Here is a 113,663-nt window from a genome sequence, read left to right as displayed (position 1 = left end):
GGTACTGGTCGCCGAAGGCGTGACGGCCGATGATGATCGGCTTGGTCCAGCCGGGGACCAGCCGCGGTACGTTCTTGCAGATGATGGGTTCGCGGAACACGACGCCGCCGAGGATGTTGCGGATGGTGCCGTTCGGCGATTTCCACATTTCCTTGAGGCCGAATTCCTTCACCCGGGCCTCGTCCGGGGTGATGGTGGCGCATTTGACGCCGACGCCGACTTTCTTGATGGCGTTGGCGGCGTCGACCGTGACCTGGTCATTGGTCTTGTCGCGGTATTCCATCCCAAGGTCGAAATACATCAGGTTGATATCGAGGAACGGGTTGATCAGCTTGTCCTTGATGTATTGCCAGATGATCCGGGTCATCTCGTCGCCATCGAGTTCGACGACGGGGTTGGTCACCTTGATTTTTGCCATGACGGAGGGGGCCTTTTTGGAACAGGGCGTTTCGGAAGGGGGGGTGGGTAATGCCGACGCTATAGCACCCGAAAACGCGGGCTGGAAGGCGATTGGGCGGGTAGCTGCGGCCCGATCTCAGGCGAGCTTGAACCGGCGCGCCAGCGCCGCTTTCGCCTTGCCCTCCGGCATGGCAGCTATCACGGACGCCGCCGATCCCGCCTGCCGCTGCTCTCTGACTTCGGCGATGTGCCGATAAAGCCTTGCCGCGCGCCAGTGATGATCTGGATTGCACAGCCCGAGAATCGCCTGCCAGATCGGTTCGGCGAAGGCGTCGTCGGCGGCATTGCAGCCGCTCCACAGACAGTTCAGGGCGAATATGCGCGAGGCGAGCGGCTCGACTTCGGGAGCAAGCCGCAACACCCGGTCGAGTTCGGCGCGCGCATAGGCTTGCCGGCCACGGCGCCAGGCGGCCCGCAGCGGCCAGGACATCACCGCCACGGTGTTATAGGCGTCGGAGCAGTCATAGGCGGCGGCGATGGCCTGACCCGCGATGCTGCCGACACTCGATTCGCGCGCGTGCTCGGCGACACAGGACAACGCTTGGGCGCGATACCAGGCGTCGGGAATGGTGTGGGCCAGCGCGAGCGCCCTGGCTGGATCGGTCGGCGCAATCCGGCCGACCTCGGCGCGTCCATGGACGGACGCCATCGTGGGGGGGTCGGGCACCAGCTTGCTGCGCAAATAGGCGGTCATGCCGACTTGGTCGCAAGCTGACGCCCGCGGGTTCGCGCGGGGCAGGCTGATCCGGCGCGAAAGCTTAAGCTAGAACGCGGCCTGGGTAGCCGTCCCCGCCACCACATACCAGGTGACGAACAGGCCGCAGATCAGGGCGCCCGGCAGACTGGAGCCGGTGCGGCGCCAGGTGAAGGTCGCGATCACAGCGCAAATCGCCAGCAGCGGCACGAACTGGATGGCGACAATGGTGGACAGGGGCACGAAGCCGGGATCGGGCAGCGGATTGAACAGCTTTCCCGATATCCAGAGCGTGCCGTATTGCAGCACCAGGAGCGCGATGAAGCCGAGCGTGAGCGCCAGGATATTGGTCAAATAGAGCGCGCCGCGCCCGGCGCCCATGGTCGAGAAATTCCGGTGCAGCACATGGAGCGCGACCACGAAGAACGCGGTGAGGGGCACCAGATAGATCAGGAAAATCAGGAATTGCTTGGCGTTCATCAGCTTGAGGGCGACGATCCAGAACCGGAAATCGATCTTGAAGGCGAGATCGGCCAGCCACAGCGCGGCATAACCGATTACGACGGTGGCGATCGCGATCGCGACCGATGGGGCGACGATCCCGGCCCGGCCCATCCGTTTCGGCGCGAACGACATCAGCGCCAGCGTGATCAGCGCGTTGATGATGGCCCAGACCATGATCTGGTTGGTGATGCCCTGCGGCAGCAACGCCGACGGCTTTACAAAAGTCCCGGCCAGCGCGAACGCCGGATAATAGGTCAGCGCTGGAATGAAGGCTGACAGCAGGAGCGCCACGGTCCAGCGTTTGCCCTTGGCCGCGACGTGCTCCGGCATGGTGCCGTCGGCGACTTCGGGCAGCCTCAGGCGCGAAAACATCGCCGCCTCCAGCAGGGCGTCGAAGGCGCCGATCAGGAGCGCCACGAAGCCGAGCAGGGCGATCAGGGTGCCGACTTCCTTGCGGAACCAGATCTGGTCGTCGGCCGGCCGCGGCGTGCCGCCCTGCAAGGTCCTGGCAAACCAGTCGAGGCTGTAGCCGATCGCTTCATGGGAGATGTGCTCATCCGGATGGGTGATCGCCGGCGTGTAGAGCACCCGGGCAGTCCCTTGGGCGATGTCGCCATAGACCTTGCCGGGTTCGACGGCGCCTTGCGTGCCGAACATCGCCCACAGCTTTGGGCTTTGGGTCACGTCGCGGGCGCGATCGACGCCCCACATCAGCGTGGAGAATTCCTCGTATTGCGCGAACACCAGCGCGACGTTTTTCGGCCAGCTCGGGGTGCCGTCGGCGGCGAACGGCTTGCCGGTCGACGATCCCTCCAGCACCATCGACTTGTAGTCGTTGGGCATGGCGGTGGCTGCGGCGAGCACGGTCCAGCCGCCCATCGAGTGGCCCTCGAGCCCGATATTGTTCTTGTCGACGATGGCGAGGCTGCGCAGATGCGCGAGCCCATCGGGGCCGCCAAAGCCGTTGGCGAAGGCGGGCGGATCGCTGTAGCCATGGCCGGTCTGGTCCAGGGCGAGGACCACGTAACCGCGGCGGGCGAATTCGATCGCAAAGCCGTCCTGGGTCTCGCGCGAATTGATGTAGCCGTGCACCGCGAGGACGCCGGGGGCCGGGGTCTGCGCGGTCGCATTCGGCGGGATGTAGAGCAGCGCGCTCATGCTGTTGCCCTTGGCGCCCTTGAAGCGGATATCTTCGATTCGGATACCGCCGGCGGTTTGGGTGAAGTGGGCGAGCAACCCGCCCGCCACGATCAGAACAACGCCAAGAATGGCCAACGACCATCTGCCGCGCATCGACGCCTCCCCCATGTGCCCTTCGCCGTCGCAGCGGCTTTCAGGTTCGTTTTATTTGTGATTGATACCCTATCCGAAACCGGAATGCGCACAAGCGAGCCCTGTGGATGGCGCAGTTAAGGTTTTTACAAAACCTCAAGCAACGGCACTAACCCTGTTATTTTACTTGAGAAATTCTGCCGGACAGGCAATCGAGGGCGGACCGGGATGAGGTGTTGAATCAATCTCTTCGGAGCTTGATTCAAGATCTTCAGAGGTTGAATCAGAAAGTGAAGTGAGATGTCCGGCTCGGGTACCGACAAGACAAAAGCAGGCCACGACCTCAGAGGTCCCGTTGTCATTCTGGTTGAGCCGCAACTCGGCGAGAACATCGGCATGGCCGCGCGCGCGATGGGCAATTTCGCCCTGACCCGTTTAAGAATCGTCAAGCCCCGCGACGGCTGGCCGAACGTCGCAGCCCAGCGCGCGGCGGCCGGCGCCGACCACATCCTCGACCGCGCCGAGCTGTTCGAAACCGTCGAGCAGGCGGTTGCCGATCTCTCGCTGCTGTTCGCCACCACCGCCCGCGCCCACGACCAGGCCAAGCCGGTGGTGGCGCCGGAAGCCGCGGCCCGCGAGATCGTGGCGCATGCCACCGACGGCGGCGGGGTCGGCATCCTATTCGGGCGCGAGCGCTATGGCCTCCAGAACGAAGAGGTCGCGCTCGCCAACCGCATCATCACCTTTCCGGTCAATCCCGGCTTTGCCTCGCTCAATTTGGCGCAGGCGGTGCTCCTGATCGGCTATGAGTGGTTCAAGCTGTCGACTGGTGGCGCGTTGCCGTTTGCGATGCCCGAACGTTCCGAGCCGGCCTCGCAGCACCAGATGCAGGCCTTCTTCGACAATCTGGTCCGCGAGCTCGACAAGGTCGAGTTTTTGCGGCCGCGGGAGAAGCGCGACACCATGCTGGTGAACTTGCGCAACATCTTCACCCGGATGGATCCGACCAAGCAGGACATGCACACGCTGCACGGCGTGGTGATGGCGATCGCGGAGGGGCGCAAGGGCCCGGCGAAGGGCGGCGTGCTCGACGGCGAACAGGCGACCAGGCTGCGCGCGCTATTGGCCGAGCATGGGCAAGGGGGCGTCCCGGCCGACAGCAGCAGCACGGTGCGGGGGCTGGCGCGGCTGCTGCGGCGAAACCCGACCGACGCCGAGCGCATCCTGTGGCAGGCGCTGACCCGCGACCGCCGCTTCGCCGGACAGTTCAAGCGCCAGACACCGGTCGGCCGCCACATCCCCGACTTCGTCTCCTTCGTGCACCGGATCGCGATCGAGCTGGAAAATCCCGAGGAGTCGGAGGCGATCGTGAGCGACCGCGCCGCCCGGCAGACCTGGCTGGAGGCGCGCGACTACCGCGTGGTCCGGATGCGCGTCGCCGATGTCGAACGCGACCTGGCGGGCGAACTGGAACGGCTTGAAGCGAGCTTGCTCGAGCAGCGCTGAAACCCACCTCCAAAAGACCTTCGCTATCGCAGCATTTGCGCGTGTGAATTTCCTGGGCACGCTGGCGGCGAGGCCGAGCAGGTCCAGCCTGCGCACCGTCATTCTTCCCGAATATGCTTGGCAGGCGGATCAGGGAATGTTCACGGCCGGCATGAACTGGGCGACTTGCGGGTTTGAGACGGGAATCGAAACCAGCAGCGCGACCCAGCCCAACAGCACTAGCGCGCAATAAAACGCCATTACGGCTCGACGCCAGCTGCGACAAGTCGCCTTCTCCTCGGGTGTAAGTGTCTTGAAGTCGGCGGGATCCAGTCCGGAAGTGCTGGTGTACACGGAATCCTGACGATAACTGTCCATGACAATCTCCTCAAAATCCGGGTGAGATCAGTCACCCCTTGAAATCAGTTGCGTTCGAACAAGGCTCCGCTCCGAACCTGGAGCCGTAATTGCCCCACGCGCGTTTTCCACCCCGCGATTTGATTTTCTAAGGTTTTCGGCCTTGGCGCCTGGCAATGCCGACCGTTATTCGATCAAGATGCTTCAATTGGTCGAACGCCGCTGTGAAACGCTTCGCATTCGGCGATCACTTGTTGTTGAGTTTTCGTGAGCGGCGGATCGAGGGGAGACGGTGGGCACGGCGCAAACAGCGCCTGTTGCCTATCCTGCGGTAGCCGGCGCGTGGCTCACACCGCGACCAGCTGCGCGGTGGCGCCGCTCGGCCGCTTCGGCTTCTTCACCTTGGAAGGTCCGAACAGATTGCCGGCCGCGATCGCTGCCGTATCGGCGACGCCGGGGTCGCGCGACACCATGGCAGCGACGATGGCGCCGTCGATCAGCAATGCGAGCTGATGGGCGAGACTCTCCGGCTCGACCGCGCCCATTTCACCGGCGAGCTTTTCGATGTGCGCCAGCACCACCTTCTTGTGGCGCATCGCGATGGCGCGAAACTGCTTTGCATCCTTGTCGTGCTCGCCGACCGCGTTGATGAAAGGGCAGCCATAGAAGCGCTCTTCGCCGAACCAGCGCTTCAGCGCCGGAAAGATCCGCGCAAGCTTGGTCTGCGGATCGCCGCCGCCGGCCTCGATGGCGCCGATGAACCATTCGCGCCACTGCCTGCCTTCGCTCTCCAGCACCGCGTGCACGAGATTGGTCTTGGAACCGAACAGTTTGTAGAGCGTGGTCTTCGCCGTGCCGGCCTCGTCGATGATGGCGTCGATGCCGGTGGCGTTGATGCCGTTCTTGCAGAACAGGTGCGTCGCCGCATTGAGCAGGCGCCCGCGCGCAGACTCCTCATCGCCTGCGGCAGAGACCGCCGCGACGGATTTTTTCTTCGAAGCTGATTTGCCCATGTGCCGCAGTTAATCGGACCGCGGCAAAATCATCAAGTCGCATCTTTTGTGCGCTCAAAATTATCGCAAGCACGCGAGCAACTGCATCGGCTTTGAGCACGACCCCGCTGATCAATCCGCAGGCAGGGCCGGCTAAAGCCCTCCAGCACTTCGCGTTTTGATTTCGCCCGCATCTGGCACGCTTCGTGCAGGAAACAGACCGTTCGGTATCCTACCCCCAAGGGAGACAAATAATGACCGCGGTCGCTCAAAAAACAGTGCTTACGGGCTGCCTTGCCCCCATCGACAAGAACGGGCTCGAACAGCTCATCGCCAACGGCAAGGCCAATCCACAGGTCATCAAGACCTTGAAATGCAAGACGGTGGCCGAGGGCAAGTTCCGCCACGCCAACTATATCCGCAACCTCGCGCCCTACATCGTCGATGAGCCGCCCGGACTGCTGGGCGACGACACCGCGCCCAATCCGTCGGAAGCATCGTTGGCAGCGCTCGGCTCCTGCCTCGCGGTCGGCCTGCATGCCAACGCGGTTCACCGCGGCTGGATCGTCAACAAGCTCGAGCTCCAGCTCGAGGGCGATCTCAACATCACCGCGGTGTGGGGCACCGGCGACGTCAGCGAGAAACCGGTCGGCTTCACCGACGTGCGAGTCAAGGTCGACATGGAATGCGAGGGCATCCCGCAAAGCGAGATCGACGCGCTGGTGACCCACGTCAAGAAATGGTCGCCGGTCGCCAACACCTTCACGCGCCCGGTCAATCTCGAGGTCAGCGCTTAAACAGCCACCACCAGGAGGGGCGGAGGGTCACATGGGTTCATTGGCTGCATCTCGGCTGGCTGTTGAGGACGACCTGCCATCGGCATCGATCGCCGATCAAGTCGCACTCATCGCCCGCAAAAACCTCGCACCCCAGGCGGCGGCGATCGACGAGGGGACTGTCTATCCCGACGAACTGCTCCGGCGTCTCGGCGATGTCGGCGCGTGGGGCAGCCATCAACCCAGCAATGGCGCAGCCGATCTGCGCTGCGCCATTCAATCGATCTCGGCGCTCGGCGAGGTCTGCGGCGCCACCGCCTTCATGGCGTGGTGCCAGAACACGCTGGTCTGGTACGCGGCCAATTCCGACAATTCAAAGCTCCTCGCGAGGTTTGGCGACAAATTCGCGACGGGGCAGATTCTCGGCGGCACCGGCCTTTCCAATCCGATGAAAAGCTTTTTCGGAATCGAGAAGCTCAAATTGAAGGGACGCAAGGTCGAGGGCGGCTATATCGTTCGGGGCGCGCTGCCCTGGGTGTCGAACCTCGGTCCCGACCACTTCTTTGGAACGATTTTCGAGCGCGAGGACGAGCCCGGCGGCACCGTGATGTTCCTCGCCGATTGTTCCGATCCGGCGATCGCCTTGCAGCCCTGCAAGCCGTTCCTCGCCATGGACGGCACCGGCACCTATGGCGTCCAGTTCCGCGACGTCTTCGTATCGGACGATCTGATCCTGGCCGCGCCGGCCGGCCCATTCGTCAAGAAAATCCGCGCAGGTTTTATTCTGCTGCAGGCCGGGATGGCGCTTGGCCTGATCAAGGATTGCATCGCCATCATGGACGAGGTCGCAGCACCCCTTGGCCACGTCAACCGCTATCTGCCGCAGCAACCGGTTCAATTCCGCGAGCTGTACGCCGAATTCGAGAAGGAGGGGATGGCGCTGGCAAGCGATCCCTACAATTCGGACGACAGCTACTGGCGCCGTGTCGTCGCGCTTCGCCTGCGCATGGGAGATGCTGCCGTCGCGGCCGCGCATGCCGCGATGCTCCATTGCGGTGCGCGCGGTTACCTCAAGAGCCATCGCGCCCAGCGCAGGCTTCGCGAAGCCTATTTCGTCGCCATCGTCACCCCTGCCACCAAGCAGCTTCGCAAGATGCTGGCGGGAGATTGAGCCAAAAAACCAGCAACGAAGAATTTCTGTTCGACCCTGACTGCAACCACAAACAGGAGAGGCCTGCCATGACGGACGTTCTGATTACTGCCGGCGAACTCGCCGATCTCATCACGAAAGAACCGTGTGTCGTCATCGACACAAGGAATCCGGATGCCTACGCGGCGGGACACCTGCCCAATGCCGTCAACGTGCATGAAATCTTCACGTTCCTCGCAACGTCGACGCCGGAAGGCATGCACGAATTGAAGACCAAGTTCGCCGACGCTTTTGGCGGCGCCGGCCTCTCCGGCAAGGAAACAGCGGTCATCTACGAACAGTCGATGAACTCCGGCTTCGGCCAGTCCTGCCGCGGCTATTACCTGCTGACCATGCTCGGCTATCCCAAGATCAAGGTGCTGCATGGCGGCTACGACGCCTGGGCGGCCGCGGGGCTGCCGACGACCAAGGACGTGCCGTCGCCGGTGAAGGCGTCGTTCTCGATCATCCCGGAAGCCGGCGACATCCTGATCGACGCCAAGGCGATGTTGGCGGCGCTTGACAAGCCCGGCATCGCGCTGCTCGACGTGCGCGATGTCGACGAGTGGATTGGCGAAAGCTCCTCGCCGTATGGCAAGGACTTTTGCCCGCGCAAGGGACGCATCCCCGGCGCTGTCTGGCTGGAATGGTACCGCATGATGAAGCCGACCGCCGAAGGGCCGCGCTTCAAGTCCAAGGACGAGATTCTGGCGGAGTGCGCCACCGTCGGCATCTCCGAGAATACGCCGGTCTATCTCTACTGCTTCAAGGGCGCGCGGGCGTCGAACACCTTCCTCGCGCTCAAGAATGCCGGCGTGAAGGATGTCCGGATGTATTTCGGCTCCTGGAACGAATGGTCGCGCGATCCCTCGCTGCCGATCGACGAAGGTCTGCCGACGGCTGCCCGGATAACAGGCAAAGCGGCATAAAAAGTGCATGCTTCTCACTGCCCGGCCATTTGGCTGGGCAGTGACTGAATTTTCCCGACCGCGCTGGAGTGGGACCTCCGCCGCGGCCGGTGTGACAAAGGGGCGCAGCATGTCCACATTCGATGATCCCTTCGATGCCGATCGCGCGCTCAGCCGATCCGGCTGCGTGTGCGGCCAGCATCGCTCCGCGGCCGAGCATGAGACGTTGGCGCTGCGCTGCGAGCCGGTCGAAAGCGAGCAGAAGCGCTACGAGGGCGTGGTGGCGTCCGCCGTGGTGCGGGCGATGTTTCCAAGGGACGCCGCGCGGCGAGCGTTCCTGAAATCGGTCGGCGCCGCGACCGCGCTTGCCGCGATCTCGCAATTCTTCCCGCTCAAGACCGCGACCGAGGCGTTTGCGGAAGCGGGTACGCCGGAGAAGAAGGACCTCAAGGTCGGCTTCATTCCGATCACCTGCGCGACGCCGATCATCATGGCTGCACCCCTGGGGTTCTATGCCAAATACGGTCTCAACGTCGAAGTCGTGAAGACCGCCGGCTGGGCCGTCATCCGCGACAAGACCATCAACAAGGAATACGACGCCTCGCACATGCTGGCGCCGATGCCGATCGCGATCTCTTTAGGCCTTGGCGCGACCGCGATCCCGTTTGCGGTGCCGGCGATCGAGAACATCAACGGACAGGGCATTGTGCTCGCCATGAAGCACAAGGACAAGCGCGACCCCAGGGACTGGAAGGGCATGAAGTTCGCCATTCCCTTCGACTATTCCATGCACAATTACTTGCTGCGCTATTACCTCGCCGAGCACGGCCTCGATCCCGATACCGACGTGCAGCTCCGTTCGGTGCCGCCGCCGGAAATGGTGGCCAATCTCCGCGCCGACAACATCGACGGTTTTCTCGCGCCCGACAATATATGCCAGCGCGCGATCTTCGACGGTGTCGGCTTCATGCATCTGCTGTCGAAGGAAATCTGGGACGGCCATCCCTGCTGCAGTTTCGCCGCCAGCCGCGAATTCATCACGACGTCGCCGAACAGTTTTGCGGCGCTGACGCGGGCGATCGTCGATGCCACCGCCTATGCGTCCAAGGCCGAGAACCGCAAACAGATCGCCGAGGCGATCGCGCCGGCCAATTACATCAACGCGCCGGTGACCGTGCTGGAACAGGTACTGACAGGCACCTATGCCGACGGTCTCGGCGGCGTCAAAACCGACGCCAGGCGTGTCGATTTCGATCCGTTCCCCTGGCAATCCTTTGCGGTCTGGATGCTGACCCAGATGAAACGCTGGGGCCAGATCAAGGGCGATGTCGATTACAAGGCTGTGGCCGAGCAGGTCTATCTTGCAACCGACACCAGGAAGGTGATGGCTGAGATGGGGCTAACGCCGCCACAGGCCTCGTACAAATCGTTTTCAGTGATGGGCAAGACGTTCGATCCGGCGACGCCTGACGATTATCTCGCGAGCTTCAAGATCAGGAAGGCGTCGTGATGAGCCGCGGTCTCGCGTCCCGGACGCGATGCAGCGCGCAGCACGAAGTGCGTAGTGGTGCATCGCTGAGCCGGGACCGCCTGGGGCTCGATGGGTCCCGGTTCTGCGGCGCACCACTTCGCTTCGCTACGTGCTGCGCTGCGCCCGGGACACGGACCGCACGGCGGATGCCATGACCTTCTCGCTCCGCTTCCGCGCCGCGATCGTGTCGATCGCGCTGTTTGTTGCCTTTATCGGCATCTGGCACATCGCCACGCGCGGCACCGCAACCGTCGCCACCATGACGCCGGAATATGCCAAGCTGATGGGGCTGACCGCGACGCAGGGCAAATCGGCGATGCCGGGACCATTAGATGTCGGCGCGAAATTGTGGGAGCACCTCAAGCGGCCGTTTTATGATAACGGCCCGAACGACAAGGGCCTCGGCATCCAGCTCGGCTACTCCATCGCCCGCGTGGGGTTAGGCTATTTCCTGGCTGTCATTGTCGCGATCCCGCTCGGGTTCCTGATCGGGATGTCGCCCTTGATCAACAAGGCGCTCGACCCCTTCATTCAGGTGCTGAAGCCGATCTCGCCGCTGGCCTGGATGCCGCTGGCGCTCTACACCATCAAGGATTCCTCGATCTCCGCGATTTTTGTGATCTTCATCTGCTCGGTGTGGCCGATGCTGCTGAATACGGCCTTCGGCGTCGCCGCCGTGCGCAAGGAATGGATCAACGTCGCGCGCACGCTCGAGGTCGGCACCGTCAGGCGCGCCTTCACCGTGATCCTGCCGGCGGCCGCGCCGACCATTTTGACGGGCATGCGGATCTCGATCGGCATCGCCTGGCTCGTGATCGTCGCGGCCGAAATGCTGGTCGGCGGCACCGGTATCGGCTACTTCGTCTGGAACGAGTGGAACAATCTCTCGATCACCAATGTCATCATCGCGATTTTGCTGATCGGGATCGTCGGCATGCTGCTCGACCAGATTCTGGCGCGGTTCACCCGCATGGTCACGTTCCCGGAATGAGCGCGATGACCGACAAGTTCATTTCCATCGAGGGTATCGCGCGGCGCTACCCGGGCGCCAGCGGCGGCTCGACCGCCGTGTTCGAAAATATCTGGCTGTCGATGGCGCGCGGCGAATTCGGCTGCGTGATCGGCCATTCCGGCTGCGGCAAGACCACGGTGCTGAATATCCTGGCCGGTCTCGACCAGCCGAGCGAGGGCACGGTGATCGTGGACGGGCAGGCGATCGAGGGCACCAGCCTCGACCGCGCGGTGATTTTCCAGAGCCACGCGCTGTTGCCGTGGCGCACCGTGCTCGGCAACGTCGCCTATGCCGTGACCTCGAAATGGCGGAACTGGGACCGCGCGAAGGTGAAGGCGCATGCGCAGACCTTCATCGATCTCGTTGGGCTCACCGGCTCCGAGCACAAGCGCCCGTCGGAACTATCGGGCGGCATGAAGCAGCGCGTCGGCATCGCGCGCGCGCTCTCGATCACGCCAAAGATCATGCTGATGGACGAGCCGTTCTCGGCGCTGGACGCGCTGACGCGAGGAACGCTGCAGGATGAAGTTCGCCGCATCTGTCTTACGACCGGGCAGACCGCGTTCATGATCACCCATGATGTCGATGAAGCGATTTATCTCGCCGACAAGATTTTCCTGATGACCAACGGTCCAGGTGCCGTGCTGGCGGAGATCGTGGAAAACCCGCTGCCGAAGGATCGCGGCCGCATCGATCTGCACCGCCACCCCTATTACTACGCGCTGCGAAACCATATCGTCGATTTCCTGGTTAGCCGCAGCAAGACGTTTGCTGCGGAGACGCCCGGCCACGATCCGCGCAACGTGCCATTGGTTCGGATCGGCAAACCCGAACTGGTCATCGCATCGGTATCCGAAGAATCAAAACAGGCGTCACGGCCGGGCTTGTCCCGGCCATCCACGTCTTCTTGAACTCGCAGGGAAAAAGGCGTGAATGGCCGGGACAAGCCCGACCATGACGATTGAAAGGGAGACCCACATGAAACGCGAAGACCTCACCGAAAAGCTGCTCGATATCAAGCGCGAGAAGGGCTGGAACTGGAAATACATCTGCGAAAAGATCGGCGGCTATTCCGAGGTGTTGATCGTCGGCGCGATCCTCGGCCAAATGAAATTGACAAAACCGCAAGCGGCGAATGCGGCGGAACTGTTCGGGCTCTCGAAGTCCGAGACCACCATGCTCAACGAGACCCCGATGCGCGGCATGCCGATGCCGCCGACCGATCCCCTGATCTATCGCTTCTATGAACTGGTGATGGTCAACGGCCCGGCATGGAAGGCGCTAATCGAGGAAGAATATGGCGACGGCATCATGTCGGCGATCGATTTCGACATGGTGATGGAGCGCCTGCCCAACCCGAAGGGAGACCGCGTCAAGATCACGATGTCTGGAAAATTCCTGCCGTACAAATATTACGGTGCCAGCGGCAACGTGCCGGAATACGGGTTTAAGGAGGGGTGACTTTGTCCTCGCGTAGCGAGGGCAAAGTCATTCCGGACGGCGCAAAGCGGCGATCTCAGATGCGCAATTGCGCATCGGGGAATCTCGAGATTCCGGGTCTGGTCCTGCGGACCATCCCGGAATGACGCCGCGCGTCACGTCCCCGCCTTCACCTGGGCGATCGCCTGCGCCATCAGCTCGATCATCTTGGCGCCGAGCTCCGATTCCGTGATGGTCTCGCCCTTGGCGGCGAGGTCCTTCGTCACCTTGTGGACCACGTCGCGGTCGCCGGCCTCGAAATCGGCCGCGACCACCTCCTTGGCATAGGCGGTCGCCGCGTCGCCCGTCAGTCCGAGCTTCCCGGCCACCCACAGTCCCAGCAGCCTGTTGCGGCGTGCCTGAGCCTTGAACTTCAGCTCCTCGTCCACGGCAAATTGCTTCTCAAAGCCTTCCTCGCGCTTGTCGAAAGTGGTCATTTTTGCGGTTCCAATCCCCGGTCGAATGGTAAACGCGGTCCGCGTTGCGGCAGGCTGCTTGGATACCTACATAAAGGCGGCGAATCGGCAAAACAACGGGCCGTTAGGCCGCAGGGCAAACGGTATAAGTTGGGCCCAATCGGGCCGGGTCGATTGTGCTGGATGGGCCAATCGGATAGGTTGGCATCAAGCTCGGTTCTTGTTCTGTTTCTTGTTCCCGGGCCTTCACGGCAGCTCCGTCGTGGGTCGCAAACCTTGTCATCCGGAGCACACCAAATTCATGGATTTCAACAAAACACGGTACATCCCAATGAGCCGTCGACGCCGCATTTATGAAGGCAAGGCAAAGGTCCTGTATGAAGGTCCGGAGCCGGGAACCCTGATCCAGCACTTCAAGGACGATGCGACCGCGTTCAATGCCAAGAAACACCAGATTATTGAGGGCAAGGGCGTCCTCAATAACCGGATTTCGGAGTACCTGTTTCAGCACCTCAACGACATCGGGGTGCCGACCCATTTCATCCGCCGCCTCAACATGCGCGAGCAGCTGATTCGCGAGGTCGAGATCGTGCCGCTGGAGGTGGTGGTGCGGAACGTGGCGGCGGGATCGCTGTCGCAGCGCCTCGGCATCGAGGAAGGTACCCAATTGCCGCGCTCGATCATCGAGTTCTATTACAAGAACGACCAGCTCAACGATCCCATGGTGTCGGAAGAGCACATCACCGCGTTCGGCTGGGCCACGCCGCAGGAAATCGACGACATCATGGCACTCGCGATCCGCGTCAACGACTTCCTGACCGGGCTGTTTCTGGGCATCGGTATCCGCCTGGTCGATTTCAAGATGGAATGCGGCCGGCTGTTCGAGAACGAGATGATGCGCATCATCGTCGCCGACGAGATCTCGCCGGACTCCTGCCGGCTGTGGGACATCAAGTCGAACGAAAAACTCGACAAGGACCGCTTCCGCCGCGATCTCGGCGGCCTGCTGGAGGCCTATACCGAGGTGGCAAAACGGCTGGGCATCCTGATGGAGAACGAGCGGCCGGCCGGCTCCGGTCCGGTGCTGGTGAAGAGCTGAGGTAGATCGGTGAAAGCACGCGTTACCGTCACGCTGAAATCCGGCATTCTTGATCCGCAGGGCAAGGCCATCGAAGGCGCGCTGAAATCGCTCGGCGTCGATGGCGTCGCCAGCGTGCGTCAGGGCAAGGTGTTCGACATCGAACTGTCCGGCTCCGACAAGGCCGAGGCGGAGGCGGCGCTGAAAGCCGCCGCCGACAAGCTGTTGGCGAATACCGTGATCGAGAATTACCGGGTCGAGGTTCTGAGCTGACCATGATTTTGGGCGTCGCGGCCAGCCGCGCGCTCACAGCCATCCGACGCGGCGAAATCGCCAGTACAATCCGACGCAGGCGACCAGCATCAGTCCCATGACGATGAAATAGCCGTACTCCAGCTGGAGTTCGGGAATGTACTTGAAATTCATCCCGTAGATTCCGGCAACCGCGGTCGGAACTGCGATGATGGCGAGCCACGACGCCAGCTTCTTGGAGACCGCGGTCTCCTGGGACTGGCCGAGCAGAAGGCTCGCCTCGAACGCGAACGCCAGCACTTCGCGCATTGAATCGATGTGCTCCTGGATGTTCCTGACGTGGTCGGTGACGTCGCGAAACAGCGTCTGCATGGTCGAACGCACCATCGGCAGATTGTCGTGTTCGAGCCGGCGGCAAACCTCCACCAACGGTCCGACCGCGTTACGGAGCCGCAACAGATCGCGGCGCAGCATGTAGAGCCGTTCGATCTGCGCCCGCGTGATGGTATTGGCCAGCACGTAATCCTCGATCTCCTCGACCTCCTCGTGGATCGTTTCCAGTACGGGGGAATAGTTGTCGACGATGAAATCGAGGATGGCGTAGAGGATATAATCCTCGCCTCGCGCCAGCGCGCGGGGACAGCTCTCGCAGCGTTCGCGCACCGCCGCATATGACGTCGATGCGCCGTGGCGCACCGAGACGAGATAGCCTTCGCCGACGAACAGATGCGTCTCGCCGAACGCGATCCTGCCGTCGATCAGTTGCGCCGTCCGCGCCACGATGAACAGGCCTTCGCCGTATTGTTCGATTTTCGGCCGCTGATGGGCATTGTTGGCGTCTTCGATGGCGAGATCGTGCAGGTCGAACTGTTTCTGCACACTGGTCAGGAGCGCCAGATCCGGCTCATAGAGCCCGATCCAGACCACATGACCGGGCTTGCTGCGCCAACTCGACGCCTCATCGATGGCAATATTGGCAACGCGCCGGCCGTCGACATAAACGCTGGCGGCGACTACGCCTTCGGAGGCGATCGGATCGGTTGCGGGGGTCGTCAGCGGCACAACATTCATGGTCTCAGTCCCGAGATGCTGTTGAGCCATGCTCCGACACAGAGCATTTCAGCAAGGCTAGCACTGGAAAAACCCCCGTCAATTGGTTATCTCTGGCCCATCGGCCGTCAGCCGCCGATTCCCGTTTTCCAGCCGGAACCGCCATGAAATCCGCCGTCCTCGTCTTTCCCGGAATCAATCGCGAGCGCGACATGGCGCGCGCGCTCAAGCTGGCATCGGGCCATGAGGCCGTGATGGTCTGGCATGCCGAGACCGCGCTGCCGAAGGGCACCGATCTCGTCGTCGTACCCGGCGGCTTCTCCTATGGCGATTATCTGCGCTGCGGCGCCATTGCCGCGCGCGCGCCCGTGATGGACGCGGTGCGTACGTTTGCGGCCGGCGGTGGCCTCGTGCTCGGCGTCTGCAACGGGTTCCAGATCCTCTGTGAAGCCGGGCTTCTGCCCGGCGTGCTGATGCGCAATGCACGGCTGAAATTCATCTGCCAGGATGTTCACTTGAGGGTCGAACGCTCGGACACGCCGTTCACCCGCGGCTACAATGCCGGACAGGTGATCCGCGTGCCGGTGGCGCATGGCGAAGGCAATTACGAGGCGGACGAAGAGACGATCAAGCGGCTCGAAGGCGAGGGGCGGGTGCTCTATCGCTATTGCTCGGCCGATGGCGTCGTCGACGAGACCTCCAACATCAACGGCGCGGCGGATTCGATCGCGGGCATTGTCAACGAGCGCGGCAATGTGCTCGGCATGATGCCGCATCCGGAAAACCACGTCGAAGACATCATGGGCTGCACCGACGGCCGCGGTCTGTTTGCAGGCCTGGTGGCACATCTGGAAGCCGCGGCGTGAAGCTTTTAACGACGACGCTGCTCGCGGCTGTCGCCGCGTTATCGGTTACGGCTGCTCACGCCGAGGACTATCCAAAACATCCCATCACCATGATCGTGCCGTTCGCGGCCGGCGGCACCTCGGACGTGATCGCGCGCGCCGTCGCCGAGGAGATGGGCCAGTCGCTGGGCCAACCGGTCGTGATCGAGAACGTCGCCGGCGCCGGCGGATCGACCGCGCTGGCGCGGGCAGCGCGCGCGGAGCCCGACGGCTACACCATTGCGATCGGCAATGCCGGTACCAGTGCCGCGACCTACACGATCTATCCAAAACTGCCGTTCACACCGGAATCCTTCGCGCCGATTGCCATGGTGGCGAAGACCTTTGGCATCGTCGCGCTGCGCAAGGATTTTCCCGCCAAGGAGCTGAAGGACTTCATCGCGTACGCGAAAAGCAATCCTGGCAAGATCAATCTCGGCCATGCCGGCATCGGCTCGTCGAACTTTTTGATCTGTAAGAGCTTCGTCCAGGCCGCGGGCATCGATGTGACCCTGGTGGGCTATCGCGGCGCGGCGCCTGCGCTGACCGATGCGATCGGCGGCCAGATCGACGGCGTCTGCGACGCGGCGGCGTCGGTGTCGCAGGCGATCGACGACAAGCTCGTCCGGGGCCTGGTGGTCGGCTCGAATGTGCGGCTCGCAACGCTGCCGGCTCTGCCGACCTCGGCGGAGGCAGGCCTTCCCGAATTCGAGGCGCAGGGCTGGAACGGCCTGTTTGCGCCGAAAGGCACGCCGCCCGAGATCATCGCGAAGCTGAACGCGGCAGCGCGGACCGCGGTGGAAAGCGACGCGGTCAGGAAGCGCTTTGCCGATTTGTCGACGGTCGCGCCCGATGCCAGCGAGCATGCGCCGGAAGTCCTCGGGCAATTGGTGACGCACGACGTCGAGAAATACCGCAAACTGCTGGCAGATCAGAAGTAGCGGTTCGGGCTTTCTGGCTTGGCCGCTGCCTCACACCGTGCGGTTTCGATTGATCCATCGTCTCAAACCGTCTTTCGGCATGGTCATGGCGGCGACGCCGGCCATCACCAGCAGCAGGCCGAGCGCGAGATTGGACGGCACGGTTTCGCCGACCAGCAGCACCGACAGGCCGACGCCGATGGGGATGCGCAGATAGCCCTGCGCGTTGGTGGTCAGCGTGCCGAGCCGCGTCAGGCACATGTAGAACAGCATCAGTCCGAGCGCGCTCGAGAAAATTCCCATGGTGACGGTGGCGGCGAGTGCGTGCGCCGTCGGCCGCAAGGTCCAGGGATGGTCGATGATCAGCGACGCCGGCAGCAGGATGCAGCCGCCGAACAAAAGCGAGCCCGCCGCCACCACCATCGGGTCGTAGTCGGAGAGCCGCAGTCCGAAGATCGTGGCGCAGGCAAAGGAGACGGTGGCGAGCAGGATCACGATCTCGGCAAAGATATTGCTGCCGAGGCCGCCCAGCGCGTCGAGGCCGATGATCGCGGCGGTTCCGGCAAGCCCCAGGACGGCGCCGGCGAGCTTGAGCAGCGTGGCCGGTTCGTGCCGGGTGATGCCCCAGGTGATGACGAAGGCGAAGATCGGCGTCGTCGAGGCCAGCACCACGGTGATGGACGCCGGCACATATTGCTGCGCCCAGGTGATCATCAGGAACGGAATCGTCGAATTGATGGTCTGCTGGAACGCGAACAGCTTCCAGGCCTTGGCGTCGGTCGGAATCCGAATGCCGCGCGCGCGCAGGATGACGAGCAGGAAACCGGCCGCGATCAGCGAGCGTGCCGAGATGAAGGTGATCGGCGGGATCGAGCCGAGGCCGATCTTGGTCAGCGGATAGGTCGAACTCCAGCAGCACGCCAGCGCCAGCAGCAGCGCATAATCACGCCAGCCGCGATGCTTCTGAGGGAGAGCCCGAATCACATCAGGTGGCAACGGCGCTGGCCACCGCCGGCGCCTTGCGCTTCACCCGCTTGATGGTGCCCGAGAACGTGAACAGCGACCGTTCGCCGGATTTCAGCACGCCGCGCAAAAAGATCAGCGAGCCGCCGGCGCGGGTGATTTCGCCCTCGCATTCGACCAGTTCGCCCTCGCGCGCGGCATCGAGGAATTCGCAGCCAAACGACACCGTCACGCCGGGTCCCTGCAGCACCGAGGACGCCAGCGCGAACAGGCAATAATCCGCAAATGTCATGAAGCAGCCGCCATGGACGTTGCGCATGCCGTTGAGGTGCTTTTTCTCGACGCGGAATGCGCAGCGGACGCGGCCGTCTTCCTCGACCCGGTGCCAGAACGGCCCGTTATGGGTCTCAAAGCTATCGCGGCTCCAGGTCCGCCAGCCGGCGAATTCGCCCTCGGTTTCGACGTAGAGATCGGGGCGCTTGACGAATGCGGTTTTGGATAGCTCGTTCACGAAATATGGGCCTTTATCCGGGTGTTTCAGTCCTTAAATCCGATCCATCCGGGTTGTGCAAACCCTCATCCTGCGACCAGCGGCCCCAAAACTCTGGACAGGGCGGAAATGCGCCATAAAAGGCCTTTTCGCACCCCTTCGATCTTCCTAATAAGGGACCCATGAACGAACCCCAGATCACCCCCGAACTCGTCGCCAGCCATGGGCTCAAGCCGGACGAGTATGAGCGCATCCTGAAACTGATCGGGCGGGTGCCGAGCTTCACCGAACTCGGGATTTTCTCCGCGATGTGGAACGAGCACTGCTCGTACAAATCCTCGCGTATCCACCTGAAGGGCCTGCCGACCAAGGCGCCCTGGGTGATCCAGGGCCCGGGCGAGAACGCCGGCGTGATCGATATCGGCGATGGCCAGGCGGTCGTGTTCAAGATGGAGAGCCACAACCACCCGAGCTACATCGAGCCCTATCAGGGTGCCACCACCGGCGTCGGCGGCATTTTGCGCGACGTCTTTACGATGGGTGCGCGGCCGATTGCGTGTCTGAACGCGCTGAGCTTTGGCGCGCCGGAGCACCCGAAGACGCGGCATCTGGTGTCCGGCGTCGTCGCCGGCGTCGGCGGCTACGGCAATTCGTTTGGCGTGCCCACGGTCGGCGGGGAGGTGCGTTTCCACACCCGCTATGACGGCAATATCCTCGTCAACGCGATGGCGGTCGGCCTTGCCGAGACCGACAAGATTTTTTATGCCGCGGCCTCCGGCGTGAACATGCCGATCGTCTATCTCGGCTCCAAAACCGGGCGCGACGGCATTCACGGCGCCTCGATGGCCTCGGCCGAATTCGACGACGATAGCGCCGAGAAGCGCCCGACCGTGCAGGTCGGCGATCCCTTTGCGGAAAAGCTTCTGTTGGAAGCCTGCCTCGAGATCATGGAAGCCGATTGCGTGATCGCGATCCAGGACATGGGCGCGGCGGGTCTGACCTGTTCCGCGGTCGAGATGGGCGCCAAGGGCGACCTCGGCGTCGATCTCAATCTCGACGCGGTGCCGACGCGCGAAACCGGCATGAGCGCCTATGAGATGATGCTCTCGGAAAGCCAGGAGCGCATGCTCATGGTGCTCAAGCCCGAGAAGGAAGAAGAGGCCGAGGCGATCTTCAGGAAATGGGGATTGGATTTCGCCGTGGTCGGCTACACCACGCCGAGCAAGCGTTTTGTGGTCAAGCATGGCGGCGACGTCATGGCTGATCTGCCGATCAAGGAATTGGGCGACGAGGCGCCGCTCTACGACCGGCCGCATGTGCCATCCGCGCCGTTGCCCGTGATCCATGCGCGCGACGTGAAGCCACCGGTCGGAATTGCGGCCGCGCTGGAAAAATTGATCGGCACGCCCGAGCTCTGCTCGAAGCGCTGGGTCTGGGAGCAATACGACCACGTCATTTTGGGCAATACCGTTCAACGTCCCGGCGGCGATGCCGCCGTCGTGCGCGTGAAGGACGGGCCGAAGGGGCTGGCACTGACCGTCGACGTGACGCCACGCTATTGCGAGGCCGACCCGTATCAAGGTGGCATGCAGGCGGTGGCGGAAGCCTGGCGCAACATCACGGCCGTGGGCGGACGGCCGCTCGCGATCACTGATAATCTCAATTTCGGCAATCCGGAGCGGCCCGAGATCATGGGGCAGTTCGTCGGCTGCCTGAAAGGCATTTCGGAAGCCTGCCGCACGCTCGATTTCCCGGTCGTGTCCGGCAACGTCTCGCTCTACAACGAGACCAACGGCCGCGGCATTTTGCCGACGCCCTCGATCGGTGGCGTCGGCCTGCTCGACGATTTCACGAAATCCGCGACGCTGGCGTTCAAGGCGGCCGGCGACGCGATCCTGCTGATCGGCGATACCCATGGCTGGCTCGGCCAGTCGGTGTATTTGCGCGATATCTGCGGCCGCGAAGAGGGCGCGCCGCCACCGGTCGATCTCTCGGCCGAAAAGCGCAATGGCTGCGTGGTGCGCGGCATGATCCACGCCGGCACCGCCACGGCCGTGCACGACGTCTCCGACGGCGGGCTTTTGGTCGCACTCGCCGAGATGGCGATCGGGAGCGGCATCGGCGCGCAGCTATTGGCGGCGCCTGCGGCGATCGTGCCGCATGCCTATTGGTTCGGCGAGGATCAGGCGCGCTACATCGTGACGGTCCCGGCGGAGCAGGCCGGCCTGGTGCTGGCGAAGATGAAGGGCGCCGGTGTGCCCTGCGCGCGTATCGGCACCACGGGCGGCGACACGATAGAGGTCGCCGGCGAAGCGCCGGTGACAATCAAGGCGCTCAACACGGCGTTCGAGGCCTGGTTGCCGACCTATATGAGCGCCAAGGTGTTCTGAAACGCTCTATCCTCGTCATTGCGAGGAGCGAAGCGACGAAGCACTCTTTCGGCGGCGAGATGGATTGCTTCGCGGAGCCTGTCATCGGGCGCGCATTCGCGCGACCCGGTGGCTCGCAATGACGATGTTGAGCTACCTGACGTCTCTCACAACACCTGCGTCGCGCCTGGAATCTTGCGCAGCGCGGCCGTCGCAGCCCAGCTCAAAGCGACGGTCAGGACGAACGCGATCGCCGCCTTGACGATGGCGGAAAGATTGAGATCGAACAGCCAGTATTGCAGCCACAGCACGATCGGGTAGTGCACCAGGAACATGCCGTAGGCGTCGGCCTGCATCGGATCGAGCATACTCCAGCCCGATTGCTTGAACCGCAGGAAATAGGCCAGGATCACAAACAGGATGGCCACGCTGAAGAGGGCGAAGGAGAAACCATAGTCCGCTTCGTACCATTCCGGCAGCCGCACCGGATTCCCCAGTATTTCACGCTTGATATAGATCAGCACCCACATCAGGCAATACGGAACGAGCGCCAGGACTACCCAGTTCGACGTGCGCTTCGCCAACTCTCCGTCCGCCGCCAACAGCCCGCGATCCATATGCAGGACGCCTACGCCGGCGCCGAAAAAGAAATAGGTGGCATAGAGCAGCACGCGGCCATGCTGGACCGAGAACGGCCCGAATTCGAACCAGCTGCCAGCGCCAAAGTGAATTCGCCCGGGAACATAGAGCGCGGCTGTGACAGCAAACATCACGACGAAGAATTCCCCCGGGCGATCGTGACCGTTCAGCGACAGGCGATTGATCGACTCGAGCAGGGTGGGTGACAGCCGAAACAGCAGACATGCGACGAGATCAAAGCCGAACAGGACCCAGAGGAACCAGAGCGGTCCGCTCGGCCAGGGGCCGACGGTGATCGTGTTCCACCAGAACTCGGCGAAGCCGATCTCGGGATGCTCCCGCAGCGAGATGGCGTAGTAGGCGATCGGAATGAGCGTAAACGCGCAGATCACGAACGGCAGGCCAAGCCGGGTAAGGCGATCGCGCAAATAGTTCAGCGGTCCCTTGCGCGCAATGCCCGGCCACGCGAACAGTCCGGAGAGGAAAAAGAACATCGCCATGAAGAAGCTGTCGGTAGCAAGCACGATCATGTCGAAGCCGATCCACGACTTCGGATCGGTATGGCCGAAATAGGTGTAGGGGATGACCGCATGGTGGAGGAGGACCACGAGGGTCAGGAAGGTGCGCGCGCGGTCGATGGAGAAGTTGCGGACTTTGGCTTTCGGCGCGGCGTGAACGTCCGCTGTCGTGGCGTTGTGGGTGATGGATGACATGGGCGCACTCGGCAGGTGATGGCACCGAATGTTGCTACCGGGAGCCCGATTCAGCAAGGCTAATTCGACAGATTTGGAACGGCGTCGACCCCGGATCTCGCTTTGCTCGCCCGGCCTTGTGCCGGGCATCCACGTCTTCCTTCTAGGAATCAAAGGCGTGGATGGCTGGGACAAGCCCGGCCATGACAAAGTGGGGGATCATGGGCGCGCTTTCTTGGAGGCGCTCAAGCCCTCACGCCACTTCCTCGATCGTGACCTTGTCCGGGTAGAACGCCAGATGGCCTGATATCTCGGCCATGGCCGGGAAGGGCGTCTCGTAGGTCCAGATCGAGTTTTCGATGCTCTTGCCGTTGGCGTTGATGCTGAAATAATTCGCATCGCCCTTGTAGGGGCAGTGGGTGGTCCGCTCGGTACGGGCGAGCAACGCCATATTGGCGTCCTGGCGCGGCACATATTGCACGGCCGGATAGCTCGCTTCTTTCAGGGTCAGCGCATGGGTGGTTTCGGCAATGACCACGCCGCCGGCCGAGATGCGGACGCGCTTCGGATTTGCCGTAATTGTGATCGGATGGTCGGGACCGGGGAGTTTCATGGTTTTGAGCCTCTTTTTCGGTCAGTCCTTTGTGATCGGACCTGCCGGATCCTGCGGGTTTAAAACAATTGGACCGGGAATATAGTGCAGGGATGGGTGACCTAGAAGGGTGTACGCGCTAGGTTTGGCTTTCACGGTCGCGAGAGCCGGCCGTGATTCGAAACATCTGATGGAGGTCTCCTGGAATGCCGATGGACGCCCACGATATCGAATCGATGATCAAGGCAGCCATACCCGATGCCGAGGTGACGATCCGCGATCTGGCCGGTGACGGCGACCACTACGCCGCGACCGTGATTTCGGAGTCCTTCCGCGGCAAGTCGCGCGTCCAGCAGCACCAGATCGTCTACCAGTCGCTCAAGGGACAAATGGGCGGCGTGCTGCACGCGCTGGCGCTGCAGACCGGAGTGCCGGAAGCCTAGGCCCGGCGGAGGAAGCGGGGCGCATCGATGGCGGACAACCCACGCGGGGCGCTGTTTCGTGTCATTGTGCCGAACCAGCACAGCCGCGTCACTTACGCCGAGCTGTTCTTCGATCTCGTCTTCGTTTATGCGGTCACCCAGATATCTCACATGCTGCTCGGCCGGTTCACGCCGCTGGGTGCCGTCCAGGTCACGCTGCTGTTCCTCGCGGTCTGGTGGGTCTGGGTCTACACCACCTGGGTTACCAATTGGCTCAATCCCGAACTGACGCCGGTCCGGATTCTGCTGTTCCTGCTGATGCTCGGCGGCCTCGTGTTGTCGACCTCGATCCCGACGGCCTTCGAAGGCCGCGGCCTCTGGTTCGCGATCGCCTATGCGACGATGCAGGTCGGCCGGACCCTGTTCTGGCTGGTCTCGACGCCGCCGGAGCGGATGCCGGTGCGGCACAATGCAATCCGCATCCTGATCTGGCTGTCGGGGTCGGCAATTTTTTGGGTGCTTGGCGGCTTCGCGGACGGACCGTCGCGGCTATGGCTGTGGGTTGTGGCGCTGACGATCGAATATATCGCGCCGGCGGCCCTATTCTGGATACCGAAACTGGGGCCGTCGTCGGTCGAGGCCTGGGCCGTCGAAGGCGGCCACATGGCGGAGCGCTGTGCGGGCTTCATCATCATCGCGCTCGGCGAAGCGATCGTCGTCAACGGCGCGACGTTTGCCGATCTGACCTGGACCCGCGACATTGTCGCGGCCTTCCTGTCCGCGTTTGTCGGCAGCATCGCGATGTGGTGGATCTATTTCCACAAGGGCGCGGAGGCCGGTTCCGAGCTGATCTCGAAATCGGCCGAGTCGGGCCGGGTGGCGCGGCTGGCCTATACCTATCTGCACATGCCGATCGTCGGCGGCATCATTTTGTCGGCGGTGGCCGACGAACTGGTGCTGAAACATCCGGGCGGCCATACTGACATCCGGACGGTCGTGAGCGCGATCGGCGGCCCGCTGCTGTTCCTGGTCGGGACCATCCTGTTCAAACACTCGATCCGCGGCTTTCTTCAGCTCTCGCACGGCATCGGGATTATTGCGCTCGCCGGACTGGCGTGGTTCGCCGGCGATCTGTCGCCGCTGATGCTGTCGTTCCTGACGACTGCGATCCTGATCGTGGTCGCGGTATGGGAATCGTTGTCGCTGCGGTCGGGTCCCAAAGAATAGCGGGATATTTTTGCTGCGCGGGGCCGTGTTCTCAATCCGCAGCCGCCAGCGCGTGAACCGAAAACATCCGGTCCTGGTCGGTCCAGGACTCCCGCACCTTCCAGCCCGAGTCGCAGGCGAGCGCGGTGAAACGCTCGAGAGAGTATTTATAGCTGCTCTCGGTATGGATGCTCTCGCCGGGACGGAATGAGAAATTCCGCCCGAGGATGCGCACGGTCTGCGATTTCTTGCTGATCAGGTGCATCTCGATGCGATGACGGTCGCGATTGTAGACCGAGCGGTGCATGAAGGCCGAAAGATCGAAATTGCCGCCGAGTTCGCGGTTGATGCGCACCAGCACATTGAGATTGAAGCGCGCGGTGACGCCGGCGGAATCATTGTAGGCGTCATAGAGCACGCGCTCGTTCTTTTCGAGATCGACACCGATGATCATCTGCGCGCCGGCGCCCAGAATTTCGCGCGCGCTGCGCAGGAAGGCACGGGCCTCATGCGGCTCGAAATTGCCGAGCGTCGATCCCGGGAAGAAGCCGACCTTGGCCATTCCGGCGATATCTTCCGGCAATGCGAACGGCGCAGTAAAATCCGCCGCCACCGGATAAACGTCGAGGCCGGGAAAATCCTTGCGCAGCGCATCGGCCTGCGCATTGAGGAAATCGCCGGATATATCGACGGGGACGTAGGCGCCGAAGTCGCAGCGTTCCAGCAGCAGCCGGACCTTGGTGGTCGCACCTGCGCCGAACTCCACCAGCGCAGCGCTCTGCGGGATGATATCGGCGATCTCGTTGCCGCGGCCACGCAGGATGCCAAGTTCGGTCCGGGTCGGATAATATTCCGGGAGCACCGTGATCTGTTCGAACAGCTCGGAGCCCGCGGCATCGTAGAAATATTTCGGCGACAGCCGTTTCGGATGCTGCGCGAGATTTTCGATCACGTCGTCGGCGAACACCGAGGTCGCTTCGTCGAACGCGTGCGCTTTGGCCAAAGCGGGGGCATGCACATTCATGATACTCTCCTGAACGCGCTTTCCCGCGCGGTTGTGATCGTCATCTGGGGCTCAGGCGTAGTCGGCGAGGCGCAATCCCGTGAATTGCCAGCGGTGGTGTGGATAAAAGAAGTTGCGATAGGTAATACGGCTATGTCCGGCCGGAGTTGCAAGCGAGGAGCCGCGCAGCACCAATTGGTTGACCATGAACTTGCCGTTGTATTCGCCGAGCGCGCCTTCGATGGCGCGATAGCCGGGGTAGGGCGAGTACCAACTGCGGGTCCACTGCCAGACGATGCCAAAGGCGTCGTTCAACTGCCCGGCGCGGGCGGCGACTTCCCATTCCATCTCGGTCGGCAGGTGGCGCCCGCTCCAGCGTGCGAACGCGTCCGCCTCGTAATAGCTGACATGGCAAACCGGCGCTGACGGATCAATCGGCTGCAATCCGCGCAGCGTCATGATCCGCCATTCGCCGTCGGCTTCACCGTCCGCTTGGCGCCAATGGCCGGGCGCCTGCCACTCTTCGTTGTTCGCTGCCGCAAAACCGTCCATCAGCCACAGCGTCGCGGTCGAGTAGCCGCCGTCCTTCATGAAGGCGAGCCATTCGGCGTTGGTAACGAGGTTGCGGGCCAATTTGACCGGCCCTACCAGCGCACGGTGGGCGGGCTTTTCATTGTCGAAATGAAAGCTGTCGTCGGTGTGGCCCACCGTGTGGATGCCTTCATTGAGAGTGACCCATTCGTCACTGCCGCGGGTCGAGCCCGGGAAACGCCACGCCGGATCGTAGGCCGGCGGGATCGGATTTTGCGCAAAGGCGTGCAGGATGTCGGTCAGCATCAATTCCTGGTGCTGCTGCTCGTGATTGAGGCCCACCTCGACCAACGGGACCAGCCTCGCGAGAGTGTCTTCGGCGGCGGTCTGGAAGAATTTCACGATCGCCGCGTCGACATGCCGGCGATAGGCGGTGACTTCGTCGGCGCTCGGGCGGGTCAAATGGCCGCGCTGGTGACGGGCATGCCGGGGACCGGCGCTGACGTAATAGGAATTGAAGAGGTAAGCGTAGTCGGGGTGGAAGGGCGTGTAGCCCTCGCAATGCTCGCCCAGCAAGAATTGCTCGAAGAACCAGGTGGTATGGGCGCGGTGCCACTTCGCCGGGCTGGCGTCCGGCATCGACTGGATCAGCTGGTCCTCGGGGCTCAGGGGCGCGGCGCGGCGCTCGGTCTCGTCCCGGACGGCGAGGTAGGCCTCCACCAGATTCTGGGCGAGGCTGCCGGAATCGGCAAAAAGGGTGGGGGAGGAGGCGGAAATGGCGGCCGCAGCAGATACTGGTTTCGTCACTGGTGTCTCCGGTAGGGGAGAGAACGTTGCTTCGGCGAACTGGTTCCTGACGGACAGTCCGTCCTAGATAGGGGTTCCCGTTCAGGAAAAAAGCCTCTCGCGGCGATGATATTGATGCCGTCAGACTATGGCCCGACCCGTCTGGTGGGGTGGTTGCCAGGCCCACGCATGCCAGATGCCCGCCATTTTACTTTGGATGCACAACGGTTTGGGCTACATATATGGTCAGTGTCGGGTAAAACGGGACGAGCCGGCCCGTAAGGCAAAGCCGCAGGGGGCAGCGCCCCAAAAGGAAGCGAATATGAGCATCGAACAATTTATCGACAACGAAGTGAAGTCGAACGACGTCGTGCTGTTCATGAAGGGTACGCCGCAGTTTCCGCAGTGCGGTTTCTCCGGCCAGGTGGTGCAGATCCTCGACCACGTCGGCGTCGGCTACAAGGGCCTGAACGTCCTCGAATCCGCCGACCTGCGCAACGGCATCAAGACCTATTCGAACTGGCCGACCATTCCGCAGCTCTACGTCAAGGGCGAGTTCGTCGGCGGCTGCGATATCATCCGCGAGATGTTCCAGGCCGGCGAATTGCAGCAGCTGTTTGCCGACAAGGGCGTCGCGATCAACGCGACGGCCTGAGCTTGGCGGCGCGCCAGATCGGCCAGGCGCGGCTGGAAGTCATCGTTGCCGACATCACGACATTAAGCGTTGACGCCATCGTCAACGCGGCCAATTCGTCGCTCCTGGGCGGAGGCGGCGTCGATGGCGCGATCCATCGGGCGGCCGGGCCCGAACTGCTTGCCGAATGCCGCACCCTGGATGGCTGCGAGACCGGCGATGCCAAAATCACCCAAGGCTACCGGCTCAAGGCCCGGCATGTGATCCACACGGTTGGGCCGGTGTGGAATGGCGGCGACCTCGGCGAAGACGATTTGCTCGCCTCCTGCTATCGCCGCTCGATCGAACTCTGCCAGACGCATGGCCTTGCCTCTGTTGCCTTTCCCGCGATTTCAACCGGTATTTATCGTTTCCCGGCCGATCGTGCGGCCGGTATCGCGGCCAAGACCGTCGTCGATGCGCTGGCCGACGCACCCGCGGTGACGCGGGTGATCTTCTGCTGCTTCTCCGAGGCCAGCGGGTTGCTGCACGAGGAGGCGCTGGCCCCGTTCGGCAGCCCTTGTGCCTGATCACGCCGCCGCTACACTCCCCGAAATGATTGGGAGCGGGTGATGATTTCACGTCATGTATTACATGTATTACGTTCGATGTTTTGCGGCGCGGCACTTGCCTTGCTGGCGGCCCCCCAGGCGCACGCCGAAGGCACCTTCGATATTCCCGCCGGCGCGCATTTCAACCCCGACAAGCTGGCGAAAGTCGGCGACTTCTTCAAGAACGAGGTGGCGACCGGCAAGATTTCCGGCGCCATCGTCCTGATCCAGCAGCACGGCAAGCCGGTCTTTCACGAATCCTTCGGCGTCCAGGACGTCGTCTCCAAGGCGCCGATCACTGACCAGACCATCTTCCGCCTGTCTTCGCTGACCAAGGTGATCACCTCTGTTGTGGCGATGCAGTTGATCCAGGACGGCAAGATCAAGCTCGACGATCCCGTCTCGAAGTACATTCCCTCCTTCGCGAATATGAAGGTCGGCGTGGAGAAAAAGGCCGAGGACGGCACCAAGACGCTCGAACTGGTGCCGCTGACCCGGCCCATCACCATTCTCGATCTGATGCGTCATACCTCCGGCATCACCTACGGCTTCTATGGCGACAGTCTGGTGCGCAAGGCCTACAGGGAGGCCAACCTCTACGCGGGCGATTTCGACCTTGCCGAGTTCGCCGAGCGGATCGCAAAGCTGCCGCTGCACAATCAGCCAGGCGCGCTCTGGCAATACGGCCATTCCACCGACATCCTGGCGCGGATCATGGAGATCGTGTCCGGAAAATCATTGCTCGAGATCGAGCGGGAAAAGCTGCTCGATCCGCTCGGCATGACCGACACCGGCTTCTTCGTTACCGAACCGGAGAGGCTGCAGCGGCTCGCCCAGCCGCTGCCGAACGACAGTGATTTCCGGGTCGGCCGCCTATACAGGACCGAGGTTCGCCAGAAATGGGAATCCGCCAGCGGCGGCATGGTTTCGACCATGTCGGACTTCTCGAAGTTCGCGCAGATGCTGGCCAATGGCGGTACGTTCGAGGGCAAGACCTATCTCAGCCCGAAGACGTTCGAACTGATGGCATCGGACCATATCGGCAAGGGCTCCGGTGTAGAGCGCGATTATTTCTATTTTCCCGGTGACGGCTTCGGCATGGGGCTTGGGTTTGCTGTGCGCACCGATCCCGGTAACGCCAAGCCGCCGCCGCCGGGATCGCTCGGCGAACTGAAATGGGACGGCGCCGCCGGCTGCTACATGGTAGTCGACCGCAAGCAGGACATGTTCTTCGTACTGCTGGAGCAGACGCCGACCGAGCGCCAGCGCATCCAGCGCACGCTGAAACAGTTGATCTATGAGGCGATGGAGAACTGACGGTTTTACATCGCGCGCGACGATTTCTATTTCCCGGGCGCCGACAGCGGCTTTGGCTTCGGTTTTGCGGTGCGCACGTCCACGCCGCCGAACACCGCGTGGCCAACGGGCGAATACCGCTGGGACGGCGTTGCCGGCACCTTCTTCTTCATCGACCCCAAAGACGATATGTTCGCGATCTGCATGATGCAGACGCCGTCGCAACGCGGGCGGATTCAGAACGAGTTGAAGGCGCTGATTTACCAGGCAATGGGAAGGTGAGCCTAGGCCCCGCGCACGATCTCGCGCACGAGGCCAACCGTCTCCTCGACCATTTCAGCCGTGACGTCGAGATGGGTGCAGGCCCTGATCCGGCCATCCATCATCGCCAGCAGCACGCCGCGCTTGCGCAATTCCGCGACCATCTTGTCGCCGCTGACGCCGGCGCCATCGGGCCTGAAGAACACCAGATTGGTCTCGGGCTGCTGCACTTCGACGCCGTTGAGTTGCGACAGGCCGCGGGCAAGCGCGCGGGCGTTGGCATGATCCTCGGCAAGGCGGTCGACATGGTGGTCGAGCGCGTAGACGCAGGCCGCGGCGCAAATGCCGGCCTGGCGCATCGAGCCGCCGAGCCGCTGCTTCCAGCGCCAGACGTCGTCGATGAAGTCGCTGCTGCCGGCGATCACGCCGCCGATCGGCGCGCCGAGGCCTTTTGAGAAATCGATCCAGGCCGAATCCCATCCTGCCGTCATGTCGCGTGCGTTGATGCCGGTCGCGACGGTGGCGTTGAGCAGCCGCGCGCCGTCCATGTGGGTGGCGAGGCCGTTCGCTTTCGCGATTTTTGCGATCTCGTCGAGATCGGCCTTCTTCCAGATCGTACCGCCGCCGATATTGGCGGTCTGCTCGACGCTGACGACAGTCTGCGGCGGCTGGTAACGCGAGCGCGGATGCAGGGCCGAGCGGAAGGTTTCCGGCGAAAACTGTCCGTCGGGGCCCGGCAGCGGCGTGATCTGGAAGCCGCCGAGGGCTGCATGCGCGCCGCCTTCGCGGGCGATGATGTGGGCGCTGAAATGCGCGAGAATCTCGTCGCCCGGCCGGCAATAAGACAGCGTCGCTGCGACGTTGCACATGGTGCCCGAGGGCATGAACACCGCGGCTTCCTTGCCGAGCAGTTCGGCCACGCGCTCGCACAAAAGGTTCACCGTCGGGTCGTCGCCGATCTGCTCGTCGCCGACTTCAGCCGTCGCCATCGCCTCGCGCATCGCAGGCGTTGGGCGGGTTTGCGTATCCGACAGCAGATTGACGCGGACGGGTGTTGCCTTGGGATCGCGCGGGGCAGGGGTGTAGTGCATGGCATTCCTCTCCGGCGTCATTCCGGGTTCGCGTCTTCGACGCGCCCTGGAATGACATCAAACAGACCCGACGACAATCGAGTTGATGATCGATCTTACCCAAACAAAAAGGCCCCGGCAAAACCGGGGCCTTCGATATGTCGACCTTGCAAACCGATCAGCGCGAATAGAATTCGACAATCAGATGCGGCTCCATCTGCACCGCGAACGGCACGTCCGACAGCGCGGGGATGCGGGTGTATTTCGCCGTCATCTTGGAGTGATCGACCTCGAGGAAATCGGGCACGTCGCGCTCGCCAAGCTGGACCGCTTCCAGAACCGGGGTGAGCTGCTTGGAAGATTCCTTGACCTCGACGACGTCGCCGACCTTCACCTTGTAGCTGGAGATGTTGACGCGGTGGCCGTTCACCTTGATGTGGCCGTGGTTGATGAACTGGCGCGCGGCGAACATGGTGGCCACGAACTTGGCGCGATAGACCACGGTGTCGAGACGGCGCTCGAGCAGGCCGATCAGGTTTTCACCGGTATCGCCCTTCATCCGGCCGGCCTCGACATAGATGCCGTGGAACTGGCGCTCGGAGATGTTGGCGTAATAGCCCTTGAGCTTCTGCTTGGCGCGCAGCTGCACGCCGAAGTCGGACAGCTTGCCCTTGCGGCGCTGGCCGTGCTGGCCGGGACCGTATTCCCGGCGGTTCACGGGGCTCTTCGGGCGGCCCCAGATATTCTGGCCCATACGGCGATCGATCTTGTATTTCGCCTCACTGCGCTTTGTCATCGCGTCCTCTATGGCATAGCCATCGCGCATGCGATGGCGTTCTGTTTCAGGTTTGAGGAAACGCGCCCTCCTGTGCGCCGGGAATTTCCCGGTGCCGACAGGTCCGCCTCAGAAAGCTCCGGGGTGAACCACGGGTCGCGAAACGCAACGCGGGCCGAAACCGGCCCGCGAGCAAGCGGGTTCTAAGGGAGAAACGGATGTCTTGTCAACGAAAGAGACCCGGGTTCCCTGGTCGTCATTCCGGGGCGATGCGCAGCATCGAACCCGGAATCTCGAGATTCCCCGATGCGCAATTGCGCATCTGAGGTCTGGTCCTGCGGACTATCCCGGAATGACGGCCAAGAGGCCGTCAGGTCGCGACCGCCCGGACCGATTTGGGCTCGGTTTGCTGGCGAATGGCGCGTAATTCGCCGGATATTTCGGTGTTCAGCACCTGTTCCAGCCGGGTCAGCGCCCTGGCCATGAGGGCGGCGTCGGTAATCCGGTGGTCCCAGCGCAATATGACGTCGACGGTCTGGTCCGGCTTCACCACGCCGTAGCTGAGCACAAAGGGTCCCGGGCCCAGCGCATACAATTCACCCGGGCCGAAAGCCGCCACCGAGGTCACACCGAAGCTGCCGAAATAGTTGGCGCGCTGGCGGGCCCAATTGAGGCCGATCCACCAGAGCAGACGGCGAACCAGCAGCGGCAGCCGGGTCGCCAGCAGCATCTTCCGGAACGCCGGCACCTCGTCGACCGGCGCTTCCTTGGCGTGCCGGAGTTCGGCATCGACCTCGGTCAGCGGCGCTTCGTCGGGCGCGTTGACCTTTTGCAGCAACACGCAATCCTGGCCGTCTTCCACCCGCGCGATCGTTACCATGGCAATGCTGCGCGGCAGTTCGTAGAGGCGGGCGTAGGGCCATTTGACATAGAGCGTGCGCAGAGCGGGTTCGTCTTGCGCCACCAGCGCAAATGCCTTGACGAAGATCGCCGCCCACCCCGGCGGCCGCTGAAGCTGCGCGCGAACCTCGATCAGGTTACGAATATTGAGCGGACGCGCCAGCGAGACAAAAGGCACGCGAATCGATGCGTGCATGAGGTCGGCAACGAGGCGGCGCGGGATTGTTATTTTTCGGATCGTTCCGCGCATGCTCCGCTCGAGTTCTCGCTATACATAAATCAAAAAAATAGCCCGGCGCGCCCAACAGCAGTACGCCAGCCCCTGATCTAGCACGAACCAGCCGGCTTGACGCCAGATGGTTCTGGTCTGCGGCGCCGGCGAGGCCAACGGCTTGGTCTTGTCCACGACATAAACCCCAAGCACTTTCAATGCCTTGTCGCCATGAACTTTGGCGTCATGCACCGTGCCGGCCGGTATCATATAGGACTCCCCCGGCCTTTAGATGCTGGTCCGGTCTGCCCTCGACGATGAGTTCGGCTTCGCCTTCCAGCAGATACCCCATTTCGACGCCCGGATGGGTATGACGTCCGGCGCTACTGCCCACGGGGATTTCGGCAATCCTTCCAATGGGAAAGAGCCTAGCAGCGCACGCGGCGCGGGAGAAGCAGGCGAGGCGGCGTTCAGCGCTTGATCCCCGCAAAACTTGCCGCGATGCCACGTTGAAACAGCGACCAGTCGAAGCCGAGCGCCAGCGCCAGATAGCCGCGATCGATCATCGCATTGGCCTGTTCGGCGGTGCGCGCGACGCCGCCGATCGGCACGCCGCTTTTCAAAATGCCTTCCTCCGCCCGCTTCATCAGTGCGACCACCTGGGGATCATCGGGCAGGCCGCGCTTGTTGATCGAGGTGGCGAGATCGCCGGGTCCGATCACCGCAAGGTCGATGCCGGGGACAGCCATGATCTCGTCGATGCGCTCGACCGCCTCGACATGCTCGATGGTGATCCCGCAGATCATGTCGTCGTCCGCGGCTGCCATGTAATCGGCCATCGAGACGCCCCAGCGGAACGGGGCGTGGAACGGGCCCCACAGACGGTCGCCCTTCGGCGGATAGCGCACGCTGCGCACCGCCTTTTCGGCATCGGCGCGGCTGCAGATCATCGGAAAATTGATGCCGAGCGCGCCGAGATCCATGGGCGCTTTCGCAAGCCAGGGCTCGTTGGCGGCAATCCGCACCCACGGTACGCAGGGCGTGCCCGCGGTCGCTGTGATCATCGCATGCGCGGAGCCCAGATCGATCGGGCCGTGTTCGAGGTCGACGATGATCCAGTCGAGCCCCGAACGCGCCATGATCTGCACGGTCTGGATGCTGGGGATGGTCGCAATCGCGCCGAAGGTCGGCCGCTTCTCGCGCCATTCCTTGCGCAGACGGTTGAGGGGGAGGGGTGCGGAGGTCAAATGCAAAACTCCGTTCGGCGGGTAGGGCGGATTGGAGCCCAGCGGGTCCGCGCGAGGCGCGCCGCGCAGGATAGCACATCATGCGCCGGTGTTAACGGAGCTACCCGCTCCCCGCGTCATTGCGAGGAGGCGCAGCGACGAAGCAATCCATCTATCCGCTCGCTGAGGCATGGATTGCTTCGCTTCGCTCGCAATGACGGGGTGAGATTTCGGATTCAATTGTCGAACTGCGAGAGGATGCGCGTCGCTCTCTCCGCGTCATTGCGAGCGAAGCGAAGCAATCCATTTCTCGGCTTGCTGAAGCATAGGTTGCTTCGTCGCTTGCGCTCCTCGCAATGACGGGGTTAGATTTCGGATTCAATTGTCAAACAGCGAGAGGATGTGTGTCCGCATTCTCGCGGCGCGATGCGCCCGAGCTTTGCGTCGATTTTCACCCTCGAGGAGAACAAGAGGGCGCAGGGAAAGCCGGATGCGCGCTGCACCCGCGGTCTCGTGTGCAAAGTGCACAAAGGAAAGCGCACACGAGCAAACAGGTTCAGCGGAGAACACCCGGCCTTCCCTGCGCAATGGTTTTACGGCTTATAGCGTGCTCTCCCCGGTGAACGGGCTTTGTTGCCACCGTCGCCATGCGGATCGCTCCACACGACTTGACGCCAGCATCGGGGCGTCAGGACCACACGACTTCGCCGTACGCGTCAGCCACGCTCGTCAGTCGCAGCATCTGCGTCCACCGCATCCCACCGCGCGTTCGTGACGATCGCGACCCGCCCCTCTCATCGGGTGAGACACGCGGAGCTAAACCACTGATTTGCCCGACGGCGAAAGCGGAATATTTTTCGCGGGAGGGCTGGACAGGATTTGGGTGATTTGCCCGTCGCGTTGTTTTGTCGCGGCCGGATGGCGAGATTTCGCTTGCGTGCGAGGCGACGCAGTTCGTGTTTAGCGATTTCGGCTTGAAAGAATTGTGGGGTGACAGGAAGCACGACGCACTGAACAGACTAAAGTGCAGAACAGAGTAAAGTGCACTGTCGCCGTAATTCGTCAATCTAGGCTGACGGCCTTTCACGTTTGCGTCACAGACGATATCGATGCTTCAACCTTGGAAGGCCAAGCACCTAAACCAATTCGTTCGGCAGCTATCGAATTGCAGCAAGCGCCGGTCGACCTGACGGACCGCTCGGCACAACCGCGCCGTTCCGGGTTTGGATAGCCTTGACCGAATTTTCAAACGCCTTTTCCAGCACACCCTTGCCGATGGTTCCGAGCACGAAACCGAGGATCCATCCCCTCAGGTTCTTGCCCTCGCGGACGACGACCACGTCAATGTCGGTGGTGCCGTCGGGTCGGCGTGTAAAGGTGTAGGCGTGGCCGGACGCGCCGCCCCACAGGTTGGAGTCGGTCGTCGTGAGAACCACGTGACCTGGATCGGACCAGTCGTAGTGTAAACGCTCCCAGACTCCGCCCGAGCCTTCCGTGACGTCGGCCTGCGAGTGGCTTCGGTGATGCACTTTGAGGTACCCGTCTGCACTGTTGGAAAACAGCTTCGAGCGGCCAGGCCCGAAGTCGGTAAGCCCGGCGACAAATTGCTCCGGCGTCAAAATTGTCGTCCGATGGAGATGAATCGTGGACATGTGCGCTCCTTGTTGCATCCGTTCGAAAAAGCAGCCTGGCCCCGAGTTGGGGGAGGAAGTCGCCCAGTCAATAAGATGACGAGCAACATCCAATCAAATTGCCGAGAGTGATCTGTGCAATGCTGATCGTGCTGGAGCCTTCAGCCGACGGAGGGCGTGCGCGAAACGAAAGGCGCCGCCAATGAGGGCGGCTTCCCGGAATTGTCGTCTGTGGCTAGGGCGTTCGGCTGTCGCATAATTGCACCGATGACAATGTTTTACTTGAACCGATACACAAGTCGGATCATTATAGCTAATGCAGTCATATTGTACCGATTGTACTGAGTATCTGCAAAGATTCTGCGAGCAACAGGCACGAGGCCGAGATCAACCAGCGCTTGCGCCTGCGGCGCCGCATTCCGCGGAGCAAGGAGATGAGCCATGGAGCTGACGGCCACCACGATCCTGATTGTTTTCGCCGGCGTATTCCTGATTTGCTTCATGAAGGGCGCTTTTGGCGGCGGATTCTCCATCGTCGGCATTCCCTTGCTGTCGATGGTGATGGACCCGGTGACAGCCGGCGGCCTGCTGGCGCCATTGTTCATCGCGATGGACCTGTTCGCGCTTCGCTACTGGAAGCCATCGACATGGTCCAGGCCGGACCTTGCGCGGCTGTTGCCGGGACTCGTGGTCGGCATCGGGCTCGGCTATCTGCTGTTCCGCGTGCTGGACCATCGTGCCGTCGCGATCGTGATGGCGGTGATCACCTTGGTCTTTGTCGGTCTGTGGCTTGTCGGAGGTTCGGAAGCGACGGTCGCTCCGCGTTCGTCGCCGAAGGCAGTCGCCGCCGGTCTCGCCTCGGGCGTCACGACCATGGTTGCGCATTCCGGTGGACCGCCGCTTGCGATGTATCTGCTGCCGCTTGGCCTCAGCAAGGAAGTCTATGCGGGAACGACGAGCCTGTTCTTTACCGTCGGCAATGCGATCAAGGCGGTGCCGTGGTTGTTGTTGGTGAGGCCGGAGGGCAACGTCTGGATATTGATGGCGGCCAGCCTGCTCGCCATTCCCGCCGGCGTATGGCTCGGTTGGCGGCTTCACGGAAGGCTGGACCGGCAGCAGATTTTTCGGGCCTGCTACGGATTGCTGGTCGTGACGGCCTTGAAATTATTATGGGACGGTGTTTCCGGCTATCTGGCCTAAATTCAAATTGCAAATGCCTGCTTTGGCTCAATAGCCGACCTGCTCGCCATGTCTGCTTTTGGCATTAGCGGACCTGACAGGTTAGGTCGACCATGTCGGTTCTTGGCAGCGCGCCTATCATCTGACCGGCCCACGGGATTTAGCGCACTGTCACCGAAATTCCCTGCGGCCACGAACAGTGGTCTTATCACGCCCTCACGTAGCTGTGAGAGCCCAATGACCCGTACCGTGTGGCGTACTTCACAAAGCCTGCCTGCGCTTGGGATTAAAGATGGGGTTGCTTTGATTTCAGAGCAGCCTCGTGACGATCAAGTCGAAGGAGCTTTGCGATGAAACGTCTTGCATTTCTAAGCTTCACTATCGCTACGCTGATTGCGCCGATCCAAGTTCAGGCCCAGCAATATGATCCCGCCAGAAACTGCGTCAGGTTCCCGCAGCAACCTAACCCGGAAGCAGAAACGCGGTATTTGCTCTCTCATCCGAATATCCGTGTTTGTCCGGGACCGAATCCTGATCCGGCAGGACAGAGGGGTGTTTTGGAGCAAATCTCAAGGGACCGTGTAAACAATACCACGACCCAAATTTGTGCCATGAACGGTCAGCGTTGCTGATAGTGGCAAGGCTTTCCTTAGCGAAGCGCGTTGGCGTCGGCGGCGACGCGATCGAACACGGCAGCTGAAAGCGACAATGAGAAAACTTGGCAGCCAGTGCTGCCAAAAAAAATGCTCCGCGCCCTTGACCAGCGGCCGGCTAATGGGTGGCTAACGGGTGTCACCGTAATACTGAATTTCTAACACCGGCAAATGCACGACGGTGTGAAACTCCTCACATCGTCATGACATGCTCTCGCCCCTGGAGGAATCGTCACGACGTTCAAGGTTCAAATAAAATTTTCCGGAGTAACGTAATACCTAATAGCGGGTCATGATTCGTTGGCCGAAGATTGATGCAACGCAGGTCTCCGTGAGTCTTATGTCGCCGGCTCATGGATCCGCTCAATCAGTCGTGGTGTTCATATCAGTCTGAATTTTTTCAACGCTGCGAGTGGGTTCGACCTTGCTGTCGAGTGGGCGCGTACAGCAATCCAGCCGTTCTGCATCCTGCAAATACTCTCTCGAGTAGCGGACATTTGTACTGAGCACCCCGTTAAAAAAGTCGAGGGCCAGCCGCGCCGAATTGCCGCAAACAAGACGTGCCATCCGGGAAATATTGGGATAATTTTTTTGTTACCGTGGTCCAAAATTAGGCTGGCCGCCAACCAGACAGTCGGTGGTGCCAATGCAACAGATTGCGGACTGGCTCGAGAAGCTTGGGCTTGGGCAATACGCGTTGCGTTTTGCCGAGAACGGGATCGATCTTGGTGTCCTTGCCGAACTGACGGACCAGGACTTCGATAGGCTCGGGGTCCTGCTCGGCCATCGACGTAAAATGCTGCGCGTGATCTCTGAACTCAATCAAGCAGAACTGGTTGCCGAGCCGGCTCTTCGGCATGATGCCGAGCGACGCCACCTCACTGTAATGTTCTGTGATCTTGTGGGCTCGACCGCGCTTTCGGCGCGCCTCGATCCCGAGGACATGTGGGAGGTGATCCGTTCCTATCGGACCGCGTGCGCGAGGGTCATTGCCACTTATGACGGCATTATCGCCAGGTTTCTGGGCGACGGAATACTCGCCTATTTCGGCTATCCCCGCGCACATGAGGATGACGCGGAGCGCGCAGTGCGAGCGGGGCTCGACATCATCGCCGCAATAAGGCCGCTCGAAACGCGCGCGCAAGAACAGGTTGAGGTGAGGATCGCCATCGCGAGCGGGCTGGTGGTGGTTGGTGACCTCATCAGCGGAGGCGCGTCAGAAGAGCAGGCAATGGTCGGCGATACACCGAATGTCGCTGCCCGTCTCCAGAGCCTGGCGGAGCCGGGGGCGGTCGTCGTTGCTGCTTCGACGCGCGCGCTGCTTGGCGATTTATTCACTTTTCGCAGCCTCGGCCGCCGTGAGGTCAAGGGCATCTCCGAGTCCATCGCGGTCTGGGCGGTCGAAGGTGGAGCCGCATCGGAGAGCCGCTTCGAGGCGGTGCGAACCGCGCGCTCGATTGGCTTTGTCGGCCGCAAGGCAGAGATCGAATTCGCACTCTCGCGCCAGCAGCTGGCGTGGCAGGGCCAGGGCCAAGTGGTGTTGATTTCTGGCGAGGCCGGGATCGGCAAATCGCGCCTTGTTGCAACGCTCTCCGAGAACCCTGCGTTGGGAGCGCACCGTCGGGTGCGCTATCAGTGCTCGCCCTACCACACCAACAGTGCGCTTCATCCCTTTATCGCTCAACTGGAGCGCGCTGCCGGCATCAGGTCACAGGACACGCCCGAGGAAAAGCTCGACAAGCTTGAAGCAATGCTTGCGCTTGGAACGCAGCAGGTGGCTAAAGCGACGCCGCTCATTGCCGCTCTCCTTTCGATCGCAACTGGCGAGCGCTATCCGCCGCTCGGCTTGAATCCGGTGCAGCAGCGGCGGCAGACATTCGCCGCCCTTCTCGACCAGCTTGAGGGTTTGGCACGGCAGCAACCAGTGCTGATCGTCTGCGAGGACATGCATTGGGCCGATGCCACGACGCTTGAGCTGTTCGATCTCGCGGTCGACCGGGTCAGGGGGCTGCCGATACTCGCGCTCATGACCTGTCGGCCCGAGTTCGAGCCGCCCTGGGCCGGTCTTCCCAACGTCAGCCTGCTGCGGCTCGATCGGCTTGACCGGCAGGACACGCGCGCTCTGGTCGAGCAGGTGACCGTCGGTCGACAGCTGCCAGGCGAAATGATGATGCAGATCATCGAGAGGACGGATGGTATCCCGCTATTCGTCGAGGAATTGACCAAGATGGTGCTGGAGTCCGGACTACTCGTGGAAGATGCCGGGCGCTATCGCCTCGATAGTCCGCTCCCGCCGCTCGCCATTCCCGCGACACTGCAGGACTCGCTTATGGCGCGGCTCGACCGGCTCGCGCCGGTCAAGGAGGTGGCACAGATTGGCGCTGCCATTGGCCGCGACTTCTCATACACGCTGTTGCGTTGTGTGGCGGGGCGCGATGATCTGACGCTGAGCGCCGCGCTGGGGCAGCTCGAGGAGGCCGAACTGCTATTGCGCCGCGGGACGCCGCCAGAATCAAGCTACAGCTTCAAGCATGCGCTCGTTCAGGAAGCGGCTTACGAGAGCCTGCTCAAGAGTCGCCGGCAACTGCTCCATAAGCAGATTGGCGATGTCCTGCGCGATAAGTTTCCGGTCATCGCCGAGATCGAGCCGGAAGTCCTAGCATACCACTTCACTGAAGCCGGGCTGAGCGGAATAGCCCTCGAGTGGTGGCGTAAGGCGGGTCAGCAGGCGCTGAAACGCTCGGCATATTCCGAGGCAATCGGACATCTCGGCAAGGCGGTTGCGATCGCCGATGAGCTGCCTGATGAGCCGGGCCGGATCATGAACCGGCTGCATCTTCAAATCGCATATGGCCGCGCGCTGCGGGGCAGCCTTGGACACAGCGCGCCCCAAACGGTGGCCGCATGGACGCGCGCCCGACAGCTAGCGGCTGACATCAACGATCCGGTCGAACTGGCGCCGATCCATTCGGGGCTGTTCAATGCCTGCCTGACTCACGGCGAGATCGCGCCGATGCGGGAATTGGCGGATGCAATAATGAGCGCCGCCAACCGACGACCGGAATCGCCGGTGGCTGCAGTGGTCGCACATTGGACAAACGGGGTGACCTGCTGGTTCGGTGGCGATTACTTGAACGCGAGAATGCATCTTGAGCGGGCACTCGCGATCTACGGTGCCGAGCCGAATCCAGAGACCTTCAGGGCGTCGACACTGGACCTGCCGTTCGTTATCATGAGGTTTCTTGCGCTGGTGCTTTGGCCGATTGGGAAGATTGATCGATCGCACCGGCTCGCCGCACAAGCGGTGAGCGCGTCAGGAGAAAAGCGAGCACTCTCTCAAGCCAATGCGCTCGTTCATAGGGCCGTCTTCGACGGACTATGTGGGGGCCCGTTGCAACAAACAGAGACAATCCTTGCGTTGGGCCTCGCCCGCGAGCACTCGATGCCCTTGTATGTGGCCGCCGGCACCTACCTAAACGGTCTGGCAAAGTGGCGTGCCGGCGACCGAGAGGGTGGACTTGCGGAAATGCGCCGAGGCTGGACCTTACTGCACGAAAATGACTGCTACCTTTGTGAGCCGTTTTGGGGGAAGCAGGTTGCCGTAGCGAATGCTGCGGCAGGGCAATTCGAGACTGGGCTGGAAATTTTGCGCGAGTTGATCGCCTGGACCCAAAAATCCGGCCAGCGTTGGCTGGATGCCGAACTGCATCGTGTCCAGGGTGAGATCTTGTTGCGTCGCGAGCCGCAGAACCCTTCTAGCGCCGAAGATGCTCTCAATAAGGCCCTTGAAATCGCCCGAAGCCAACAGACGAAGACGTTCGAATTGCGCAGCGCAGTTGGACTTTCGCGCCTTTATATCAAGGATGGTCGTGCGGCGGCCGTATCTGCGATGCTCGCGCCGGTCCTCGCCGATTTCGATGCAGGGCGAGATCTCCCCGAAATGGAAGAAGCGGAGAAGTTGCTCAGGCATAGGCGTTAGCCAGGCTGGCCATTCTCTTTTCAAGCGTGCTTCCGCTATTCCATCCGTACTGCCTCACTTCTCCGCCAGATAAACCTCGCCAGCAGCGACGAGTTCGACCACGGCACCTGCTTCGACTTGGACGAGGCGACGATTTTGGCGCGCACCCGCGTCAGCATTTGCTGCAGCTCGAGCCCGCGCATGCTTGTGCCGACGAGGTGATCGAATACGACGCAATTTGCCGCGGTGCATGAGTCCGGAAGTGGCACAACTCGGACATGCCGCCGTGGCCGCCCTATGTCCGTTGTTGGGGGCAGAGCGGAAAACATATGCTCCCGTTGAGCTTTTCCGGTTTTGACCCCAACTGCGACATCCGCGCGATCTATAATTCCGCTAACGCGAGTACAAAAAGCCCCGGCGATGCCGGGGCTTGAGTTGCCGGGATTTCGAGAAAATCAGTACTTCCCGACGACCGGACCACCCCAGTTGAAGCGGTAGTTGATGCGAGCGGTGATGAGGTCCACATCTTGGTGGATAGAGTCAGTGCGGAATACGCCGCCGACCGGTATGACAGCGGCACCCAAAACACCTGTCGACGTGAAGCTGCGACTATGGTTACCCATGAACAGGTGATCGTACTCGACCGCAACCGACCAATTCGGTGCGAATCCGAATTCGAGTCCCGTTCCGACGGCACCACCCCAGCGTGTTTCACTCGCCGAATCGAACAGCGCGCCTGTGGCGGTCACCGTACCTCGGTATTTGTCGTCGGTCACGGCGGCGCCGCCCTTCACATACCAAAGGACGTTGTTCCAGGCATACCCGACCTGGCCGGTGAACAAGCCGAACGCTTCAATCTTGGAATTGTTAGTCCAGGCGGGAATGAAACCGCTAACATTAGATCCCTTCAAATCCGCCCAGTCGCCCTGCGCTTCGAGACCGAACACCCAACCGGCGCTCTGCCAACGGTAGCCAATCTGGCCGCCAACCACTCCGCCGGTCGCATCGTGACAACCTTCACGGAAGATGGGCACGACAGTTGCGCCGGGGAAGTTCGTAATATCCCAGCACTTGTGGCTCGATCCCCAACCGCCGTTGGCGCCGATGTAGAAGCCACTCCAATCGTAGATAGCAACCACCGGGGGGGGTGGCGCCTTGGTGTAGGGACGCGCAGCCAGATCAGCCGCCGACGCGGGGGCGGCCATTCCCAGTGCCACTAAACCGACCGTGGCCAGCAAGAATTTTTTCATGTGTTTCTCCATCTCCGTCGCCTGTGGTGATCTATCTGAAACGATAAATGCACCGGAATTGCCCCGGGGAATGTTGAAATAGGAGGAGCGGCGTTGCTCGCCTTGAGCCGGTAGGCTCGGGGTGCTGATTCCACGAAAGGAAAGCAACGCCATGATGAAAGCTATCACACCATTAACCGCTTTGCCTCCGACAGGAATGGGGGCTGTGGACAAAGCTTGGGACGCGGTTTCGGTCAGCTTTGATCGATTCTGTCTGACGGCCGGGATCGAGGCGCTCGGAACCATGATGGAACAGGACGCCGAGCAGGCTTGCGGGGCTCGCCATGCCCGCAGCGATGGCCGGCGCGGTTATCGCTGGGGCCGAACCCAGGGCAAGATCGGCTTCCACGCCGGTAAGGTGGCGGTTGAGCGGCCCCGCGTGCGCGACGTCGAGGGCCATGAACTGGCACTGCCGAGTTGGGAGCGTGCGGTCGCGGAGGACTGGCTTGGCAAGTGGGCGATGAACCTGATGCTGATCAACGTATCGACGCGGAAATTCCGCCGAGCGGTGCGGCTTCCCGAGGGCGATGTTCCCGCGCCAGCGGGGGCCGGAGTATCGAAGTCGGCAGCTTCGCGGCACTTCGTGGCGTTGTCGGCTGCGCGCATGAAGGAATGGATGGGTGCGGATCTGTCCGGCCTCGACATCATGGTGGTGCAGATCGACGGCATCCACATCAGTGAGCATCTCGTGCTGGTGGCTGCGCTCGGGATCGATAGCGAGGGCTTCAAGCACCCGCTTGGACTGATGGAGGGGGCAACTGAGCACAGTGCTGTGGTGCAGGCATTGATCGACGACCTGATCGAGCGGGGCCTCGATCCAGCGGTGCCGCGCTTGTTTATCATCGACGGCTCGAAGGCGCTCGCCAAGGCGATCCGGCATAGCTTCGGGAGCCACACGCCAATCCAGCGCTGCCAGATCCACAAGGCCCGGAACATCATGGAGCGTCTATCTCCCGCTCTGCATGCATCGGTCCGGCGTGCGTTGCGCCAAGCTTGGGAACTCAACGATGCGGCGAAGGCGGAGAAGCTGATCCGCAATCTCGCCCAGCGCCTCGAGCGCGACGCGCCTGGCGTCTCAAAAAGCCTCCTCGAGGGATTGGATGAAATCCTCACAGTGAGCAGGCTCGGTCTTCCGGCGGAATTGCGGCGCTCGCTGGCCTGCACCAACATCATCGAAAATATGATGGGGACCGTGCGTCGCGTCACCCGCAATGTGAAGCGCTGGAGTTCGTCCTCGATGGCTTTGCGCTGGACCGCTGCGGCCATGAACGAAGCAAAGAAAGGCTTTCGTAGGCTCAAAGCCTACAAGCAACTTCCTGCCCTGCGGGTCGCGCTGGCCGCTCACTACGAAAAGGAGACCAACAATCGCGCTCTTGTCCAAACTGCGAAGGCCGCTTAACGTCATTCACGGCAACGACCGCTTCATAAAGTTCAACAGAGCACGGGGCAATTCCTAAATGCACCTCGCGACCGCCGATAACTTTGTTGCAGACATTCGCTCAATTCCAATTCCGTCTACAACCTATGCGACTGAGCCCTGAGATTGCGTACCTTTAATGCAACAACCCGTTTTTCAAATATGACTGGAAAATGGCACGTCAGGACTGCTGACCTTTCACACGGCTGCCAATTGAAAGCCGCACTGCGCGCCATGAGATGGCCGACTCATGATGCTGTTGCTTTCCCAAACCGTGCATCAATATTAAATTTCAGGGCAGCCCTTTCGCAAACGACGGTCGCGGGAACCTATGGCCGGACTGCCGGTTGAAGTTCCGGGAAAAACGGAGGCTTTGGACATGAAGAAAGCAGTATTGGCGTTAGCGACCGCTGCCACCATCGGTGTCACTGCCTTGGCGGCCCCGTCACCAGCTCAGGCTTGGCGGGGTGGTTGGGGTTGGGGTCCCGGTCTCGCGGGCGGACTAATTGCTGGCGCGGTGATCGGTGGCATAGCCTCCAGTGCCTACGCGTATGGCCCTGGTTACGGCTACTATGGCGGACCGGGTTACGGCTATTATGGCGGCTATGCCCCGGCTTATTACGGCGGGTACGCCCCGGCGTACTATAACTACGGCTACGCCCCCGCATATTACGGCGGATACAGGTCGAGTTACTATGCTCCCGCCTACTACGGTCCCCGGTACCGGCGCTTTGTTCGCCCCGCATACTGGTGATCGCGAGGGGCGACGCTGAAGTCCCGGACAACGAAAGGTCGCAGAGTTGGCTGCGGCCTTTTTTGTGCCGACTTGGGGCTGGTTATGACGAGACAACCGCGTCGAGATTGTTGGCGAGTAGCGAGAGGATTCATAACAGCCCGCCGACGCCTGACTCTTTTTGGGCTGGCAGGTTTCCCCATCGTCGGTAGCCCGATTTGATCCTCTGTGTCGGGAACGGGCTGGCGCTTGCGCTCAAGACGACAACCGAGACAATTCCAATACCAGGAGCAATCAGCGATCGCGTCGCGACTGGTATTGTTGCCAGCTTGGCTCACGCTGGGCCAACATCAAGCAACGAAATACAACTTCATCGTCAATCCAAAAACAGCGAAAGGTCTCCGCCTGGAGATCCCCCAACGTTGCTTGCCCGAGCCGACGAGGTAATCGAATAACACGCCGTGTCGCCTATTGGCAGATAGTGTTGCAAAAGTCGAAAATCGAACTCCCCCTAAAATCTCATGCCCGCGGCCCGGAGAATGTCTGTTCCCCGGGGCAAACCGCTTTTTGGCGGATCGCTTGATCGCACTCACTTCGAACGCCAGCAAGCGAAGGCCCGTCTAGTTATACGTCCAGACCATTTCAGACGCTATCAGCGCATCTCGCGGTTGTTATCAAGCCTCGGCATCAAGCCTTGGCATCAGCCTTGGCCAACATCATGCCGCCAGTGTGTCGCCCGGTGGCGATCTCGTCCGACGAACATTTTTGGTTGTGTCACGCAATCGGAACATGCGTGTCATCGTCGCAGAATAAGAACGAGCTCCCGTTCCCGTTACTTTCAAAATCCAACAGGAGAAAGCTATGCTGAAAACAGCGCTTGCGCGCAGGTTCTGGCTGCTCGGCGTTTCCATGGCGGCCGTTGCGCTTACGCAAAGTGTTCACGCGGAGGACGCGAATAATCCCGTCAAGACCGCGTCGCCGATCAAGCATGTCATCATTATCGTCGGCGAAAATCGCAGCTTTGACCACCTGTTTGCCACCTACGTGCCGAAGTCGGACAATGAAACGGTGTTGAACCTGCTGTCCGAACACATCGTCAAGGCCGACGGCACGCCTGACGAAAAATTCGACAGGGCGCATCAGTTTCAGATCACGTCGGCGCCGAATGGCGCAAGTTATTTCATCAGCGCAGGATCCGCCAAAAAGGCATTGTATTCAACGCTGCCTGCGCCTGACCTCGGCGGCGTACAAAACTCGCCAGCGGCTGGCATTCTCGGCCTGCCGGGCGGCGATCCAGGTCTCCCCGCGAGCGACCAATTCCTGTTCGGAACCGGCGGCACGGGTCTGCCAACCAAGCTAGGCCCGGATACGCGCATTACCAACGTCAACAACCTGCCGCCCGGGCCGTTCCAGTTGACCGGCCCGACCATGCCCTATGACGCCTATACCGCCGACACCATCCACCAGTTCTTCCAGATGTACCAGCAGATGGATTGCGCGATCGACAAGGAGCACGTCACCCGGGGCAATCCGACCGGCTGCCTGCACGATCTGCAATCGTTCGTCACGACCACCTACTCGACCCCGCCCGGTGCCGCAGCACACGATACCGGCCAGACGATGGCGTTTTTCAACATGCAGAAGAACGATGTGCCCTATCTGAAATTCCTCGCCGACGAATACACCATGAGCGACAACTATCATCAGCCGGTGATGGGCGGGACCGGGCCTGACAGCGTACCGCTGGGCTTTGCCGATCAGGTCTTTTTTGGCGACGGCCGGGGCAACGCTGCGACGCCGCCTTCCAACACCTTCTACAATCCCGACCCGCTCTCCAATACGCTCAACCAGTACACGGCGCGGAAGCAGTGGTTCAATTGCTCCGACTCGACGCAGCCAGGGGTGAAGGCAATCCTGGATTACCTCGGCAAGCTACCCTACCCGGTGCAGGCGAAATGCGATCCCGGCCACTATTACAACGCGGTGAACGTCAACCCGGCCTGGACGCCGCAAGGCACGCCGAGTCCGGCCGGTGCCGTTCCGCCGGTCACCATGACAAGCATCGGCGATCTCTTGAGCGCAAAACACATCCCATGGAAGTATTACGGTGGCAGTTACAATGTTTCCGGGACGGGCGCTCCGCTCGACGGAATCTATTGCAACATCTGCAACCCGTTTGAATATCAGGTGAACTATCCGGCGATGCGTGCCGACCATATGCGTGACGTCACCGATCTCTTCCAGGATCTCAAGAACGGCACGTTGCCGGCGGTGTCATACGTCAAGCCGGACGGCGCCATGGACGGCCATCCGGCATCATCGAAGTTCAATCTGTTCGAGGAGTTCACCAAGAACATTATCGGACTTGCCCAAGGCAACAAGGAGCAATGGGAAAGTACGGCGATTTTTGTCACCGTCGATGAGGGAGGCGGATACTATGACTCCGGCTTCATCCAACCGGTCGATTTCTTCGGCACCGGGCCGCGCATTCCGATGATTGCGGTTTCGCCGTTCTCACGGCGCGGTCACATCACCCACGTCTATGGAGAACACTCGTCCTTTGTGAAATTCGTCGAGCGGAATTGGTATCTCGGCAAGCTCAGCGAGCGCAGCCGCGACAACCTGCCCAATCCGCGCGCCGACGATGACAATCCCTATGTTCCCGTCAACATGCCGGCAATCGGAGACCTGTTCGATATGTTCGATTTCGACCGTGATCACGATCATGATCGGGGCGGCGACCAGCGCTCCAGGTAGTCTATCGACGCGAATAAGCCAAACAGGATTGGGGCCGGCACGTTTGCCGGCCCCAAATGTTTGATCGGGACCAAAGCCGACCTCGCCTTGATGCCCGATGACTTCAGCTTTGGCCCTGATTGGAAGAACGCGGCGACCATTTGGATACGTCGGCTTCCGCGCCGTGAGATTTCGGATTCAATTGTCAAACAGCGAGAGGATGTGCGTTCGCATTCTCGCGGCGCGATGCGCCCGAGCGTTGCGTCGGTTTTCACCCTCCAGGAGAACAAGAGGGCGCAGGGAAAGCCGGGATGCGCGCTGCACCCGCGGTCTCGTGTGCAAAGTGCACAAAGGAAAACGCACACGAGCATACAGGTTCAGCGGAGGCAATCCGACCTTCCCTGCGCAATGGTTTTACGGTGCGCTCTCCCCGGTGAACGGGCTTTGTTGCCACCGTCGCCATGCGGATCGCTTCACAGCGTCGGGGCGTCAGGACCACACGACTTCGCCGTACGCGTCAGCCACGCCCGTGACTTAGGCAATCGTGCTGACGTTTGCCTGACTGAGCACCCGTGCGACGCTGGCGTTACGCGCGTTATACGGAGGTGCCGCCGAGGGCCAAACCAACCTGCGTGGCATTGTTCGCCTGTGCGACGAGATTCCCGAAGGCGAAGGCCCCCCAACGTGGAGTCACCCACTGTGCATGGGCTTACACGTCACAACGCTTCATCGAGCATGAGGTAACTAGTCCGGTCATCAGGCTGAGATAGCGTCATCCACAGCTTTGGTGATGTATTTGCCGAGATCGGAGACCCCTCCACACACGGCGTCGAGTTCCGTATCGATCAGTTCACGCATTCCACCGGCGGCGAGGTCGAGTTTGGCTTCGCTCAAAGCTTCGATTGTGCTGTTGATGGTCATCGCTCTCTCCTATTGTTTGGAGGGCTGATCCCTCGATCTGCAAAATAGCGCTACAGATCGAAATCAATCGTGATGCGGATCACGGTTATTGGGCGCGCTGTAGGACCGTTTATTGCGGTTCTGGCTTCGCCTGCCGCCCCTTGGTGTGCGCTGCGTCCCGTCGCCTAACCGATTTGGGATCACACAGGTTTGTCTCCGCCGTGGTGATGGTGCGCGTGGTGATGACGTGATGCCGTGCGCTATCGGTCGCCTTGGCTCAGGGACGAGATCAAAAGGCGGGGTACGTGTCTGGCCCACCTAGCGTCCGTTCCGTGTATTCGAACGTGACTTCTTCGTAAGCCAGCCCGCCCGTAACCGCATTCAACTCGGCATCATCGAGCGGGCGATCATCAAGCCTACTCGATGATAACGTTGGGGATGTGAGTTCCCTTGCAGCAAGCCTCCAAAAGTTTGGGGGCTGCTGTGTCCGCCGTGCCGCCGCTCACCGCATCCAACTCGCTATCCGCGAGTGGGCGATGATCTTCGAGCGCGGTGGGCTTCGGAGTGTCGTTGCTCTGGCTCATGTTTGTCTCCATCCAAACAGCGCGGACCATCGTCGCTGGTGCGGCCACACTGGCGCAGCGCTCTCGCCCCGACTGTGATCCTAGTCACGCCGCTGTTGTCGTCGTCGGTCGTGATGACGCGACGCGCGCGACGGGCTTGCGATGTCCGCACTACGCCCAGAAGCGGACATCTGCGCTGGCCCTCAGCACGTCTGCTTTGTGCCACTAACGGAACTCATGCCCCAGCAAACGGCATCTCCAATCGCCAATATTGACCGCCCTGGAGCAAGCTTGCTTTGCAGGTTCCGGAGCCCAAAAGCGACCCATCAACGGCCATTTTGCAGTCATATTTGAAAAACCGAGAGTTGCAGTTCAAGCACAGAACCTCTGCTTCAAATCGCCTATATTGCGCCCGCTGTCGGACAGCAGCCAGAGCACGGGTGCCGGTGTGGTCGCAGGTGGCACCCGAATTGGCAGATTGCTGGCGAGCTGCTTCGCGTTGTTAGAACTCGCTACTGGGGCCAAACGGAGTTTCCGAATGGGTGTGGCAAGCTGGCGCTTCGCGCGAAACCATAGGGGGCGGGCAGCCGTTCTCGCTGTCCTCGAAGAGTTGCCGGGGATCTGCTCGGTGGTGGTCGCAGCCGGTTCGATGATCATGGTCGGGATCATGCTCTGCAAGGATTGGCTGCAGTGAACGAAGACATGGCGATGACGGTAATGCCGCTGCGAGCCTGCTGGCATTCTTGACGCGATTTGCTGGACCGAGCGCCACGCCATCGATAACGGGCCAGCGCGCCAAGGATATATCTCGACGCCATCCTTATCGCGCTCAGCTCGAAGCGGTGGAGGAGCCGCACCGCGTGCCGCAGCGGCGGTGAGGCCCCCGCTCGGCCCGCGGGTGCGGCAACTCCTGCCAACCACTCAACGGAAATTTACTGGTTCGCCCGTTCGGCGGCGGCCATGTATTTCGAATAGAAATCAGCAACCCGCTCGCGCCACATTCCGACGAACGCCCCCGATGTCAGCTTATCCACCGATTTCCACGCGTGTTTGACGGCCGGAAGGGTATTCCGCCAGATCGCGCGTTTGCACCATTTTTCGCCTTTCTCCATGCCTTCGCTGGTGGCACACATGGATCTCCAAGCGATGCGATCAGGTTGGCTGATGTGCTCGGCGGCGCCTTCCCAGCCTTGTTGATGGATCAAGTAAAGATCGCTCAAGGTCGGCTTCTTGTGCGTCACCCACTCGAACAGAATGCCTTCGGTAATGACCTTGTAGGCCGCCGCAACGGCATTGTCGCGGGCATCAAGAATCTGCCCGGAGCCGAATTTGTTGAACTCGTATTTGCTCAGTTGGAACAGGCCGATATACGACCCGGTGCGTTGTTTGGGGTCGAAACCGGACTCGATCCTGGCAACCGCTTTCATGAAATTGAAATCCAGACCGAAAGCGTCGGAAGCGCGCTTGATCTCCTCGACCGGCGTTCCGACCGGGGTGTCCTTGAGTGAACTTAAGACGATATCCGCCGGCTTCTCGGCAGGCGGTAGTTCGGACCAGACGTAATAGATGAGATACCGGAAATCCTGCGTCACCGGCGCCGGGTTGGAGGCATCGCCGGACGCATCGCGCGTTGTCGGCACCGGTTGGGCGGCATCATGGTGGCCCAAGTCCACCGATTTTGTCTCGATAGAATCGTCGCCGATTTCGGCTTGGGCCATCAACGACGGTCCGGAAACCGCCCCGGGCACCGAGCCAAGCTCTGCTCCAAGCGCTGTTCCAGGTCCGGCAGATACCTCCGGCACGGCGGCGGAGAGCACCGGCGCACCGGGTGTCCCGGCGCTCACCGCCGCTTCCGGCACGGTCGCGCCTGGCGTGTTTCCGCCAACCTGATGGATCATCCCCGTGAATGTTATGGCACCCACGATGCAGGTGGCCTGCAAGGCTTTCATTGCCCCCAACTCCGCGGCACGGTCCCCGAAAGAACGCTACACGCCTGTTCCCCGTAGTCCAAGGCTAGTCCGCCACGCTAGATGTTTTTTAGTGGAATGTCCCAAGCGAGGCGACGGACAAGATTTGGATGGGTCACATTTACTGGAGCTGTTGCCTAAATGCGACGGCCAAGGCTCTTGGCCTCGACATCCCGCCCACGATGCTCGCACTCGCGGATGAAGTCATCAAGATCAGGCATGTTCGCGCCTGATGACGGTGCCCGGCATCGGGCCGATCATTTCGAGCGCCATGGTGGCCGCGATCGGCACTGGAGACGTATTCTCCAAAGGCCGCGACTTCGGCGCCTGGCTCGGACTGGTGCCCAAGCAGATCTCAACGGGAGACCGCACGATCCTCGGCAAAATCTCGAGGCGCGGCAATCGCTACCTGCGCGTTCTGTTTGTGCAGGCGGCATGGGTTGTGCTGGTCAGGATAAAGGACTGGGAACGTTACGGGCTCAAATCCTGGATCGAAGCCGCCAAGAGGCGGTTGCACCACAACGTGCTCGCGATTGCGCTCGCCAACAAACTTGCCCGCATCGCCTGGGCGGTGCTGGCGAAAGGACGCGCCTTCGAGCTGACGAGGACCGACGATGCAGACGTCCGACCCGCTTGATCCTCGCGCCGTGCTCGGCGCGGTCAAGGCGCAGCCTGGCAACGCCGGAGCCAGCCGCAAGCCAAGCGCGACGGCCGGCCTTGACCGCCCCTGCGCGCGACGCGATCGACGTTCTGCGGGCCGGGACGAAGGAACGGCCCTCGGCTCGAACAAAGGAACTGCGCGATATGAGGAGCAAGCGATGACGTAACCCTATCAACAGTTTCCAGCCGAGGTCTGCGAGAGGATGAGACGAGATGGAGGATCGGTCTTCCCGGCGCATGCGAACACTGGTGACCCAAATGGCCCAATCGAGGCCTGTCGCCTAATGAGAACGCACGCGCGCTGATATCCATGATGGTCCGGAGCAAAACAGCTCCAACTAGAGACCGGATACATTGATGCAAGACCGCTTACCACCAGATCGACGAAACCTCTTGCAACGCACGGCCGGACCATACATTCGGGTCAAAATGCGAAATACTTGCTCGGAGCACATATAGTCCGCTATGCCCCCCGATAGCGGACTCAAGTCGGACACCGCTGGAGGTCAGTTCAGTGCCAATAACCGACACTAGCGGAGGCTCAATCAGTCACCTCGTCGGCATGGCAAGTATCGATAATCTGCCATCCCCGAATGGCAAGCGACCATTGCGGCACTGATGTTGGTTGTCGCGCAAGACGGGCCACCATGTTGAGGGCATCCAGGCTGCAACCAACTCTTTCAATCCGCGAATAGCAACCGGTAGACGGATTTGAACCGAAAGGATTGCTTGCCCGCCAGTGCCGTGGCTTCGAACTCGGCACCGTCATCTGAATAGGTTCCAGTAAATCCAATGGTGATAGTCTTTCGTGCCCATGGATACGTTCCAGAAATAGGTGAATGCTCACGGCTCGTCATTTCACCTTTCCACTTGCCGTCAGAACAAGTGTAGCTTCCGACGGTATAATAAAATCCGCCGCCCCCGCGAATCGTGCCATCACGGAGCACCATGACATGTCGGTTGTAGGCTTCCACGCCGTCCAGAAATGTCGTCTCAGCTAGATAAAGTCCGTTCCTGATCATGATTTGATGCCGCGCAATCGCCCTGCTGCCCGGGGGCGTAGATACAAAACTGCGCGTCCTTCAGCGGCTCTACAAGCCCGGCAGCCCATGAACCGCTCAATAAAATGTTCCAAGACAATGTCCGGATTGGGTCTTGGCTGTGTGAAAACGCGACGGCGCATTGCGGAGAAAAGCATTCCTTCTGACGCCGCTTCTGAGACTACGGAGAGCATACTGCGCGCCAGTGCCGCGTGATCTGAGAAGTAGATTCTCCAGCGTTCGCAAGATTTCACGTTTTCACACAGCCCGGGTCAAAACCGGAAAAGCTCAATGCGAGCATATGTTTTCCGCTCTGCCCCCAACAACGGACATAGAGCGACCACGGCGGCATGTCCGAGTTGTGCCACTAGCGGACATCGGTGCGGGTCCCCGAATGCACGTTAAGGACCCATGAGGGCGGCCTAGAGCGCCTAACGTGTGTGGCCCAACGTCGGCTGAGCCCTTGCCGGCCAAGCCGGTCGATACGCATTCTCGTGTTAGGATGATCGCGGATCGCGTTGGGGGCTTGCCATGACGCCGCATGCAAGGTTGCTTGGAATCGTTGTCGCTCTATCGTGGCTCGGGTTGTCTGCGGCATCGGCGGCCGGCGGTACATCGAAAGATACTTGGACGGGCGCCTGGAAATTCGAGATCGACCGCCAGGATCAGCCATGGCTCGGCTTTTACGACACCAGGGGCAAGACAGTATTTCGCATCGGCTGCGGCGCGCATTTCGAGATGGATGCGGTCTATCCGGGGGGAGCGCCGAAACAGGATCACACTAAGGCCTCGATCACGATCGCCAACGGCAAGACGCAGATGGATTTCGCCGGCTTCACCTACGCCGGTCCCGAGTCCTTCCCGCCGAACACCACGATGTTCAACCAACCGGACCTCGGCTATCCCGAGTTTGACGAAGACAAATGGCGCGCGCTGGAAAATCGCGTCTTAGATCTTCTGGGCTCCGGGCAGCCGCTGACGATCTCGGCCGAGGGCAAAAGCTACGTGCTGCAGCCGGCCAAGGTGCCGCGCTGGCGGGCGCGCTTCCAGAAAATCTGCTGACGCGTCGACCGCAAGCAGGCCCCACCCCATAAGTGAGACACGGTCATCTTCTGTGACGCGGCAATTTTGGTCGGCCTGTCACCTTTTCCGTCAATGCGTAATCCGCCCTCGGGCGGCTACGCAGGCACGCGCCCGCCGAAAAACGGCATCAGCGCCTTGCTCAGCGTATGCGGCCGCTTCGAGGTGAAGATCATTTCAGCGCCGGCCTCGTCGCTTTCGTTACCCGGCGGGCCGAGCAGATCGGAGACGCGCCGCGCAATCGCCGGCGCGGGATCGATCCAGTCGACCGGCCAGGGCGCGAGCTTGATGAGCCGCTCCAGCAGCAGCGGATAATGCGTGCAGGCCAGCACGACGGTGTCGGTGCGGGCTCCGCCGTGCTCGACAAAGCAGGGCGCGAGTTCGGCCGAGATATCCCGATCGCTTACCGCGTCGCCGCTCAGCGCCGACTCGGCCAGCGAGGCGAGCTCCGCCGAGCCGACCAGCGTCACTTCGCAGCCTAACGCGAAATCGTGGATCAGCTTCCTTGTGTATTCGCGCTTGACGGTGCCCTTGGTGCCGAGCACGGAGACGCGCTTGGTCTTCGAAGAGGCGCAGGCCGGCTTGATCGCGGGCACGGTTCCGACGAACGGCACTTTGTATGCGCTGCGCAGGTGCGACATCACCAGCGTGGATGCGGTGTTGCAGGCGATCACCACCAGGTCGGGGGTGTGGGCGGCGATCAATTCGCCGACCAGCGGGACCACGCGGGCGATGATCTGCTCCTCGCTGTGGTGGCCATAGGGGAAGAACGCATCGTCGGCGACATAAACATAATGCGCATCGGGGCGGGCACCGACGATTTCACGCAATACCGTGAGACCGCCAAGGCCGGAATCGAACAGGAGAATCGTCGGAGGGACTGGCACGCCACAATTCTAGCCGATCCGCGGTTACCATTCAGTTGTTTTTGCTGGCCCCGCGGCTTCCCGGGCGGTGTCGCTGCACCGCCCAATTTTGAATGATTCAAATCGCCTTGCATGGGCCGCAAAGCTATCAGGGCAAGCCGTTGCAGACGCGGACAAAACCGCGACGCACGAGCGATCCGAAAGCCGGGAGCCCGAACCAAATATGCTGCGAAATACGTCATCGAGCTGGGGCACCCTCTCGCGCGCCTTCCACTGGATTCTCGGGTTCGCGATCATCGGCATGCTGGCATCCGGGTGGTGGATGAACCACTTCCCGGCGCGTGCGGACCGCTTCTTCTACCGCTCGATCCATGCCGATATCGGCTATCTGGTGCTGCTCTTGACGGTGATCCGGCTCGCCTGGCGCGGCGTCAATCCGACGCCGGAATTGCCGCCGGATACGTCGCGCTGGCAGCGGATCGCGGCGCGCGTCAGCCAAGGCGCACTGTATGCCGTCACCATCCTGGTGGCGATGCTGGGCTGGGCCCATTCCGGTGCGCGCTCGCCGGATTATTCCGACTGGTTCGGGCTGTTTCACGTCCCGCAGATTACCTCGCCCGACAAGGCCGCGGCGGCGGCCTACGAGGACCGCCACATCTTCTTTGCCTATGTGCTGCTGGCGCTGATCGTGCTGCATCTGGCGGCCGCACTATGGCATCACTTCATCAGGCGCGATCGCGTCGCCGCACGCATGGTGGATGGTGCGGCCGGCTGACCGAAGCGGTTTAGAATCGCTCCAGAAATACGCGTCTTTTTGCCTCTTCTCGGGACGGCTGCCGGCAGCGTAAGGCATCGGTCGAACTCATCAGCCGCAATGAAAGAACCGCCATGTCTCTCTCGCGAATGCTCTCAAGTGCAACTCTACTCGCCGCCGTCGCTCTCGTATCGGTCGCCGTTACCGGCGCCGCGGACGCAGAGAACGCGGTCGAGATTCAACTGAGCTACAAAGACAGGAAATTCGATCCGGCCGAGATCGGCGCGCCCGCCAACACGCCGATCGCGATCAAGCTGAGAAATCTCGACGCCGGGGCGATGGAATTCGAAAGCAAGACGCTGCATGTCGAGAAGGTGGTCGCCGCCGGCGGCGACGCCACCATCAATGTGCGCGCGCAAAAGCCCGGCCGCTACGAGTTCTTCGACGAGTATAACGAGAAGACCGCCCGCGGCGCGCTGGTGGTGAAGTAAGACGTCGCCGTGATCGCCGCACTGATCATCGTTTTCCGCGAAGTCTTCGAGGCCGGTCTGATCGTCGGCATCGTGCTGGCGGTGACGCGCCCGGTGCCGCATCGCAATCGCTGGATCGGCGGCGGCGTGCTGGCCGGCGTTCTGCTGGCCTGCGTCGTCGCTGGCTTTGCCGGCGCGCTGTCCAACCTGTTCGCGGGCATGGGGCAGGAGCTGTTCAACGCCGCGATCCTTAGCCTCGCGGTAGTGATGCTGACCTGGCACAATGTCTGGATGGCGCGTCACGGCAGCGAACTGGCCGGTGAACTGCGCAACGCGGGGCGGGCGGTGGTCGAAGGATCGAAGTCGCTGCTGGCGCTCGCGATCGTGGTCGGCGTCGCGGTGCTGCGCGAGGGCAGCGAGGTCGTGCTGTTCCTGTATGGCGTGCTCGCCGCCGGCAGCGACACTTCGTGGAGCGTCGCGCTCGGCGGTTTTGCCGGGCTGGCGCTCGGCGCCGTCATTTGCATGCTGACCTATTTTGGCCTGGTGCGCATTCCCATGCGGAAATTGTTCACGACGACGACGGTGCTGATCGCGCTGCTGGCGGCCGGCATGGCGGCGCAGGCGGCGGCCTTCCTGGAAAAGGCGAATTGGCTGACGGCGATGGACAACGTCGTCTGGGATTCAGGCTGGATCCTCTCCGATACCAGCATTCCCGGCCGCGCGCTGCACACCCTGATCGGCTACACCGACCAGCCGACGGCGATGCAGCTCACGGTCTATCTCGCGATCCTGGCGGTAACGTTCGTGCTGATGCGGCTCTACGGCGCGCCGGTGAAGCCGGCGCAGTCAGCGGCGCGAAGTTAGAGACACAGCGTACACGTCATCCTGAGAGGCTGTGAAGCTATCTCGGACCTCATCCTGAGGGGCGGCGTCTTCGCCGCGTCTCGAAGGATGGCCGCGAGTCCATTGTTGTGTCCATCCTTCGAGACGCTTGCGGAGTTTATCATCGGGCCGCGCTTCGCGCGGACCCGTTGGCAAGCTCCTCAGGATGACGACCTATCCATCAGCTCGCCCCGAACACGCGCCTGAAAATCGTATCGACGTGCTTGAAGTGATAGCCGAGGTCGAACTGCTCCTCGATCTCGGCGTCGGTCAGATATTTCTTCACGTCGGGGTCTTTTTTCAACAGCGTCTGGAAATCGCCTTCGCCGCGCCATACCGGCATGGCGTTGCGCTGCACGAATTTATAGGAGTCCTCGCGGCTGGCGCCCTTTTGCGTCAGCGCGATCAGGAGCCGCTGCGAATGCACGAGGCCGCCGAGGCGGTCGAGGTTTTTTTGCATGTTGGCGGGATAGATCAAAAGCTTGTCGATCAGGCCGGCCAGACGATTCAGCGCAAAATCGAGCGTCACGGTGGCGTCAGGGCCGATCATGCGTTCGGCCGAGGAGTGCGAGATGTCGCGCTCGTGCCAGAGCACGACGTTTTCCATCGCCGGCAGCGCATAGGCGCGCACCATCCGTGACAGGCCGGACAGGTTTTCCGACAGCACCGGGTTGCGCTTGTGCGGCATGGCGGAAGAGCCCTTCTGGCCTTCCGAGAAGAACTCTTCGGCTTCTAGCACCTCGGTGCGCTGCAGATGGCGGATCTCGGTGGCGAGGCGTTCGACCGAGGAGGCGATGACGCCGAGCGTTGCAAAATACATCGCGTGGCGGTCACGCGGGATCACCTGGGTCGAGATCGGCTCCGGCGTAAGCCCCATCGCCTTGGCGACATGTTCTTCGACGCGCGGATCGATCTGGGCGAAGGTGCCGACCGCGCCCGAGATCGCGCAGGTCGCGACTTCCTTGCGGGCGGCGACGAGGCGCTCGCGGGCGCGTGTGAATTCGGCATAGGCGTAGGCAAGCTTGAGCCCGAACGTCACCGGCTCGGCGTGGATGCCGTGGGAGCGGCCGATGGTCGGCGTCATCTTGTGCTCGAAGGCGCGCTTCTTCAGCGCGGCGAGAACCTTGTCGATGTCGGCGATCAGCAAATCCGCGGCGCGGGTGAGCTGCACGTTGAGGCAGGTGTCGAGCACGTCGGAGGAGGTCATGCCCTGGTGGACGAAGCGCGCCTCGGGGCCGACGATTTCGGCCAGATGGGTCAGGAAGGCGATGACGTCGTGCTTGGTCTCGCGCTCGATCTCGTCGATCCGCTCGACGTTGAAGGTCGCATTCCTGGCCTTGGCCCAGATCGTCCTGGCGGCTTCCTTGGGGATGGTGCCGAGTTCCGCCAGCGCGTCGGCCGCATGGGCCTCGATCTCGAACCAGATCTTGAAACGGGTCTGGGGCTCCCAGATCGAGGCCATTTCCGGGCGGGTATAACGGGGGATCATGGTCGACTCTCAGCAATTGTTTTTTACGCCGCGCTTTAACAGAGCCGCCGAGGTGAGACAAACCTTGGGGCCGGGGGCCGGGAGCCGGCGTGCGAGGCGCCCGGGCCGCCCGCCCAAGGGGGATCCCAATCACAGTTTATTGAATAACAGATATTGAAATCTGTCAACGAGATGTGCTATATCACTTTGTGACGCGAGGGCTGGGCGTCAAATATAGGGCTCGCCGGCCGATACGGCGGGTTTCGGAGCTGAAGAGGACTACCCCGATGACGATGGAAATTCTTTATTTGACCGCCCAAATTCAACGCTGGCTCAACCTGCGCGTCGCCCGCCATCTTGAGGCCCAGGCCGCCAAGTTTACTCACTAAACGAAGCGGGACAGCGAGAACCAAACGGAGCGGCCCATGAACGAAGTAATGGTTTTGACGCCGGAACGGATTCTCGAAGTAACCGAGGACGTGTTGCGGCGCTATGGGCTCGCCAAGGCTACTGTGGTCGACGTCGCCCGTGCGCTCGATGTCAGCCACGGCAGCGTCTACCGCCACTTTCCGAGCAAGGCTTCGCTGCGCCAGGCCGTTGCAAAGCGCTGGCTCGACCGCGTCAACGCGCCGCTTCAGAAGATTGCGGAGGAGGCGGGGCCGGCGCCCGCCCGGCTGGAACGCTGGCTGCGCACGATGTTTGAGATCAAGCACAAGAAGGTCAGCGACGACCCCGAGATGTTCAGGACCTACCTGACGCTGGCACAGGAAGCCTGCACGGTGGTGAAGGCGCATAAGGACGGCCTGGTCGACCAGATTGTGCATATACTGTCCGACGGCGTGGAGCAGGGCGTATTTCAGGTCGCCGATCCCAAAGCTTCGGCGCGCGCGATTTTTGACGCCACCAGTCGTTTCCACCATCCCGCCCATGCCGAGGAATGGAGTGAGGCGGAGCTTGCCAGGCGGATCGACGCCGTGCTGGCGCTGCTGCTCAAAGGCCTGGAAGCGCCGCGTAAACGCTGATTGAATTGGCGGCGCGATCGTCGCCGCACCGCGTCAAAACCAACCCCACCGCATATGACCTTGTCTCGGACCCGCTGCGGGCCTGGGATCGCCTGCTGTTTGACATCCATCAAATCTGGCACAAGCCTGTCCGGTACGGATAGCGCGGAGGAAAATGTGCGGCTGGCGCTGTTTACCGATATCCATGCCAACCAGCAGGCTTTTGGCGCCTGCCTGGAGGCGGCGCGGGCGCGCGGCGCCGAGCGCATGATCTGCCTCGGCGATATCGTCGGCTACGGCGCCGATCCGGAATCGACGGTCGAGACGGTGATGGATCTGGTCGATCGCGGCGCCATGGCCGTGCGCGGCAACCATGACAGCGCGATCGGTACTCCCTCCGAGACCATGAATGCCGAAGCGCAAGCCGCGATCGAATGGACCCGCGGCAGGCTCAGCGCGAACCAGCGGCGGTTTCTGGCCGAATTGCCGCTGACCCGGCAGGACGGCGACCGCCTCTACGTTCATTCGGAAGCGAGCCACCCGGCGCGGTGGCGCTATGTCCGGGGCACGCCGGAGGCCGCGCGCAGCCTCGAGGCGACCGAAGCCCACATCACCTTCTGCGGACACATCCACAAGCCGGCGCTGTATTCGATGTCGTCAGCCGCCAAGATGACGAGCTTCGTTCCGACCTCCGGCGTCCCCGTGCAATTACTCGGCGGCAGGCGCTGGCTCGCTGTGATCGGCTCGGTCGGGCAGCCGCGCGACGGCAACCCGGCCGCCGCGTTTGCGATGCTCGATACCACCTCGCATGAGATCACCTATTGCCGCGTGCCCTACGACGTCGAGACCGCGGCCAGCCGGATTCGCGCCAACGGCCTGCCGCACTGGCTGGCCGACCGGCTGTTGGTCGGGAGGTGAGCGATGGCCAAACCTTCGAGGAACAGGCCTTTGATTGCGACCGGCGCCGAGCTGGATGGTTTTACGATCGGGGAGTGCGTCCATCGCGGCGGCATGGCGACGCTGTGGAGCGTGACCCATCGCGGCATCAACGTGCCGCTGCTGATGAAAATCCCCCGGGTTTCCGAGGGCGAGGATCCGGCCGCCATCGTCAGCTTTGAAATGGAGCAGATGATCCTGCCGCGGCTGGCGGGACCGCACGTCCCCGGCTGTTTCGGCACCGGCGATTTCGGCCGGCAGCCCTATGTCGTCATCGAGCGCATCCCGGGCACCACGCTGTACGACCGGCTCCGCGACCTGCCGATCCCATACGAAGAGGCGAGGGTGATCGGCGGCAAGATCGCGACCGCGCTCGCCGATTTGCATCGGCAGCACGTCATTCATCACGACATCAAGCCGAGCAGCATCATGTTTCGCCCCTCGGGCGAATGCGTGCTGATCGATTTCGGATTGTCGCATCACAATCTTTTGCCCGATCTGCTGCAGGAAGAATTCCGCTTGCCCTACGGTACCGCGCCCTACATGGCGCCGGAGCGCCTGCTTGGCGTACGCGACGATCCGCGCAGCGACCTGTTTTCGCTCGGCGTGCTGCTGTATTTCTTCACCACCGGCGAGCGGCCGTTCGGCGAGGGTGAAACGCTGCGCGGCATGCGCCGGCGGCTGTGGCGCGATCCGCATCCGCCGCGCAAGCTTAAGACCGATTATCCGCCCTGGCTGCAGGAGATCGTGCTGCGGTGTCTCGAGATCGAGCCGGTCTGGCGGCACCCGACGGCATCGCAACTGGCGTTCGAACTTGCCCATCCCGAGCAGATCAAGCTGACCGCGCGATCGGAGCGCCAAATGCGCGATCCGCTCTCAACGGTCTGGCGGCGCCGCTTCAATCGCGGCCTGACGCAACCGAGACCGAAATCCGATCTTGCCGCCCAACTGGCGTCGGGGCCGATCGTGGCCGTCGCCCTCGATACTGCTGAAGGGGCGGGGCTGCTGAACGAATCGCTGCGCAAGGCCGCCGAGCAGATCCTTGCAACCCTGCCATCGGCGCGGCTTGCCTGCCTGAACGTGCTCAAGCTCGGCCGCATCACGCTGGACAAGACGCTCGACGAGCAGGGCAACAACAAGCACATCGACCGGCTTGTCGCGCTCCGGCATTGGGCGTCGCCATTGCAACTCGACGAAAGCCGGCTCACGGTGCATGTACTGGAGGCGGTCGATCCCGCTTCCGCCATCCTGGAATTCGTCGAGGTCAATCACGTCGACCACGTCGTGATCGGCGCGCGGCAGAATTCGCTGGCGCGCGCGCTGCTCGGCAGCGTCTCGGCCAGGGTGGCGGCGGAGGCCGGTTGTACGGTCACCGTGGTGCGGCCGCCGCGGCTGGCGGCGGTGCATGGGCAAGAAGAAGCAGAGGCCGGCGCCGCCGTTCGTAGCGGCTGAAGAAATATTCGAGGTCCGGATGCGGGCGCCGCGGAATGCGACACCTGCGCTTTGACGGCCGCTTTGCAATCACGCCCGCCACGGACTCAAACCAGCCGCACGTGCGTACGGCGAAAGTTGGCGGCGATCTTGACCCGTCGTGTCACATAGATGCGCCGCGCGACGAACGCCACGTTCAAGCCGAGCCACAAAGCAACGCCGATCCAAACATAGGTCATCGTCATGATGCGCACTCCCGCGAATTCGAGCGCGGTATGTGCATTGATTTGGCTGAATCCGGGAAGCCCGGATCACTACGGTGCGGCGCACGAATATTGAGCATGTGGCGGCGCAGCATGGGAACTGCTGCAGTGCACCAGAGCTATCATTTACACGGCAATCGCCGGCTAGATTGCTTCGCCGCGCGCGCTGGCCGCAGCATTGCGGATCGCGGAAATATTGGTCTTGTACGCGTCCACGTTGCCGCCCTTGAACACCGCGGAGCCCGCGACAAACGCGTTGGCGCCGGCGGCCGCCAACTGGCCCGACACATCCGGGCCGACGCCGCCGTCGACTTCGATATCGATCGGGCGGCCTGCGGTCATCGCCCTGACATCGCTGATCTTGCCGAGCGCCGAGCGAATGAAGGCCTGACCGCCGAAGCCTGGATTGACCGACATCACCAGCACCAGATCGATCAGATCGATGACATATTCGATCGCGCTTGCCGGCGTGCCCGGATTGAGCGAGACGCCGGCCTTCTTGCCGAGCGCGCGGATCGCCTGCAGCGAACGATGCAGATGCGGACCCGCCTCGGCATGGACCGTGATGTGATCGCAGCCGGCTTTGGCGAAGGCCTCGAGATATTGATCGCACGGCGAGATCATCAGATGCGCGTCAAAAATCTTCTTTGTGTGCGGGCGCATCGCCTTGATGACATCGGGACCGTAGGAAATGTTCGGGACGAAATGCCCGTCCATCACGTCGAGATGGATCCAGTCGGCGCCGGCGGAATCGACGGCGCGGACTTCCTCGCCCAGTTTGGCAAAGTCCGCCGCCAGGATCGACGGCGCGATGACGAGGGGACGTGACGCAAATTGCTGGGACATGTGCGCTTTTCCGAAGGCTGATTTCGAAGGTGCGGAACGTTTCGGGTAACACGCGCAAAGTCTGGGGGCAATGCGGGCGGGACCGGGTATCGAGGATAGAAAGATTGTCCCACGCGAAGCCGTCGGGCTGAATGGGTTCCGCGCACAAATTGGCAGAACCGAGCCCGCGTGAGTTCGAATGGAGCCAGTGCAGCCACGCCCGATTTCCAAAACGCATGATCCGATAATTTGTGCGAATGCCTGCCGTCGGCGCGAGGAGATCTCAACGCGGGGGTGGAAAAATCTGCCGGAGCGGGCACGAATTGCCTGCCATGCCAGCCCAGGCCAAATGCAAAAAGCGCCGGTTTCATTGGGTTTTTCACCATGGCACGGCGCTTGCTGAGTAGTTGGCGTGAGTTAACGGCCGCGTCGTCCAGCCTTGTCGGAGTTCTGCCATGTTGCCTGCCATTGGCGCCGCGTCGTTAGCCATCGATGCCCTTCAAGGGCTGCTTTCGTCGAAATCCTCGTCCACGCAATCGACCGGCTTTAGCCAGGGTGCGAGCAGCCCGTTCGATTTTTCCAGCAGCGCCGCGACCTCGACCAGCCAGAGCACGAGCGCGAGCACCGGATCCAGCAGCCGCTTTTCGCAGATCTCACCGGAAACGATGAGCGCGCTGCTGGCGGCGCAAAGCCAGTCTTCGACCTCGTCGACGACTTCGACGTCCACCAGCCCCTCGGATTCGCTGAAGGACCTGTTCTCGCAAATCGACGCCGATGGCGACGGCAAGATCTCAAAATCCGAATTCGAAAACGCGCTCGGCGCCGGCGGCACCAACATCGCGCAGGCTGACGACGTCTTCAACAAGCTGGACAAGAATGGCGACGGCTCGGTCAGCCTCGACGAAATGTCGAACGCGCTGAAGGGCGCCGGCGGCAAGGGCGGGCATCACCATCACCACGTCGCCGCTTCGGACGGATCGAGCGATTCCAGCAGCAGCGGCACCAGCAGCGACGGATCATCGAGCACCGATCCGCTGTTGCAGGCGCTGGAGGGCGGGTCGAGCACCTCCGTCACCAATAGCGACGGTTCCACGACCACCTCGCTGACCTACGCTGACGGTTCAAAGGTGACGATGACGTCGCCTGCGGCAACGACTTCGTCCAGCACCGCGACGTCGTCCTACAATTTCATCGAGCAGATGATCCAGCGCGAGGCCAGCGCGATTGCATCCTCCGCCACCGCATCGCTCTCGGTCAGCGCCTAAGCCGTTGTCAGCAAGGTTTCGGCGCACTTCCGCTTAGCCGAAGCGATCCTTCCACGCCGGCAGCGCGCCTGGAAAGGGCAGCGCGGTCGCCGAATGGACGCCGCGCGCGATCGCGCGGGCGAGCACATTGGCCGCCACCATGCCGAGTTCGGTGAGACCGAACAGCGGATCGATCGGTTTTTCGCCGGTCGCGGCTGCAAACACCACGTCGCCATCGAGCGGCGCATGAACGGGATAGATGGCGCGCGCCATGCCGGTCTGCGCGATCATCGCAAGCCGCTTGGCCTGCGGCTTCGTCAGCAAGGCGTCGGTGACGACGACGGCCAATGTGGTGTTTTCCGCAGAGGTGGCCTCCGGGCCGCCCTTGAGCCGCGCCCTCAACATGTCCGGATCGAACGACGGCGGCAGGCCGCGTCCGCCGAATTCGCCGCCGATTTCGAACGGCGCCGCCCAGAACCATGGCCCGTCGCCGACCGTCACGCTGCCGACGGCATTGACCACCGCGAGTGCGGCGACCTTCACGCCGCCTTCGGTCTGCGAGGAAGCGGAACCGAGGCCGCCCTTGAAATTGGCCGTGGTCGCGCCGAGGCCGGCGCCGGCGCTGCCGAGCGCGAAGTTCTCCGCTGCGGCACCAGCTGCGGCGTAACCGAGATCGCGATAGGGCGGGAAGCGTCCCCACGCCTTGTTGCCGCCGTTCAGGAGATCGAAGCAGATCGCGCCCGGAACGATCGGAATGACTGCGCCACGTACGCGCAAGCCGCGCCCCTGTTCGGCGAGCCAGGCCTGCACGCCGCCGGCGGCATCCAGTCCGAGCGCCGAGCCGCCGGAGAGCGCGATGCCGTCGATCGCTTCGACTGTGCTCTGAAGGTCGAGCACGGTTGCCTCGCGGGTGCCTGGCCCGCCGCCGCGGACGTCGATCGATGCCACCGCGGGTTTGTCGAAGATCACGGCGGTAACGCCGGACGCAAGTGCTGCGTCGTCGGCGTGACCGACGCGGACGCCGGATATGTCGGTGAGGAGATTTTTCAAGCAGCCGGTCCGTCAGGCCCGCATTCGGGCCGTCGATGTCTGGTCGTGATCACAAATATATCAGTCGCAAGGATTGCTTCAATTGCCAAGCGCCATTCGGAGCATGCTGGCCAGTTCGGATTTGCGATAGGGCTTGGCAAGCAGCAGCACGCCGGTGTCGAGGCGGCCATGATGGACGATGGCGTTCTCGGTATATCCCGACGTGTACAGGACTTTCAGCGAAGGCCGCCGCTGCCGCGCGACGTCGACCAGTTGGCGGCCGTTCATGATGCCGGGCATGATGACGTCGGTGAACAGCAGATCGACGGTCGCGGCGGTATCGATGACATTGAGAGCTTCGGCCGCGTTGGCCGCCTCGAACGTGGTATAGCCGAGGCTTTTGATCTGGGTGATGACATATTTGCGCACCAGTTCATCGTCCTCGACGACGAGGACGGTTTCGTTGCCTCCCTCGACGTTCGCCGACATCCGCACTTCTGTGGCGGTCTGGCTCAACCCCGTCGCCCGCGGCAGATACATCTTGATCGAGGTGCCGTGGCCTTCCTCGCTGTAGATCTTGATATGCCCGCCTGACTGTTTGATGAAGCCGAACACCATGCTGAGACCGAGGCCGGTGCCCTTGCCGACCTCCTTGGTGGTGAAGAAGGGTTCGAACACCCGCTCGAGCATTGCTGCGGGAATTCCCGTGCCGCTGTCGCTGACGGCAATCATGACGTAGTGGCCTACCGTCACCTCGCTATGCATGCTCGCATAGGCGTCGTCGAGAAAGACGTTGCGGCTCTCGAGCGTGAGCTTGCCGCCATCGGGCATGGCGTCGCGCGCGTTCAGGGCAAGGTTCAGGATTGCCGTGGTGAGCTGGTTCGGATCGACCAGCGCCGTCCATGCGTCTTCCGCGAGCAGGGGCATGATTACGATATGCTCGCCCAGCGTCGGATGCAGCAGCTTCGCGGCTTCGAGCATCAAGCCGTTGACGTCGACCTCAACCGGCTGCAGCGGCTGCTTCCGGGCGAAGGCGAGCAGATGCTTGGTCAGGCTGGCGCCCCGTTCTGCGGCCTCGTCGATCAGCTTGGCAATGGCCACGAGTTCGGGCTGGCTGGCGACCGCCTCTTCCAAAATCCCGATGGTGCCGGTGATGACCGTCAGAATGTTGTTGAAATCATGCGCGACGCCGCCGGTCAGCTGGCCGATCGCGTCCATCTTCTGCACCTGGCGGATATGCGCGTCCGCGGCCTGCTTTTCCGTCAGATCGCGGCCAATGAAAAAATGACGCCTGACCGGCTCCGACCATGTTCCGGTCCAGTTCAGCGCCACGGTCTTGCCGTCCTTGCCGATATAGCGCGTCTCGAAGTTGCGCTTGTTCTGGCCCCGGCGCGCCGCCCGCATCTCGTTGCGCGTATTCTCGAGATCGTCCGGGTGGATGAATTCGACCGCGCTGTGTCCCACCATATCCGCGGGTGCGTAACCGAGGATGGAAGTGACGCTCGGGCTGACCTGAATGAAATTGCCCTTGGTATCCGTCACCAGAATGAGATCATGCGAGGTGTCGAAGATGCGCCGCCGCTCTTCGATCTCCTGATTGAGTGCCTTTTCCGTCCGCTTGCTCTCGGTAATGTCGCGCGCGGATTTGGAGGCGCCGACAATCTCGCCCGACGCCGATCGGATCGGCGAGACGCTCAGCGAAACATCCAGGCTGCGACCGTCCTTGCGCACGCGCGAGGTTTCGTAATGTTCGATCCTTTCGCCGCGGCCGACCCGGTCGAGGATATTGTGGACCTCGGCGCGCCGGTCGGGCGGGACGATGATATCAACGGGTCTGCCGACCGCTTCCTGAGCCGAATATCCAAACAGTTGCTCGGCGGCCCTGTTCCAGCTGGTGATCTTGCCGTCGAGCGCCTTGGTGATGATGGCGTCGTTGGATGATTCCACGACCGCGCTCAACAACCGCTCGCGTTCGGTATGATACTGCCTTTCGGAGGCGGCCTGAAGCCGGAGCGTATCGAGCAGGCGGGACAACTGGGCTTGCAGGGCGACGTTGTCGATCAGCAAGACGGCGAGAATGAAACTCGCTGCGCACAGGCCATAGAACCGGCCGGCGTAAAAGGCGAGATCGAATCTGGCGGCACTGAAAATTCCGGACAGAGCGACGTCGAACAGCCAGGCGCACATCACGGCCATCAGCCAGATGTCGAGCACGGAATGTTGCCGCCGAAACCACAAGGTCAGCAGCGCCGCCAGGCTGAGCAACAGTTCCGTCGATATGGCGGCGGTCAGGTAGGACGTAAAATGGCCGTCGCTCAACAGCGTCGGCAGCAGGTCGTGTTTGGCGGTGACGATCCAGACTGCGACCGACAACACGCCGCCGACGGCGATGGCGCTCGAAAGCATCGCCCTCCGTGCGGATCCCCGTATTTTGGCGCCGCCATCTTTGTCTTTCAGCAGCGCATAACCGAGGACGACAAGCGGAAATACGCCGTGCCAGATCTGGTACAGCCAAGCGGTGGTCTGCGGACCGGCATTGAGAAGCCCGGCCGGGGCAAACACGCCGGGAAAAGTCAGGGCATGGACGATCGCCGCGGCCATGGTGAACAAATATCCGCTCGCCAGCAGCAGCAGAGCGCGCGACCGCAACAGGCTGAATTGCGAAAACAGCAGGATGGCCGTGATCAGATCGTTGATGGCAAGCGCGGACTGGTAACTCGCAATGAACGCCGGAATCGGGGTGAGCGGCACAGTGGAGTAAGTCGCGGCACATGCGAACAGAATCGACGAGACCACGATGACGGCGAGAGCCATCGTGCGGTCGCAGTTGGTGGCGGGCAAGGTCGACAGGAAGATGCTGCGGTCGTCACCAGTCGGCACTCATGATCTCCTGCAGGCTGGCATCGATGCACCAAAAGGGTCCAAATCAAGCCCGCACCATAGAGCACCCGCCAGAGCGCGAAATCTAGCCGATATGCTGATATCGACCGGGGGCAATGCTGCTCTGCCTGGGCACAGGCATGATATCGCAGCCGGAATCAGCCAAGCGCCATGCGCAATCGCATGCGGCCGCTGCGTATCCCAGAATCAACTCAAGGTTACATACTATCCAATCGGCATAGCAGCGGAAAGCCCATTGCGGAGTAACGGCGTCTTTACCGAAAGGTCGAATAATGCCGCTTCAATGCGCTAAATCCGGGATTTTCACCATAGGGTGCGGGACGATCGATTCTGGATGCCATTCATGCCCCGCGTTCTCGTTGTCGATGACCAATCCAATGTGCGCGCGATGATCTCCATCGTGCTGCGTGTCAACCGTTTCGAAATCGTCGAGGCTGCCAGCGCCGCGGCTGCATTGCAGGCGTTCGCGGATTCCAGTTTCGATCTCGCCATCGTCGATATCTTCCTGCAGGGCACCAACGGGTTCGACCTTATCCGGACCATGCGCGAGCGCGTGCCCAACTTGCCCGTTGTCGCCATATCGGGAATGACCGCGCTCGACTTCCTGGCCGAATCCCCCGAGCTTTCGAATGTCGCGTGTCTGCAAAAGCCGTTTCGCCCGATCGAACTGATGCGTGCGATCGAGGCGGTCCTTGGGTTTCGGCCGTCGCATGATCGCGAGACCGAAGTTGCCGGCGGGGCTGTGCTCTGATCGGGCTTACGCGTCGGCCGATCGCACGGTGCGCCCGGGATTATTTTTTTCGATGATGCCGCCTTGATGCACGCCTGAATCCGGCCGCGCCAGCGCAGGCGGCAACGGAACCGAAAGACGGCACAGCAGGCCCTCGCGGCGCCAGTCGAACCTGGCCTCGCCGCCGAGTTGCGACTCGATGCTGGCGATCACGGTCCGGGTGCCGAAGCCCCGCGTTGTCGGCTCCTGAACCGGAGGCCCGCCGGTCTCTTCCCAGAACAACCGCAGCAGGCCGTGCTCGTTCTCCCATCTGAGGGAGAGCCGGCCCGACAGCGTCGACAGCGCGCCGTACTTGGCCGAATTGGTGACGAGCTCGTGCAAGGCCAACGCCAGCGTCTGCGCGGTGGCAGGCTGCAGCTGCAGCTCCGAACCGGACAATACGATTTGATCGCCCACCGCATAGGGCGCGAGCTCTTCGCCGATCAGCCGTCGCATTTCCGCGCCCTGCCAGCTCGATAGCGACAGCACCGTATGCACTCGCGCCAGCGCATTGATCCGCCCTTCCACCGAGCGGATATAGGCCTTGACGTTTTCGCCTCGGGTCAGCCGGACGATGGATTGGGCCAGCGCCAGGGCATTCTTGGCGCGATGATCGACCTCCCGGGCGAGCAGGTTCTGGCGTTCCTCGGCATGCTTGCGCTCGGTGATGTCGACCGTGACACCGCTGACGCGCACCACGCGGCCCGCTTTGTCGAGGGTGGCGGCGGCGGTGCCGACGCACCAGCGTATCTCGCCATTGGGGCGGATAACGCGAAACTCGGCTTCGTATGATTTTGCACCCTTGGCGAAGTGCGCCAATGCCTTGCGCAGTTCGCCGATGTCCTCCGGATGCAGCAACGCCTGTATCTTGGAAGGCGTCACCACGAAGGTTTTCGAATCGACGCCGAGAATCTGGTATTGGCCCTCGTCCCACATCCAGTCGCCATTGACCCAGTCCCAGTCCCAGGATCCCATTTTGCCGGCGGCGATCGCGAGACTGCGGCGTTGCTCGCTTTCCAGGAGCCGGGCGTGCGATTCCTCCAGCTCGGCGGTTCGCGCCCGCACGCGATCCTCGAGTTCGGCATTCAGCCGCTCCAGCTGCCGGGTCTTGCGGTACAGCTCGGCAAATACCTTGATCTTGGCGCGCAACACTTCCGGGACGACCGGTACCGGAACATAGTCGACGGCGCCCATCTCGTAGCCGCGCAGCCGGTCGAGATCGCTGACCTGAATGGCCGAAATGAAGATCATCGCCGTCTTCTGGAAACGCGGATGGTCGCGGATCATCGCGGCGAGCTCGAAGCCGTCGAGTTCCGGCATGCAGACATCGACCAGGATCACTGCGACTTCGTTCTTGAGCAGATATTCCAGCGCCTCCCTGCCGGATGCGGCGACGACCAGATTCTCGCCGAGCTCCTTGAGGATGACTTCATAGGCCAGCAGTTTTGCCGGCTGATCGTCAACCAGAAGAATATTGACTTTCTCGTGGTCCATCATTTGAACGCCGGTCAACGGTGTAGCCACATACGGATGGCAAGCAGCAACTGCTCGGTGTTGACCGGCTTGGCCAGATAATCCGACGCGCCGGCCTCGAGACATTTTTCGCGATCGCCCTTCATGGCCTTGGCCGTCAGCGCGATAATCGGGAGCCGGCGAAGCGCCGGGTTCTGGCGGATCACCCCAATGGTTTGGTAGCCGTCCATCTGGGGCATCATGATATCCATCAGCACGACGGCGATCTGGGGGTTAGACTCGACAAGCGCAACCGCCTCGCTGCCGGTGGTCGCGGTCAGGACCTTCATGCCGCGCCGTTCCAGCACGCTGCTCAGTGCAAAGATGTTGCGGGCATCGTCGTCCACGAGCAACGCGGTCCGGCCGACCAGGTCCTCGTCGGAACTGTTGAGCTTTTCGAGCATTCGCTGCTTTTCGATTGGCAATTCCGTGATCACGCGGTGAAGAAACAGTGACGTTTCGTCGAGCAGGCGTTCCGGCGATTCCACGCCTTTGACCACGATGCTTCGCGCCATCGTGTGCAGTTCGGCGTCTTCCTCGACCGACAGTTCCCGCCCCGTGAACACCACCACCGGCACGTTCGACAATTGGTCGTCGTTGCGGATCCGGTCGAGCACCTCGAAGCCACTCATGTCGGGTAGCCGCAAATCCAGCACGACGCAGTCGCACGGACTGTCGCGCAGGGTGGAAAGCGCGCCTTCGCCGGTATCGGTGGTCACGATCTCGATATCGTTGTGATCGAGCAGTTCCTTGATGCTCATTTGCTCGGCGGCATTGTCCTCCACGATCAGCAGGCGTTTACGGCGCGGCTTGGCATATTCCTTGATCTGCGACAGCGCAGCGCTGACGCCTTCGGTCGTGGTCGGCTTGTTGACGAAGGAAAACGCCCCGCGCGCCAGCGCATGCTGGCGGTCCTCGTCGAGCGTGATGATCTGCACCGGAATATGCCGGGTGAGGGGGTTGTGCTTGAGCTGGCTCAGCACCGTCCAGCCCAGCATGTCCGGCAGGAAGACGTCGAGCGACACCGCCGACGGCTGGAACTGTTTTGCCAGTTCCAGCGCCTCGGCGCCGTGGGCGGCAACCAGCACCTTGAATCCCTTGTCGCGGGCGAGGTCGACCAGCACGCGCGCGTAATGCGGGTCATCCTCGACGATCAACAGGATGGTGTCTCCGGGCTCGAGATTGAGCCGGTCATCCGGCAGCTGTTCGATGATCCGCTCCTGCGTCGCGGCCTGCAGCGCCGGCACGGCCGCGTAGGGCGGCGAGGCAGGGACGCGCGGTGCGACCGTCGGGCCGGAATATTTCAGCGGCAGATAGAGCACGAAGGTGCTGCCCTTGCCGGGCGTGCTCCTCAGATGAATTTCACCACCGAGCAGGGTCGCCAGCTCGCGGCTGATGGCGAGGCCCAAGCCGGTGCCGCCATATTTCCGGCTGGTGCCGGCGTCGGCCTGCTGAAACGCCTCGAAGATCAGCTTTTGCTTGTCGAGCGGAATGCCGATGCCGGTGTCCGACACCTCGAACGCGATGACGGCGGGCGAATGATTCAGAATCGGATGCTCGGCGCTCCAGCCGCCGAGGGCGGCGGAAACGCTCAAGCGAACCCCGCCTTCGGCGGTGAACTTGAAGGCGTTCGACAGCAGGTTCTTCAGCACCTGCTGCAGGCGCTTCGAGTCGGTAATGATGCTTCGACCCAGAGTGGGGTCGAGATCGACGTTGAACGACAGTTGACGGTTTTCCGCTTCGTGGCGGAACGGCCGTCCCACGGTTTCCAGCAGGTTGGCGGTGAGGATTTCCTCGGCGTCGACCGTCACCGTTCCGGACTCGATCTTGGAGAGGTCGAGAATATCGCTGATCAAATTCAACAGGTCGGTGCCGGCGCCATGAATGGTGCGCGCGAATTCGACCTGCTTGGCGGAGAGGTTGCCGTCCGGATTTTCGGTGAGCTGCTGGCCGAGGATCAGGATGCTGTTGAGCGGCGTCCGCAGCTCGTGCGACATGTTGGCGAGGAATTCCGATTTGTATTTCGACGTCAGCGAAAGTTCGGTGGCCTTTTCCTCGAGCGCGCGGCGCGCCTGCTCGATTTCCTGGTTCTTTCTTTCCACTTCGACGTTTCGCTCGGCAAGCTGCTGGGCCTTTTGCTCGAGCTGCTCGTTGGTCTGCTGCAATTCCTTCTGCTGCGTCTGCAATTCGCCGGCGAGCTGTTGCGATTGCTTCAGCAGGCCTTCGGTCTGCATCGTGGCCTCGATGCTGTTGAGCACGATGCCGATCGAGTCGGTGAGCTGCTCGAGGAAGGTCATCTGCGAGGTCGTGAACGAACTGACGGAAGACAGCTCGATGACGGCCTTGACCTGGTTTTCGAACAGCACAGGCAGCACGACGATATTTTTCGGTATCACCCGCAACAGCGCTGAATTGATCGGAACGGCGTCGCTCGGAATGTCCGACACCAGCCGCTGTCGCTTGTCCATCGCGCATTGCCCGATCAGGCCGTCGCCAAATTGTACGAATAGCGGATGAGGATTGGCGCCGTCGCCGGCATAGGCCGACAGCAGCCGCAGTTGCGGATTGTCTTCATTCTCGACCTGGTAAATGACGCCCATATGCGCATTGACCAGCGGGGTCAGTTCGGTCAGCAGCAACCGGCCCACGGTGGTCAGGTCGCGCTGGCCCTGCAGCATGTTGGTGAATTTGGCCAGATTGGTTTTCAGCCAGTCCTGTTCCGAGTTGACGTCCGTGGTCAGGCGGAGATTGCCGATCATGGTGTTGATGTTGTCTTTGAGTTCGGCGACTTCGCCGCGGGCATCGACCTGGATCGAACGGGTGAGGTCGCCCTTGGTGACCGCGGTCGCCACTTCCGCGATCGCGCGCACCTGCGAGGTCAGATTGGCGGCCAGCAAATTGACGTTGCCGGTGAGATCCTTCCAGGTGCCGGCGGCGCCGGGCACGTTGGCCTGGCCGCCGAGCCGGCCTTCGACGCCGACTTCGCGCGCCACGCTGGTGACCTGATCGGCGAACGTCGCCAGCGTCTCGGTCATGTTATTGATGGTATCGGCAAGGGCTGCGACTTCTCCCTTCGATTTCACCGTCAGGTCCTGCTTCAAATCGCCGTTGGCGACGGCGGTCACGACCTTGACGATGCCGCGCACCTGCTCGGTCAAATTGGCGGCCATGAAGTTCACGGTATCGGTGAGGTCCTTCCAGGTGCCGGCGACGCCGGGAACCTGCGCCTGTCCGCCCAGCTTGCCCTCGGTGCCGACCTCGCGCGCGACGCGCGTCACTTCACCGGCGAAGGCGTTGAGCTGATCGACCATCGTGTTGATGGTGTTTTTGAGTTCGAGGATTTCGCCCTTGACGTCGACCGTGATCTTTCGCGACAGGTCGCCGCGCGCCACCGCCGTGGTGACTTCGGCGATGTTGCGGACTTGCGTGGTCAGATTGGCGGCGAGCAGGTTGACGTTGTCGGTGAGATCCTTCCAGGTGCCGCCGACGCCGGGCACCACGGCCTGGCCGCCGAGCCGTCCCTCGGTGCCGACTTCGCGCGCCACGCGCGTCACTTCGGCGGCGAAGGAACGCAGCTGCTCGACCATCGTGTTCAAGGTGTCCTTGAGCAGCAGAATCTCGCCGCGGACGTCGACCGTGATCTTCTTCGACAGGTCGCCGCCGGCGATCGCGGTGGCGACCTCGGCGATGTTGCGGACCTGCGCGGTCAGGTTGGACGCCATGAAGTTGACGTTGTCGGTGAGATCCTTCCAGGTGCCGGCGACCTCGGGCACTTCGGCCTGGCCGCCGAGCTTGCCTTCGGTGCCGACCTCGCGCGCCACGCGCGTGACTTCGGAGGCAAACGCATTAAGCTGGTCCACCATCGTGTTGATGGTGTTCTTCAGCTCGAGAATTTCACCTTTGACGTCGACGGTGATCTTGCGCGAAAGGTCGCCGCGCGCCACGGCGGTCGTGACTTCGGCAATGTTGCGGACCTGGGCCGTCAAATTGCCGGCCATCGAGTTGACGCTGTCGGTCAGATCCTTCCAGGTGCCGGCGACGCCGGGCACGTTGGCCTGTCCGCCGAGTCGTCCCTCGGTGCCGACCTCGCGGGCCACGCGCGTGACCTCGCCCGCAAAGCGGTTGAGCTGGTCCACCATCGTGTTCAGCGTTTCCTTCAACTGCAGGATTTCGCCGCGGACGTCGACCGTGATCTTGCGCGACAGGTCGCCGCCGGCGATTGCGGTCGCGACTTCGGCGATGTTGCGGACCTGAGCTGTCAGATTGCCGGCCATCGAGTTCACGCTGTCGGTCAAATCTTTCCAGGTGCCGGCGACGCCCGTCACCTGAGCCTGGCCGCCGAGTTTGCCGTCGGTACCGACTTCGCGCGCGACGCGCGTCACCTCGCTGGCAAAGGCGTTGAGCTGATCCACCATGGTATTGAGCGTTTCCTTCAACTGAAGGATTTCGCCGGATACGTTCACGGTGATCTTCTTCGACAGGTCGCCCTTGGCGACGGCGGTCGCGACTTCGGCGATGTTCCGGACCTGGCCGGTCAGATTGCTCGCCATCGAGTTCACGCTATCGGTCAGATCCTTCCAGGTGCCGGCGACGCCGCGCACCAGGGCCTGGCCGCCGAGCTTGCCTTCGGTACCGACTTCGCGGGCGACGCGCGTCACCTCGCCGGCGAAGGCGTTGAGCTGGTCGACCATGGTATTGATGGTGTCTTTCAGCTCCAGAATCTCGCCGCGCACGTCGACGGTGATCTTCTTCGACAAATCGCCATTGGCGACCGCGGTCGTGACCTCGGCGATGTTGCGGACCTGCGCGGTCAAATTGCTCGCCATCGAGTTGACGCTCTCGGTCAGATCCTTCCAGGTGCCGGCGACGCCGAGCACGTTGGCCTGGCCGCCGAGCCGGCCCTCGGTGCCGACCTCGCGCGCCACGCGCGTCACTTCACCGGCGAAGGCGTTGAGCTGGTCGACCATGGTGTTGAGCGTTTCCTTCAATTGAAGGATTTCGCCCGACACGTTCACCGTGATCTTCTTGGAAAGGTCGCCGCCGGCGATCGCGGTGGCGACGTCGGCGATGTTGCGGACCTGCGCGGTCAGGTTGGACGCCATGAAGTTGACGTTGTCGGTCAGGTCTTTCCAGGTGCCGGCGACGCCGGGCACCTGCGCCTGGCCGCCCAATTTGCCTTCGGTGCCGACCTCGCGCGCGACGCGCGTCACTTCGGAGGCAAATGAATTGAGCTGGTCCACCATCGTGTTGATGGTGTCCTTCAATTCCAGGATTTCGCCGCGGACGTCGACGGTGATTTTCCGCGAAAGGTCGCCGCGCGCAACCGCCGTGGTCACGTTGGCGATGTTGCGAACCTGGGCGGTCAGGTTGCCGCACATCGCGTTAACGGAGTCGGTGAGATCCTTCCAGGTGCCGGCGACGCCGGGCACGATCGCCTGGCCGCCGAGCTTGCCGTCGGTGCCGACTTCGCGGGCGACGCGGGTGACTTCGGAGGCGAACGAGCGCAGTTGGTCCACCATCGTATTGATGGCCTCCTTCAACTGCAAAATCTCGCCGCGCACGTCGACGGTGATCTTCTTGGACAAATCGCCGTTGGCGACTGCGATGGTGACCTCGGCAATGTTGCGAACCTGGCCGGTCAGGTTGTTGGCCATCGAGTTCACGCTTTCGGTCAAATCCTTCCAGACGCCGGTCACTTCGGGCACCTGCGCCTGGCCGCCGAGCTTGCCCTCGGTGCCGACTTCGCGGGCGACGCGCGTCACCTCCGAGGTGAACACGCTGAGCTGCTTGATCATGGTGTTGACGATATTGGCCGACTGCAAAAATTCGCCGCCCAGCGGGCGGCCATCGACATCCAGTTGCACGGTCTGCAACAGATCGCCCTGCGCAACGGCGGCAACCGCGCGGGTCACCTCGCGCGTCGGCCACAACAGATCGTCGATCAGCGTGTTGACTGATCCTTCCATGTCCGCCCACGAACCGCTCGACAGATCGAATTTGACGCGCTGGCGGGTTTTGCCTTCGCGGCCGACGACCTGGCCGACCCGTTCGAGCTGCTGCGCCATGCGCTGATTGGCGGCGACGATTTCATTAAAAGTGTCGGCGATCTTGCCTTCGATCCCGAGATGGTCCCCGGTCATCCGCACCGAAAAATCGCCGGCTCGCATCGCCTGCAGCGCGTGCAGCAGATCCTGCAGCGAGTCCGGTTTCCCGTTGGCCTCTGATTTTCGCTTTGAGATAGGGCGAAGGTTCGACGGTGCTGCCGGATCGAGGTCGCTCATTGCATTCCCCCAAGCATGTACGAGAGAAAATCTGAGTCGCGTGCGTTATGCACGCGGCTGCTTCTCTCACGTCAGACGGCAGCGACCGGAACCGCCAAAGGAGGCGTTCCGGCGAACTCAGCCCAACTGACCCAAGTCGCGGACGAATCGTTGGTTCCCTGGGGTCGGTAAAAATCCTGTCGGCACCGAGGGTTCCCATGGGTTCCCTTCCGGGTTCCCTGGGAACGCCCAAAACAAAAACGCCCCGGCAAGCCGGGGCGTTTGGCGTCAAGAATTGATCCGGTGACGTCAGGAACCCTTCGAGTTGATCTCGGTGTAGCCGCCCTTGGCGTCCCATTTGTAGACAACATAATCGAGCTGCTTGATGTCGCCCTTGGCGTCGAACTCCAGCTTGCCGATCACGGTATCCCACGCGCCGGCCTTGATCGTGTCCATCACCTTCTTCGGGTCGGTGGTGCCGGCCTTCGCCACCGCCTGCGACCAGACCTGCAGTGCTGCATAGGTGTAGAGCGTGTAGCCTTCGGGATCGACATTGTTGGCCTTGAACTTCTCGACGATGGCCTTGGCGGTCGGCTTTTTGCGCGGGTCGGGACCGAAGGTGAACAGCGTGCCTTCGCCGGCAGGGCCGGTGATCGAGGCGAACTCCTTGTCGGCCAGCGCGTCGCCGGCCATCAGGACGGTCTTCAGGCCCTGGTCGCGCATCTGGCGCAGGATCAATCCGGATTCCTGATGGTAGCCGCCGACATAGACCAGATCGATGTTGTCGCGCTTCAGGCGGGAGACGATGGCGTTAAAATCCTTGTCGCCCTTGTTATAGGACTCGAACATCTTTTCGGTGACGCCGGCCTTGTTGAGCGCCTTCTTGGTTTCGTCGGCCAGGCCTTTGCCGTAGGTGGTCTTGTCGTTGAGGATCGCGATGTTCTTGCCCTTGTAGTTTTTCGCGATGAAGTCGGCAGCGACCAGGCCCTGCTGGTCGTCGCGGCCGCAGACCCGTGCCACGTTCCACAGCTTGCGTTCGGTGTACAGCGGGTTGGTCGAGGCCGGGGTAATCTGCAGCACGTTGCCGTCGGCGTAGGCTTCCGAGGCCGGGATCGACGACGAGGAGCAATAGTGGCCGGCGACGAACGGGATTTTCGCGCTGGCGATCTTTTCCGCCACCGAGCGCGCCTGTTTCGGATCGCAGGCATCGTCCTCGACATCCAGCACCAGTTTCTTGCCGGTCACGCCGCCGGCGGCGTTGAGATCGGCGACCGCCTGTTCGGCACCGTTCTTCATCTGGCGGCCGAACGCGGATTCGCCGCCCGTCATCGGGCCGGCCACCGCGATGGTGATATCCTGCGCGAGCGCACTTGCCGACAGCGCAAACGATGCGCCCAATGCCAGGCCGATGAGTTTCAGTGATTTCATGAGGGATCCTCGCGGGTAGGTCGCTTTCGGGAAATACCCGGGCGCGCCGGGTACGACAATCCGGTCCATTGTCGACTGATTTCGCCGCGAAGTCATCGGCAATTTTCGGGCAAATCCACGCGCCGTTCGCCGCATCCTGCCGCAGTTTTCGCGGCGGGATGACGGAGGGAGCGGGGCTAGCCCCGGCGCCCGCCTTCCAGGTAGGCGGCGCGAATCTCCGGGCGCTGCAGCAGTTCGCTGCCGGTCCCCGACAGCGTGATCAGGCCGTTGACCATCACATAGCCGCGATGGGCCAGTTTCAGCGCGTGGTTGGCGTTCTGCTCGACTATCAGCACGGTGAGGCCGTCCTGCCGGTTCAAGGTCCGGATCGCGTCGAAAATCTGCCGCGCGATCAGGGGCGCGAGGCCGAGCGACGGTTCGTCCAGCATCAACAGGCGAGGGCGGCTCATCAAGGCGCGGCCGATCGCCAGCATCTGCTGCTCGCCGCCGGACAGCGTGCCGCCGCGCTGGGTCATGCGCTCCTTGAGCCGCGGGAACAGCGTCAGGACGCGCTCCAGGCCGGCCGCGCGATCGGCCTCGCTGGACTCGGTCGCGTCGGCGCCCATCTGCAGGTTTTCCGCGACACTCATGCGCGGAAAGATACGCCGGCCTTCGGGCGACTGCGCGATGCGCAGCCGTGCGATCTGGTGCGTCGGCACACCGGTGATGTCGTGGCCGTCGAACTCGATCTGGCCCGAGCGGGCACGCGGCTTGCCGAAGATCGTCATCATTAGCGTCGATTTGCCGGCACCGTTGGCGCCGATCAAGGCGACGATCTCGCCGGCATTGATCTCGATATCGACGCCCTTCAACGCCTCGATCTTGCCGTAGGCGGCGTGGAGGCCGCGGATCGCGAGCAGGGGCGTTGTGGACGGCGCGGTCACGTGCCGCTCTCCATCACGGCGATCGCTTCCTCTTCGTCGGTGCCGAGATAGGCCGCGATCACCTTGGGATCGTCGCGCACTTGCTGCGGGGTGCCTTCGGCGATCTTGACGCCGTAATCCATCACCACGACGTGGTCGGAAATCTCCATCACCACTGACATGTCATGCTCGATCAGCAGGATCGAGGTGCCCTGGCCGGCGCGGATCGAGAGCAATAGTTCGCTCAGTGCGGCGCTCTCGCGTGCGTTCAGCCCGGCGGCCGGTTCATCGAGGCAGAGCAGCGCCGGCTCGGTGCACATCGCGCGCGCGATTTCGAGGCGGCGCTGATCGCCATAGGGCAGATTGCCGGCGGCCTCGTCGGCGCGGTCGAGCAATCCGACGCGCTGCAACCAGGTTCGCGCCAGATCGATCGCGTGTTGCTCGGCGCTGCGCCACGACGGCGCGCCGATCAGCCCGAGAAAGGTCAGGCCGGAGGCGCGCATCAGCGCGTTGTGCTGCGCCACCATCAGGTTTTCCAGCGCCGTCATGCCGGGAAACAGCCGGATATTCTGGAAGGTGCGTGCGACCTTGGCCTGTTTGGAAATCCGGAAATCGTTCAGTCGCTCGAGCCGGATGGCGCGGCCGTCATCATGCGTGAGCTGCATAGTGCCCGATGTCGGCTTGTAGAAACCGGTGATGCAGTTGAACACGGTGGTCTTGCCGGCGCCGTTCGGCCCGATCAGCGCGGTGATCTTGCGCCGCTCGGCGCCGAACGAGAGATTGTTGACGGCGACGATGCCGCCGAAGCGCATCGACAGCCGGTCGACGGACAGGATGTGATCGCCGCTCATCCGTGTCCCTCCTTGACGAGGTCGGATGATATCGCCTGGCTGCGCTCCAGGAAAACCGTCGGCGCGCGATGGCCGATCAGCCCGCGCGGCCGCCAGATCATCAGCAGCACCATCGCAATGCCGAATACCAGCATGCGGAACTGTTCGAGCCCGCGGAACAGCTCGAAGCCGCCGATCATCGCGAGCGCCGCCAGCGCCACGCCGAGCTGCGAGCCCATGCCGCCCAGCACCACGATCGCGAGCACCAGCGCCGATTCCTGGAAGGTGAAGGATTCCGGGCTGATGAAACCCTGTCGCGTGGCGAAGAACGCGCCGGCGAAGCCGCCGAACATCGCCCCCGTCGCAAATGCCGTCAGCTTGGTCGTCGTGGTGTTGATGCCAAGCGCGCGGCAGGCCACTTCGTCCTCGCGCAATGCTTCCCAGGCGCGGCCGATCGGCAAACGTCGCAGCCGGATCGTGACCCAGTTGGTGAGCAGCGCCAGCGCCAGGATCAGATAGAACAGGAAGACGATGCGGTGGGTCGGCGAGAATTCGATGCCGAGTTTCGCGGCCAGGCCATCGTCGCCCGGGGTGAGCGGAATGCCGAACATGGTCGGGCGTGGAATGCCGGAAACGCCGTTCGGTCCGCCGGTCAGGCTCTGCCAGTTGATGATGACGAGCCGGATGATTTCGCCGAATGCCAGCGTGACGATGGCAAGATAGTCGCCGCGCAGCCGTAAGACCGGGAAGCCCAGCATCACGCCCCACAGTGCCGCGAGGATACCGGCGAGCGGCAGGCAGATCCAGAACGACAGCCCGAAATTGGTCGCCAGCAGCGCGTAGGAATAGGCGCCAACCGCATAGAACGCGACATAGCCGAGGTCGAGCAGGCCGGCGAGGCCGACCACCACGTTGAGGCCCCATCCGAGCATCACGTAAGTGAGCACGAGGATACCGAGGTCGAGAATGTAGCGCTGATCGTAGAAGATGACGGGCACCAGAAAGGTGAAGATCAGCAGCACCGGCGCGATGCCGCGCCGCGCGAGCGCAAGGGCGCTCCTTACATTGGTCGGAACCACCCTGATGGTGCCGACCGGCCCCCACCATTGCCGCAGCAATTCGACGACGATGCTGCCGCCGAACACGGTTGCGACCATGGCGGCGAGATCACCGAACCGGGTCCAGTAAATCAGCTGACCGGTCGGGCCTGCTTCGGTGCGGACGCCGATCATCAGCGAAAACAACACCAGCGCGACCAGCGCGCTGATCAGCGCCTTCTTGAAGATGAAGGCTGCGCCCAGCGCGTGCGAGGCTTGCGTTGATACGGCTGGGCGCGCGTTCACTCGGCCGCCCGTCAGACTTTTTCAACTTCGGGCCGGCCGAGCAGGCCGGTCGGAAGGAAGATCAGCACGATGATGAGGATCGAGAACGCGGCGACATCCTTGTATTCGACCGAGAAGTAAGCCGACCACATGGTCTCGATCAGCCCGATGGCGAGCCCGCCCAGCATCGCGCCGGGCAGCGAGCCGATGCCGCCGAGCACGGCCGCGGTGAACGCCTTGATGCCGGCGACAAAGCCCATGTTGAAATCGACCTGGCCGTAATAGAGCAGGTACATCATGCCCGCGACTGCGGCGAGGGCGGCGCCAATGACAAACGTCATGGAGATGGTGCGATCGACGTCGACGCCGAGCAGCGCCGCCATGGTCTGGTCCTGTTCGCAGGCGCGCATGTCGCGGCCGAGCCGGGTGCGCGCCACCAGCCAGGTGAACAGCGCCAGCAGCACGATGGTGCTGATGACGACGACGATCTGGACGTTGGACAGTTGCACGACAAAGCCGCTAGCGCCCTCATGCAGCGTGTAGCCGCCCCGGATGATCGGCGGCACCGGCTTGACCCGCGCGCCCTGGGCGATCTGCGAATAATTGGTCAGCACGAATGACATACCGATGGCGGAAAGCATCGGCGCCAGCCTGAACGAGTGCCGCAGCGGCCGGTAGGCGATGCGCTCGACGGTCCAGCCGTAAAGCGCGGTGATCGCCATCGAGACCAGCAGCACGATCAGCAGGATCAGGGGGATCGCGGTCAGGCCGAACGAGACCAGGATCAGGAACGAGATCAGCGCGATGAAGCCGCCGATCATGAAGATATCGCCATGGGCGAAATTGATCATGCCGACGATGCCATAGACCATGGTGTAGCCGATGGCGATCAGGCCATAGACCGAGCCGAGCACGAGGCCGTTGATGAGTTGCTGGGCGAAATAATCCATGCGCTGCCGTATTTAGAGAAGAGACGCGGCGAGGGCCCCCGGCAGCCTTAACCGACGCGTCGTTGGGTTTTTAACAGTGGGAACCGGGGGCGGCAACAGCGCTCGCGGCGGCTTAAGGGCTTGTACATAGCTAGTTTTTGCGCCGGAGGTTCCGCCGTAACAGTGGCGACATGCGGTTGCCGCGCAATCTTCACCTGGGAACTGCGGTTCCACCGCAACCAATGCCGGCTGCCTGAGTTATCGGCCGGCGATGTTCAACAACGGAGATCCCCGAATGAGCAACCCAAACCAGAACCCGGGCCAGCAGAACCAGAACCCGGGTCAGAAGCCAGGTCAGCAGCAGGGTGGCGGCCAGAAGCCGGGCCAGCAGCAGCAGGATCCCAACCGTCAGGGCCAGAAACCCGATCAACAGGGCAAGGGCGGCCGTTAATTCGGACTTGAATCAAGCGAGAGCAAGGAAAGTCCTGCCGAAAGGCGGGACTTCTCTTTTTTGTTCTCTCGTCACCCCCGGGCAAAAGCGCGAAGCGCGTCTTCGCGCCAGATGACCCCGGGGGTCCACCGCTCTTCGCGAGACTCTTTCAGAGACGATGAATGGCCGGATCAAGTCCGGCCATGACACAGTATAATTTGCCGAAAAAGGTACTGAGGTCCTCTTGTCGGGGCCATTAAGGTAAACAAAGGGTTTAAATTGCCGCCTGCTGTTGAAGCGAGTTAGCTCGCTGCTCAAACCGCCGCCTCGGTCCGGGGCTCGCGGAACAAGCGGGAAGCGACATGTTCAGCAATTGGCGGATCAGCTCATTCAACAGCGCGCTGCTGGCGGCCTATTTCATTCCGTCCTGGACCATGATCGCGTTCAAGATCATGATTTCGCCGGTCCATGGCCTTTATGAGCGGCCGAACATATCGGTTGCGCTGTTCATCAGCGATCATCTGCAAATGTCGGGAATGGCCACCGTGCGCTTCGCCTGGCTGTTGGCGCTGGGCCGGATGACGGTGGTGGCGTTCTTTGCGATCTTTCTCCTCTTCCTCGCCCGTGCCGCGATTCGCAAGAGCGGCGGCAACAATGAAGCGCTCGGTGTGGCGCTTGCGATCGGCAGCGTGATCAGTTTCGCCAGCATGGTGCTGGCGTCGCAGGTCGGCGAGACCGAGGCGCTTCGGCTGCACGCGACCGAATTGTTGATGCTGCTCGGCACCGCGATCGTTCTGCTGGTCGAACCGCCGGCGAAACCGCAGGCCCAAAAGCAGGCGCAAGTGCAGGCCGATTCCGGCGCGACGTCCGGCGACCTATCCCTTCAGCAATCCTAATTCCGCGACGATCGCGGCGGCTTCCTTCACCGCGTGATTGGCGGCCGGCACGCCGCAATAGATCGCCTGCTGCAGCAAGATTTCCTTGATATCGTCGGGCGTAAAACCGCCTTCCGCCAGCGCCGCGCGCACGTGCAGGCGAAACTCATCCCACTGCCCGAGCGCGACCATGGTGCCGATCACGAGCACGCGGCGGGTGCGGTGGTCGAAATGCGGCCGGGTCCAGATATCGCCCCAGGCATAGCGCGTGATCAGGTCCTGGAAATCGGTATTGAATGCGTTCCGGTTGGCGATCGATTTGTCGACCCAGGCATCGCCAAGCACTTTTCGGCGCTGGGTCATGCCGTCGTCGCGGCGCTTCTGGTCGTCCATCTCTGTCCTCCCCGTCATTGCGAGGAGCGAAGCGACGAAGCAATCCATTCTTCCTTTCGGTGGTGAGATGGATTGCTTCGCTTCGCTCGCAATGACGTTGTTAGGGTTGCGTCAGGAAACCGACCACCGCGTCGGTGAAGGCGTGCGGCTGTTCGACATTGGAAATATGCGCGGCGTCCAGGATCGTCATGCTCGCGCCGGGAATTTTGCTGCGGATGAACTCGCCGGCCGCAATCGGCGTTGCCATGTCGTGACGGCCGGCGATCACCAGCGTCGGGCTCTTGATCCCAGGCAATAGTTCGCGCTGGTCGAGCGTGCTCAGCGCCTCGCAGCAGGCGAGATAGCCTTCGACCGGCGAGGCCAGCAGCATCGCCTTCATGTTGGCGGCGATTTGCGGCTCGCGCTCGCGAAAATCCGCCGTCAGCCAGCCTGCTATGACGGTATCCGCGACCGCTGACATGCCGCCTTCCTTCACCGCCTTGATGCGGTTCAGCCAATTGGTCGGGTCCGGATAATAACAGGCGGTGTTGGCGAGGATGATCTTGCCGAAGCGATCCGGCGCGTTGGCGGCCAGCCATTGCCCGACCATGCCGCCCATCGACAGGCCGCACCAATGCACCTTGGCGATGTTGAGATCGTCGAGGATGGCCAGCACATCGCGGCCGAACCGTTCCATCGAATAGGGACCGGGCGGCACGCTGGATTTGCCATGGCCGCGGCGGTCATAGCGGATGACGCGAAATACCTGCGTCAGCGCGCGCATCTGCGGCTCCCACATCTGCAGCGTACAGCCCAGCGAGTTCGACAGCATCAGCGTCGGTCCGCCGTCGCGGCCTTCGACGGATACGTTGAGCAGGCAACCGTCGGCGTCGATCATCGGCATAGAAAATTCTCCGGTATCTTATTTGTCGTCGAGCGAGGCGAGCAGGCGGTCGATCAGCGCTTGCGAGGCGCCCTGATAGGCCAGCGGCTCGAACAGTTTCGCAAGTTTTTCCGTATCGAGATGTGCGCTGACGCGCGAGTCGGCAGTCAGCACGTCGCGCAGGTGTTTCTTCTCCGCAACCGCCTTCTTGCTGGCCGCCTCGATCAGATGATGCGCGTCGCTCTTGCCGATCTTTTCGGCCAGCGCAAACGTCACCGCTTCCGCCATGATCAACCCGCCGGTCGCGTCGAGGTTGCGGCACATGCGCGCGGCGTCGACCTCGAGCCCTTCGGCGATGTCGACGATCGCGGCGAGGGCGCCCGAGGTGACGAGCAGCAGCGTCGGCAGGGTCGGCCACTCCGCATGCCAGGGCCCTGCGCTGCGTTCGTGCTCCTGCACTTGGGCGGCAAAGATCGTCGCCGCGAGATTGGGCGCCATGGTGGCTGCCGCCAGCGCGCTGGCTGCCGCGACGGGATTGCGCTTGTGCGGCATTGTGGAGGAGCCGCCGCGGCCTTCGCCCGAGGGCTCGAAGGCTTCGGCGACGTCGGTCTGCATCATCAGGGAAACGTCGCGCGCGATCTTACCGCAGGTGCCGGCCAGGATCGCGAACACCGAAGCGGCTTCCGCGATGCGGTCGCGGTGGGTGTGCCAGGGCGCGTCCGGCAGCGGCAGTTTCAGTAACCCGGCCAGCTTTTCGGCGACCGGCAAGCCGCTGTCGCCGAGGGCCGCCAGCGTCCCGGCGGCGCCGCCGAACTGCAGCGCCAGCGTCTCGCTGCGCAGCCGCTGCAGCCGCTTGCGCGAGCGGTGCAACGCTGCGGCATATTCGGCGAGCTTGAGCCCGAACGGCATCGGCAGCGCGTGCTGCAGCCAGGTGCGGGCGACCATCGCAGTGGTGCGATGCTGGCGCGCGAGTTTGGCGAAGCCTGCGACCGCGCGGTCGATATCGCCGAGCAGCACATCGATACCAGCGCGAAGGCCGAGCATGGTGCCGGTATCGATCACGTCCTGGCTGGTCGCGCCCCAATGCACATAGCGCGCGGCCGCGGCATCAGCCTTGCCGACGTTGGCGGTCAGCGCCTTGACCAGCGGGATAGCGAGATTGCCGGATCGGGTCGCGGCCTCGGCAAGCGCTGCGAGGTCGAATGATTCGGCCTTGCAGGCGCCGGCGATCGCATCGGCCGCGCGCTCCGGAATGACGCCGATGTCGGCTTCGGAGCGCGCCAGCGCGGCCTCGAAATCCAGCATGTTTTGCAGGCATGCGGCATCGTCACATACCGCGCGCATCGCGGTACTCGACAGCATCGGGGCCAGCAAGGGAGAGAGGGAGGTGCTCATCTGCGCGCGACCTAACCATCCCCGGTTGGCTCTGCCAATGGCCTCCGATCGGTTTGCGCATTTTCCGGTCACAAACCGGCGGCCGCTTTTGCGGCCTGCTGCGCCCGCGAATATGCATCGCTCATTGTCGGAACGTGGCCTTTCTTTTGGACCGGGCGTGCTTTACTTGGGGAGCAGGTTGAAGCGATCCGGGAGGCACCAGCCATGGCCATGACGATGAACGGCGAAGTCCAGCTTGCGGCGCCGCGCGAGGCGGTGTGGGCCAAATTGAACGACCCGGAAGTGCTGAAAGTCTGCATCCCCGGCTGCGAGGAACTGGAGAAGACCGACGATGGCGGCTTCCGCGCCACCGCCAAAATGAAGGTCGGCCCGGTCTCCGCCCGCTTCAAGGGCAAGGTCATGCTGAGCGATCTCGATCCGCCCAACGGCTACAAGATCTCGGGCGAGGGCGAGGGCGGGGTTGCCGGTTTCGCAAAGGGCGGCGCCACGGTGGGGCTTGCCGAGAAGGATGGCGGGACGCTTTTGAGTTACAATGTCGAGGCCCAGATCGGCGGCAAGCTGGCCCAGCTCGGGCAGCGGCTGATCAACGGCGCGGCCAAGAAGCTGGCCGACGAGTTCTTCGCCAATTTCGCCAAGGCGGTCCAGGGTTGATTCCCGAAAAAGCCTGATCCCTGAGAAGGCTAGGCCCGCCCAAGAGTCCCGCCAGGTCATATCAGGCCATGCCCCAGCTGAGGTTGCTCATTGCCGGCATGGCCCATATTATGGCCTTTGAACGTTTCTAAACGCCTGTTCTGCCGATATGCGGCAGGGCAGCCCAAGAGAGTGCTGATGGCCAAGATTTCCCTGATCGTGAACGGCAATCCCGTAAACGCCAATGTCGACCCCCGTACCCTGCTGGTCCAGTTTCTGCGCGAAAATCTGCGCCTGACTGGCACCCATGTCGGTTGCGACACCTCGCAGTGCGGCGCCTGTGTCGTCCATCTCGACGGCAAGGCGGTCAAATCCTGCACCACGCTGGCGGTCATGGCCGACGGCCACGAGGTCAAGACTATCGAGGGCCTGGCCGCCGACGGCGCGCCGCTGCATCCGATGCAGGAAGCCTTTCGCGAGCATCACGGCCTGCAATGCGGCTTCTGCACCCCCGGCATGATCATGACCGCGGTCGATATCGTGCATCGCAAGGGCCATGACCTCTCCGACCACGTCATCCGCGAAGAGCTCGAAGGCAATCTGTGCCGCTGCACCGGCTACCAGAACATCGTTCAATCGATCGCAGCCGGCGCCAAGGCGATGGCCAAGTCCGATCTCGCATAAACCAGATCATCGCGACTGCGATCAGGAAATTTCCGGGAAACTTTCATGTACGAATTCAAATATCATCGTCCGGCAACCGTGCGACAGGCCGCCAATCTCCTGGTGAAGAACGAAGACGCCAAACTGATCGCCGGCGGCCACACGCTGGTGCCGGTCATGAAGCAGCGGCTCGCCAGCCCCCCGCATCTGGTCGACCTCTCCCACATCGAGGGGTTGGACATGATCGAGATGAAGGGCCGTGCGCTGGTGATCGGCGCCACCGCCAGGCACGCCGATGTCGCCACCTCCGCCGTGGTCGGCGAGGCGATCCCGGCGCTGGCTGAACTGGCCGGCCAGATCGGCGACCCCGCGGTGCGCCACAAGGGCACCATCGGCGGCTCGCTCGCCAACAACGATCCAACCGCGGATTATCCCGCCGCCTGCCTCGCGCTTGGCGCCACCATCGTCACCAACAAGCGCCGCCTGAAGGCCGAAGAGTTTTTCCAGGGATTGTTCACGACCGCGCTGGAGAGCGACGAGATCATCACCAAAGTGATGTTCCCGGTGCCGAAGAAGGCGGCCTACGTCAAGTTCCGGAATCAAGCGTCGCGCTACGCGCTGGTCGGCGTGTTCGTTGCAAAACGTCCGTCGGACGTGCGGGTGGCCGTCACCGGCGCCGGCTCGGACGGCGTGTTCCGCGTCACTGCGTTCGAGGAAGCGCTGAAAAAGCGTTTTTCGCACAAGGTGCTCGATGGGCTGTCGGTGCCGGCGGAAGGGCTGAACAGCGACCTGCACGGCAGCGCGGAATATCGCGCGCATCTGATCGGGGTGCTGACGCGCCGCGCGGTCGAAGCTGCGACCGCCAAATAAAATTGCGAATTCCTGCTCTATCAAGACTGGCTTGCCCATGAGCGCACCGGCGTTACCCAAATCCGTCGATGCGATGCTGGAACTCCTGACCTCGCGCGGCTATCTCGCCGAGCGGTCGCTGGCAACCGTGACCTATCTGTCGCTGCGCATGGGACGGCCGCTGTTTCTCGAAGGCGAGGCCGGCGTCGGCAAGACCGAAATCGCAAAGGTGCTGTCGGCGGCCCTTGGGCGAAAACTGATCCGGCTGCAGTGCTACGAAGGCCTGGATGTTGCGTCCGCGGTCTATGAGTGGAACAGCGCGGCGCAGATGATCGCGATCCGGCTCGCGGAGGCGGCCGGCGATACCGATCGCGAGCAGCTGTCGAGCGACATTTTCGCCGAGCGCTTCATGATCAAGCGGCCGCTGCTGCAGGCGCTGGAGCCCGATGTCGCCGGCGCGCCGGTGCTGTTGATCGACGAACTCGACCGCGCCGACGAGGCGTTCGAGGCGTATCTCCTGGAAATTCTCTCGGACTTCCAGGTCACCATCCCTGAATTCGGCACCGTCAAGGCGCCGCAGGCGCCGATCGTCATCATCACCTCGAACCGCACCCGCGAGATTCACGACGCGCTGAAGCGCCGTTGTCTCTATCACTGGGTGGATTATCCCAATGCCGAGCGCGAGCTCGCGATCGTCAAATCGCGCGTGCCCGATATTTCGGCCAAACTGTCGCTTCAGGTCGTGCGGTTCGTGCAGGCGCTACGCGACCAGGATTTCTACAAGTCGCCGGGCGTCGCCGAAACCATCGACTGGGCCACCGCGCTGACCGAACTCGACGCCCGTTCGCTGACGCCGGAAGTGGTCGGTGACACGTTGGGCGCGCTGCTGAAATACCAGGACGACATCGCGCGGATGCAGGGCGATGCGCTGCAGAAGGTTTTGAAGGAAACGACGAGCGAGAACTAGCTCGCACGCTCGAACGACGTCGTCATTCCGGGATGCGCGTAGCGCAGGCCCGGAATCCATACTCACGATCGTGGTTATGGATTCCGGGCTCGCGCCAAGAGGGCGCGCCCCGGAATGACGGCAGTGAGACCTAAACCGATGCCCATCAACCACCTCACGCCCCCGACCGGCCAGATGGCCGACAACGTGGTCGGCTTTGCCCGCGCGCTGCGCGCGGCCGGGATTCCGGTTGGACCCGGTGCTGTGATCGATGCGCTCAACGCGCTGCAGGCGATCGAGATCGGCAACCGCGCCGACGTCTACGCCACGCTGGAAGCGATCTTCGTCAAGCGCCACGAGCATATGCTGATCTTTGCCCAGGCCTTCGACCTGTTCTTCCGCGCCGCCGACGAATGGAAGCACATGCTGGATTCGGTGCCGCTGCCCGAACACGCCAGGAAGAAGCCGCCGCCGGCCTCGCGCCGGGTCCAGGAGGCGATGGCGCAGCCGCCGATGCGCGAGGAGATGCCGCAGGCCCAGGAGCAGGAACTGCGCCTCTCGGTCTCCGACAAGGAGATTTTGCAGAAGAAAGACTTTGCGCAGATGAGCGCGGCCGAGATCGCCGAAGTCACCCGCGCCATCGCCAATATGCGGCTGCCGCAGGCCGAGTTGCGCACCCGCCGCTACCAGCCGGATGCGCGGGGCTTGCGGCTCGACATGCGCCGCACCTTGCGCGGTTCCTTGCGCACCGGCGGCGAGATCATCGACATCCGCAAGCTCGGCCGGATCGACAAGCCGGCGCCGATCGTGGCGCTGCTCGATATATCGGGCTCGATGAGCGAATATACCCGCCTCTTCCTGCATTTCCTCCACGCCATCACCGATGCCAGGAAGCGCGTCTCGGTGTTCCTGTTCGGGACCCGGCTGACCAATGTGACGCGCAGTTTAAGGGCGCGCGACCCCGACGAGGCGCTGGCGAGCTGTTCGTCCTCGGTGGAGGATTGGGCCGGGGGCACCCGGATCGCCACCTCCCTGCATACGTTCAACAAATTGTGGGGACGGCGGGTGCTGGGGCAGGGCGCCATCGTGCTGCTGATCTCCGACGGGCTGGAGCGCGAGGCCGACGACAAGCTTGCGTTCGAGATGGATCGGCTGCACCGTTCCTGCCGCCGCCTGATCTGGCTCAACCCGCTGTTGCGCTACGGCGGGTTCGAGGCCAAGGCGCAGGGCATCAAAATGATGTTGCCGCACGTTGACGAATTCCGTCCGGTGCATAATTTGAGTTCAATCGAGGGGCTGATCGCGGCGCTGTCGGCGCCGCCTCCGCCGCATCATCTGAGCCATATCCGCCCCGCAGCTTGAAAGAGGCCCGCAATGCTCAATCGTGACGAGGATATCCTTCAGGCGGCTGAGAACTGGCAAAAGGCCGGCCACGGCGTCGCGCTGGCGACCGTGGTCGAAACCTGGGGATCGGCGCCCCGGCCCGCCGGCTCCAGCCTGGTCATCAATGACGACGGCACGTTCTTAGGGTCCGTCTCCGGCGGCTGCGTCGAGGGCGCGGTGGTCACCGAAGCGCTGGATGTGATCGCCAGCGGCCAGCCCAAAATGCTCGAATTCGGCGTCGCCGACGAGACCGCGTGGAATGTCGGCCTGTCCTGCGGCGGTACCATCCGCGTGTTCGTCGAGAAGGTCGGCCAGTCGTGAAACTCCAGACCCTGAGCGAAGTGAACGTCGAGCGCGCCGGGCGGCGCCCGGTGATCGTGGTCACCGACACCGCCAATGGCGACCAGCGCCTGGTGAAGGCAAAAGATATCGCCACCGACCCGCTGAGCGCCGATCTGGCCAAGCAGTTGCGGATGGGCAAGAGCGGCATGATCGAGGCCGGCGGCAAAAAGCTGTTCCTCAATGTCTATGCGCCGACCGCGCGGCTGGTGATCGTCGGCGCGGTCCATATCAGCCAGGCGCTGGCGCCGCTGGCGCGTTCGCTGGACTATGACGTCACCGTGGTGGATCCGCGCACCGCGTTTGCGAGCCCGGAGCGTTTTCCCGACGTGCCGCTGGTCGCCGAATGGCCCGACGTGGCGCTGCCGCCGCTCAACATCGATCACTACACCGCGTTCGTAGCTGTCACGCACGATCCCAAGATCGACGATCCGGCGCTGCTGCACGCCTTTGCGCGCGACTGCTTCTATATCGGCGCGCTCGGCTCGCGAAAGACCCACGCAAAGCGCGCCGAGCGCCTGAAGGCGCAAGGCGCCTCCGATGCCGACATCGCGCGCATTCACGCGCCGATCGGCTTGAGCATCGGCGCGGTCTCGCCGTCGGAGATCGCGGTCTCGATCATGGCCGAGATCACCGCGGAACTGCGGCTGCCGCGCGAGACCAGGAAAGAGCAGGCGGCATGAAGTTCGGACCCGCCAGTCCGGCCGACGCGATTGGCGGCGTCACCGTGCATACGCTGCGGCAGGGGCCGCTGGTGCTCAAGAAGGGCACCACGATCGGGCCGGCCGAAGTCGACGCGCTCAACAAGGCCGGCGTCAAGGAAGTTGTCGTGGTGCGGCTCGAAGACGGCGACGTCTCCGAGGACGTGGCCGCCGCCAGCATTGCGAAGGCCGTCGCTGGCGATGGCGTCAATGTCGAGCGCGCCTTTACCGGCCGTTCCAACCTGTTCGCGGCCCGCGCCGGCGTGCTGGTGGTCGACCGCGCGGCGGTCGACCACATCAACGGCGTCGACGAAGCCATTACGTTTGCGACCCTTGCCGCCTTCAAGCCGGTCGTCGAAGGCGAGATGATCGCGACCGTCAAATTGATTCCGTTCGGCGTCGAGGCAAAACTGCGCGACGCGGCGGTGGTGCAGGCGGGCCGCGATGCGTTGCGGATCGCGCCCTACACCATCAAGAAGGTCGGCGTGGTCTCGACCTTGCTGCCGGGGCTGGCGCCGAAGGTGATCGAAAAAACCCTGCGGGTGACGGCCGAACGGCTGGCGCCGGCGGGCGCCACCATCATCGCCGAGCGGCGCGTGCCGCATGACGAGACTGACCTGGCCGCCTCGATCAAGGAATTGCTCGGCCTCGGCGCCGAACTCGTCATCGTGTTCGGCGCTTCGGCGATCGCCGACCGCCGCGACGTGATCCCGGCCGCGATCACCGAAATCGGCGGCGCCATCGAGCACTTTGGCATGCCGGTCGACCCCGGCAATCTGCTCCTGATCGGCAGCGCCGGCGGCGTGCCGGTGCTGGGCGCGCCGGGCTGCGCGCGCTCGCCGGTCGAAAACGGCTTTGACTGGGTGCTGATGCGGCTGCTCGCCGGGCTGAAGGTGTCGCGTTCCGACCTGACCGGCATGGGCGTTGGCGGGCTGTTGATGGAAATCGTCACGCGTCCGCAGCCGCGCACTGTTCCAAATCTCGAAGGCAACCGCAACGTCGCCGCGATCGTCCTCGCGGCCGGTCGCTCGACCCGGATGGGCGGGCCCAACAAGCTGCTCGCCGAACTCGACGGCAAAAAACTGGTGCGGATCGCGACCGAGCAGGCGGTGGCGTCGAAAGCGTCCGAAGTCATCGTCGTCACCGGCCATCAGGCCGATCTGGTCGAGCAGGCATTGAGCGGCCTCAAGGTAAAGTTCGTCCGCAACCCGGATTTCGCCGGCGGGCTCGCCAGTTCGGTCAAGTCGGGCATTGCGGCGGTACCCGCGAACGCCGACGGCGCGGTGATCTGTCTTGGCGATATGCCGCTGATCGATGCCAAACTGATCGACAGACTGATCGAGGCCTTCGAGCCCGACCGCGGCCATCTGATCGCGGTGCCCGTCAGCGACGGCAGGCGCGGCAACCCTGTGCTGTGGTCGCGGCGCTTCTTCCGCGAATTGATGACGCTCGACGGCGACGTCGGCGCCCGCCATTTGATCGCCAAGCACGCCGAAGCCGTCGCCGAAGTCCCGGTCGAGGGTTTTGGCGCTTTTCTCGACATCGACACGCCGCAGGCGCTGGAAGCGGCGCGAAGGTCGTAATTCGTAGTCCGTAGGGTGAGCCACGAAATCTATCCACGTCGTCCCGGCGAACGCTAGGCGAACGCCGGGACGACGAAATCAACAGATCGGCTGTCGCTTACGCACCTCGATTTCAACCTCCCGTTCACCAAGTCTCAACTCCCCCCGGCTAGATTCGGCGCCGCCTGCCTTGGGGGATGGGATCTTGATCGTTTCGACTGCCACAGCGCAACGCCGCGCGTTGTTCATTCTTGCGCTGACCCTGGTCGTGGGCGCGACGCGTTTCGCCACGCAGGCGTGGGCTGCCGGCGCGTTGGCGGTCGGCAAATGCGGCGCCTATGGCCAGGCCTATGACTATCCGGCCGAGGCCACCGCGCGCGCGGCTGCCTTGAAACAGTGCAAGGGCGATTGCACCGCCGTGGCCATGAAGCGCGCCTGTGCTGCGCTCGCGGTCGACATGACCAACCCCTGCGGCGCCCATGGCTACGCGGTGAAGCCGAAAATATCGAGCTCGCTCAACGCCGCGACCAAAAAATGCTACGAATTCGGCGGCAAGGAATGCGTCATCCGCGCCTGGGCCTGCGACGCCAAGGGGTAGGATCTAAACTGCCGTCATTCCGGGGCGCGTCGTAGACGCGAACTATGATGCGCTATTGCGCATCTGAGAATCTCGAGATTCCGGGTTCGATGCTTTGCATCGCCCCGGAATGACGGCCATTGGAGCCATCATGCAATTCGACACCAAGATCGCGGTCGTGATCCGGACCGACCTGGAACCGTGGCAAAAACTCAACGTGGCGTCGTTCCTGGCGGGCGGCATCGCCGCGGCGTTTCCCGAATGTATCGGCGAGAATTACCAGGACGGTTCCGGCACCAAATATCTGTCGCTGATCGGACAGCCGATCCTGATCTATGGCGCCGACCGGCCGGCGTTGTCCCGCGCGCTGGAACGCGCGCTGTCGCGCAACGTCAAGCCCGCGGTCTATACCGAAGACATGTTCAAGACCACGCATGACGCCGCCAATCGCGAGGTGGTGAAGGCGGTGATCCGCGCCGAACTCAACCTCGTTGGCCTCGCGATGCGCGCCGAGCGCAAGGTGATCGACAAGATCGTCGACGGGCTCAAGTTTCACGGCTAGGCCGTAAACGCATGAACGCGCCGATCGGACTGACTGCCCGAGTCCGCCTTGTCCCCGATAGCCGACGAATCGTTGCATCACAGCGAAACGACGCGATGTGCTGTCGTTCCAAATGTGCATTCCCGCAAGGCTTCAGCCACCTGGGCGAATCCCCAAGTCCTCCTCACGAACTGGGCCGTTACTTGTTTTTATTTTTGTGAACGCGTGAAGGGCACAAAGCGCACGAGGGCGACGGCGCGCGTTGTCGTCTTGCCAGGAGCGATTTTTTCGACGACCGTGAGGTGCTGAGTGGTGTAAGCGGACCCCACCGGCATGACGAGCCGGCCACCCACTTTAAGCTGCTCGATCAGCGGCGGCGGTAGTTCCCCGAGCGCGGCGGTCACGACGATGGCGTCAAAAGGACCGCATTCGGGCCAGCCATCATAGCCGTCGCCAAGCCTGACGCTCACGTTGTCATACGCGAGATCTCTGAGTGTTTTCGCGGCGGCCTCGGCCAATTGCGGGATAATCTCGATGGTGCAGACCTTTCGCGCCAGGTGCGCAAGGATGGCGGCCTGATAACCCGAACCCGTACCGACTTCGAGCACAACATGATCGGGTGCGACCTCGGCCAGCTGGGTCATCAAGGCCACGATGTACGGCTGCGATATGGTCTGGCCGAGGCCGATCGGAACCGGCCCGTCCGCGTATGCGATGGAGCAAGATCGCTCAGGGATGAACAGATGGCGTTTCGTTTGCCCCATGGCCTCAAGGACCCTCTCCGACAGGCCCTGCTGTCCCAAAACACCGGCGCCGGACCGGGCGTAGGCCCGGATGGTTTCGACCATGGCGGCGCGCTCGCGGACACACTCGTCCTGTGCGGTCGCTTCCCGCGCGGCGGCAACCATGGAAAGCACGAGCAGCAGCAAGGTCTTCATGATCGTGCGGTCTCCAACCGGTCCACGATTCGCGCCGACCACTTGAGGGCAACGAGTGGATTCGACCGATCAGCCGTTAAGCGAAACACGGCGTCCAGCGAATGACCGCAATGCGCCAGGCGGTCCTCCAGCAAATCTTGATACCATGACTGCGTTTGGCCGGTAAGTTGACGTCTCCGCGCAAATTGCCGCTGCGGAACTGCAGGACCGGACATAGCCCCGCTTCACTGGATCACTTGCCCAAGTCCGCTTTGTCTCCGATAGCCGACGAATCGTTGCATCGCAGCTAAACGACGCGATCGGCCAAGCACGGACTTACGCCTTTTACTTGGTAGTCGCTCGATCCCGCTAACCCGAACCTTCGTGCAAAAATACCGACTATGCGCCGTGCAGTTTGGAATCAGGCCGTAGTGGTGAACATGTGCCTCGGCGTTCCCACCACGTCCCTTGCCATGTTCAGAAAATACCTCGCTGGGTCGGAACTGAACTCACTCGGCATGAGCCCGTAGCAACTCAGCGCCTCTTCAACTGACTCCCAGCCGGCCGTTGATGCAAGATTGAACGCCGCCAACCCTAGTTCGATCCTCTCATCCATATCTGCAAAATTTGAGAACACCAGGGGAGTATGCCGAGGGAAATAGGCAAATCGAATACGCGGTCTCAGAGCGAGTGCCTTCACGAGAGGCCAGCAGAACTCGTCGAATGCCCGCTCAACGGCCGGGCCTACGATGTTCATTTGCTCCCATAAAAAGAAGGCCGTGAAGAGGGAGCGTCGCTCAATGTCCGACAAGGCTCGATTTGCCCGACGGGCTGCATGGCATCGAGTCATCTGTTCCAGCAAATCGGGAGGTACGATATTTCCGGCTACCCCCGCGAGGCGTCGGTCTGCGGTGAGATGATAGATGAAGTAAGTCTCGACGCAGACACGGCGGTTGATATCGCGAAAATCGTTGGCGAACTTGTGGAGCCTCTGAACGAGATCCCGTCGATCATTGCCAAAAATGGCTTGGCCCAATGCAGCGGCCGATCCGAACCGAATTCCCGCTTGGAAATACCCCTTCGCCCAGAGTGCGCCATGCGCAGCGAGAAGCGGGAAAGTATGATTGCGGCCGGAATGCTGAAACATATGGTGATAGACGCTCGCGCGCTGAGTGAGCGCGCCAATATTTCCTGCTAAGGCCGTCGCTTCCCCTCTCAGGGAATCCACGAGGCATCCGACATCTATCGCTAGACCGGTCATTCTTCTTTTTACGCATACTTGATTTCGCTGCAGTTAACGTAATGGCTGTAGTTAGCGCACAGCGCACGTGGCGCGTGTTATAGTCGAGAGAGGCATTCTTCCTCAGTTCGATCCGCTGATCTCGCCCGCACAGGGGTGCGGGTGCAGTGGGCGCCCGGCATTAAGATTCCTCACTCGGGGCATCGCGTCGCGAGATCGCGGACCGCGTTTGAGCTGCCGCAATGACGGGTTGCGGCAATCCCGGCAGTAACAGCGATGTGAGATTTGCCGTTTTTGAACTCATTGACAATGACTGACCAGTCAGTCATATTATAAATATGAAAAAAACACGCCCCGAAATCTCAGTCCCTCCGAAGCCGGCCAAAAGCCGCGTCGCGATCCTGGCTGCCTCCGCCAAGACGCCCAAAATCGTGTCGCCACAGCTGCCGGCGACGAAACCCGTCTCCAACCGGGCCGAACGCGCGGCCGAGCGGCGCGAAGCCATCATCGCGGCGGCGATGGATGAATTCATCGCGCAGGGCTTTGCGGCGACCCGGCTCGATGACGTCGCCAAGCGGGCAGGCGTCGCCAAGGGCACCATCTATCTGCACTTCAAGGACAAGGAAGCGCTGTTCGAGGAGTTGATCCGGACCGCCATCGTGCCGCTGGTCAACCGTCTTGCCGCGGGGCCGCCGCCGGTTGGCGCATCGGTGCGCGACATGGTGGAGGGGTTTGCCCGCACCTTCATCGAGGAGGTTGCGGGCACCCGCCGCGGCGACATCGTGCGCCTGATCGTGGCCGAGGGGCCGCGCTTTCCCGAGGTTGCCGACTTCTACTACCGCGAGGTGGTTTCGCGCGGCCTTGCCGGCATGCGCGCGCTGATCGAATTCGGCATCGCGCGCGGCGAAATCCAGCAGAAAGACCTCGCGCGCTTTCCGCAGCTCCTGGTGGCGCCCGCGATCGTCGCGGTGATCTGGCAGAGCCTGTTCAGCAAACACGCGCCATTGGACGCGATCGAGATGTTTCGCACCCATCTCGATCTGATTTTCGGCGAACGGAGGACGACATGACCTCGTCGCGAACCACATTGCGTCTTCTGGCGATCTCGGCGCTGGCGATCGCACTCGCCGGCTGCATCGAGCGCCGGGATCCCGGCTTCCAGGGCTGGGTCGAGGCCGACATGATCTTTGTCAGCCCCGATGAATCCGGCCGCGTGACCAAGCTTGACGTGCGCGAAGGCGACGAGGTGAAGCCCGGCGCGCCGCTTTATTCGGTCGATGACGATCTGCAACTGGCCGACCTCAACCAGAACAACGCCACGCTGGCCAACGCGAAGCAGAGCTATGATCGCGCGGCTTCGCTGAGCAAGACCGGCTCCGGCACGCAGGCGGCGCTCGACGCCGCGGTGTCGGCGTTGCGGGTCGCCGAAGCGCGGGTCAATACCTCGCAAACGCGATTGGCGCGGCGCAACGGCTTTGCGCCGGTCGGCGGCACCATCCAGCAGATCTATTTTCGCGAGGGCGAAATGGTGCAGGCGCAGCGGCCGGTATTGTCGATCATGCCGCCCGGCAACATGAAGCTGCGCTTCTTCGTGCCGGAGACGGAATTGCCAAAACTTGCGATCGGCGACGAGGTCAAGGTGACCTGCGACAATTGCTCCGCGGATCTGACCGCAAAAATCTATTTCATCGCAACCACGGCGGAATATACCCCGCCCGTAATCTACAGCCTCGATGAGCGCAACAAGCTCGTCTATCTGATCCAGGCGCGGCCGAGCCGACCCGATAGCTTGCGCGTCGGCCAGCCGATCAGCGTGTTCCTCAACGCCCGGACGCCGGTGGCGGACAAGCGATGAGCACGATAGCAACCAATGCTGCCGACATCGCCATCAATGTCGAGGGCCTGTCAAAGTCGTTTAGCGGCCGCGAGGTCGTGCATGATCTGTCGATGCAGGTGAAGCGCGGCACCATCTACGGCTTCCTCGGCCCCAACGGCAGCGGCAAGACCACCACCATCCGAATGCTCTGCGGCCTGCTGACGCCGGACAGCGGCGAGGGCACCTGCCTCGGTTACGACATCCGCCGCGACGCCGACAAGATCAAGCGCCAGGTCGGCTACATGACGCAGCGCTTCAGCCTGTATCAGGACCTGTCGGTGCGGGAGAACCTGGAATTCGTAGCCCGGCTCTATGGCCTGCCCGACGCCCGCGCCGCCGCGCGCGACATGATCGACCGCATCGGACTGAAGGGCCGCGAGGAGCAGCTGGCCGGCGAACTCTCCGGCGGCTGGAAGCAGCGGCTGGCGCTCGGCGCCTGCACGCTGCCCAATCCGCAATTGCTGCTGCTGGACGAGCCGACCGCCGGCGTCGATCCCAAGGCGCGGCGCGACTTCTGGAACGAGATCCATGCGCTGGCGGCCGAGGGTTTAACCGTGCTGGTCTCCACCCATTACATGGACGAGGCCGAGCGTTGTCACGAGATCGCCTATATCGCCTACGGCCATCTGCTAGCCCACGGCACCGTGGACGAGGTGATCGCGAAATCCGCGCTGTCGACCTACACCGTCACCGGCGACGACCTCAACGCGCTTTCTGCCGAGCTGCTGGGCAAGCCCGGCATCGACATGGTGGCGCCGTTCGGCACCAGCCTGCATGTCTCCGGCCGCGATCAATCCGCGCTCGAGGCCGCTATCGCGCCCTATCGCGGCAACGAGAATTGGCACTGGCAGCACAGCGAGCCGTCGCTGGAGGATGTCTTCATCGACTTGATGGGCCGCTCCAAGGATAATTTCCAATGAGCGCGACCGACGCCTATCGCCAAAACCACGATGTCGCGGAGCCACGCTTCGGCTTCTGGCGCCGCAGCTATGCGATGCTGGTCAAGGAATTCATCCAGCTCCGCCGCGACCGCGTCTCGTTCGCGATGATCGTGATGATCCCGGTGATGCAGCTGTTGCTGTTCGGCTACGCCATCAACACCACGCCACGCAACCTGCCGACCGCGGTGCTGCTGCAGGAGGACTCCGATCTTGCGCGCTCGATCCTGAAAGCGCTGGAAAATACCTCCTATTTCCGCTTCACCCGCGAAGTGCACGATGTCGCGGAGTTCGACGATCTCCTGAAATCGGGCAAGGTGCTGTTCGGCGTCGAGATCCCGCGCGGCTTCGAGCGCGCGGTGCGGCGCGGCGATCATCCCGCGCTGTTGGTTGCCGCTGATGCAACCGATCCGGTCGCGGCCGGCTCCGCGCTCGGCGCGCTCGGCACCGTCGTGCAGACCGCGCTGGAGCACGATCTGTTCATCGGTGATCCGCCGTCGCTGCCGTTCGAGATCCGGGCACATGCGCGCTACAACCCCGCGGCCTCGTCGCGGCTCAACATCGTTCCGGGCCTGGTCGGCACCATCCTGACCATGACCATGCTGATCTTCACCGCGCTGTCGGTGACGCGCGAGGTCGAGCGCGGCACCATGGAGAGCCTGCTGTCGATGCCGATCAAGCCAATAGAGGTGATGTTCGGCAAGATCATCCCCTACGTGCTGGTCGGTTTCGTGCAGGCCACGCTGATCGTCGGCATCGGGGTGCTGCTGTTCGGCGTCCCCATCCTCGGCAGCCTGCTGACGCTGGCGTTGTTGTCGACGCTGTTCATCACCACCAATCTGTCGATCGGCTACACCTTCTCGACCATCGTGCAGAACCAGCTGCAGGCGATGCAGCTGTCGATGATGTTCTTTTTGCCGAGCATTCTGCTGTCCGGATTCATGTTTCCGTTCATGGGCATGCCGGTGTGGGCGCAATATATCGGCGAAGGCCTGCCGCTGACGCATTACGTTCGCATCGTCCGCGCCATCATGCTGAAGGGCGCGACCATCCAGAATTTGCAGTACGATACGATTGCTCTGATTGCACTGATGTTATTGGCCATGACGATCGCCGTGACGCGCTTCCGTCGCACGCTCGATTGATGCAGAATGTTTACCGTCATTCCGGGATGCTGCGCCAGCAGCAGACCCGGAATCTCGAGATTCCCCGATGTGCAATTGCACATCGTGGTTCGATGCGGAGCCTGTCATCGGGTCGGCCGAAAGGCCGGACCCGTTGGCATCGCCCCGGAATGACAGGACAAACGATGCTGGGGTTGTGGGACAACAAGGGCGGAGAAGACTCGGCGGTATCGCCCGACTTTACGCACGCCTTGATGCAGCAAGTGCTGCGCACCGAGCTGATCCGGATCAAGGCGTTGATCGCGACCGCGGCGGTTCTCACCGTCATGGTCTGGACCATCTATTTCTTCGACCCCTATGCGATCACTCATCTCTGGCATGGCCGTCTCAAGCCGACCAACCTCTACGCGATCCTGATCCCCTTCATTCTGTTCGAGCTGTGGGTCCATACGGTCATCAGCCGTCATTTGAAGCTGGACCGCGATGTACCCGTCATCAGGCGGTATTTTGGCGCACTGATCGAGACCTCGATGCCGACGCTCGCACTGGCGCTGGAGATCGACAGCATGGGACCGGTGGAGGCGCTTGGTTTCGTGGTGCCGCTCATTTATTTTATTTTCATCATCCTCTCGACGTTGCGGCTGGATTTCTGGCTCTCGACCTTTACCGGCTTCGTGGCCGCCGCCGAGCTGTTTGGCATGGCGATGTTCTATCATCGCGCCGGCAGCACTGATCCGCCACCCGATCTCTACTATCATTCCGTGCGCAGCTTCATCATTCTGATCTGCGGCATGCTGGCTGGCGCGGTCGGCGTCCAGTTGCGCCGGCAATTCGAGGCCAGCATTTTGGCCGCGACCGCGCGCGACCGCATCACCAACCTGTTCGGCCAGCACGTCTCGCCGCAAGTGGTCGAGCGTCTGATGGCCGAGGGCGCTGCGACCGAAAGCGAGATTCGCCGGGTCGCGGTCATGTTCGTCGATTTCCGCAGCTTTACCGCCGGCGCCAGCACCCGCTCGCCGCGGGAAGTGGTCGATCGCCTCGATGGCGCGTTCGCGGTGCTGGTCGATATCCTCGACCGCCATGGCGGCATCGTGAACAAGTTTCTCGGCGACGGATTCCTGGCGCTGTTCGGCGCGCCACTCGAGGCGCATGACGCCGCGCAGCGGGCGGTTGCCGCGGCGCGCGAAATGCTCGACGCCAATGAGCGCGCCAACAAGGCGACGAGCTGGCCGCTGCGGATCGGCATCGGCGTCCACATCGGCGAGGTGGTCGCGGGCAATATCGGCTCGCCCAGGCGCAAGGAATATACCGTGATCGGCGACACCGTGAATTTCGCCGCGCGGCTGGAAGCGCTCAACAAGGAATTCCACTCGCAGTTCCTGATCTCGGACGCGGTTCACGATGTGCTGGGTCAGGAATGCAGCGATGCGGTCTCGCTCGGCGAGGTTCCGATCAGAGGTTACGACCGGCCGGTGCCGGTATGGCAATTGGGCTAGGAGATTCTTGATGCAACGGCGTTACATCACCGTCGACGTTTTCACCGACCGGGCCTTCGGGGGCAATCCGCTCGCCGTCGTAATGGATGCCGGCGGGTTGTCGACGGCGCAGATGCAGGCGATCGCGACCGAATTCAATTATTCCGAAACCACCTTCGTGCTGCCGCCGCAAGACCCGGCGCACGACGCGCAGGTTCGCATTTTCACCGTGGGTTCCGAAATTCCGTTCGCAGGTCACCCCAATGTCGGCACCGCCTTCGTGCTGGCAATGCAGGCGGCAAAGCCGCCGGCGCGGCTGCAATTTGAGGAAAAGGCGGGTCTCGTGCCGGTCGAAATCCTGACGGGGCAGGGCAGTGTTATCGGCGCCGAATTGACCGCGCCGCAGCCGCTCAAGAGGTTGACGCAATCGAGCGCGGAGCGGGCGGCGGCCTGCCTTTCGCTGTCCGCGGCGGACGTAAAAACCGATCGCCATCCGCCGCAGATCGCCTCCGTCGGTTTGCCGTTTCTGATGGTCGAACTGGCGACGCGCGAGGCGTTGCGGCGGGCGAAGCCGGATGCGGCGGCGTTCGGCAAGACCTTCCCGTGCGACGGCTCGGACGCGGTCTATTTCTACACGCGCGACGTGCCGGGTAGCGAACAGCCGCTCGACCTGCAGGCGCGCATGTTCCATCCAGGCTCCAGCGGCCTTTCCGAGGATCCCGCCACCGGCAGCGCAACCGCCGCCGCCGCGGCGCTGCTCGCCGATCTCGACAACACGCAAGACGGCGAACTGAAATTGCGGATCGGCCAGGGCGTCGACATGGGCCGGCCGAGCCTGTTGCTGACGCGGGTCCGCAAGCAAAACGGCGCGGTCGTCTCCGCCCATGTCGGCGGCGGCTGCGTGCAGATGATGGAGGGCACGTTCCGGCTCAAGGGGGAGGGGTAGGCTTGAGGCAGGGAGTCCGTCATTGCGACCCGGTGGCTCCTCGCAATGACGGCGAAACCTCACACCTGCGGCGCGACCAGGTTCTCGGTACTGATGCCGTCGCGGTCCTCTATGATCTCCGCGATCCATTGCCGGTGACAATGCCTGTGGTCGCGCTCGTAGCAGAGGATGCAGATGGGTCCCGATTTCTGCACCAGCGCCGACAGCTCGTCGAGCTCTTCCCTGGCCTGTGGCGTCTTCAGATGCTTTGAATAGATCTTGTGCAACCGGTCGAACTCACCGCTGCGCGCCGCCTCGCGGCCCTCTTTCGGCGTGCCGAGCCCGCGCAGGTGCAGATAGGCGATGCCGCGCTCATCCAGCCCGGCCGCAAGCTGGTTCTTGGAAAAGCCCGGACGGCGGGACGACGCGATGGCGCGCACATCGACCAGCAGTTTCACGCCGGCCTGCTCGAGCTCGTCGAGTACGGCCTTGGCGGGCGTCTGTTCATAGCCGATGGTGAAGAGCTTCGCAGCCTTCTTCGCGGCCTTCTTCCCGCCCTTGGCCATGGGATCCCCCGATCACTTCACGCGTTCGATCAATTCCATCGCGCCTGCAGGCGCGCGCACCTTGCCCTCGTGGATCACGTAGGCAAACACGTCGCGCGGCGCCTTCTTCGGCTTTGTGTCATCGACGCGCGGCAAATCGTCCGGCTCGCCGCCGCCGGCCCAGGCCTGAAATCGCTTTGCCCAGGCATCGAGTTGCTTGGGCGGATAGCAGGTCTTCAGTTCGTCATTGCCTTTTTGCAGCCGGGCATAAACAAAATCGCTGGCGATGTCGGCAATCGCAGGATACTTGCCGTGCTCGGCGAACACGACGGGGGTGTCGAACTTGCGCAATAGCGCGATAAAATCAGGCACGCAGAAACTGTCGTGCCGGACTTCGACCACATGGCGCAGGGCGCGGCCGTCGAGTTTGCGCGGCAGCAATTCGAGAAATTTTCCGAAATCGGCTTCGTCGAATTTCTTGGTCGGCGCGAATTGCCAGAGTACCGGGCCGAGGCGATCGCCGAGCTCCAGCACGCCAGAATCATAAAACCGCTTCACGGAATCGCCGGCTTCCGCCAGCACGCGACGGTTGGTGGCGAAGCGCGGCCCTTTCAGCGAGAACACAAAACCGTCCGGCACTTCGCGGGCCCATTTGCGAAAGCTCTCCGGTTTCTGCGAGCCGTAATAGGTGCCGTTGATCTCGATCGATGTCAGCTTCGAGGCGGCGTAGGAAAGCTCCTTCGCCTGCGTGAGTTTTTCCGGATAGAACACGCCGCGCCACGGCTCAAAGGTCCAGCCGCCGATGCCGATATAAATGTTGCCGGATTTGGTGGAAGCGGTCTTCGGGGCTTTGGTCACGGAGGGCTCGTCTCAAAGGAGGGGGGCGTTGTTCGGGCCGGAGACTAGTCAAACCAATCGTGATTGGCCAGTTCGCCGGAAATGCGACGTCCGCGCTTACCCGCGTCGGTTGTTCGAGCTAAATTGACAAAAAAGGGAGAAGAACAATGCGCATGATGATCGCGGGCATTCTGGCGATGATGACCTCCGTTGCGATTGCCGACGAGGTCGACGACGCGCACCGGCTGGCGGTGTCGGGCCGCGACTCCTATTGGAACTGCCTCGCCCGGGAATATCCGCGGGACGGCAACAAGAACCTGTCGGAAGCGGATTTCGTCGCGCTGATCGCCGGCGCCTGTCGTTCCGAACGGCAGAATTTCAGGGTGGCGCTGGTGGATTATCTTGCGATGCAGTTTCCCGACAATGAGGCCGGCGCCAACATGACGACGGCCAACAACGCCATCGCCCTGGCCCAGAAGGACATTGTGACGGCGTTCGCCCGGCGCAAGGCGGCGTCGAAGTAGCTGAAAGCACCGACCTTGAGCCCTATTCCTTCGGCCCGATTTTCCATGATATCAATTCGTCAGAACAGAAGGGATCGGCGGGTATGAGTTCCCAGTCAGTCGCGGGTATTTTGGGCGCTATTATCGCTTCGGTTGTGCTGGTGGCTGCAATCGCGTATGGTCCGATCGGGCAATTCGGCAAGCCGCCGGCCAAGCCGGCCAGCGCTCAGCCGGCGGCAGAGCAGCCGGCGCCAGCGGCGCCAAGGGGCCCGGTGATCCGGGAAGTGCCCAATTGATTAACGCGGGTTGTCCCTTGCGGAATGCCCCTCGCATCCCTATCTAGCCCCTAACGGCGACGTCGACGCTTAAGAAGCTCCGGCGCTGGGACGACCATGAATAGCCAGGCAGCGCCGGATGTACGCGCGCCCTTCTGTTCGTGGTCGTTGGCATTTTTAGAGCGTTTTCAAGCGAAGCATGCTCTCGGACTTGATCCGAGGGTGGCTACCGGTTCGCGTAAAGAAAACGCGTCAAACCAACAACCAGGCTGTTTTGGCCGGTTTTTTCCACCGACCAGCCTTCATCCCGGAACCCTGCCTTGGCAGCGCTGGCGGCTGCGGATATACGCTTGGCCGTCATGAATGAAGCCATCAAACCGGGCCCCGAAATCCCGTCGCAGGCCACCGGTTTGCCCCAGCTTTCGGTCGTCGTCCCCACCTTCAACGAGCGCGACAACGTCACCGTGCTGTACCGGCGGCTCGACGCGACGCTGAAAGGCGTGGCCTGGGAAGTCGTCTTCGTCGACGACAATTCCCCCGACGGCACCTGGGAAGTGGTGCGGGGCCTGGCGCGGCAGGATTCCCGCGTCCGCTGCATCCGCCGGATCGGCCGCCGCGGACTGTCCGGCGCCTGCATCGAGGGCATCCTGGCCTCGAGCGGGTCCTATGCCGCGGTGATCGACGCCGATCTGCAGCATGACGAGTCGCAGCTGCCGAAGATGTTCGGGCTATTGCAAAGCGGCGAGGCCGAGCTCGTGGTCGGCAGCCGCTATATCGAGGGCGGCAGCGCCGACAGTTTCAACAAGCAGCGCGCCGGCGCCAGTCAGCTGGCGACCGAAGTCGCCAAGCGCGTGCTCGGGGTCCAGGTCAAGGATCCCATGAGCGGCTTCTTCATGATCCGCCGCGACCGCTTCGAGCAATTGGCGCCGCAGCTCTCCACCCAGGGCTTCAAGATCCTGCTCGACATCATCGCCACCGCGCGCGGCGAACTGCGCACGATCGAGGTTCCCTTCACCTTCGGCTCGCGCCAGCACGGCGAGAGCAAGCTCGATTCCATGGTGGCGCTGGATTTCCTCGGGCTGGTACTGGCGAAGCTGACCCATGACGTGGTGTCGCTGCGCTTTCTGCTGTTTGCGATGGTCGGCTCGATCGGCCTGATCGTGCATCTGGTCACGCTGTTCGTCGCGCATGAGATCTTCAACGTGGTGTTTGCGGAAGCGCAGGCCGCCGGCGCGTTTGTCGCCATGACCAGCAATTTCATCCTGAACAATTTTCTCACCTATCGCGACCAGCGGCTGAAGGGTTTTGCGATCCTGCGCGGCTTGCTGCTGTTCTATCTCGTCTGCAGCGTCGGCCTGTTCGCCAATGTCGGCGTGGCGTTCTCGGTCTACGACCAGCAGCCGATCTGGTGGCTCGCGGGCGCCGCCGGCGCGCTGATGGGCGTGGTCTGGAACTACGCGATGTCCGGACTGTTCGTCTGGCGCAAGCGATGAAGGATAGCGTCTTCAAGCGAAGTGGATATCCGGTTCGCGTGAAGAAAACGCGTCGAAACAATAGGCTGGAGTTCAGTCCTGATCCAATCAGGACCGATAGGACTCCAAAATGAACCCGAGCGAGGCGCGGTCTGTCCTCAACACGGTTCTGACGATCCTGGCGCTGGTCGTGCTGCGCCTGGTCGCCGCCGCCTACACGCCGCTTACCTTCGACGAAGCCTATTACTGGATGTGGTCGAAGAGTCTGGCCGGCGGATACTACGATCATCCGCCGATGGTCGCCCTCGTGATCCGTCTTGGCACCCTGATTGCCGGCGACACCGAACTCGGGGTGCGGCTGATTTCGATCCTGCTGGCACTGCCGATGAGCTGGGCGGTGTATCACACGGCTGCGATCCTGTTCGGCGGCCGCCGGCTAGCGTCGACCTCGGTGATCCTTCTCAACGTCACGCTGATGGCGGCGGTCGGCACCATGATCGTCACCCCGGATGCACCGTTGCTGGTGGCTTCGAGCTTCGTGCTGTTTGCGCTGGCCAAGGTGCTGCAGACCGGACGCGGCGCCTGGTGGCTTGCGGTCGGCGCCGCCACGGGAGCGGCGCTGCTGTCGAAATACACCGCGCTGTTCTTCGGGCCGGCGATCCTAATCTGGCTGATCGCCGTTCCAAAACTGCGGCGCTGGCTGATCTCGCCATGGCTCTATCTCGGCGGCCTCGTCGCGCTCTTGATGTTCGCGCCAGTCATCCTGTGGAACGCCGATCACGGCTGGGTTTCCTTCATCAAGCAGATGGGCCGCGCGCGGATCGCGGATTTCCGGCCGGCCTTCATCGCCGAATTGATTCCGACGCAGATCGCATTTGCGACACCGCTGGTGTGGATCCTGGGCGCGATGGGGCTTTACGCGCTGTTCAAGCGCGGCGCCGGGGCGCTGGGGGCACGCGCGCTGATCAACACGACGTTCTGGACCATCGTCGCCTATTTCGTCTGGCATTCGCTGCACGCCCGCGTCGAGGCGAACTGGTTCGCGCCGGTCTATCCGGCGTTTGCGATCGCAGCTGCAGTCGCCGCCAATCTGACGCAATGGAACGTGCGCGAGCAGCGCATGGTCGACTTCTGCCTGCGCTGGGCGGCGCCGACCGGCATCGTGATGTTTGCGCTGTTGATCGTGCAGGCCAACACCGGCGCGCTCACGGGCTATCGCCGCGACGCCACGGTGCGCAGCGTCGGCGTCGGCTGGCGCGACCTGGCGCGCGAGATCGAAGCCGTGCGGGCGCGCACCGGTGCTTCCTGCGTATTCGCGCCGGATTACGGCACCACCGGCTGGCTCGCCTTCTATCTGCCGAAGGGCACCTGCGTTGCGCAGCAGAGCCAGCGCATCCGCTGGGTCAATATGCCCGAACCCAATGCGTCGCAGCTTGCTGGCAAATTGCTCTACGTTCACGAGGTCTGGCCCGGCGATCCCCTGAAGGACATTTTTGCCCGCGTGGAGAAGGTCGCCGAGGTCCCGCGCAAGCGCGGCCCGCTCACCATCGAAACCTACGCGCTCGATGTGCTGGAGGGACCGAAGGGCGAAGTGTTCGACCGCTCGCCGCCGCCGGAACTGGAGTAGGAGCGTTCCCGGAATTCATTGACCGCGGACACAATTGCTGTGGAACCCCCGCATGAATACGGGGTGATTTTGTGCATGCACCGCAATCATTTTGGCATGCCTCAGATTGGCCGACGTTTAATCCGCATTTAACTAAAACTCGCCTTAATGACGCTCCGCGCCTCTGCGAGATGCTGCGGCGGAACTTTCCGGCCGCGGCAACAAAGAGGACCAAGTGGAACTGTTCTGGACGCAAGGCGAATGAGTACGAGTACCGGTGCGTTTGGCCTTGCGGCCCACAACCGCAAGCGATCTTCCCGCAAGATCTTCCCGCGACACTTCTTCGGCAGCGCGGCCATCGCAGGCCTCGTGCTGGGCTGCGCCTGGACCGTTTATACCAATGTATTTGGCGCCGGTATCTATCCGTCGGTGAACAACGCGGCGTTCGACGCACCCGTCATCAAGCGGCCGGTCGCAGTTGCGGCGCGTCCCGCGGCGCCGGCCTTCAATGAAGTGTTCGCGTCCGTTGCGGCGCCAGCGCCTGTCTTGTCGAAGCCCGAGACCGTGCAGCCTTCGATTATGTTTAACGAAAGGTTTGCAGCCGCGGCGCCGCAAAGCGAACCCTCGAAGGTGGCAGAGGTCGCGCCGCCAACTGACGCGCCCGCACTCGCCGAGGCGTCCGAGCCGGTAAAGGCATCGAAAGTCGCCGAAGCGCCGAAACCTGCGGCCGCAACCAAATTAGCGGAAGCGCCGAAGCCAAAGGAAATGGCGCCCGCCGCCGCGTCGACCCAGGTTGCACTCAATGTACCGGCGCCGACGACGCCGCGGGCTGCCGAGGCAAAATCCGCTGAAGCCAAGCCCGCAGAAGTAAAGACCGCTGCAAAAACGCCGGGTGACACTGTCCGCGACATGGCGCAACGCGCCAAGGCGGCCGTGATGTCGATTGCTTCCAACGAGAAGCAAACCATCGTCGAAAAATTGTGGGGCAAGCAGCCGTCGCATGGATCGCTGTTGTCCTACGCTTCTGCCGACGCCAGCGTCACCGGCAGCATTCCTTCCACCGTCAACCAGAACCCGATGCTCGGCGGATCGCCGCCCTATGACCGGCAGACCGCGGTATATGACGTCTCCGCGCACATGGTCTATTTGCCCGACGGCTCCAAGCTTGAAGCGCATTCCGGCCTCGGCTCCATGCTCGACGATCCTCGTTCCTCGCGCATCAGGATGCGAGGCGTGACGCCGCCGCATATCTACGAGCTGACGCCGCGCGAGGCGTTGTTCCACGGCGTGCCGGCCTTGCGGTTGAATCCGATCGGCGGCGAAGACAAGATTTTTGGACGCAGCGGCCTGCTGGCGCATACCTACATGCTCGGGCCCAACGGCGATTCCAACGGCTGCGTTTCCTTCAAGGACTATTACGCCTTCCTCAATGCCTATCGTAACCAGGGCATCAAGCGTCTCGCCGTGCTGGCGCGGGTGGAGTGAGCCCGCGCGCGAGCGATCAAACCGCCGCGGTCTTGCGCAACTGCATCTCGATGCCGATGGCTGCCTTGACCTGCGGCCGCGCCTGGAAGCGTTCGAGATAGGCGACCAGCGACGGCCACTGCGCCACGTCGACGCCGCCGCGCCCGAGCAATAGCAGCGCCCAGCCGAAATACGCGTCCGCTACGGTGAAGCGTTCGCCGACCAGATACTGCCTGCCTTCAAGATGTTCGGCGGCGACCGAGACGTTGCGCTTCCTGTCATCTTGGCTATTTTGCCCGAAACGCTCAGGGCCTTGAAAATTCATGACCGCGATTCAGCAAGCAAGCCCGCCATCACGATGGATCAAGGTTACGCTTGTCGTCGTGGCCGTGATTTTGCTGTCGTTGGTATTTTCCCCGATCCTGTTTCGCACCTTCCTGTTTCAACCCTTCAACATGCCAAGCAATTCGATGACGCCGACGGTCCTGTACGGCGATTATTTCTTTGTCTCGAAATATGCCTATGGCTACACCCATTATTCGCTGCCGTTTTCGCCACGGCTGTTTTCAGGACGTATTTTCGGGTCAGAACCGGCGCGTGGCGACGTTGTCGTATTCCGTCTACCGAAAGACGATTCAACCGATTACATCAAGCGCGTCGTGGGGCTGCCCGGCGACCGCATTCAGATGAAGGAAGGGCAGCTTTACATCAACGGCATCGCGGTGGCGCACGAGCCGTTGGCCGATTTTGCAGGCGGAGATTCCTGCGGATCGAACGACGGCGCCAGGATAAAACGCTGGCGCGAAACCCTGCCGAACGGCGTCAGTTACGAGACGCTGGACTGCGTCAAAAACGGCTTTTACGACAACACCAATGTCTACACGGTGCCGGCAGGCCATTTCTTCGTGATGGGCGACAACCGCGACAATTCGACCGATAGCCGGGTGCTTTCAGCGGTGGGCTATATCCCGCTGGAAAATATCGTCGGCCGCGCCGGGCTGATCTTCTACTCTCGCGCGTCTGGTTCAGACCCGGTCGCGCCAGGCGCTCGTTCCGAGCGGATAGGTACATTCATTCATTGAACGCCCGAGCTTCGTGGGTACGGTGGTGTTTTGGATCGGCGACCACAACTGGCGCTCGCAGGGCGCGATGACCAAGGTCGGCTGCGTCGGGCGCGAGAGACGGTTCACGCGCGAGTTGTCGGGTGACGGGCCGTATTACATTTTCGAGATTACGAAGGGTAGATGCGAGCAGGGTGGAAGGGCGCTGGTTGAGTGAGGGTCGCGATTGAGTGGTGAGGTTGTGCTTCGAGCCGTCACAAACTATCCTCGTCATTCCGGGGCGCGCCTCTTGGCGCGAGCTATGATGTGCAATTGCACATCAGAGAATCCATAACCACGACTGTCTGAATTGGCCTACTACGTCTATCTTCTTGCGAGCAAAAAGCACGGCACGCTCTATCTCGGGGTGACGAACGATATCGTGCGTCGTGCATACGAACATCGTACCAAAGCAACCGGCGGCTTCACGGCGCGATACGGCGTCAACAAGCTGGTCTGGTTCGAGATTTACGACGACGCGATTACCGCCATCGCGCGCGAGAAGGAATTGAAGAAGTGGCGGCGAGACTGGAAGATACGTTTGATCGAAGAGCAGAATCCGGGTTGGGTCGACCTTTATCCGGGTATTGCTAGTTGAAGCGTCATTCCGGGGCGATGCGAAGCATCGAGCTATGATGGGCAATTGCACATCAGAGAATCCATAGCCACGCTGCTCGCAATAGTCCTCTACACGCGGACATTCGGGGTTATGGATTCTCTGATGTGCAATTGCACATCATAGCTCGCGCCAAGGTGCGCGCCCCGGAATGACGAGGGATTTGATTGGTTGCAAACAAAAACCCCGGCATCGCTGCCGGGGCTTTGCGTTCCTTGAATTGTCGCCTGAGAGTTGGATCAGAAATCCATGCCGCCCATGCCGCCGCCCGGAGGCATGGGCCGGCGCCGGCGTTCTTCTTCGGCAGTTCGGCAGTCATGGCTTCGGGCCGGTCCTTTTCGATCATCTGCCGACGATGATGGAGCCGTCTTCACCGGCGTTGAGCGCGAGCTGGCGGGACGGCGCGGAGCGCCTTGCGCAGAATCTCGACGCGGGTCTTCTGGCCATGGCAGCCGCTCATTGCGGAGAAGCGACGGCCGCAGTCTTGAGAGCGGAACAGGCTCTCGGCCGAGAGCAGCTTTGCCGTGTGCCGGAATTGGAACCGCGGTTTCCCGCACTCTTACGGTGTTACCCATGCGTATTTTTGTCACCCATGCGTATTTTATAGTTGCGTCCAGCGGCTCATTTGCCTCTAACTTCTCATGCTGATGCGAGCAGACAGTCCGCCGCGCGGCCGAGTTTGGATTTTATTGTTAGAGTGAGGGCGTATTTGAGTGAGCGCGCATAGCGAAAGCAGATTTAAACCTGGTTTAATGTCGCCATTCGGCGACACCGCAAATGGAGAAGGCCGCGGCCTCACCGCGGGTCCCCCGCAGTGACGCCTCGCGGCGGAATGGGTAATCGCCTTCTAGCAGCATTGCCGGCATCGGACCTCGATCTGCTGGGGCCCGAGCTTGAGACGATCGCGCTCGATCAGGACGCGGTCCTTTCGCAGGCGGGCGACGATATCGATTACGTCTTCTTCCCTCATAGCGGCGCCATCTTGCTGATGATCGACATGGCGGATGGACGCACGGTAGCCACCGCGGTAATCGGGCGTGAGGGGGCAGTGGGCACGCTTTCGGTGCTGGGGCCGTCACCTTCGGCTATTACCGCGGTCGTTCGTGCGGCGGGCACGGCCACTCGGATCCCTGCATCGCGGTTTCACGCCGCCTTCAGCCGAAGTCCCGCGATTCGGCATGCGGTCCAGATTCACATCAGGTCGATGCTTATGCAGTTCCAGCTCGGCGCGGCCTGCAATGCGCTGCACCCGGTCGAAGCCCGTATGGCTCGCTGGCTGCTCCAGCTTCGCGACCGCATCGACGACGATGTTCTCCCGCTCACCCAGCAGACGCTGGCGCAAATACTCGGTGTGCGACGAACGACGGTAACGCTCCTGATGCGCAATCTCCGCGCGCGCGGGGCGATCAGGTCCGATCGACGAGGCCTCTTCGAGATCGACCGAGCGCGGCTCGAAGCGACAGTGTGCGAATGCCACAGCGCCATGCGTCTCGAAGTCGAGGAGATCTTCCCGGCGAATACGACCCGATCTCGCGCGGCGGTTCTGCCCGAAAATGGGCGCATCCCTGAATCGGGCGATGCCATGTAGGTGCGTTTCCGCGCGACCGCTTAACCTTGCGGCACGGCGTTCCCGGAAGGCCCCATCAAGAGCGATCCGCCGCCAAGCCAGGTTCTCTGCCGACAACGGATGCCGCCTCGAGTTTGGCAAGCTCGCGCAGCACCTTCGCCGTCTGGCGCAGCTCGTTGCGCTCGGGGCCCGGCTTCAGCCGTCGTGCTTCGTCAAGAAAGTCCTTGGCCTGCAGCAGCCAGGTGGATGTTTCAGCCGAGATTTTCATGCGCGCCATGGTGTCCCTCCATCGCGATCGTCACTTGATCTGGATCGATGATTACGCCGGGGAGCCCGCGCTGCGACGCCGTAGCCGGATGCTCGGCTCGTCGACCCAGGCTTCCCGCGCAAACCACGCGTGATCGATGCGGCAGATCGGGCATCGGGTGCGCGAGAAAAACACCGCGCGGCGCCCAAAGCTCTCGCGGTCAGTCTGGATGCCGGTAGGAATCGCGTGTCCGGTTTGCGGACATTTGACCATGACCATTCCCATGTAACCCTCCCTCGAAATTGGTATTCAGTGTTTCTTGCAGAAAAGTACCGGCCGGTTGGAGTGCGCCTCTTGTCGGTGCGGTTACTTGGGGGGGCATCGCGCACCTTGTCTGATCGAGCATCGGCCAGTGGGGGCTGCATGCTCGCTGCTGGGCTTGTTCCAACCGGCCGGATCCCTCCTCAAACGAATCCTGGACGTGAATTGAGCGGGCTTTTTTAGCCGGCTTGGTGGAGAACCTTGGTGAAGTGCTTCCTGATCGGCTCGCCCGTTTCCGTCGCAAGCTTCTGGGCAAGCGCCAACAATTCCTTGTTCTGGTCCGATGCGGTGTCGAATGCCTTGCGCGTTTGCGCCGCGGACAAGGCAAAGACATCGGTAGCTGACCTGCTGCCGATGAGATGGACGAAGAAATCGAGCGCAGATGCGGTATTGGCGTTCGAGATTTCGAACACCTTGAGCCCGTAGTCGGTCGCGCTTCGGGCATTGCTCGAAAAGGTCTCGCGCAGCGCTTCCGTCATCTTCTCTGACGCGGCCTTGATCGTCTCGCAGCCTTCCCGTGCGCGGGCCAAACTCTGCTCGGCAAGCTCGCCGCTCAGGCCAGGCAAGGCGATCTTCGAGAAGTCCAACATCGGCGTCCCGAAAACATTCGTTCCGTTCAGCGTGACCTTCATTTCGCTTTCACTCACGGCACCATTCCTCTTCTCAAGCGAAAGCATTCCCCGCGACGCTCGCTTGCGTCACGAAAGCTCACGCTCCGTGTTGGATC

General features: G+C 62.3%; 109 protein-coding genes and 4 pseudogenes (1 of these 113 only partly in view). 62 read left to right on the top strand and 51 right to left on the bottom strand.

The genetic code is table 11. From position 1 onward, the window contains the following. The 3 genes from NL528_RS30280 to NL528_RS30270 form a co-directional block, all read right to left on the bottom strand. On the bottom strand, positions 1-418 hold the beginning of the coding sequence (locus NL528_RS30280) for an NADP-dependent isocitrate dehydrogenase (RefSeq protein WP_074274969.1). 800 nt of this gene lie to the left of the window's left edge; the window shows 418 of its 1,218 coding nt (coding positions 1-418); it begins with the start codon at positions 416-418; its stop codon lies beyond the left edge, outside the window. Between the two features lie 117 nt (positions 419-535). Continuing rightward, positions 536-1,153, bottom strand: a complete 618-nt coding sequence (locus NL528_RS30275) for a hypothetical protein (RefSeq protein ID WP_309178030.1) — start codon at positions 1,151-1,153, stop codon at positions 536-538. 69 nt (positions 1,154-1,222) lie between these two features. Then, the gene (locus tag NL528_RS30270) at positions 1,223-2,950 is read right to left on the bottom strand and encodes an alpha/beta fold hydrolase (protein ID WP_309178029.1); all 1,728 of its coding nucleotides are present in this window, start codon (positions 2,948-2,950) and stop codon (positions 1,223-1,225) included. Positions 2,951-3,229: 279 nt separating this feature from the next. Between NL528_RS30270 and NL528_RS30265 the strand changes: the two genes are divergently transcribed. Further along, complete coding sequence (locus tag NL528_RS30265) at positions 3,230-4,435, top strand: TrmJ/YjtD family RNA methyltransferase (protein WP_309178028.1); 1,206 nt, start codon at positions 3,230-3,232, stop codon at positions 4,433-4,435. A gap of 129 nt (positions 4,436-4,564) precedes the next feature. On the opposite strand, the gene NL528_RS30260 is transcribed toward NL528_RS30265, so the two are convergent. Beyond that, positions 4,565-4,792, bottom strand: a complete 228-nt coding sequence (locus tag NL528_RS30260; protein WP_309178027.1) for a hypothetical protein — start codon at positions 4,790-4,792, stop codon at positions 4,565-4,567. A gap of 326 nt (positions 4,793-5,118) precedes the next feature. Beyond that, positions 5,119-5,784 carry a TetR/AcrR family transcriptional regulator gene (locus NL528_RS30255; protein ID WP_309178026.1) on the bottom strand — a complete coding sequence of 222 codons (666 nt, stop codon included), beginning with the start codon at positions 5,782-5,784 and terminating at the stop codon, positions 5,119-5,121. A gap of 233 nt (positions 5,785-6,017) precedes the next feature. On the opposite strand from NL528_RS30255, the gene NL528_RS30250 reads away from it, so the two are divergent. The 7 genes from NL528_RS30250 to cynS all read left to right on the top strand — a co-directional run bounded on the left by NL528_RS30250 (position 6,018) and on the right by cynS (position 12,640). Then, on the top strand, positions 6,018-6,560 hold the full coding sequence (locus tag NL528_RS30250) for an OsmC family protein (protein WP_309178025.1): 543 nt from the start codon (positions 6,018-6,020) through the stop codon (positions 6,558-6,560). Positions 6,561-6,591: 31 nt separating this feature from the next. Beyond that, complete coding sequence (locus NL528_RS30245; protein ID WP_309178024.1) at positions 6,592-7,710, top strand: acyl-CoA dehydrogenase family protein; 1,119 nt, start codon at positions 6,592-6,594, stop codon at positions 7,708-7,710. A 68-nt stretch (positions 7,711-7,778) separates the two neighbouring features. Beyond that, the gene (locus tag NL528_RS30240; protein ID WP_309178023.1) at positions 7,779-8,657 is read left to right on the top strand and encodes a sulfurtransferase; all 879 of its coding nucleotides are present in this window, start codon (positions 7,779-7,781) and stop codon (positions 8,655-8,657) included. Between the two features lie 109 nt (positions 8,658-8,766). Then, complete coding sequence (locus NL528_RS30235; protein ID WP_309178022.1) at positions 8,767-10,146, top strand: CmpA/NrtA family ABC transporter substrate-binding protein; 1,380 nt, start codon at positions 8,767-8,769, stop codon at positions 10,144-10,146. A gap of 172 nt (positions 10,147-10,318) precedes the next feature. Further along, positions 10,319-11,158 carry a nitrate ABC transporter permease gene (gene ntrB / locus NL528_RS30230; RefSeq protein ID WP_309178021.1) on the top strand — a complete coding sequence of 280 codons (840 nt, stop codon included), beginning with the start codon at positions 10,319-10,321 and terminating at the stop codon, positions 11,156-11,158. Positions 11,159-11,163: 5 nt separating this feature from the next. Next, entirely contained in the window at positions 11,164-12,090 is a 927-nt protein-coding gene (locus tag NL528_RS30225; RefSeq protein WP_309178020.1) for an ABC transporter ATP-binding protein, read from the top strand. Positions 12,091-12,157: 67 nt separating this feature from the next. Next, a complete protein-coding gene (cynS, locus tag NL528_RS30220) occupies positions 12,158-12,640 on the top strand; it encodes a cyanase (protein WP_309178019.1) in 483 nt (160 codons plus the stop codon). 134 nt (positions 12,641-12,774) lie between these two features. Here the strand turns inward: cynS and NL528_RS30215 are convergent, their stop codons facing one another. After that, positions 12,775-13,095, bottom strand: a complete 321-nt coding sequence (locus NL528_RS30215) for a DUF1476 domain-containing protein (RefSeq protein ID WP_309178018.1) — start codon at positions 13,093-13,095, stop codon at positions 12,775-12,777. 310 nt (positions 13,096-13,405) lie between these two features. On the opposite strand from NL528_RS30215, the gene purC reads away from it, so the two are divergent. Together purC and purS are read left to right on the top strand one after the other, a co-directional pair. After that, positions 13,406-14,173, top strand: coding sequence for a phosphoribosylaminoimidazolesuccinocarboxamide synthase (gene purC, locus NL528_RS30210; protein ID WP_309178017.1), 768 nt, complete (start codon positions 13,406-13,408; stop codon positions 14,171-14,173). Positions 14,174-14,182: 9 nt separating this feature from the next. Next, positions 14,183-14,425: a phosphoribosylformylglycinamidine synthase subunit PurS gene (purS, locus tag NL528_RS30205; protein ID WP_309178016.1), complete on the top strand. Its 243-nt coding sequence runs from the start codon at positions 14,183-14,185 to the stop codon at positions 14,423-14,425. Positions 14,426-14,458: 33 nt separating this feature from the next. Here the strand turns inward: purS and corA are convergent, their stop codons facing one another. Continuing rightward, a complete protein-coding gene (gene corA / locus NL528_RS30200) occupies positions 14,459-15,475 on the bottom strand; it encodes a magnesium/cobalt transporter CorA (protein ID WP_309178014.1) in 1,017 nt (338 codons plus the stop codon). 143 nt (positions 15,476-15,618) lie between these two features. Between corA and purQ the strand changes: the two genes are divergently transcribed. Together purQ and NL528_RS30190 are read left to right on the top strand one after the other, a co-directional pair. Then, a complete protein-coding gene (gene purQ, locus NL528_RS30195; RefSeq protein ID WP_309178012.1) occupies positions 15,619-16,320 on the top strand; it encodes a phosphoribosylformylglycinamidine synthase subunit PurQ in 702 nt (233 codons plus the stop codon). Further along, positions 16,317-17,279, top strand: a complete 963-nt coding sequence (locus NL528_RS30190) for a tripartite tricarboxylate transporter substrate-binding protein (protein ID WP_309178011.1) — start codon at positions 16,317-16,319, stop codon at positions 17,277-17,279. The genes purQ and NL528_RS30190 overlap by 4 nt, the downstream gene beginning before the upstream one ends. 30 nt (positions 17,280-17,309) lie before the next feature. Here the strand turns inward: NL528_RS30190 and NL528_RS30185 are convergent, their stop codons facing one another. Both NL528_RS30185 and NL528_RS30180 read right to left on the bottom strand, forming a co-directional pair. Beyond that, a complete protein-coding gene (locus NL528_RS30185) occupies positions 17,310-18,242 on the bottom strand; it encodes an EamA family transporter (RefSeq protein WP_309178010.1) in 933 nt (310 codons plus the stop codon). A gap of 1 nt (position 18,243) precedes the next feature. Further along, the gene (locus NL528_RS30180; RefSeq protein WP_309178009.1) at positions 18,244-18,732 is read right to left on the bottom strand and encodes a PaaI family thioesterase; all 489 of its coding nucleotides are present in this window, start codon (positions 18,730-18,732) and stop codon (positions 18,244-18,246) included. A gap of 161 nt (positions 18,733-18,893) precedes the next feature. On the opposite strand from NL528_RS30180, the gene purL reads away from it, so the two are divergent. Next, the gene (gene purL, locus NL528_RS30175) at positions 18,894-21,101 is read left to right on the top strand and encodes a phosphoribosylformylglycinamidine synthase subunit PurL (protein WP_309178008.1); all 2,208 of its coding nucleotides are present in this window, start codon (positions 18,894-18,896) and stop codon (positions 21,099-21,101) included. 146 nt (positions 21,102-21,247) lie between these two features. Here purL and NL528_RS30170 read toward each other — a convergent pair whose 3' ends face one another. Both NL528_RS30170 and NL528_RS30165 read right to left on the bottom strand, forming a co-directional pair. Then, the gene (locus tag NL528_RS30170; protein ID WP_309178007.1) at positions 21,248-22,432 is read right to left on the bottom strand and encodes an acyltransferase; all 1,185 of its coding nucleotides are present in this window, start codon (positions 22,430-22,432) and stop codon (positions 21,248-21,250) included. Positions 22,433-22,664: 232 nt separating this feature from the next. Next, on the bottom strand, positions 22,665-23,024 hold the full coding sequence (locus NL528_RS30165; RefSeq protein WP_309178006.1) for a DUF427 domain-containing protein: 360 nt from the start codon (positions 23,022-23,024) through the stop codon (positions 22,665-22,667). Between the two features lie 185 nt (positions 23,025-23,209). Here NL528_RS30165 and NL528_RS30160 point away from each other — a divergent pair, with 185 nt between their 5' ends. Both NL528_RS30160 and NL528_RS30155 read left to right on the top strand, forming a co-directional pair. Further along, on the top strand, positions 23,210-23,446 hold the full coding sequence (locus NL528_RS30160; protein ID WP_074274988.1) for a BolA family protein: 237 nt from the start codon (positions 23,210-23,212) through the stop codon (positions 23,444-23,446). A 27-nt stretch (positions 23,447-23,473) separates the two neighbouring features. Beyond that, positions 23,474-24,652 (top strand): low temperature requirement protein A, encoded by a 1,179-nt coding sequence (locus tag NL528_RS30155; protein WP_309178005.1) that lies wholly within the window; start codon positions 23,474-23,476, stop codon positions 24,650-24,652. A gap of 31 nt (positions 24,653-24,683) precedes the next feature. Here the strand turns inward: NL528_RS30155 and egtD are convergent, their stop codons facing one another. Further along, entirely contained in the window at positions 24,684-25,655 is a 972-nt protein-coding gene (gene egtD / locus NL528_RS30150; RefSeq protein ID WP_309178004.1) for an L-histidine N(alpha)-methyltransferase, read from the bottom strand. Positions 25,656-25,706: 51 nt separating this feature from the next. Further along, a complete protein-coding gene (gene egtB / locus NL528_RS30145; protein ID WP_309178003.1) occupies positions 25,707-26,972 on the bottom strand; it encodes an ergothioneine biosynthesis protein EgtB in 1,266 nt (421 codons plus the stop codon). Between the two features lie 301 nt (positions 26,973-27,273). On the opposite strand from egtB, the gene grxD reads away from it, so the two are divergent. The 4 genes and pseudogenes from grxD to NL528_RS30125 form a co-directional block, all read left to right on the top strand. Continuing rightward, on the top strand, positions 27,274-27,606 hold the full coding sequence (gene grxD / locus NL528_RS30140) for a Grx4 family monothiol glutaredoxin (RefSeq protein ID WP_309178002.1): 333 nt from the start codon (positions 27,274-27,276) through the stop codon (positions 27,604-27,606). Continuing rightward, entirely contained in the window at positions 27,603-28,154 is a 552-nt protein-coding gene (locus NL528_RS30135; RefSeq protein WP_309185071.1) for an O-acetyl-ADP-ribose deacetylase, read from the top strand. The genes grxD and NL528_RS30135 overlap by 4 nt, the downstream gene beginning before the upstream one ends. A gap of 78 nt (positions 28,155-28,232) precedes the next feature. Further along, complete coding sequence (locus NL528_RS30130) at positions 28,233-29,492, top strand: serine hydrolase domain-containing protein (RefSeq protein ID WP_375144082.1); 1,260 nt, start codon at positions 28,233-28,235, stop codon at positions 29,490-29,492. A 9-nt stretch (positions 29,493-29,501) separates the two neighbouring features. After that, positions 29,502-29,753: pseudogene (locus NL528_RS30125) on the top strand (serine hydrolase); the annotation flags it as partial. A 2-nt stretch (positions 29,754-29,755) separates the two neighbouring features. Here NL528_RS30125 and NL528_RS30120 read toward each other — a convergent pair. The 6 genes and pseudogenes from NL528_RS30120 to NL528_RS30095 all read right to left on the bottom strand — a co-directional run bounded on the left by NL528_RS30120 (position 29,756) and on the right by NL528_RS30095 (position 35,566). Then, the gene (locus tag NL528_RS30120; RefSeq protein WP_309178000.1) at positions 29,756-30,823 is read right to left on the bottom strand and encodes a threonine aldolase family protein; all 1,068 of its coding nucleotides are present in this window, start codon (positions 30,821-30,823) and stop codon (positions 29,756-29,758) included. Positions 30,824-30,980: 157 nt separating this feature from the next. Beyond that, positions 30,981-31,598, bottom strand: a complete 618-nt coding sequence (gene rpsD / locus NL528_RS30115; protein WP_309177999.1) for a 30S ribosomal protein S4 — start codon at positions 31,596-31,598, stop codon at positions 30,981-30,983. Positions 31,599-31,947: 349 nt separating this feature from the next. Further along, a complete protein-coding gene (locus NL528_RS30110) occupies positions 31,948-32,727 on the bottom strand; it encodes an acyltransferase (RefSeq protein WP_309177998.1) in 780 nt (259 codons plus the stop codon). Positions 32,728-32,847: 120 nt separating this feature from the next. Continuing rightward, positions 32,848-33,106 (bottom strand): annotated as a pseudogene (locus NL528_RS30105) (cupin domain-containing protein); the annotation flags it as partial. A 52-nt stretch (positions 33,107-33,158) separates the two neighbouring features. Beyond that, entirely contained in the window at positions 33,159-33,935 is a 777-nt protein-coding gene (locus tag NL528_RS30100; RefSeq protein ID WP_309177997.1) for an aldolase/citrate lyase family protein, read from the bottom strand. Positions 33,936-35,071: 1,136 nt separating this feature from the next. After that, complete coding sequence (locus tag NL528_RS30095; protein WP_309177996.1) at positions 35,072-35,566, bottom strand: hypothetical protein; 495 nt, start codon at positions 35,564-35,566, stop codon at positions 35,072-35,074. A gap of 420 nt (positions 35,567-35,986) precedes the next feature. On the opposite strand from NL528_RS30095, the gene NL528_RS30090 reads away from it, so the two are divergent. The 3 genes from NL528_RS30090 (at position 35,987) to NL528_RS30080 (ending at position 41,356) form a co-directional block, all read left to right on the top strand. Beyond that, entirely contained in the window at positions 35,987-36,745 is a 759-nt protein-coding gene (locus tag NL528_RS30090) for a sulfite exporter TauE/SafE family protein (RefSeq protein WP_309177995.1), read from the top strand. Between the two features lie 329 nt (positions 36,746-37,074). After that, positions 37,075-37,356: a hypothetical protein gene (locus NL528_RS30085; RefSeq protein ID WP_309177994.1), complete on the top strand. Its 282-nt coding sequence runs from the start codon at positions 37,075-37,077 to the stop codon at positions 37,354-37,356. A gap of 667 nt (positions 37,357-38,023) precedes the next feature. After that, complete coding sequence (locus NL528_RS30080; RefSeq protein WP_309177993.1) at positions 38,024-41,356, top strand: adenylate/guanylate cyclase domain-containing protein; 3,333 nt, start codon at positions 38,024-38,026, stop codon at positions 41,354-41,356. A gap of 35 nt (positions 41,357-41,391) precedes the next feature. Here NL528_RS30080 and NL528_RS30075 read toward each other — a convergent pair whose 3' ends face one another. Both NL528_RS30075 and NL528_RS30070 read right to left on the bottom strand, forming a co-directional pair. Continuing rightward, a complete protein-coding gene (locus tag NL528_RS30075) occupies positions 41,392-41,538 on the bottom strand; it encodes a hypothetical protein (protein WP_309177992.1) in 147 nt (48 codons plus the stop codon). A gap of 252 nt (positions 41,539-41,790) precedes the next feature. Next, positions 41,791-42,585: an outer membrane beta-barrel protein gene (locus tag NL528_RS30070; RefSeq protein WP_309185069.1), complete on the bottom strand. Its 795-nt coding sequence runs from the start codon at positions 42,583-42,585 to the stop codon at positions 41,791-41,793. Between the two features lie 151 nt (positions 42,586-42,736). Here NL528_RS30070 and NL528_RS30065 point away from each other — a divergent pair, with 151 nt between their 5' ends. After that, positions 42,737-44,023: an IS256 family transposase gene (locus NL528_RS30065; protein WP_309177801.1), complete on the top strand. Its 1,287-nt coding sequence runs from the start codon at positions 42,737-42,739 to the stop codon at positions 44,021-44,023. Positions 44,024-45,635: 1,612 nt separating this feature from the next. Then, a complete protein-coding gene (locus NL528_RS30060) occupies positions 45,636-47,531 on the top strand; it encodes an alkaline phosphatase family protein (protein WP_309177991.1) in 1,896 nt (631 codons plus the stop codon). Positions 47,532-48,266: 735 nt separating this feature from the next. Here the strand turns inward: NL528_RS30060 and NL528_RS30055 are convergent. Beyond that, positions 48,267-48,431, bottom strand: a complete 165-nt coding sequence (locus tag NL528_RS30055) for a hypothetical protein (RefSeq protein ID WP_309177990.1) — start codon at positions 48,429-48,431, stop codon at positions 48,267-48,269. 395 nt (positions 48,432-48,826) lie between these two features. Next, positions 48,827-48,994 carry a hypothetical protein gene (locus NL528_RS30050; RefSeq protein WP_309177989.1) on the bottom strand — a complete coding sequence of 56 codons (168 nt, stop codon included), beginning with the start codon at positions 48,992-48,994 and terminating at the stop codon, positions 48,827-48,829. A 517-nt stretch (positions 48,995-49,511) separates the two neighbouring features. Between NL528_RS30050 and NL528_RS30045 the strand changes: the two genes are divergently transcribed. Then, positions 49,512-49,667, top strand: coding sequence for a hypothetical protein (locus NL528_RS30045; protein WP_309177988.1), 156 nt, complete (start codon positions 49,512-49,514; stop codon positions 49,665-49,667). Positions 49,668-49,905: 238 nt separating this feature from the next. Here the strand turns inward: NL528_RS30045 and NL528_RS30040 are convergent, their stop codons facing one another. Further along, positions 49,906-50,922, bottom strand: coding sequence for a transglycosylase (locus NL528_RS30040; protein WP_309177987.1), 1,017 nt, complete (start codon positions 50,920-50,922; stop codon positions 49,906-49,908). A gap of 220 nt (positions 50,923-51,142) precedes the next feature. On the opposite strand from NL528_RS30040, the pseudogene NL528_RS30035 reads away from it, so the two are divergent. Continuing rightward, a pseudogene (locus NL528_RS30035) lies at positions 51,143-51,577 on the top strand (IS110 family transposase); the annotation flags it as partial. Between the two features lie 703 nt (positions 51,578-52,280). Here NL528_RS30035 and NL528_RS30030 read toward each other — a convergent pair. Beyond that, positions 52,281-52,622 (bottom strand): hypothetical protein, encoded by a 342-nt coding sequence (locus NL528_RS30030; RefSeq protein ID WP_309177985.1) that lies wholly within the window; start codon positions 52,620-52,622, stop codon positions 52,281-52,283. Between the two features lie 549 nt (positions 52,623-53,171). Here NL528_RS30030 and NL528_RS30025 point away from each other — a divergent pair. Beyond that, complete coding sequence (locus tag NL528_RS30025) at positions 53,172-53,702, top strand: hypothetical protein (RefSeq protein ID WP_309177984.1); 531 nt, start codon at positions 53,172-53,174, stop codon at positions 53,700-53,702. A 116-nt stretch (positions 53,703-53,818) separates the two neighbouring features. Here NL528_RS30025 and murI read toward each other — a convergent pair whose 3' ends face one another. Next, positions 53,819-54,607, bottom strand: coding sequence for a glutamate racemase (gene murI / locus NL528_RS30020; RefSeq protein ID WP_309177983.1), 789 nt, complete (start codon positions 54,605-54,607; stop codon positions 53,819-53,821). A gap of 202 nt (positions 54,608-54,809) precedes the next feature. Here murI and NL528_RS30015 point away from each other — a divergent pair, with 202 nt between their 5' ends. The 3 genes from NL528_RS30015 (at position 54,810) to NL528_RS30005 (ending at position 56,674) form a co-directional block, all read left to right on the top strand. Next, complete coding sequence (locus tag NL528_RS30015) at positions 54,810-55,361, top strand: cytochrome b (RefSeq protein ID WP_309177982.1); 552 nt, start codon at positions 54,810-54,812, stop codon at positions 55,359-55,361. Between the two features lie 113 nt (positions 55,362-55,474). Then, the gene (locus NL528_RS30010) at positions 55,475-55,831 is read left to right on the top strand and encodes a cupredoxin domain-containing protein (RefSeq protein WP_309177981.1); all 357 of its coding nucleotides are present in this window, start codon (positions 55,475-55,477) and stop codon (positions 55,829-55,831) included. Positions 55,832-55,840: 9 nt separating this feature from the next. Beyond that, positions 55,841-56,674, top strand: a complete 834-nt coding sequence (locus NL528_RS30005) for an FTR1 family protein (RefSeq protein ID WP_309177980.1) — start codon at positions 55,841-55,843, stop codon at positions 56,672-56,674. Between the two features lie 199 nt (positions 56,675-56,873). On the opposite strand, the gene purB is transcribed toward NL528_RS30005, so the two are convergent. Next, entirely contained in the window at positions 56,874-58,181 is a 1,308-nt protein-coding gene (gene purB, locus NL528_RS30000; RefSeq protein ID WP_309177979.1) for an adenylosuccinate lyase, read from the bottom strand. Positions 58,182-58,585: 404 nt separating this feature from the next. Between purB and NL528_RS29995 the strand changes: the two genes are divergently transcribed. From NL528_RS29995 to NL528_RS29985, 3 genes are all read left to right on the top strand, one after another. Then, on the top strand, positions 58,586-59,182 hold the full coding sequence (locus tag NL528_RS29995) for a TetR family transcriptional regulator (protein WP_309177978.1): 597 nt from the start codon (positions 58,586-58,588) through the stop codon (positions 59,180-59,182). Positions 59,183-59,338: 156 nt separating this feature from the next. Then, complete coding sequence (locus NL528_RS29990) at positions 59,339-60,079, top strand: metallophosphoesterase family protein (protein WP_309185068.1); 741 nt, start codon at positions 59,339-59,341, stop codon at positions 60,077-60,079. A 3-nt stretch (positions 60,080-60,082) separates the two neighbouring features. Next, complete coding sequence (locus NL528_RS29985) at positions 60,083-61,549, top strand: bifunctional serine/threonine-protein kinase/universal stress protein (RefSeq protein WP_309177977.1); 1,467 nt, start codon at positions 60,083-60,085, stop codon at positions 61,547-61,549. Positions 61,550-61,635: 86 nt separating this feature from the next. Here the strand turns inward: NL528_RS29985 and NL528_RS29980 are convergent, their stop codons facing one another. From NL528_RS29980 to NL528_RS29970, 3 genes are all read right to left on the bottom strand, one after another. Further along, positions 61,636-61,773: a hypothetical protein gene (locus tag NL528_RS29980; RefSeq protein WP_309177976.1), complete on the bottom strand. Its 138-nt coding sequence runs from the start codon at positions 61,771-61,773 to the stop codon at positions 61,636-61,638. Between the two features lie 162 nt (positions 61,774-61,935). Beyond that, on the bottom strand, positions 61,936-62,637 hold the full coding sequence (gene rpe / locus NL528_RS29975) for a ribulose-phosphate 3-epimerase (RefSeq protein WP_309177975.1): 702 nt from the start codon (positions 62,635-62,637) through the stop codon (positions 61,936-61,938). Positions 62,638-63,115: 478 nt separating this feature from the next. Beyond that, positions 63,116-63,343 carry a hypothetical protein gene (locus tag NL528_RS29970; RefSeq protein ID WP_309177974.1) on the bottom strand — a complete coding sequence of 76 codons (228 nt, stop codon included), beginning with the start codon at positions 63,341-63,343 and terminating at the stop codon, positions 63,116-63,118. Between NL528_RS29970 and NL528_RS29965 the strand changes: the two genes are divergently transcribed. Next, entirely contained in the window at positions 63,282-63,881 is a 600-nt protein-coding gene (locus tag NL528_RS29965) for an EF-hand domain-containing protein (protein WP_309177973.1), read from the top strand. The two genes, NL528_RS29970 and NL528_RS29965, sit on opposite strands and share 62 nt — an antisense overlap. A 33-nt stretch (positions 63,882-63,914) precedes the next feature. Here NL528_RS29965 and NL528_RS29960 read toward each other — a convergent pair whose 3' ends face one another. Together NL528_RS29960 and NL528_RS29955 are read right to left on the bottom strand one after the other, a co-directional pair. Next, entirely contained in the window at positions 63,915-64,910 is a 996-nt protein-coding gene (locus NL528_RS29960; protein WP_309177972.1) for a P1 family peptidase, read from the bottom strand. A 78-nt stretch (positions 64,911-64,988) separates the two neighbouring features. After that, a complete protein-coding gene (locus NL528_RS29955; protein WP_309185067.1) occupies positions 64,989-67,703 on the bottom strand; it encodes a PAS domain S-box protein in 2,715 nt (904 codons plus the stop codon). Positions 67,704-68,133: 430 nt separating this feature from the next. On the opposite strand from NL528_RS29955, the gene NL528_RS29950 reads away from it, so the two are divergent. After that, positions 68,134-68,541, top strand: coding sequence for a response regulator (locus NL528_RS29950; protein ID WP_309177971.1), 408 nt, complete (start codon positions 68,134-68,136; stop codon positions 68,539-68,541). Positions 68,542-68,547: 6 nt separating this feature from the next. Here NL528_RS29950 and NL528_RS29945 read toward each other — a convergent pair whose 3' ends face one another. From NL528_RS29945 to NL528_RS29915, 7 genes are all read right to left on the bottom strand, one after another. Next, positions 68,548-70,053, bottom strand: coding sequence for an HWE histidine kinase domain-containing protein (locus tag NL528_RS29945; RefSeq protein ID WP_309177970.1), 1,506 nt, complete (start codon positions 70,051-70,053; stop codon positions 68,548-68,550). Positions 70,054-70,067: 14 nt separating this feature from the next. Continuing rightward, positions 70,068-76,352 (bottom strand): HAMP domain-containing protein, encoded by a 6,285-nt coding sequence (locus tag NL528_RS29940; protein WP_309177969.1) that lies wholly within the window; start codon positions 76,350-76,352, stop codon positions 70,068-70,070. A 288-nt stretch (positions 76,353-76,640) separates the two neighbouring features. After that, positions 76,641-77,759 carry a branched-chain amino acid ABC transporter substrate-binding protein gene (locus NL528_RS29935; protein WP_309177968.1) on the bottom strand — a complete coding sequence of 373 codons (1,119 nt, stop codon included), beginning with the start codon at positions 77,757-77,759 and terminating at the stop codon, positions 76,641-76,643. Between the two features lie 176 nt (positions 77,760-77,935). After that, complete coding sequence (locus tag NL528_RS29930; RefSeq protein ID WP_309177967.1) at positions 77,936-78,682, bottom strand: ABC transporter ATP-binding protein; 747 nt, start codon at positions 78,680-78,682, stop codon at positions 77,936-77,938. Next, on the bottom strand, positions 78,679-79,512 hold the full coding sequence (locus tag NL528_RS29925; protein ID WP_309177966.1) for an ABC transporter ATP-binding protein: 834 nt from the start codon (positions 79,510-79,512) through the stop codon (positions 78,679-78,681). The genes NL528_RS29930 and NL528_RS29925 overlap by 4 nt, the downstream gene beginning before the upstream one ends. Beyond that, positions 79,509-80,834, bottom strand: coding sequence for a high-affinity branched-chain amino acid ABC transporter permease LivM (livM, locus tag NL528_RS29920; RefSeq protein WP_309177965.1), 1,326 nt, complete (start codon positions 80,832-80,834; stop codon positions 79,509-79,511). Before livM ends, NL528_RS29925 begins: the two co-directional genes overlap by 4 nt. Before the next feature lie 11 nt (positions 80,835-80,845). Then, complete coding sequence (locus NL528_RS29915; RefSeq protein ID WP_309177964.1) at positions 80,846-81,763, bottom strand: branched-chain amino acid ABC transporter permease LivH; 918 nt, start codon at positions 81,761-81,763, stop codon at positions 80,846-80,848. Positions 81,764-82,037: 274 nt separating this feature from the next. Here NL528_RS29915 and NL528_RS29910 point away from each other — a divergent pair, with 274 nt between their 5' ends. Both NL528_RS29910 and NL528_RS29905 read left to right on the top strand, forming a co-directional pair. Continuing rightward, complete coding sequence (locus NL528_RS29910; protein WP_309177963.1) at positions 82,038-82,193, top strand: hypothetical protein; 156 nt, start codon at positions 82,038-82,040, stop codon at positions 82,191-82,193. A gap of 341 nt (positions 82,194-82,534) precedes the next feature. Further along, a complete protein-coding gene (locus NL528_RS29905; protein WP_309177962.1) occupies positions 82,535-83,068 on the top strand; it encodes a hypothetical protein in 534 nt (177 codons plus the stop codon). On the opposite strand, the gene pcaC is transcribed toward NL528_RS29905, so the two are convergent. The 3 genes from pcaC to NL528_RS29890 all read right to left on the bottom strand — a co-directional run bounded on the left by pcaC (position 83,048) and on the right by NL528_RS29890 (position 85,697). Further along, positions 83,048-83,440, bottom strand: coding sequence for a 4-carboxymuconolactone decarboxylase (gene pcaC / locus NL528_RS29900; RefSeq protein ID WP_074275021.1), 393 nt, complete (start codon positions 83,438-83,440; stop codon positions 83,048-83,050). The two genes, NL528_RS29905 and pcaC, sit on opposite strands and share 21 nt — an antisense overlap. Before the next feature lie 100 nt (positions 83,441-83,540). Next, positions 83,541-84,323: a 3-oxoadipate enol-lactonase gene (gene pcaD, locus NL528_RS29895; RefSeq protein WP_309177961.1), complete on the bottom strand. Its 783-nt coding sequence runs from the start codon at positions 84,321-84,323 to the stop codon at positions 83,541-83,543. A gap of 18 nt (positions 84,324-84,341) precedes the next feature. Next, positions 84,342-85,697 (bottom strand): 3-carboxy-cis,cis-muconate cycloisomerase, encoded by a 1,356-nt coding sequence (locus NL528_RS29890; protein ID WP_309177960.1) that lies wholly within the window; start codon positions 85,695-85,697, stop codon positions 84,342-84,344. A gap of 204 nt (positions 85,698-85,901) precedes the next feature. Here NL528_RS29890 and NL528_RS29885 point away from each other — a divergent pair, with 204 nt between their 5' ends. The 10 genes from NL528_RS29885 to NL528_RS29840 all read left to right on the top strand — a co-directional run bounded on the left by NL528_RS29885 (position 85,902) and on the right by NL528_RS29840 (position 93,909). Beyond that, entirely contained in the window at positions 85,902-86,348 is a 447-nt protein-coding gene (locus NL528_RS29885; protein ID WP_309177959.1) for a carbon monoxide dehydrogenase subunit G, read from the top strand. A 177-nt stretch (positions 86,349-86,525) separates the two neighbouring features. Then, entirely contained in the window at positions 86,526-87,011 is a 486-nt protein-coding gene (locus NL528_RS29880) for a (2Fe-2S)-binding protein (protein WP_074275025.1), read from the top strand. Between the two features lie 45 nt (positions 87,012-87,056). Next, on the top strand, positions 87,057-87,860 hold the full coding sequence (locus NL528_RS29875) for a xanthine dehydrogenase family protein subunit M (RefSeq protein ID WP_309177958.1): 804 nt from the start codon (positions 87,057-87,059) through the stop codon (positions 87,858-87,860). Between the two features lie 37 nt (positions 87,861-87,897). Next, positions 87,898-88,806 carry a MoxR family ATPase gene (locus tag NL528_RS29870; RefSeq protein ID WP_309177957.1) on the top strand — a complete coding sequence of 303 codons (909 nt, stop codon included), beginning with the start codon at positions 87,898-87,900 and terminating at the stop codon, positions 88,804-88,806. Between the two features lie 138 nt (positions 88,807-88,944). After that, positions 88,945-90,147: a VWA domain-containing protein gene (locus tag NL528_RS29865; RefSeq protein ID WP_309177956.1), complete on the top strand. Its 1,203-nt coding sequence runs from the start codon at positions 88,945-88,947 to the stop codon at positions 90,145-90,147. Between the two features lie 12 nt (positions 90,148-90,159). After that, positions 90,160-90,489 carry an XdhC family protein gene (locus tag NL528_RS29860; RefSeq protein WP_074275029.1) on the top strand — a complete coding sequence of 110 codons (330 nt, stop codon included), beginning with the start codon at positions 90,160-90,162 and terminating at the stop codon, positions 90,487-90,489. Then, complete coding sequence (locus tag NL528_RS29855; protein ID WP_309177955.1) at positions 90,486-91,190, top strand: XdhC family protein; 705 nt, start codon at positions 90,486-90,488, stop codon at positions 91,188-91,190. The genes NL528_RS29860 and NL528_RS29855 overlap by 4 nt, the downstream gene beginning before the upstream one ends. Beyond that, entirely contained in the window at positions 91,187-92,791 is a 1,605-nt protein-coding gene (locus NL528_RS29850; RefSeq protein WP_309177954.1) for a molybdopterin-binding/glycosyltransferase family 2 protein, read from the top strand. Before NL528_RS29855 ends, NL528_RS29850 begins: the two co-directional genes overlap by 4 nt. A 184-nt stretch (positions 92,792-92,975) precedes the next feature. Then, the gene (locus NL528_RS29845) at positions 92,976-93,368 is read left to right on the top strand and encodes a DUF4189 domain-containing protein (protein WP_309177953.1); all 393 of its coding nucleotides are present in this window, start codon (positions 92,976-92,978) and stop codon (positions 93,366-93,368) included. A gap of 130 nt (positions 93,369-93,498) precedes the next feature. Continuing rightward, positions 93,499-93,909 carry a DUF2000 family protein gene (locus tag NL528_RS29840; protein ID WP_309177952.1) on the top strand — a complete coding sequence of 137 codons (411 nt, stop codon included), beginning with the start codon at positions 93,499-93,501 and terminating at the stop codon, positions 93,907-93,909. A gap of 188 nt (positions 93,910-94,097) precedes the next feature. Here NL528_RS29840 and NL528_RS29835 read toward each other — a convergent pair whose 3' ends face one another. Continuing rightward, positions 94,098-94,826: a protein-L-isoaspartate(D-aspartate) O-methyltransferase gene (locus NL528_RS29835; protein ID WP_309177951.1), complete on the bottom strand. Its 729-nt coding sequence runs from the start codon at positions 94,824-94,826 to the stop codon at positions 94,098-94,100. Positions 94,827-95,226: 400 nt separating this feature from the next. Further along, positions 95,227-96,033: a hypothetical protein gene (locus NL528_RS29830; protein ID WP_309177950.1), complete on the bottom strand. Its 807-nt coding sequence runs from the start codon at positions 96,031-96,033 to the stop codon at positions 95,227-95,229. A 350-nt stretch (positions 96,034-96,383) separates the two neighbouring features. Between NL528_RS29830 and NL528_RS29825 the strand changes: the two genes are divergently transcribed. From NL528_RS29825 to NL528_RS29800, 6 genes are all read left to right on the top strand, one after another. Beyond that, positions 96,384-97,115: a TetR/AcrR family transcriptional regulator gene (locus NL528_RS29825; RefSeq protein WP_309177949.1), complete on the top strand. Its 732-nt coding sequence runs from the start codon at positions 96,384-96,386 to the stop codon at positions 97,113-97,115. After that, positions 97,112-97,900, top strand: a complete 789-nt coding sequence (locus tag NL528_RS29820) for an efflux RND transporter periplasmic adaptor subunit (protein ID WP_309177948.1) — start codon at positions 97,112-97,114, stop codon at positions 97,898-97,900. Before NL528_RS29825 ends, NL528_RS29820 begins: the two co-directional genes overlap by 4 nt. After that, a complete protein-coding gene (locus NL528_RS29815; RefSeq protein WP_309177947.1) occupies positions 97,897-98,841 on the top strand; it encodes an ABC transporter ATP-binding protein in 945 nt (314 codons plus the stop codon). Before NL528_RS29820 ends, NL528_RS29815 begins: the two co-directional genes overlap by 4 nt. Beyond that, on the top strand, positions 98,838-100,004 hold the full coding sequence (locus tag NL528_RS29810; protein ID WP_309177946.1) for an ABC transporter permease: 1,167 nt from the start codon (positions 98,838-98,840) through the stop codon (positions 100,002-100,004). Before NL528_RS29815 ends, NL528_RS29810 begins: the two co-directional genes overlap by 4 nt. 164 nt (positions 100,005-100,168) lie before the next feature. Beyond that, complete coding sequence (locus tag NL528_RS29805) at positions 100,169-101,479, top strand: adenylate/guanylate cyclase domain-containing protein (protein ID WP_309177945.1); 1,311 nt, start codon at positions 100,169-100,171, stop codon at positions 101,477-101,479. Positions 101,480-101,489: 10 nt separating this feature from the next. Continuing rightward, positions 101,490-102,404 (top strand): PhzF family phenazine biosynthesis protein, encoded by a 915-nt coding sequence (locus tag NL528_RS29800; RefSeq protein ID WP_309177944.1) that lies wholly within the window; start codon positions 101,490-101,492, stop codon positions 102,402-102,404. A gap of 59 nt (positions 102,405-102,463) precedes the next feature. Here NL528_RS29800 and NL528_RS29795 read toward each other — a convergent pair whose 3' ends face one another. Then, positions 102,464-102,949, bottom strand: a complete 486-nt coding sequence (locus NL528_RS29795) for a DUF488 domain-containing protein (RefSeq protein WP_309177943.1) — start codon at positions 102,947-102,949, stop codon at positions 102,464-102,466. Positions 102,950-102,961: 12 nt separating this feature from the next. After that, positions 102,962-103,786, bottom strand: a complete 825-nt coding sequence (locus tag NL528_RS29790) for a DUF72 domain-containing protein (RefSeq protein WP_309177942.1) — start codon at positions 103,784-103,786, stop codon at positions 102,962-102,964. Between the two features lie 146 nt (positions 103,787-103,932). Here NL528_RS29790 and NL528_RS29785 point away from each other — a divergent pair, with 146 nt between their 5' ends. The 5 genes from NL528_RS29785 (at position 103,933) to NL528_RS29765 (ending at position 109,106) form a co-directional block, all read left to right on the top strand. Then, on the top strand, positions 103,933-104,289 hold the full coding sequence (locus NL528_RS29785) for a hypothetical protein (RefSeq protein ID WP_309177941.1): 357 nt from the start codon (positions 103,933-103,935) through the stop codon (positions 104,287-104,289). A gap of 83 nt (positions 104,290-104,372) precedes the next feature. Further along, positions 104,373-104,564: a hypothetical protein gene (locus tag NL528_RS29780; protein ID WP_309177940.1), complete on the top strand. Its 192-nt coding sequence runs from the start codon at positions 104,373-104,375 to the stop codon at positions 104,562-104,564. Between the two features lie 338 nt (positions 104,565-104,902). Continuing rightward, complete coding sequence (locus NL528_RS29775; RefSeq protein WP_309185066.1) at positions 104,903-106,036, top strand: glycosyltransferase family 2 protein; 1,134 nt, start codon at positions 104,903-104,905, stop codon at positions 106,034-106,036. A 109-nt stretch (positions 106,037-106,145) separates the two neighbouring features. Next, positions 106,146-107,642, top strand: coding sequence for a glycosyltransferase family 39 protein (locus tag NL528_RS29770; RefSeq protein ID WP_309177939.1), 1,497 nt, complete (start codon positions 106,146-106,148; stop codon positions 107,640-107,642). Positions 107,643-107,882: 240 nt separating this feature from the next. Next, positions 107,883-109,106, top strand: a complete 1,224-nt coding sequence (locus NL528_RS29765; RefSeq protein WP_309177938.1) for a tlde1 domain-containing protein — start codon at positions 107,883-107,885, stop codon at positions 109,104-109,106. A gap of 16 nt (positions 109,107-109,122) precedes the next feature. On the opposite strand, the gene NL528_RS29760 is transcribed toward NL528_RS29765, so the two are convergent. Continuing rightward, a complete protein-coding gene (locus tag NL528_RS29760; RefSeq protein ID WP_309177937.1) occupies positions 109,123-109,410 on the bottom strand; it encodes a glutathione binding-like protein in 288 nt (95 codons plus the stop codon). Between NL528_RS29760 and lepB the strand changes: the two genes are divergently transcribed. The 3 genes from lepB (at position 109,409) to NL528_RS29745 (ending at position 110,783) form a co-directional block, all read left to right on the top strand. Continuing rightward, a complete protein-coding gene (gene lepB / locus NL528_RS29755) occupies positions 109,409-110,167 on the top strand; it encodes a signal peptidase I (RefSeq protein ID WP_309177936.1) in 759 nt (252 codons plus the stop codon). The two genes, NL528_RS29760 and lepB, sit on opposite strands and share 2 nt — an antisense overlap. A gap of 25 nt (positions 110,168-110,192) precedes the next feature. Then, positions 110,193-110,363, top strand: coding sequence for a hypothetical protein (locus NL528_RS29750; protein ID WP_309177935.1), 171 nt, complete (start codon positions 110,193-110,195; stop codon positions 110,361-110,363). A 132-nt stretch (positions 110,364-110,495) separates the two neighbouring features. Beyond that, a complete protein-coding gene (locus NL528_RS29745; protein WP_309177934.1) occupies positions 110,496-110,783 on the top strand; it encodes a GIY-YIG nuclease family protein in 288 nt (95 codons plus the stop codon). Positions 110,784-111,040: 257 nt separating this feature from the next. Here the strand turns inward: NL528_RS29745 and groEL are convergent. Next, positions 111,041-111,243, bottom strand: a pseudogene (gene groEL / locus NL528_RS47250) (chaperonin GroEL); the annotation flags it as partial. Positions 111,244-111,633: 390 nt separating this feature from the next. Between groEL and NL528_RS29740 the strand changes: the two are divergent. Then, a complete protein-coding gene (locus NL528_RS29740; RefSeq protein ID WP_309177933.1) occupies positions 111,634-112,389 on the top strand; it encodes a Crp/Fnr family transcriptional regulator in 756 nt (251 codons plus the stop codon). A gap of 55 nt (positions 112,390-112,444) precedes the next feature. Here the strand turns inward: NL528_RS29740 and NL528_RS29735 are convergent, their stop codons facing one another. The 3 genes from NL528_RS29735 to NL528_RS29725 form a co-directional block, all read right to left on the bottom strand. Next, on the bottom strand, positions 112,445-112,645 hold the full coding sequence (locus NL528_RS29735; RefSeq protein WP_309177932.1) for a hypothetical protein: 201 nt from the start codon (positions 112,643-112,645) through the stop codon (positions 112,445-112,447). Between the two features lie 42 nt (positions 112,646-112,687). Then, complete coding sequence (locus NL528_RS29730; protein ID WP_309177931.1) at positions 112,688-112,900, bottom strand: hypothetical protein; 213 nt, start codon at positions 112,898-112,900, stop codon at positions 112,688-112,690. Between the two features lie 215 nt (positions 112,901-113,115). Next, a complete protein-coding gene (locus NL528_RS29725; protein WP_309177930.1) occupies positions 113,116-113,583 on the bottom strand; it encodes a phasin family protein in 468 nt (155 codons plus the stop codon). Between the last annotated feature and the right edge of the window lie 80 nt (positions 113,584-113,663).

It is taken from the genome of Bradyrhizobium sp. Ash2021 (assembly GCF_031202265.1).
Lineage (GTDB): Bacteria > Pseudomonadota > Alphaproteobacteria > Rhizobiales > Xanthobacteraceae > Bradyrhizobium.
The sequence above is the reverse complement of the archived record's forward strand: the minus strand, read 5'-3'. Positions and strand labels throughout refer to the sequence as shown.

Bases quoted from the DNA above. Each gene is read 5' to 3' on its own strand.
- NL528_RS30275 (WP_309178030.1), bottom strand. From the start codon at position 1,153: ATGACCGCCTATTTGCGCAGCAAGCTGGTGCCCGACCCCCCCACGATG.
- NL528_RS30270 (WP_309178029.1), bottom strand. From the start codon at position 2,950: ATGCGCGGCAGATGGTCGTTGGCCATTCTTGGCGTTGTTCTGATCGTG.
- NL528_RS30265 (WP_309178028.1), top strand. From the start codon at position 3,230: ATGTCCGGCTCGGGTACCGACAAGACAAAAGCAGGCCACGACCTCAGA.
- NL528_RS30260 (WP_309178027.1), bottom strand. From the start codon at position 4,792: ATGGACAGTTATCGTCAGGATTCCGTGTACACCAGCACTTCCGGACTG.
- NL528_RS30255 (WP_309178026.1), bottom strand. From the start codon at position 5,784: ATGGGCAAATCAGCTTCGAAGAAAAAATCCGTCGCGGCGGTCTCTGCC.
- NL528_RS30250 (WP_309178025.1), top strand. From the start codon at position 6,018: ATGACCGCGGTCGCTCAAAAAACAGTGCTTACGGGCTGCCTTGCCCCC.
- NL528_RS30245 (WP_309178024.1), top strand. From the start codon at position 6,592: ATGGGTTCATTGGCTGCATCTCGGCTGGCTGTTGAGGACGACCTGCCA.
- NL528_RS30240 (WP_309178023.1), top strand. From the start codon at position 7,779: ATGACGGACGTTCTGATTACTGCCGGCGAACTCGCCGATCTCATCACG.
- NL528_RS30235 (WP_309178022.1), top strand. From the start codon at position 8,767: ATGTCCACATTCGATGATCCCTTCGATGCCGATCGCGCGCTCAGCCGA.
- ntrB (WP_309178021.1), top strand. From the start codon at position 10,319: ATGACCTTCTCGCTCCGCTTCCGCGCCGCGATCGTGTCGATCGCGCTG.
- NL528_RS30225 (WP_309178020.1), top strand. From the start codon at position 11,164: ATGACCGACAAGTTCATTTCCATCGAGGGTATCGCGCGGCGCTACCCG.
- cynS (WP_309178019.1), top strand. From the start codon at position 12,158: ATGAAACGCGAAGACCTCACCGAAAAGCTGCTCGATATCAAGCGCGAG.
- NL528_RS30215 (WP_309178018.1), bottom strand. From the start codon at position 13,095: ATGACCACTTTCGACAAGCGCGAGGAAGGCTTTGAGAAGCAATTTGCC.
- purC (WP_309178017.1), top strand. From the start codon at position 13,406: ATGAGCCGTCGACGCCGCATTTATGAAGGCAAGGCAAAGGTCCTGTAT.
- corA (WP_309178014.1), bottom strand. From the start codon at position 15,475: ATGAATGTTGTGCCGCTGACGACCCCCGCAACCGATCCGATCGCCTCC.
- purQ (WP_309178012.1), top strand. From the start codon at position 15,619: ATGAAATCCGCCGTCCTCGTCTTTCCCGGAATCAATCGCGAGCGCGAC.
- purL (WP_309178008.1), top strand. From the start codon at position 18,894: ATGAACGAACCCCAGATCACCCCCGAACTCGTCGCCAGCCATGGGCTC.
- NL528_RS30170 (WP_309178007.1), bottom strand. From the start codon at position 22,432: ATGTCATCCATCACCCACAACGCCACGACAGCGGACGTTCACGCCGCG.
- NL528_RS30165 (WP_309178006.1), bottom strand. From the start codon at position 23,024: ATGAAACTCCCCGGTCCCGACCATCCGATCACAATTACGGCAAATCCG.
- NL528_RS30160 (WP_074274988.1), top strand. From the start codon at position 23,210: ATGCCGATGGACGCCCACGATATCGAATCGATGATCAAGGCAGCCATA.
- NL528_RS30155 (WP_309178005.1), top strand. From the start codon at position 23,474: ATGGCGGACAACCCACGCGGGGCGCTGTTTCGTGTCATTGTGCCGAAC.
- egtD (WP_309178004.1), bottom strand. From the start codon at position 25,655: ATGAATGTGCATGCCCCCGCTTTGGCCAAAGCGCACGCGTTCGACGAA.
- grxD (WP_309178002.1), top strand. From the start codon at position 27,274: ATGAGCATCGAACAATTTATCGACAACGAAGTGAAGTCGAACGACGTC.
- NL528_RS30130 (WP_375144082.1), top strand. From the start codon at position 28,233: ATGTTTTGCGGCGCGGCACTTGCCTTGCTGGCGGCCCCCCAGGCGCAC.
- NL528_RS30120 (WP_309178000.1), bottom strand. From the start codon at position 30,823: ATGCACTACACCCCTGCCCCGCGCGATCCCAAGGCAACACCCGTCCGC.
- rpsD (WP_309177999.1), bottom strand. From the start codon at position 31,598: ATGACAAAGCGCAGTGAGGCGAAATACAAGATCGATCGCCGTATGGGC.
- NL528_RS30110 (WP_309177998.1), bottom strand. From the start codon at position 32,727: ATGCGCGGAACGATCCGAAAAATAACAATCCCGCGCCGCCTCGTTGCC.
- NL528_RS30095 (WP_309177996.1), bottom strand. From the start codon at position 35,566: ATGTCCACGATTCATCTCCATCGGACGACAATTTTGACGCCGGAGCAA.
- NL528_RS30090 (WP_309177995.1), top strand. From the start codon at position 35,987: ATGGAGCTGACGGCCACCACGATCCTGATTGTTTTCGCCGGCGTATTC.
- NL528_RS30085 (WP_309177994.1), top strand. From the start codon at position 37,075: ATGAAACGTCTTGCATTTCTAAGCTTCACTATCGCTACGCTGATTGCG.
- NL528_RS30080 (WP_309177993.1), top strand. From the start codon at position 38,024: ATGCAACAGATTGCGGACTGGCTCGAGAAGCTTGGGCTTGGGCAATAC.
- NL528_RS30075 (WP_309177992.1), bottom strand. From the start codon at position 41,538: ATGCGCGGGCTCGAGCTGCAGCAAATGCTGACGCGGGTGCGCGCCAAA.
- NL528_RS30070 (WP_309185069.1), bottom strand. From the start codon at position 42,585: ATGAAAAAATTCTTGCTGGCCACGGTCGGTTTAGTGGCACTGGGAATG.
- NL528_RS30065 (WP_309177801.1), top strand. From the start codon at position 42,737: ATGATGAAAGCTATCACACCATTAACCGCTTTGCCTCCGACAGGAATG.
- NL528_RS30060 (WP_309177991.1), top strand. From the start codon at position 45,636: ATGCTGAAAACAGCGCTTGCGCGCAGGTTCTGGCTGCTCGGCGTTTCC.
- NL528_RS30055 (WP_309177990.1), bottom strand. From the start codon at position 48,431: ATGACCATCAACAGCACAATCGAAGCTTTGAGCGAAGCCAAACTCGAC.
- NL528_RS30050 (WP_309177989.1), bottom strand. From the start codon at position 48,994: ATGAGCCAGAGCAACGACACTCCGAAGCCCACCGCGCTCGAAGATCAT.
- NL528_RS30045 (WP_309177988.1), top strand. From the start codon at position 49,512: ATGGGTGTGGCAAGCTGGCGCTTCGCGCGAAACCATAGGGGGCGGGCA.
- NL528_RS30040 (WP_309177987.1), bottom strand. From the start codon at position 50,922: ATGAAAGCCTTGCAGGCCACCTGCATCGTGGGTGCCATAACATTCACG.
- NL528_RS30030 (WP_309177985.1), bottom strand. From the start codon at position 52,622: ATGATCAGGAACGGACTTTATCTAGCTGAGACGACATTTCTGGACGGC.
- NL528_RS30025 (WP_309177984.1), top strand. From the start codon at position 53,172: ATGACGCCGCATGCAAGGTTGCTTGGAATCGTTGTCGCTCTATCGTGG.
- NL528_RS30015 (WP_309177982.1), top strand. From the start codon at position 54,810: ATGCTGCGAAATACGTCATCGAGCTGGGGCACCCTCTCGCGCGCCTTC.
- NL528_RS30010 (WP_309177981.1), top strand. From the start codon at position 55,475: ATGTCTCTCTCGCGAATGCTCTCAAGTGCAACTCTACTCGCCGCCGTC.
- purB (WP_309177979.1), bottom strand. From the start codon at position 58,181: ATGATCCCCCGTTATACCCGCCCGGAAATGGCCTCGATCTGGGAGCCC.
- NL528_RS29995 (WP_309177978.1), top strand. From the start codon at position 58,586: ATGAACGAAGTAATGGTTTTGACGCCGGAACGGATTCTCGAAGTAACC.
- NL528_RS29985 (WP_309177977.1), top strand. From the start codon at position 60,083: ATGGCCAAACCTTCGAGGAACAGGCCTTTGATTGCGACCGGCGCCGAG.
- NL528_RS29980 (WP_309177976.1), bottom strand. From the start codon at position 61,773: ATGACGATGACCTATGTTTGGATCGGCGTTGCTTTGTGGCTCGGCTTG.
- rpe (WP_309177975.1), bottom strand. From the start codon at position 62,637: ATGTCCCAGCAATTTGCGTCACGTCCCCTCGTCATCGCGCCGTCGATC.
- NL528_RS29965 (WP_309177973.1), top strand. From the start codon at position 63,282: ATGAGCGCGCTGCTGGCGGCGCAAAGCCAGTCTTCGACCTCGTCGACG.
- NL528_RS29955 (WP_309185067.1), bottom strand. From the start codon at position 67,703: ATGGCTCTCGCCGTCATCGTGGTCTCGTCGATTCTGTTCGCATGTGCC.
- NL528_RS29950 (WP_309177971.1), top strand. From the start codon at position 68,134: ATGCCCCGCGTTCTCGTTGTCGATGACCAATCCAATGTGCGCGCGATG.
- NL528_RS29945 (WP_309177970.1), bottom strand. From the start codon at position 70,053: ATGGACCACGAGAAAGTCAATATTCTTCTGGTTGACGATCAGCCGGCA.
- NL528_RS29940 (WP_309177969.1), bottom strand. From the start codon at position 76,352: ATGAGCGACCTCGATCCGGCAGCACCGTCGAACCTTCGCCCTATCTCA.
- NL528_RS29935 (WP_309177968.1), bottom strand. From the start codon at position 77,759: ATGAAATCACTGAAACTCATCGGCCTGGCATTGGGCGCATCGTTTGCG.
- NL528_RS29925 (WP_309177966.1), bottom strand. From the start codon at position 79,512: ATGAGCGGCGATCACATCCTGTCCGTCGACCGGCTGTCGATGCGCTTC.
- NL528_RS29915 (WP_309177964.1), bottom strand. From the start codon at position 81,763: ATGGATTATTTCGCCCAGCAACTCATCAACGGCCTCGTGCTCGGCTCG.
- NL528_RS29910 (WP_309177963.1), top strand. From the start codon at position 82,038: ATGAGCAACCCAAACCAGAACCCGGGCCAGCAGAACCAGAACCCGGGT.
- NL528_RS29905 (WP_309177962.1), top strand. From the start codon at position 82,535: ATGTTCAGCAATTGGCGGATCAGCTCATTCAACAGCGCGCTGCTGGCG.
- pcaC (WP_074275021.1), bottom strand. From the start codon at position 83,440: ATGGACGACCAGAAGCGCCGCGACGACGGCATGACCCAGCGCCGAAAA.
- pcaD (WP_309177961.1), bottom strand. From the start codon at position 84,323: ATGCCGATGATCGACGCCGACGGTTGCCTGCTCAACGTATCCGTCGAA.
- NL528_RS29890 (WP_309177960.1), bottom strand. From the start codon at position 85,697: ATGAGCACCTCCCTCTCTCCCTTGCTGGCCCCGATGCTGTCGAGTACC.
- NL528_RS29885 (WP_309177959.1), top strand. From the start codon at position 85,902: ATGGCCATGACGATGAACGGCGAAGTCCAGCTTGCGGCGCCGCGCGAG.
- NL528_RS29880 (WP_074275025.1), top strand. From the start codon at position 86,526: ATGGCCAAGATTTCCCTGATCGTGAACGGCAATCCCGTAAACGCCAAT.
- NL528_RS29875 (WP_309177958.1), top strand. From the start codon at position 87,057: ATGTACGAATTCAAATATCATCGTCCGGCAACCGTGCGACAGGCCGCC.
- NL528_RS29870 (WP_309177957.1), top strand. From the start codon at position 87,898: ATGAGCGCACCGGCGTTACCCAAATCCGTCGATGCGATGCTGGAACTC.
- NL528_RS29865 (WP_309177956.1), top strand. From the start codon at position 88,945: ATGCCCATCAACCACCTCACGCCCCCGACCGGCCAGATGGCCGACAAC.
- NL528_RS29860 (WP_074275029.1), top strand. From the start codon at position 90,160: ATGCTCAATCGTGACGAGGATATCCTTCAGGCGGCTGAGAACTGGCAA.
- NL528_RS29850 (WP_309177954.1), top strand. From the start codon at position 91,187: ATGAAGTTCGGACCCGCCAGTCCGGCCGACGCGATTGGCGGCGTCACC.
- NL528_RS29840 (WP_309177952.1), top strand. From the start codon at position 93,499: ATGCAATTCGACACCAAGATCGCGGTCGTGATCCGGACCGACCTGGAA.
- NL528_RS29835 (WP_309177951.1), bottom strand. From the start codon at position 94,826: ATGAAGACCTTGCTGCTGCTCGTGCTTTCCATGGTTGCCGCCGCGCGG.
- NL528_RS29825 (WP_309177949.1), top strand. From the start codon at position 96,384: ATGAAAAAAACACGCCCCGAAATCTCAGTCCCTCCGAAGCCGGCCAAA.
- NL528_RS29820 (WP_309177948.1), top strand. From the start codon at position 97,112: ATGACCTCGTCGCGAACCACATTGCGTCTTCTGGCGATCTCGGCGCTG.
- NL528_RS29815 (WP_309177947.1), top strand. From the start codon at position 97,897: ATGAGCACGATAGCAACCAATGCTGCCGACATCGCCATCAATGTCGAG.
- NL528_RS29810 (WP_309177946.1), top strand. From the start codon at position 98,838: ATGAGCGCGACCGACGCCTATCGCCAAAACCACGATGTCGCGGAGCCA.
- NL528_RS29805 (WP_309177945.1), top strand. From the start codon at position 100,169: ATGCTGGGGTTGTGGGACAACAAGGGCGGAGAAGACTCGGCGGTATCG.
- NL528_RS29800 (WP_309177944.1), top strand. From the start codon at position 101,490: ATGCAACGGCGTTACATCACCGTCGACGTTTTCACCGACCGGGCCTTC.
- NL528_RS29795 (WP_309177943.1), bottom strand. From the start codon at position 102,949: ATGGCCAAGGGCGGGAAGAAGGCCGCGAAGAAGGCTGCGAAGCTCTTC.
- NL528_RS29785 (WP_309177941.1), top strand. From the start codon at position 103,933: ATGCGCATGATGATCGCGGGCATTCTGGCGATGATGACCTCCGTTGCG.
- NL528_RS29780 (WP_309177940.1), top strand. From the start codon at position 104,373: ATGAGTTCCCAGTCAGTCGCGGGTATTTTGGGCGCTATTATCGCTTCG.
- NL528_RS29775 (WP_309185066.1), top strand. From the start codon at position 104,903: ATGAATGAAGCCATCAAACCGGGCCCCGAAATCCCGTCGCAGGCCACC.
- NL528_RS29770 (WP_309177939.1), top strand. From the start codon at position 106,146: ATGAACCCGAGCGAGGCGCGGTCTGTCCTCAACACGGTTCTGACGATC.
- NL528_RS29765 (WP_309177938.1), top strand. From the start codon at position 107,883: ATGAGTACGAGTACCGGTGCGTTTGGCCTTGCGGCCCACAACCGCAAG.
- lepB (WP_309177936.1), top strand. From the start codon at position 109,409: ATGACCGCGATTCAGCAAGCAAGCCCGCCATCACGATGGATCAAGGTT.
- NL528_RS29760 (WP_309177937.1), bottom strand. From the start codon at position 109,410: ATGAATTTTCAAGGCCCTGAGCGTTTCGGGCAAAATAGCCAAGATGAC.
- NL528_RS29740 (WP_309177933.1), top strand. From the start codon at position 111,634: ATGGGTAATCGCCTTCTAGCAGCATTGCCGGCATCGGACCTCGATCTG.
- NL528_RS29735 (WP_309177932.1), bottom strand. From the start codon at position 112,645: ATGGCGCGCATGAAAATCTCGGCTGAAACATCCACCTGGCTGCTGCAG.
- NL528_RS29730 (WP_309177931.1), bottom strand. From the start codon at position 112,900: ATGGGAATGGTCATGGTCAAATGTCCGCAAACCGGACACGCGATTCCT.